Annotated in this window: 109 protein-coding genes and 1 riboswitch (1 of these 110 only partly in view); of the genes, 26 read left to right on the forward strand and 83 right to left on the reverse strand. The window is 71.0% G+C overall.

Annotated elements, in window-relative coordinates; genetic code table 11:
- Positions 1–49, forward strand: a riboswitch (cyclic di-AMP (ydaO/yuaA leader); it begins 125 nt to the left of the window's first position.
- A gap of 8 nt (positions 50–57) precedes the next feature.
- Both GTY47_RS06900 and GTY47_RS06905 read left to right on the forward strand, forming a co-directional pair.
- Positions 58–1,227 (forward strand): C40 family peptidase, encoded by a 1,170-nt coding sequence (locus tag GTY47_RS06900; protein ID WP_010036444.1) that lies wholly within the window; start codon positions 58–60, stop codon positions 1,225–1,227.
- A 77-nt stretch (positions 1,228–1,304) separates the two neighbouring features.
- Positions 1,305–2,318 (forward strand): membrane protein, encoded by a 1,014-nt coding sequence (locus GTY47_RS06905; RefSeq protein WP_010036446.1) that lies wholly within the window; start codon positions 1,305–1,307, stop codon positions 2,316–2,318.
- On the opposite strand, the gene GTY47_RS06910 is transcribed toward GTY47_RS06905, so the two are convergent.
- Positions 2,296–2,649 carry a hypothetical protein gene (locus tag GTY47_RS06910; protein WP_010036449.1) on the reverse strand — a complete coding sequence of 118 codons (354 nt, stop codon included), beginning with the start codon at positions 2,647–2,649 and terminating at the stop codon, positions 2,296–2,298. The genes GTY47_RS06905 and GTY47_RS06910 overlap by 23 nt on opposite strands.
- 424 nt (positions 2,650–3,073) lie before the next feature.
- Between GTY47_RS06910 and GTY47_RS06915 the strand changes: the two genes are divergently transcribed.
- Positions 3,074–4,144, forward strand: coding sequence for a C40 family peptidase (locus GTY47_RS06915; RefSeq protein WP_029180942.1), 1,071 nt, complete (start codon positions 3,074–3,076; stop codon positions 4,142–4,144).
- A gap of 16 nt (positions 4,145–4,160) precedes the next feature.
- Here GTY47_RS06915 and GTY47_RS06920 read toward each other — a convergent pair whose 3' ends face one another.
- Both GTY47_RS06920 and GTY47_RS06925 read right to left on the reverse strand, forming a co-directional pair.
- Entirely contained in the window at positions 4,161–4,904 is a 744-nt protein-coding gene (locus GTY47_RS06920) for a response regulator transcription factor (protein WP_010036452.1), read from the reverse strand.
- Positions 4,901–6,193, reverse strand: a complete 1,293-nt coding sequence (locus tag GTY47_RS06925; protein ID WP_040902795.1) for an ATP-binding protein — start codon at positions 6,191–6,193, stop codon at positions 4,901–4,903. Before GTY47_RS06925 ends, GTY47_RS06920 begins: the two co-directional genes overlap by 4 nt.
- A gap of 177 nt (positions 6,194–6,370) precedes the next feature.
- On the opposite strand from GTY47_RS06925, the gene GTY47_RS06930 reads away from it, so the two are divergent.
- Together GTY47_RS06930 and GTY47_RS06935 are read left to right on the forward strand one after the other, a co-directional pair.
- Positions 6,371–7,822, forward strand: a complete 1,452-nt coding sequence (locus tag GTY47_RS06930; protein ID WP_029180944.1) for a PspC domain-containing protein — start codon at positions 6,371–6,373, stop codon at positions 7,820–7,822.
- Positions 7,809–8,048 carry a hypothetical protein gene (locus GTY47_RS06935; protein ID WP_010036460.1) on the forward strand — a complete coding sequence of 80 codons (240 nt, stop codon included), beginning with the start codon at positions 7,809–7,811 and terminating at the stop codon, positions 8,046–8,048. Before GTY47_RS06930 ends, GTY47_RS06935 begins: the two co-directional genes overlap by 14 nt.
- A 46-nt stretch (positions 8,049–8,094) precedes the next feature.
- Here the strand turns inward: GTY47_RS06935 and GTY47_RS06940 are convergent, their stop codons facing one another.
- Positions 8,095–8,625, reverse strand: coding sequence for a DoxX family membrane protein (locus tag GTY47_RS06940; RefSeq protein ID WP_040902780.1), 531 nt, complete (start codon positions 8,623–8,625; stop codon positions 8,095–8,097).
- A gap of 106 nt (positions 8,626–8,731) precedes the next feature.
- Entirely contained in the window at positions 8,732–10,006 is a 1,275-nt protein-coding gene (locus tag GTY47_RS06945; protein ID WP_029180945.1) for a hypothetical protein, read from the reverse strand.
- A 345-nt stretch (positions 10,007–10,351) separates the two neighbouring features.
- Here GTY47_RS06945 and GTY47_RS06950 point away from each other — a divergent pair, with 345 nt between their 5' ends.
- Positions 10,352–11,248, forward strand: coding sequence for a DUF4429 domain-containing protein (locus GTY47_RS06950; protein WP_010036466.1), 897 nt, complete (start codon positions 10,352–10,354; stop codon positions 11,246–11,248).
- Between the two features lie 12 nt (positions 11,249–11,260).
- On the opposite strand, the gene GTY47_RS06955 is transcribed toward GTY47_RS06950, so the two are convergent.
- On the reverse strand, positions 11,261–12,055 hold the full coding sequence (locus GTY47_RS06955) for a class II aldolase/adducin family protein (RefSeq protein ID WP_010036468.1): 795 nt from the start codon (positions 12,053–12,055) through the stop codon (positions 11,261–11,263).
- A 210-nt stretch (positions 12,056–12,265) separates the two neighbouring features.
- Here GTY47_RS06955 and GTY47_RS06960 point away from each other — a divergent pair, with 210 nt between their 5' ends.
- Complete coding sequence (locus tag GTY47_RS06960) at positions 12,266–12,739, forward strand: pyridoxamine 5'-phosphate oxidase family protein (protein WP_010036469.1); 474 nt, start codon at positions 12,266–12,268, stop codon at positions 12,737–12,739.
- A 10-nt stretch (positions 12,740–12,749) separates the two neighbouring features.
- Here GTY47_RS06960 and guaA read toward each other — a convergent pair whose 3' ends face one another.
- Positions 12,750–14,330, reverse strand: a complete 1,581-nt coding sequence (gene guaA, locus GTY47_RS06965) for a glutamine-hydrolyzing GMP synthase (RefSeq protein ID WP_010036470.1) — start codon at positions 14,328–14,330, stop codon at positions 12,750–12,752.
- Positions 14,331–14,618: 288 nt separating this feature from the next.
- Here guaA and GTY47_RS06970 point away from each other — a divergent pair, with 288 nt between their 5' ends.
- On the forward strand, positions 14,619–14,939 hold the full coding sequence (locus tag GTY47_RS06970; protein ID WP_267880835.1) for a chorismate mutase: 321 nt from the start codon (positions 14,619–14,621) through the stop codon (positions 14,937–14,939).
- 503 nt (positions 14,940–15,442) lie between these two features.
- On the opposite strand, the gene GTY47_RS06975 is transcribed toward GTY47_RS06970, so the two are convergent.
- Complete coding sequence (locus GTY47_RS06975) at positions 15,443–16,579, reverse strand: hypothetical protein (RefSeq protein ID WP_010036472.1); 1,137 nt, start codon at positions 16,577–16,579, stop codon at positions 15,443–15,445.
- A gap of 215 nt (positions 16,580–16,794) precedes the next feature.
- Between GTY47_RS06975 and GTY47_RS06980 the strand changes: the two genes are divergently transcribed.
- On the forward strand, positions 16,795–17,778 hold the full coding sequence (locus tag GTY47_RS06980; RefSeq protein WP_029180946.1) for an LAETG motif-containing sortase-dependent surface protein: 984 nt from the start codon (positions 16,795–16,797) through the stop codon (positions 17,776–17,778).
- Between the two features lie 91 nt (positions 17,779–17,869).
- On the opposite strand, the gene GTY47_RS06985 is transcribed toward GTY47_RS06980, so the two are convergent.
- The 7 genes from GTY47_RS06985 to GTY47_RS07015 form a co-directional block, all read right to left on the reverse strand.
- Positions 17,870–19,657, reverse strand: a complete 1,788-nt coding sequence (locus GTY47_RS06985) for a GMC family oxidoreductase (RefSeq protein ID WP_010036479.1) — start codon at positions 19,655–19,657, stop codon at positions 17,870–17,872.
- Between the two features lie 59 nt (positions 19,658–19,716).
- Complete coding sequence (locus GTY47_RS06990) at positions 19,717–21,345, reverse strand: succinic semialdehyde dehydrogenase (RefSeq protein WP_010036481.1); 1,629 nt, start codon at positions 21,343–21,345, stop codon at positions 19,717–19,719.
- A 136-nt stretch (positions 21,346–21,481) separates the two neighbouring features.
- Positions 21,482–23,197, reverse strand: a complete 1,716-nt coding sequence (locus GTY47_RS06995) for a serine/threonine-protein kinase (RefSeq protein WP_010036483.1) — start codon at positions 23,195–23,197, stop codon at positions 21,482–21,484.
- An 83-nt stretch (positions 23,198–23,280) separates the two neighbouring features.
- Positions 23,281–24,471, reverse strand: a complete 1,191-nt coding sequence (locus GTY47_RS07000; RefSeq protein ID WP_231911131.1) for a serine/threonine-protein kinase — start codon at positions 24,469–24,471, stop codon at positions 23,281–23,283.
- 112 nt (positions 24,472–24,583) lie between these two features.
- On the reverse strand, positions 24,584–26,386 hold the full coding sequence (locus GTY47_RS07005; RefSeq protein WP_010036491.1) for a serine/threonine-protein kinase: 1,803 nt from the start codon (positions 26,384–26,386) through the stop codon (positions 24,584–24,586).
- 167 nt (positions 26,387–26,553) lie between these two features.
- A complete protein-coding gene (locus GTY47_RS07010; RefSeq protein WP_029180947.1) occupies positions 26,554–29,064 on the reverse strand; it encodes a protein kinase in 2,511 nt (836 codons plus the stop codon).
- 153 nt (positions 29,065–29,217) lie between these two features.
- A complete protein-coding gene (locus GTY47_RS07015; protein WP_029180948.1) occupies positions 29,218–31,251 on the reverse strand; it encodes a serine/threonine-protein kinase in 2,034 nt (677 codons plus the stop codon).
- 182 nt (positions 31,252–31,433) lie between these two features.
- Between GTY47_RS07015 and GTY47_RS07020 the strand changes: the two genes are divergently transcribed.
- Complete coding sequence (locus GTY47_RS07020; RefSeq protein ID WP_010036498.1) at positions 31,434–32,477, forward strand: serine hydrolase domain-containing protein; 1,044 nt, start codon at positions 31,434–31,436, stop codon at positions 32,475–32,477.
- 58 nt (positions 32,478–32,535) lie between these two features.
- Here GTY47_RS07020 and GTY47_RS07025 read toward each other — a convergent pair whose 3' ends face one another.
- Positions 32,536–34,242, reverse strand: a complete 1,707-nt coding sequence (locus GTY47_RS07025) for a glycerol-3-phosphate dehydrogenase/oxidase (RefSeq protein WP_010036500.1) — start codon at positions 34,240–34,242, stop codon at positions 32,536–32,538.
- A 272-nt stretch (positions 34,243–34,514) separates the two neighbouring features.
- On the opposite strand from GTY47_RS07025, the gene GTY47_RS07030 reads away from it, so the two are divergent.
- Positions 34,515–35,723, forward strand: a complete 1,209-nt coding sequence (locus GTY47_RS07030) for a nucleotide sugar dehydrogenase (RefSeq protein ID WP_010036502.1) — start codon at positions 34,515–34,517, stop codon at positions 35,721–35,723.
- 453 nt (positions 35,724–36,176) lie between these two features.
- On the opposite strand, the gene GTY47_RS07035 is transcribed toward GTY47_RS07030, so the two are convergent.
- From GTY47_RS07035 to GTY47_RS07050, 4 genes are all read right to left on the reverse strand, one after another.
- Positions 36,177–37,301: a GuaB3 family IMP dehydrogenase-related protein gene (locus GTY47_RS07035; protein ID WP_010036504.1), complete on the reverse strand. Its 1,125-nt coding sequence runs from the start codon at positions 37,299–37,301 to the stop codon at positions 36,177–36,179.
- A gap of 105 nt (positions 37,302–37,406) precedes the next feature.
- Positions 37,407–38,912: an IMP dehydrogenase gene (guaB, locus tag GTY47_RS07040; RefSeq protein ID WP_010036506.1), complete on the reverse strand. Its 1,506-nt coding sequence runs from the start codon at positions 38,910–38,912 to the stop codon at positions 37,407–37,409.
- A 153-nt stretch (positions 38,913–39,065) separates the two neighbouring features.
- Complete coding sequence (locus GTY47_RS07045) at positions 39,066–39,653, reverse strand: sigma-70 family RNA polymerase sigma factor (protein ID WP_010036508.1); 588 nt, start codon at positions 39,651–39,653, stop codon at positions 39,066–39,068.
- A 466-nt stretch (positions 39,654–40,119) separates the two neighbouring features.
- Positions 40,120–40,731, reverse strand: a complete 612-nt coding sequence (locus tag GTY47_RS07050) for a response regulator transcription factor (protein WP_003948568.1) — start codon at positions 40,729–40,731, stop codon at positions 40,120–40,122.
- 380 nt (positions 40,732–41,111) lie between these two features.
- On the opposite strand from GTY47_RS07050, the gene GTY47_RS07055 reads away from it, so the two are divergent.
- Positions 41,112–41,441, forward strand: coding sequence for a WhiB family transcriptional regulator (locus tag GTY47_RS07055; RefSeq protein ID WP_029180949.1), 330 nt, complete (start codon positions 41,112–41,114; stop codon positions 41,439–41,441).
- Between the two features lie 65 nt (positions 41,442–41,506).
- Here GTY47_RS07055 and GTY47_RS07060 read toward each other — a convergent pair whose 3' ends face one another.
- Positions 41,507–42,403 (reverse strand): LysR family transcriptional regulator, encoded by an 897-nt coding sequence (locus GTY47_RS07060; protein ID WP_010036559.1) that lies wholly within the window; start codon positions 42,401–42,403, stop codon positions 41,507–41,509.
- Positions 42,404–42,483: 80 nt separating this feature from the next.
- Here GTY47_RS07060 and GTY47_RS07065 point away from each other — a divergent pair, with 80 nt between their 5' ends.
- From GTY47_RS07065 to GTY47_RS07075, 3 genes are all read left to right on the forward strand, one after another.
- Positions 42,484–43,164, forward strand: a complete 681-nt coding sequence (locus GTY47_RS07065) for an MOSC domain-containing protein (RefSeq protein ID WP_010036562.1) — start codon at positions 42,484–42,486, stop codon at positions 43,162–43,164.
- 212 nt (positions 43,165–43,376) lie between these two features.
- Positions 43,377–44,996 carry a multicopper oxidase domain-containing protein gene (locus tag GTY47_RS07070; RefSeq protein WP_078602775.1) on the forward strand — a complete coding sequence of 540 codons (1,620 nt, stop codon included), beginning with the start codon at positions 43,377–43,379 and terminating at the stop codon, positions 44,994–44,996.
- Positions 44,997–45,073: 77 nt separating this feature from the next.
- Positions 45,074–45,847, forward strand: a complete 774-nt coding sequence (locus tag GTY47_RS07075) for an SDR family oxidoreductase (protein ID WP_010036568.1) — start codon at positions 45,074–45,076, stop codon at positions 45,845–45,847.
- Here the strand turns inward: GTY47_RS07075 and GTY47_RS07080 are convergent.
- Positions 45,816–49,427 (reverse strand): hypothetical protein, encoded by a 3,612-nt coding sequence (locus tag GTY47_RS07080; RefSeq protein WP_010036569.1) that lies wholly within the window; start codon positions 49,425–49,427, stop codon positions 45,816–45,818. The genes GTY47_RS07075 and GTY47_RS07080 overlap by 32 nt on opposite strands.
- A gap of 95 nt (positions 49,428–49,522) precedes the next feature.
- On the opposite strand from GTY47_RS07080, the gene GTY47_RS07085 reads away from it, so the two are divergent.
- Positions 49,523–50,230: an ester cyclase gene (locus tag GTY47_RS07085; RefSeq protein ID WP_010036572.1), complete on the forward strand. Its 708-nt coding sequence runs from the start codon at positions 49,523–49,525 to the stop codon at positions 50,228–50,230.
- A 73-nt stretch (positions 50,231–50,303) separates the two neighbouring features.
- Here the strand turns inward: GTY47_RS07085 and groL are convergent, their stop codons facing one another.
- The 4 genes from groL to GTY47_RS07105 all read right to left on the reverse strand — a co-directional run bounded on the left by groL (position 50,304) and on the right by GTY47_RS07105 (position 54,167).
- Positions 50,304–51,929 carry a chaperonin GroEL gene (gene groL / locus GTY47_RS07090; RefSeq protein ID WP_010036574.1) on the reverse strand — a complete coding sequence of 542 codons (1,626 nt, stop codon included), beginning with the start codon at positions 51,927–51,929 and terminating at the stop codon, positions 50,304–50,306.
- Between the two features lie 116 nt (positions 51,930–52,045).
- Entirely contained in the window at positions 52,046–52,354 is a 309-nt protein-coding gene (gene groES / locus GTY47_RS07095) for a co-chaperone GroES (RefSeq protein WP_029180951.1), read from the reverse strand.
- A gap of 200 nt (positions 52,355–52,554) precedes the next feature.
- Entirely contained in the window at positions 52,555–53,292 is a 738-nt protein-coding gene (locus GTY47_RS07100) for a polysaccharide deacetylase family protein (protein ID WP_010036576.1), read from the reverse strand.
- Positions 53,289–54,167 carry a polysaccharide deacetylase family protein gene (locus GTY47_RS07105; RefSeq protein WP_010036577.1) on the reverse strand — a complete coding sequence of 293 codons (879 nt, stop codon included), beginning with the start codon at positions 54,165–54,167 and terminating at the stop codon, positions 53,289–53,291. Before GTY47_RS07105 ends, GTY47_RS07100 begins: the two co-directional genes overlap by 4 nt.
- Positions 54,168–54,302: 135 nt before the next feature.
- On the opposite strand from GTY47_RS07105, the gene GTY47_RS07110 reads away from it, so the two are divergent.
- Positions 54,303–55,502, forward strand: a complete 1,200-nt coding sequence (locus GTY47_RS07110) for a methyltransferase domain-containing protein (RefSeq protein ID WP_010036578.1) — start codon at positions 54,303–54,305, stop codon at positions 55,500–55,502.
- Here the strand turns inward: GTY47_RS07110 and GTY47_RS07115 are convergent.
- The 5 genes from GTY47_RS07115 to GTY47_RS07135 form a co-directional block, all read right to left on the reverse strand.
- Positions 55,477–56,757, reverse strand: a complete 1,281-nt coding sequence (locus tag GTY47_RS07115) for an RNA polymerase sigma factor (RefSeq protein ID WP_010036581.1) — start codon at positions 56,755–56,757, stop codon at positions 55,477–55,479. The two genes, GTY47_RS07110 and GTY47_RS07115, sit on opposite strands and share 26 nt — an antisense overlap.
- Positions 56,758–56,804: 47 nt before the next feature.
- Positions 56,805–57,161 carry a YciI family protein gene (locus GTY47_RS07120; protein WP_010036584.1) on the reverse strand — a complete coding sequence of 119 codons (357 nt, stop codon included), beginning with the start codon at positions 57,159–57,161 and terminating at the stop codon, positions 56,805–56,807.
- 130 nt (positions 57,162–57,291) lie between these two features.
- Entirely contained in the window at positions 57,292–58,335 is a 1,044-nt protein-coding gene (locus tag GTY47_RS07125) for an LCP family protein (RefSeq protein WP_086012482.1), read from the reverse strand.
- A gap of 84 nt (positions 58,336–58,419) precedes the next feature.
- Positions 58,420–59,772 (reverse strand): endo-1,4-beta-xylanase, encoded by a 1,353-nt coding sequence (locus tag GTY47_RS07130; RefSeq protein WP_010036591.1) that lies wholly within the window; start codon positions 59,770–59,772, stop codon positions 58,420–58,422.
- A 92-nt stretch (positions 59,773–59,864) separates the two neighbouring features.
- Entirely contained in the window at positions 59,865–60,929 is a 1,065-nt protein-coding gene (locus GTY47_RS07135; protein ID WP_010036592.1) for a LacI family DNA-binding transcriptional regulator, read from the reverse strand.
- A 163-nt stretch (positions 60,930–61,092) separates the two neighbouring features.
- Between GTY47_RS07135 and GTY47_RS07140 the strand changes: the two genes are divergently transcribed.
- Positions 61,093–63,405 carry a glycoside hydrolase family 3 N-terminal domain-containing protein gene (locus tag GTY47_RS07140; RefSeq protein WP_010036593.1) on the forward strand — a complete coding sequence of 771 codons (2,313 nt, stop codon included), beginning with the start codon at positions 61,093–61,095 and terminating at the stop codon, positions 63,403–63,405.
- Positions 63,406–63,414: 9 nt separating this feature from the next.
- Here the strand turns inward: GTY47_RS07140 and GTY47_RS07145 are convergent, their stop codons facing one another.
- Genes GTY47_RS07145 through tsaB form a run of 4 tightly spaced genes read right to left on the reverse strand, consistent with a single transcriptional unit; the run spans position 63,415 to position 65,948 of the window.
- The gene (locus GTY47_RS07145) at positions 63,415–63,672 is read right to left on the reverse strand and encodes a hypothetical protein (RefSeq protein ID WP_010036594.1); all 258 of its coding nucleotides are present in this window, start codon (positions 63,670–63,672) and stop codon (positions 63,415–63,417) included.
- Positions 63,669–64,775 carry a tRNA (adenosine(37)-N6)-threonylcarbamoyltransferase complex transferase subunit TsaD gene (gene tsaD, locus GTY47_RS07150; protein ID WP_010036598.1) on the reverse strand — a complete coding sequence of 369 codons (1,107 nt, stop codon included), beginning with the start codon at positions 64,773–64,775 and terminating at the stop codon, positions 63,669–63,671. Before tsaD ends, GTY47_RS07145 begins: the two co-directional genes overlap by 4 nt.
- Positions 64,768–65,265: a ribosomal protein S18-alanine N-acetyltransferase gene (rimI, locus tag GTY47_RS07155; RefSeq protein ID WP_040902803.1), complete on the reverse strand. Its 498-nt coding sequence runs from the start codon at positions 65,263–65,265 to the stop codon at positions 64,768–64,770. Before rimI ends, tsaD begins: the two co-directional genes overlap by 8 nt.
- Before the next feature lie 29 nt (positions 65,266–65,294).
- The gene (gene tsaB, locus GTY47_RS07160) at positions 65,295–65,948 is read right to left on the reverse strand and encodes a tRNA (adenosine(37)-N6)-threonylcarbamoyltransferase complex dimerization subunit type 1 TsaB (protein WP_010036601.1); all 654 of its coding nucleotides are present in this window, start codon (positions 65,946–65,948) and stop codon (positions 65,295–65,297) included.
- A 137-nt stretch (positions 65,949–66,085) separates the two neighbouring features.
- Here tsaB and GTY47_RS07165 point away from each other — a divergent pair, with 137 nt between their 5' ends.
- On the forward strand, positions 66,086–66,643 hold the full coding sequence (locus tag GTY47_RS07165; protein WP_010036602.1) for a hypothetical protein: 558 nt from the start codon (positions 66,086–66,088) through the stop codon (positions 66,641–66,643).
- A gap of 35 nt (positions 66,644–66,678) precedes the next feature.
- Here GTY47_RS07165 and GTY47_RS40140 read toward each other — a convergent pair whose 3' ends face one another.
- The 5 genes from GTY47_RS40140 to GTY47_RS07185 form a co-directional block, all read right to left on the reverse strand.
- On the reverse strand, positions 66,679–66,855 hold the full coding sequence (locus GTY47_RS40140) for a hypothetical protein (RefSeq protein ID WP_010036604.1): 177 nt from the start codon (positions 66,853–66,855) through the stop codon (positions 66,679–66,681).
- Positions 66,856–66,997: 142 nt separating this feature from the next.
- On the reverse strand, positions 66,998–67,522 hold the full coding sequence (gene tsaE, locus GTY47_RS07170) for a tRNA (adenosine(37)-N6)-threonylcarbamoyltransferase complex ATPase subunit type 1 TsaE (protein WP_010036605.1): 525 nt from the start codon (positions 67,520–67,522) through the stop codon (positions 66,998–67,000).
- The gene (locus GTY47_RS07175) at positions 67,488–68,747 is read right to left on the reverse strand and encodes an alpha/beta hydrolase (RefSeq protein ID WP_010036608.1); all 1,260 of its coding nucleotides are present in this window, start codon (positions 68,745–68,747) and stop codon (positions 67,488–67,490) included. The genes tsaE and GTY47_RS07175 overlap by 35 nt, the downstream gene beginning before the upstream one ends.
- A 106-nt stretch (positions 68,748–68,853) precedes the next feature.
- A complete protein-coding gene (gene alr, locus GTY47_RS07180; RefSeq protein WP_010036609.1) occupies positions 68,854–70,023 on the reverse strand; it encodes an alanine racemase in 1,170 nt (389 codons plus the stop codon).
- 361 nt (positions 70,024–70,384) lie between these two features.
- Positions 70,385–71,848, reverse strand: coding sequence for an NAD(P)H-hydrate dehydratase (locus GTY47_RS07185; RefSeq protein WP_010036613.1), 1,464 nt, complete (start codon positions 71,846–71,848; stop codon positions 70,385–70,387).
- Between the two features lie 160 nt (positions 71,849–72,008).
- Here GTY47_RS07185 and GTY47_RS07190 point away from each other — a divergent pair, with 160 nt between their 5' ends.
- On the forward strand, positions 72,009–73,163 hold the full coding sequence (locus GTY47_RS07190) for a hypothetical protein (protein WP_010036617.1): 1,155 nt from the start codon (positions 72,009–72,011) through the stop codon (positions 73,161–73,163).
- Positions 73,164–73,216: 53 nt separating this feature from the next.
- Here GTY47_RS07190 and GTY47_RS07195 read toward each other — a convergent pair whose 3' ends face one another.
- Together GTY47_RS07195 and GTY47_RS07200 are read right to left on the reverse strand one after the other, a co-directional pair.
- Positions 73,217–74,221: a BtrH N-terminal domain-containing protein gene (locus GTY47_RS07195; RefSeq protein ID WP_010036618.1), complete on the reverse strand. Its 1,005-nt coding sequence runs from the start codon at positions 74,219–74,221 to the stop codon at positions 73,217–73,219.
- Between the two features lie 82 nt (positions 74,222–74,303).
- Positions 74,304–74,675 (reverse strand): holo-ACP synthase, encoded by a 372-nt coding sequence (locus GTY47_RS07200; RefSeq protein ID WP_029180952.1) that lies wholly within the window; start codon positions 74,673–74,675, stop codon positions 74,304–74,306.
- 74 nt (positions 74,676–74,749) lie between these two features.
- Here GTY47_RS07200 and GTY47_RS07205 point away from each other — a divergent pair, with 74 nt between their 5' ends.
- The gene (locus tag GTY47_RS07205) at positions 74,750–75,415 is read left to right on the forward strand and encodes an ankyrin repeat domain-containing protein (RefSeq protein ID WP_010036621.1); all 666 of its coding nucleotides are present in this window, start codon (positions 74,750–74,752) and stop codon (positions 75,413–75,415) included.
- A 41-nt stretch (positions 75,416–75,456) separates the two neighbouring features.
- On the opposite strand, the gene glmS is transcribed toward GTY47_RS07205, so the two are convergent.
- On the reverse strand, positions 75,457–77,304 hold the full coding sequence (glmS, locus tag GTY47_RS07210; RefSeq protein ID WP_010036623.1) for a glutamine--fructose-6-phosphate transaminase (isomerizing): 1,848 nt from the start codon (positions 77,302–77,304) through the stop codon (positions 75,457–75,459).
- Between the two features lie 173 nt (positions 77,305–77,477).
- Between glmS and coaA the strand changes: the two genes are divergently transcribed.
- Positions 77,478–78,467 (forward strand): type I pantothenate kinase, encoded by a 990-nt coding sequence (gene coaA / locus GTY47_RS07215; protein WP_010036625.1) that lies wholly within the window; start codon positions 77,478–77,480, stop codon positions 78,465–78,467.
- Between the two features lie 31 nt (positions 78,468–78,498).
- Positions 78,499–79,437 (forward strand): DUF389 domain-containing protein, encoded by a 939-nt coding sequence (locus GTY47_RS07220; RefSeq protein ID WP_029180954.1) that lies wholly within the window; start codon positions 78,499–78,501, stop codon positions 79,435–79,437.
- A gap of 81 nt (positions 79,438–79,518) precedes the next feature.
- Here the strand turns inward: GTY47_RS07220 and glmM are convergent, their stop codons facing one another.
- The 4 genes from glmM to GTY47_RS07240 all read right to left on the reverse strand — a co-directional run bounded on the left by glmM (position 79,519) and on the right by GTY47_RS07240 (position 82,582).
- Complete coding sequence (gene glmM, locus GTY47_RS07225; RefSeq protein ID WP_010036630.1) at positions 79,519–80,877, reverse strand: phosphoglucosamine mutase; 1,359 nt, start codon at positions 80,875–80,877, stop codon at positions 79,519–79,521.
- Positions 80,878–81,051: 174 nt separating this feature from the next.
- Complete coding sequence (gene rpsI, locus GTY47_RS07230; protein WP_010036632.1) at positions 81,052–81,564, reverse strand: 30S ribosomal protein S9; 513 nt, start codon at positions 81,562–81,564, stop codon at positions 81,052–81,054.
- A 42-nt stretch (positions 81,565–81,606) separates the two neighbouring features.
- The gene (rplM, locus tag GTY47_RS07235; protein WP_010036634.1) at positions 81,607–82,050 is read right to left on the reverse strand and encodes a 50S ribosomal protein L13; all 444 of its coding nucleotides are present in this window, start codon (positions 82,048–82,050) and stop codon (positions 81,607–81,609) included.
- A 214-nt stretch (positions 82,051–82,264) separates the two neighbouring features.
- The gene (locus tag GTY47_RS07240) at positions 82,265–82,582 is read right to left on the reverse strand and encodes a hypothetical protein (RefSeq protein ID WP_040902783.1); all 318 of its coding nucleotides are present in this window, start codon (positions 82,580–82,582) and stop codon (positions 82,265–82,267) included.
- Positions 82,583–82,647: 65 nt separating this feature from the next.
- On the opposite strand from GTY47_RS07240, the gene GTY47_RS07245 reads away from it, so the two are divergent.
- Positions 82,648–83,529, forward strand: coding sequence for a hypothetical protein (locus GTY47_RS07245; protein ID WP_173937257.1), 882 nt, complete (start codon positions 82,648–82,650; stop codon positions 83,527–83,529).
- A 3-nt stretch (positions 83,530–83,532) separates the two neighbouring features.
- Here the strand turns inward: GTY47_RS07245 and truA are convergent, their stop codons facing one another.
- The 34 genes from truA to GTY47_RS07410 all read right to left on the reverse strand — a co-directional run bounded on the left by truA (position 83,533) and on the right by GTY47_RS07410 (position 104,490).
- A complete protein-coding gene (truA, locus tag GTY47_RS07250) occupies positions 83,533–84,387 on the reverse strand; it encodes a tRNA pseudouridine(38-40) synthase TruA (protein ID WP_010036640.1) in 855 nt (284 codons plus the stop codon).
- Between the two features lie 117 nt (positions 84,388–84,504).
- Positions 84,505–84,990, reverse strand: a complete 486-nt coding sequence (gene rplQ, locus GTY47_RS07255; RefSeq protein WP_010036642.1) for a 50S ribosomal protein L17 — start codon at positions 84,988–84,990, stop codon at positions 84,505–84,507.
- 117 nt (positions 84,991–85,107) lie between these two features.
- Positions 85,108–86,130 (reverse strand): DNA-directed RNA polymerase subunit alpha, encoded by a 1,023-nt coding sequence (locus tag GTY47_RS07260; RefSeq protein WP_003966937.1) that lies wholly within the window; start codon positions 86,128–86,130, stop codon positions 85,108–85,110.
- Between the two features lie 150 nt (positions 86,131–86,280).
- The gene (gene rpsK, locus GTY47_RS07265) at positions 86,281–86,685 is read right to left on the reverse strand and encodes a 30S ribosomal protein S11 (RefSeq protein WP_003956432.1); all 405 of its coding nucleotides are present in this window, start codon (positions 86,683–86,685) and stop codon (positions 86,281–86,283) included.
- A gap of 64 nt (positions 86,686–86,749) precedes the next feature.
- On the reverse strand, positions 86,750–87,130 hold the full coding sequence (gene rpsM, locus GTY47_RS07270; RefSeq protein WP_010036675.1) for a 30S ribosomal protein S13: 381 nt from the start codon (positions 87,128–87,130) through the stop codon (positions 86,750–86,752).
- Between the two features lie 194 nt (positions 87,131–87,324).
- Complete coding sequence (rpmJ, locus tag GTY47_RS07275) at positions 87,325–87,438, reverse strand: 50S ribosomal protein L36 (protein ID WP_003974245.1); 114 nt, start codon at positions 87,436–87,438, stop codon at positions 87,325–87,327.
- 69 nt (positions 87,439–87,507) lie between these two features.
- Positions 87,508–87,729 carry a translation initiation factor IF-1 gene (gene infA / locus GTY47_RS07280; RefSeq protein WP_003948620.1) on the reverse strand — a complete coding sequence of 74 codons (222 nt, stop codon included), beginning with the start codon at positions 87,727–87,729 and terminating at the stop codon, positions 87,508–87,510.
- 235 nt (positions 87,730–87,964) lie between these two features.
- Positions 87,965–88,801 carry a type I methionyl aminopeptidase gene (map, locus tag GTY47_RS07285; protein ID WP_010036691.1) on the reverse strand — a complete coding sequence of 279 codons (837 nt, stop codon included), beginning with the start codon at positions 88,799–88,801 and terminating at the stop codon, positions 87,965–87,967.
- A gap of 132 nt (positions 88,802–88,933) precedes the next feature.
- Entirely contained in the window at positions 88,934–89,596 is a 663-nt protein-coding gene (locus GTY47_RS07290; protein WP_010036693.1) for an adenylate kinase, read from the reverse strand.
- The gene (gene secY / locus GTY47_RS07295; protein WP_010036695.1) at positions 89,596–90,909 is read right to left on the reverse strand and encodes a preprotein translocase subunit SecY; all 1,314 of its coding nucleotides are present in this window, start codon (positions 90,907–90,909) and stop codon (positions 89,596–89,598) included. The genes GTY47_RS07290 and secY overlap by 1 nt, the downstream gene beginning before the upstream one ends.
- Positions 90,910–91,143: 234 nt before the next feature.
- A complete protein-coding gene (gene rplO, locus GTY47_RS07300) occupies positions 91,144–91,599 on the reverse strand; it encodes a 50S ribosomal protein L15 (RefSeq protein WP_010036696.1) in 456 nt (151 codons plus the stop codon).
- A gap of 2 nt (positions 91,600–91,601) precedes the next feature.
- Entirely contained in the window at positions 91,602–91,784 is a 183-nt protein-coding gene (rpmD, locus tag GTY47_RS07305) for a 50S ribosomal protein L30 (RefSeq protein ID WP_003974250.1), read from the reverse strand.
- A 2-nt stretch (positions 91,785–91,786) separates the two neighbouring features.
- Complete coding sequence (rpsE, locus tag GTY47_RS07310; protein ID WP_009190144.1) at positions 91,787–92,392, reverse strand: 30S ribosomal protein S5; 606 nt, start codon at positions 92,390–92,392, stop codon at positions 91,787–91,789.
- Between the two features lie 43 nt (positions 92,393–92,435).
- A complete protein-coding gene (rplR, locus tag GTY47_RS07315; RefSeq protein ID WP_010036704.1) occupies positions 92,436–92,819 on the reverse strand; it encodes a 50S ribosomal protein L18 in 384 nt (127 codons plus the stop codon).
- Between the two features lie 3 nt (positions 92,820–92,822).
- Positions 92,823–93,362 carry a 50S ribosomal protein L6 gene (gene rplF, locus GTY47_RS07320; protein ID WP_010036705.1) on the reverse strand — a complete coding sequence of 180 codons (540 nt, stop codon included), beginning with the start codon at positions 93,360–93,362 and terminating at the stop codon, positions 92,823–92,825.
- A 23-nt stretch (positions 93,363–93,385) separates the two neighbouring features.
- Entirely contained in the window at positions 93,386–93,784 is a 399-nt protein-coding gene (gene rpsH, locus GTY47_RS07325) for a 30S ribosomal protein S8 (RefSeq protein ID WP_003992367.1), read from the reverse strand.
- A 212-nt stretch (positions 93,785–93,996) separates the two neighbouring features.
- Positions 93,997–94,182 carry a type Z 30S ribosomal protein S14 gene (locus GTY47_RS07330; protein WP_003948630.1) on the reverse strand — a complete coding sequence of 62 codons (186 nt, stop codon included), beginning with the start codon at positions 94,180–94,182 and terminating at the stop codon, positions 93,997–93,999.
- Between the two features lie 5 nt (positions 94,183–94,187).
- Positions 94,188–94,745, reverse strand: coding sequence for a 50S ribosomal protein L5 (gene rplE, locus GTY47_RS07335; protein ID WP_010036711.1), 558 nt, complete (start codon positions 94,743–94,745; stop codon positions 94,188–94,190).
- Positions 94,745–95,068 (reverse strand): 50S ribosomal protein L24, encoded by a 324-nt coding sequence (gene rplX / locus GTY47_RS07340; RefSeq protein WP_010036713.1) that lies wholly within the window; start codon positions 95,066–95,068, stop codon positions 94,745–94,747. Before rplX ends, rplE begins: the two co-directional genes overlap by 1 nt.
- A gap of 2 nt (positions 95,069–95,070) precedes the next feature.
- Positions 95,071–95,439 carry a 50S ribosomal protein L14 gene (rplN, locus tag GTY47_RS07345; RefSeq protein WP_003998823.1) on the reverse strand — a complete coding sequence of 123 codons (369 nt, stop codon included), beginning with the start codon at positions 95,437–95,439 and terminating at the stop codon, positions 95,071–95,073.
- A gap of 222 nt (positions 95,440–95,661) precedes the next feature.
- Positions 95,662–95,949, reverse strand: coding sequence for a 30S ribosomal protein S17 (rpsQ, locus tag GTY47_RS07350; protein ID WP_010036717.1), 288 nt, complete (start codon positions 95,947–95,949; stop codon positions 95,662–95,664).
- Positions 95,949–96,173, reverse strand: coding sequence for a 50S ribosomal protein L29 (gene rpmC, locus GTY47_RS07355; protein WP_010036720.1), 225 nt, complete (start codon positions 96,171–96,173; stop codon positions 95,949–95,951). Before rpmC ends, rpsQ begins: the two co-directional genes overlap by 1 nt.
- Complete coding sequence (gene rplP / locus GTY47_RS07360; protein ID WP_004984526.1) at positions 96,173–96,592, reverse strand: 50S ribosomal protein L16; 420 nt, start codon at positions 96,590–96,592, stop codon at positions 96,173–96,175. Before rplP ends, rpmC begins: the two co-directional genes overlap by 1 nt.
- A gap of 5 nt (positions 96,593–96,597) precedes the next feature.
- Entirely contained in the window at positions 96,598–97,422 is an 825-nt protein-coding gene (gene rpsC / locus GTY47_RS07365) for a 30S ribosomal protein S3 (protein WP_010036723.1), read from the reverse strand.
- A complete protein-coding gene (gene rplV, locus GTY47_RS07370; RefSeq protein ID WP_010036727.1) occupies positions 97,422–97,769 on the reverse strand; it encodes a 50S ribosomal protein L22 in 348 nt (115 codons plus the stop codon). Before rplV ends, rpsC begins: the two co-directional genes overlap by 1 nt.
- A gap of 41 nt (positions 97,770–97,810) precedes the next feature.
- Positions 97,811–98,092, reverse strand: coding sequence for a 30S ribosomal protein S19 (gene rpsS / locus GTY47_RS07375; protein WP_010036728.1), 282 nt, complete (start codon positions 98,090–98,092; stop codon positions 97,811–97,813).
- Between the two features lie 12 nt (positions 98,093–98,104).
- Positions 98,105–98,941: a 50S ribosomal protein L2 gene (gene rplB, locus GTY47_RS07380; RefSeq protein WP_010036731.1), complete on the reverse strand. Its 837-nt coding sequence runs from the start codon at positions 98,939–98,941 to the stop codon at positions 98,105–98,107.
- A 40-nt stretch (positions 98,942–98,981) separates the two neighbouring features.
- Entirely contained in the window at positions 98,982–99,401 is a 420-nt protein-coding gene (gene rplW / locus GTY47_RS07385; RefSeq protein ID WP_010036733.1) for a 50S ribosomal protein L23, read from the reverse strand.
- Positions 99,401–100,057: a 50S ribosomal protein L4 gene (gene rplD / locus GTY47_RS07390; RefSeq protein ID WP_010036738.1), complete on the reverse strand. Its 657-nt coding sequence runs from the start codon at positions 100,055–100,057 to the stop codon at positions 99,401–99,403. The genes rplW and rplD overlap by 1 nt, the downstream gene beginning before the upstream one ends.
- Before the next feature lie 4 nt (positions 100,058–100,061).
- Positions 100,062–100,706, reverse strand: a complete 645-nt coding sequence (gene rplC / locus GTY47_RS07395) for a 50S ribosomal protein L3 (protein WP_010036739.1) — start codon at positions 100,704–100,706, stop codon at positions 100,062–100,064.
- Positions 100,707–100,723: 17 nt separating this feature from the next.
- The gene (rpsJ, locus tag GTY47_RS07400; RefSeq protein ID WP_003948644.1) at positions 100,724–101,032 is read right to left on the reverse strand and encodes a 30S ribosomal protein S10; all 309 of its coding nucleotides are present in this window, start codon (positions 101,030–101,032) and stop codon (positions 100,724–100,726) included.
- A gap of 900 nt (positions 101,033–101,932) precedes the next feature.
- Positions 101,933–102,910, reverse strand: a complete 978-nt coding sequence (locus tag GTY47_RS41810; RefSeq protein ID WP_010036744.1) for an SUKH-3 domain-containing protein — start codon at positions 102,908–102,910, stop codon at positions 101,933–101,935.
- A complete protein-coding gene (locus tag GTY47_RS40145; protein WP_324604442.1) occupies positions 102,911–103,354 on the reverse strand; it encodes a YwqJ-related putative deaminase in 444 nt (147 codons plus the stop codon). It abuts the gene before it with no gap.
- Positions 103,282–104,490, reverse strand: coding sequence for a DUF6531 domain-containing protein (locus GTY47_RS07410; RefSeq protein ID WP_343336048.1), 1,209 nt, complete (start codon positions 104,488–104,490; stop codon positions 103,282–103,284). Before GTY47_RS07410 ends, GTY47_RS40145 begins: the two co-directional genes overlap by 73 nt.
- Positions 104,491–104,813: 323 nt before the next feature.
- On the opposite strand from GTY47_RS07410, the gene GTY47_RS07415 reads away from it, so the two are divergent.
- Together GTY47_RS07415 and GTY47_RS07420 are read left to right on the forward strand one after the other, a co-directional pair.
- The gene (locus tag GTY47_RS07415) at positions 104,814–106,190 is read left to right on the forward strand and encodes a S41 family peptidase (protein ID WP_029180955.1); all 1,377 of its coding nucleotides are present in this window, start codon (positions 104,814–104,816) and stop codon (positions 106,188–106,190) included.
- 77 nt (positions 106,191–106,267) lie between these two features.
- On the forward strand, positions 106,268–106,780 hold the full coding sequence (locus tag GTY47_RS07420) for a hypothetical protein (RefSeq protein WP_029180956.1): 513 nt from the start codon (positions 106,268–106,270) through the stop codon (positions 106,778–106,780).
- A 6-nt stretch (positions 106,781–106,786) separates the two neighbouring features.
- Here GTY47_RS07420 and GTY47_RS07425 read toward each other — a convergent pair whose 3' ends face one another.
- Both GTY47_RS07425 and GTY47_RS07430 read right to left on the reverse strand, forming a co-directional pair.
- A complete protein-coding gene (locus GTY47_RS07425) occupies positions 106,787–106,987 on the reverse strand; it encodes a DUF397 domain-containing protein (protein WP_010036749.1) in 201 nt (66 codons plus the stop codon).
- Positions 106,984–107,669: DUF5753 domain-containing protein (locus tag GTY47_RS07430; protein WP_010036752.1), on the reverse strand; the 686-nt coding region annotated here is incomplete at its 5' end. The genes GTY47_RS07430 and GTY47_RS07425, both read right to left, overlap by 4 nt.

Here is a 107,669-nt window from a genome sequence, read left to right on the forward strand (position 1 = left end):
ACCCGCCCGAACCCGACAGCTAACCCGGTAGGCGGAGCATGGAAGGAGTCGCCTCCCTTGGCGTCGCACCGCAAGTCGCGTCCCGCTGGTACGCGCGTCGCAGGCATACGGACCCCCGCCCTCGCAACGGCGGCCCTCACCTCCGTGGCCCTGCTGTCCCAGTCGGCCAACGCCGCCCCCGAGGCCGACGACAAGCCGAGTCTCGAGGAAGTCGAGAAGAAGGTCGACGACCTGTACCGCCAGGCCGAGTCGGCGACCGACAAGTACAACTCGGCCAAGGAGAAGACCACCAAGCAGCGCAAGCGCGTCGACACCCTCCTCGACGACGTCGCCAAGCGCACCCAGAAGCTCAACGAGGCACGGGAGGAACTCGGTTCCTTCGCCGCCGCCCAGTACCGCACCGGCGCCTCCGCCCCGGACACGGCGACGTTCCTGCTCGCGGACACCCCGCAGGACTACTTCGACCAGACCCAGCTGATGAACCGGATGACCGGCCGCCAGAAGGTCGCGGTCGACGACTACGTCACGCAGCAGTCCGAGACGATGAAGAAGCGCCAGGAGGCCACCGAGAGCCTCGAGACGCTCACCGAGACGCAGGGCGACCTGAAGACGGCCAAGGCCACCGTCCAGCGGAAGCTCGCCGACGCGCGCGAACTGCTGTCGAAGCTGACCGCCGAGGAGAAGGCGCGGCTCGCGGCGATCGAGAGGGAGAAGCAGCAGGAGGCCGCCCGCAAGGCCGACGAGCTGGCCCGGCAGCAGGCCGCGCAGCAGAAGGCGCAGGAGGAGGCCGCCCAGCAGCAGGACAGCGGTTCCGCGTCGGCGGGCTCCGGCTCGTCCTCCTCGACGGCCCCCGCCGACTCCTCGTACGCCACCAAGGCCGAGAAGGCGCTCGCCTTCGCCCGCGCCCAGATCGGCAAGCCGTACGTCTGGGGCGCCGTCGGCCCCGGCTCCTACGACTGCTCCGGCCTCACCCAGGCCGCCTGGAAGGCCGCGGGCGTCACCCTGCCGCGCACGACCTACGACCAGGTCAACGCCGGCACCACGGTCTCTCTGACCGACGCCCAGCCCGGTGACCTGGTCTTCTTCTACGACGACGTCACCCACGTCGGCATCTACATCGGCAACGGCATGATGATCCACGCCCCGAAGCCCGGCACCTACGTGCGCGAGGAGTCGATCTACTACGACGGCGAGTCGGCCATCCACAGCGTGGTGCGGCCGGCCTGAGGGCGCTCGCGCGTTTTTGAGGCGCCCGCGCGCGTGCCCCGCTCATATCGCGCGCGGCGCCTCCTAGCATCGGGCCCATGCCGGGCCCCTCCCCCTCCACCGACTGGTGGGCGCAGCGTGCGCCGTCCGCCGGCGCTGCCGTGCTGGCGACCGGCACCCTGTCGGTCGGTATCGATCTGGCGGGGTACGCCGTCCTCTCCCGTGTCGCCCTCGGCCTGGCCTGCGCCGCCTGGCTGGTGCTCGCCGCGGACTTCACCCTGCGGCTGCTGCCGGCCGGCACGAGAGGGCGGGCGTACGCGCGGGTGCCGGGCCTCGTGGACACCATGGCGACGGCCGCTCTCATCACCGTGGCGGCGACGGCCGTCCTGGGCGCGGGCTTCTCGGCGGCCGGCTCGCAGGCTACGGCCGCGGCCCTGCTGGTGCTTGCCGTGCTGCTCTGGCCCGTGCCGCTGGCCATCCCCGCGCAGGACGGGGAGCGGCGCAGACCGGGGACGGTGTTCGCGCGCTGCACGGCCACGCAGGGGCTCGCCGTGCTCGGCGCCACGCTCGCCGCTGCCGAGTCGGCGGCCTGGCTCGCCCACGCGGCGCTGGTGCTGTTCTGGCTGGGGCTCGTGCTGTACGTCCTCGCCCTGGCCCGTTTCGACGTGCGGCAGGTGGCCGAGGGGCGCGGCGACCACTGGCTCGCGGGCGGGGCGCTCGCCATCTCGGCGCTGGCCGGGGCACGGCTGATCAGCGCCGACAGCGCGCACCTGTACCTGTGGAACGTCGACGACCGCGGCATCCTGCGCCATGTGACCGTCGTGCTGCTCGTGCTCACACTGGCCTGCTGCGCCGTCCTGCTCGCCGCCGAGCTCCTGCGGCCCCGGCCCCGCACCGACATCCGCCGCTGGGCGACCGTGTTCACCTGGGCCAAGACGGCGGCGGCGGCACTGGCCGTCGCCGCCGCCCTCGACGTCTCCTGGCTCGACGGCCTGGGAGAGGTACTGCTGTGGGTCGCGGTGGCCGCGTGGCTCGGGGGTACCGCCTGGACGGCCGCCTCGGCCCGGGCCCGCGTCGTGCCCGGCCGGGTCAGGTCCAGAGCACGGCGATGAAGACGTTCGCGGTGGTCAGCGCCCCGACCAGGCCGAACAGGCCCTTGTCCACCTTCTCGTCGTCCCGTTTCACGTAGACGAGGCCGAGGATCACGATCAGCAGGGCCAGTTTGACGCCGATCTTGATGTTGTTCACGGACTGGTCGTCGGCCTGGTTGAGGCCGACCAGGATCACACCGGTGACCAGCATCGTCAGCGCGCCGTGCAGCATCGCGGGGGTGTAGCGGGCGGTGCCCTCGCCCATCGCCTTCATCTGGGTGAGGAAACCGCCCAGCAGGGATGCGATGCCGATGATGTGGAGGCCGACGAAGAGGTGGATGAGTACGTCCATGAGGCCGGAGCCTAATCAGGGGCTCCACAGCCGCCCGACACCGGCCCTTCGGATGCACATATGCGCCCATAGCACCCGCCCGCCGCCTCGCGCCCATGATTCGGCGCATCGGTCATCACGCTGAGTTAATTCGACGGCGGCGAGATGGGATCACGGTCGCATACGGTCACCACCGGTCCTCTCGGGACACTTCCGCGCACCCGCCACCGGGCCGCCGCGGCGAGGTTTAGCGTCCTCCACCAGGTGCCCGGCTCCCCACCGCCGCCCGGGCCAGGGGCGGCAGTCGGACACCACCGCCGAAAAGGTCCGGCGGCGGTCCGCTTCCCCTGTGCGGGCCGCCGCCGGACGCGCAGGCCGCCCGTCCGCTCCCCCTGGCGGCCGTACGCACCCGTCGGCGGTCGCAGGAAAGGACGTGGCCCCCCAGGTGGCAGCGCACCGCAAGCCCCGCCAGCGCTCCGCGAGCGGCAACAAGGCCCGTACGGCCGCCACGATCGCCCTCGCGGGCGCGGCGACCGCGACGGGCCTCGACGGCACCGGACACGCCGAACCCGAGCTCACCCCCGGCCAGGTCAAGGCCAAGGTGGACGAGCTGTACCAGGAGGCGGAGGTCGCCACCGAGAAGTACAACGGCGCGAAGGAGAAGGCCGAGGCGGCCGGAAAGCGGCTGAAAAACCTCCAGGACCAGGCGGCACGCAAGGAGGAACGGCTCAACTCCGCCCGTGAGGCACTGGGTTCGGTCGCCGCCGCCCAGTACCGCGGGGGCGGCCTGGACCCCGCGCTCCAGCTCGTCCTGTCCGACGACCCCGACCGGTACCTCGACAACGCCGAGTTCGTCGAGCGGGCCGGCAACCGGCAGCGGGCCGATGTCTCGCGCGTACGCCGGCAGCTCCGGGAGATCGAGCAGCTGCGCGGGGCCGCCCACATCGAGCTGACCTCCCTGAGATCGCGGCAGACGGAGCTGAGACGGCACAAGAAGACGATCACCGGCAAGCTGGGCACCGCGCGTCAGCTGCTGTCCCGGCTGACCGCGCAGGAACGTGCCCTCATCGGCGACACGAGGGGCACGGACCGTGCCTCACGCTCCTCCACGGGTGCGCGTGACAGCCTGACCGCCCCCGGAGCCGGCAGCAGCGCGCAGGCGCCCAACTCCCGCGCGGCCGCCGCCGTGTCCTACGCCTACCAGAAGCTCGGCAGCCCCTACGTCTGGGGCGCGACCGGCCCGAACGCCTTCGACTGCTCGGGCCTCATCCAGGCCGCGTACCGCTCCGCGGGCGTCTCCCTGCCCCGCACGACGTACTCCCAGATCGACGCGGGCCGCCGCGTCGCCCGCTCCGAACTGCTCCCCGGGGACCTGGTGTTCTTCTACGCCGGCATCAGTCACGTCGGCATCTATGTCGGCAACGGCCGGATGATCCACGCCCCGAACCCCTCCGCCCCGGTCCGGGTCGCCCCGCTCGACGAGATGCCGTTCACGGGCGCCACCCGGGTGGTCTGACCGGGGCGGTGCCGGGTCAGACCAACCGGCGAGCCGTCGCCCAGCGCGTCAGCTCGTGCCGGTTGGAGAGCTGGAGCTTGCGGAGGACCGCCGAGACATGCGACTCGACCGTCTTCACGGAGATGAACAGCTGCTTGGCGATCTCCTTGTACGCGTATCCCCGGGCGATGAGCCGCAGCACCTCGCGCTCGCGCTGGGTAAGACGGTCCAGGTCCTCGTCGACCGGCGGCGCGTCCGTGGAGGCGAAGGCGTCGAGGACGAACCCGGCCAGCCGCGGGGAGAAGACCGCGTCGCCCTCCTGGACACGGAAGATGGAGTCCACGAGGTCCGTGCCGGTGATCGTCTTGGTGACGTACCCGCGGGCACCGCCGCGGATCACGCCGATCACGTCCTCAGCGGCGTCCGACACGGAGAGCGCGAGGAAACGGACGGGCTGCTCGGCGTCGCCCATCAACGCGGCGCAGCGGCGGAGCACTTCGACACCGCCGCCACCGGGCAGGTGCACGTCGAGGAGGACCACCTCGGGCCGGGTCGCGGTGATGACCGTGACCGCCTGGTCGACGTCCGCGGCCTCGCCGACGACCTCGACACCGGTCTGCTCGGTCTGCCCGATCTCGGCCTGGACCCCCGTACGGAACATGCGGTGGTCGTCGACGAGGACCACGCGCACACGGCGACCGCCGGTACCGCCGTCCGACTCCGCGGGCCCGGCCGCCTCCGCCGATCCCGCCGTACCGTTCGCCTCGGTCGGGTCGCTCATGACGTCTTCTCCGCCCTCTCCATCTCCAGCTCGACCTCCGTGCCGCCGTCCGGCACCGCGCGCAGCCGCGCCGTACCGCCGTTGCGCTCCATGCGGCCGATGATCGATTCTCTGACACCCATCCGGTCGGCGGGTATCGAGTCGAGGTCGAAGCCGGGGCCGCGGTCCCGGACGGACACGAAGACCGTCTTCCCCTCGACCTCGGCGAAGACCTGTACGGCTCCGCCCTCGCCACCGTACTTGGCGGCGTTCACCATTGCTTCGCGCGCGGCCTGCATCTGTGCGCCGATTCTCTCGTCGAGCGGGCAGTCGCCGACGACCACGACCTCGATGGGCACGCCGTGCTTGTCCTCCACCTCGGCCGCGTTGCGCCGCACGGCGTCGGCGAGGGTGGTGGGTTCGTCGGCCTCGTCCTTGCCGGTGCCCTCGGGCTTGTACAGCCAGGTGCGCAGGTCACGCTCCTGGGCCCGGGCGAGGCGGCGCACCTCGTTCGCGTTCTCCGCGTTGCGCTGGATCAGGGTGAGGGTGTGCAGCACCGAGTCGTGCACATGCGCGGCGACCTCCGCGCGCTCCTGGGCACGGATGCGCATCAGGCGCTCCTCGGAGAGGTCCTGCGTCATGCGCACGAGATACGGCCCGGCCAGAAGCGTTATCCCGACGAGGACCGCGAGTGCCGCCTGAAGGACGGAGCCGAGGTGGGCGGCGGAGCCCTGCATGACGAAGATGCCGGAGACGCCGGCCGTCACCAGCAGCACACCGCCCACCGAGCGCAGCAGCGTGACCGTGCGCCGGCGGCGGCCGACCTCGGCCCAGCGGGCCCGGCGGGCGTTGTCCGCCTGCCGCCAGACCAGGGCGACGCCCGCGCCGACGAGCACCGCCGGCCAGAGATACGCCCTGGCCCCGCCGCTGAGGTTCACATTGCCCACGAACACCAGGGCCACGACGACCATGAGGAGCAGGGCCACTATCTGGCCCTTGTCGGGCCTGCGGGCGACGAGTCTGCGGCGGCCGTCGGGCGAGGTCTCCGAGGCGACGAGCGACGGCGGCTTCTGCGCCTCGACTCCGCCGACGCCGAGCGGGACGAAGAACCAGAACGCGGCGTACAGCAGCGCACCGAGGCCGTCGGCCATGAACAGGCCGACGAAGACGAGCCGCACCCAGATCACGGGCAGCCCGAGATGCCCGGCGAGCCCCCGCGCCACCCCGCCCAGCCAGCGTCCGTCACTGCTGCGGTAGAGCTTGCGCGGCGGCCGCGGTCCGGCGACTGGCGCTGCTGCGGCTTCCGACATGCCATTGATGGTCACACGCCCGGACGGCCGGAGCATCAGGGTCGACCCCGGAGACTCCCCTGATCTCCGAACCCCGGCCTTCGAACGCTTCCCGCGCCGTCCCTCAGGGCCGATATCAGGGTCGGGCCAGGGTCATTCAGGCTGCCGCCGCGCCGCCGCGCCCGTCACCATGGACCCATGACCGATCACGAGCACGCCGCGACGGGTCCGGGACCCGGCTCCGGCCCGCGCCCCGCACCGGGCGCCGGGCCGCCGGATGCCGCGCCCCCGCCCGCGCCCGGGCACGCGGACGCGGGAGAACAGGGAGGAGGCACGCCCGGCGTGGCCGACCCGGCCGGGGAAGCCACCCCGCCCGGACCGCCGCACAGGTTCCGGCGCGACCGCCGCCACAAGGCCCTGGCCGGCGTCTGCGCCGGGCTCGGGCGGCAGTGCGACATGGACCCGGTCATCTTCCGGATCACCCTCGCGGTGCTCTCCGCCACCGGCGGCATCGGCCTCCTCTTCTACGCGTTCGCCTGGCTCGTCGTCCCGTACGACGACGAGGACGAGAACGAGGTGCGCAAGCTGCTGACCGGCCGCGTCGACGGCCAGGCCCTGACGGCGGTGCTGTTCGCGCTGGTCGGCTGCGGAGTGTTCCTGACCATGCTGAACAACGGCGGGGTGCTGACCTTCGCCGTCGTCCTCTCCCTCCTCCTCGCGGGCTCCGGTTACTGGTCACGCCAGCGCGGCGCCCCCAGCCCCGACCCGCTGGCCGCCCAGGCGGCCGCCGACGCCCCGCCGGAACCGCAGGCGCCGCCCGTGCCCGCCGCCTTCCCCTCCTGGTGGCGCGACCCCATCGTCAAGGACGGCACCCACATCGGCGGCACGGGTTACCTCTGGGGTCCGCGCGACTCCCGCGACCTGGACGTCGCGGCCGCCATCAACATCAGCCTCGGCGTCCAGCCCCGCGACCGCGAGGACACACCAGCGCCGCACACCCGGCCGCCCAAGCCGCACGGTCCTCGCTGGATCGGCGGCTGGGTCTTCCTGCTGGCGCTGCTCGCGGGCGCCCTGGGGACGAGCCTGACCTGGGACCGGCACCCGCTCGGCACGAGTCTCCAGACCGGCCTGGCCTGCGCGCTCGCCGTTCTGGGCCTGGGCATGGCGGTCAGCGCCTTCCTGGGGCGGACCGGTGCCGGCTCGATCCTCCTGGCGATCATCACGGCCGGCCTGCTCGCCGGTTCGGCGGCGCTGCCCAAGGACATCGGCACGCAGTGGACCCGCACGACCTGGCAGCCCACCGCGGTGGCGGACGTACACCGGAAGTACGACCTGGGCACGGGCGTCGGCACCCTGGACCTGACCCGGGTGGACATAGGCCGGAACCAGACCGTCACGACCCGCGCCGACGTCGGCGTGGGCCGGGTGAAGGTGCTCGTGCCCGAGGACGTGACCGTGCGGTTGAGCGTCGACGTGGGGATCGGAGACCTCCAGCTGCCGGGTGACGACGAGAAAGACGTGGACGTGAAACCGGGACAGCACAAGGAGATGACCCTTTCCCCCGCCCAGGGCGTCAAGAAGTCGGGCACCATCGACCTGGATCTCCAGGTCGGCATGGGACAGGCGGAGGTGGCCCGTGCTGCGTCATGAAGTCCAGCCCGGAAAGCTGGTCGCCGGCACCGTCTTCGCCCTGGCGGGCGTCCTCTACGCCGGTGACGCCGGCGGCGCCTGGGAGACCCCGTGGTTCGTGGCGGTACCGCTCGTCATGGGCGGGCTGTGCCTGGCCGGCGCGGTGGCGATCGTGACGGGCCGGATGCGTCGGCGCCGGGCGTCGGGCCGCACCACCGACGAGCCCGGCCCGGACATGGCCGCCTGACGACCGCCACGCCCGCCGCTCAGCCCAGCCACGCAGCCCACGGGCACTACCGGTAACCCGCCGTCCTCTGCCGTCGCCGGGACCGCAGGGCGGCGTCCACGGAGAGCAGGGGAGCGCCCGCGAGCACGAGGGGGATCCAGGCCATGAGGTAGGCGAGGTCGTTGCCGTAGTAGTACGGGTCGGAGGCCCAGCTCACGGTCAGCCACAGGCTGAGGGAGATCAGCGCCCCGCCGAGTGCGGCCAGCCGGGCGAGGAGGCCGAGCAGGGTGCCGATGCCGACGGCCAACTCGCCGAAGGCGATGGCGTAGCCGAACCCGACAGGGCTCTTCAGAGAGAGGTCGACCAGGGCGGGGATGGCGGAGGAATCGCGGACGGCGCGCATCATGTCGCCGATCGAGCCGGCACCGGCGTCCTTCATGAAGGCGCTGTCGGTCATTTTGTCCAGGCCGGCGTAGATGAAGGTGACGCCGAGGAAGACCCGCAGGGGAAGGAGGGCGTAGCGGACGGCGGTGTCCCGCCAGTCTCCTCCGCTGCCGAAGTGGGGGGTGTGCGTGTCCGTTCTCATACTGTGAGTCATCGCTGCTAGCCGCCTCTCCCGCCGGTGCCGAGACCCCCTCAACGACCATACGTACGACGAACCGACCCCGCTCAACCCTGTGCGGCGGCTTTTGTTACCGGGGCCGTCATTCCGTCACGTCGACCGCGTACCGGTTCGTCTCCACCCCCGCCGCCGTGACCACCTGCACCTCCACCCGCCCCGGCTCCACATCCGCGGGCACCGGCACGGTCAGCAGCGTGTCCGTCGGGTTGTCGAAACCCCCGGGCACCGGCACCAACGGGACGTGCACATGCACCGCACCGACCCGGACGACCATCCGGGCCAGCCGGTCCGCCCCCTGCGCACCCGGCGGCACGAACCCGGCGCCCCGGATCTCGATGTCGTCGCCCGTGCGGATCGGCCCGTCCAGGTCGCCCGCCTCCCGCGACCGCACGACGGACAGGATGACCGGCCGGCCTCCCTCCGCGTACTTGCCGGCCAGGTACGTCGCCGCCGACACCAGGACCACCGCCGCCAGCCCCCACGGCAGATCCGGCAACTGGTCCGGCCGCCGGGCCAGCCGTACGGCTGCGAAGACCAGGGCGACGGCGCTGACCACGACGTACTGGATGTCGGCGAAGGTGCCCCGGCCCGCGTCGTCGGTCAGCAGGTCGGCGGCCCGCGGCCGGTCGGCGGGTACCTTCTGGAGCCGCTGCCCCCGCACCCGCAGCCCGACCACCCGCCGTACGAGCACGGCGATCCCGCACACCACGGCGAGCACGGTCACGACCCCCGCCCCGCGGGCGAGTTCCAGTCCGGACAGCAGCGCGTCCCGGTCCGCGTGCCGGGAGGCGCCCGCCAGCCGCCCGGCCAGCACGAGCACCGCGTAGGCCACGAAGAGCACCCACGCCCCGGCGACCGTACGGGAGGTGGACAGCCGGTTGTCCTCACCGATGACGGGCGCCAGCGCACCGCCCTTCGCCCGGTGGAACCACGACGCCGCCGTCAGCGCGCCGGCGACCACCAGCGCGGCGGCCAGCCCGGCCGTACGCGCCGAAGTCCAGCCGGCGCCGACCGCGGCGAGGGACTGGCCGAGCAGCAACAGCACGACGGCCGCCCACACCACACCCACCGTGCGGCGCCACAGGCCGGCCAGCCAGGCCTGACTCTCGGCCCGGCCGCGCTCGGCGACGAGTTCCGCGGACTGCGCCAGTTCCTCCGAGACCCACTGGCGGGAAGCCGAGGCGGAGTGGGCCACCGCGGCGGGCAGCCCCAGCCCGGCCGCGAACTCGTCGCGCCTGCGCAGAAACGCGGCGACGGCCCGCCGATGCCCCTCACGTGCCCCGTGCGGACAGTCCCCACAGGCGCACCCCCCTCCGTGCACACCGCTGTGCGCACCACCGTGGCCACCGCCGTCCATACCTCCGGGCACACCGCCACGCCCACCCGCGTACCCGCCGGCATACGCCCCCGCGGCCCCACCGGTGTACCGCCCCGCATACGCACCCCCGTCCGCATACGCACCCCCCTCCGCATACGCACCCGCGTCCGCACCGCCCTGTCCCGCCTCGCGCACCGTCACGCCCGACGCCCGCCTTCCCGCGACCCAACCACCGTCGGTCTTCCGGACCCCGGAAACACCGCTGTACAACTCCCGTGCGACGACAGCGGATTATCCCTTCACCACCTGTCCCGCGTCCGCCCCGTCTGGTCAACACGGGTGAAGTTCGGCGCCCCGTGTTGACCCGGCTGCGAGAATTCCCTTATGGCCGAGATCATCCAGCGTGACGGGACCTGGGCCTTCGACGGCAGCACGGTCCGGATCACGCCCGGTCTGCACCGCTCCGTGCCGCTGTTCCGGCAGACGTACGGAGAGGTCTCCGTGCCGCTGGAGGCGGTCTGGGGTGTCGTCCTCGAACCGGAACGCAGGCGCGGACGGCTCCGGTTGCGGCTGCGGGAGGGCGCCGACCCGCTGCTCCAGGCGACCGGCGGGCGGCTGCCGGACGCGGCCGATCCGTACCGGCTGGCGGTGGACGCCGACCGGACGGGGGTCGCCGAGTACGTCGCCGAGGAGATCCGCCGCGCGCTGCTCCTCGACCAGGTCCCGAGGGGGCCGGCGAAGGCGTATCTGCTGCCCGGGCCGCCGGTTCCGGTCTCGGTGCGCTCGTCCGACGGGACGGTCTCCTTCGACGGGACCCGGGTCCGGATCGACTGGGCCGACACCTCCGAGCGGGTCAAACGCGCCACCGGCCCGCGCATCATCGACCTGCGAGACCTGGTGCAGGTCGAGTGGCTGCCGAACTCCGGCCACGAGGACGGCTTTCTGCGTTTCGTGACCCGCGAGACGGTGCTCTCGAAACTGCCGCCGGAGAAGGATCCGTACGCCCTGGACCTGTGGGGCAGCGCCCGCCGAGACCTGCTGACCGCGCTCGTCGCGACGGCGGTCACCGCCCGGCTGCCGCACCCGTCCACCCGCACCGTGGCGGGGAACCAGGCGGCCGGCGCGCCGGGACCCCGCCCGGCCTCCGCCCTACCGCCCGCGGCCGACCACCACGACGTACTGCTGCGCCGCCTCCGCGAGTGGGGCGAGCTGCACCGGGACGGTGTGCTCACCGACGAGGAGTTCGCCAGGACGAAGGCCGTGGTGCTCCGCGGCTTCTGACGGGCCGGCCGCTCAGCTCAGCAGATCCGGCTCACTCCGGGTGACCTCCTGCCACATCGGCTGGTAGTTGATCCACGCCACCAGGTCGCCCCCCAGCTGCTCCCGTGTCGCCACCGCCATCCGGTGGTCGATGCGGACCGGCCGCCCGGCGGCCTGCGCCGTCAGCTGCACCTGGCAGGACCGTTCCATCGACACGAACCACCAGGCGGCGGCGTCCACCGAGTCGCCGACGGTCAGCAGCCCGTGGTTGCGCAGCACGAGCGCCTTGCGGGAGCCGAGCGTGGCCGCGATGCGCCGTCCCTCCTCGGCGTCGACGGCGACACCGGTGTAGGCGTCGTAGAGGGCGTGGTCCTCATAGAAGGCGCAGCTCTCCTGGGTGATCGGCTCCAGCAGCTCGCCGAGGGACGCGAGCGCCCGGCCGTGCACCGAGTGGCAGTGGGCGACGGCGACGACGTCGGGGCGGGCGGCGTGGACCTGGGCGTGCACCGTGAAGGCGGCCTGGTTGACGTGGTAGCCGCCCTCGACGACCTGGCCGTCCTGGTTGGCGAGCACCAGGTCGCTCACGGTGACGTGCCGGAAGGGCATCCCGAACGGGTTGACCCAGAAGCAGTCGCTGTACTCGGGGTCGCGGGCGGTGATGTGCCCGGACACGCCGTCCTCGTAGCCGAGCCGCCCGAAGATCCGCAGGGCGCCCGCGAGCCGTTCCTTGCGGTGCCGGCGCTCGTCCTCGACCGACTCGTGCATCGGCGGCATCGCGAACCGCAGCCTGTCGGTGGGCAGTGGCAGGGGCGGGGTGGGCCCGTGCATAGGTCCTCCAGCGCTGGTTCTACGTACGGGGCGGAAGCTACCGCTGGTCGGGTCGGAAAGACAGAAGCGTTTGGTGAAGATGAGGCGAGCGCCCCGGCGAACGCCCCGTGAGCGCCGGTGAGCACCTGTGCGCACCCCTTTCGCCCCCGGTCTCCCCGATCCCACGAATAGCCGACAGAGGATGTCGGGTTTCGGCGCCAGACTCTCCGTATGACAGCGAACTGGGCGGCTTTCGTCACCGCCGAACCGGACCTGGCCGGCACCGTCGAGAAGCGCTTCGGCGCGTACACCCACCACGTCCTCGCCACTCTCCGGAAGGACGGCTCGCCCCGCACCAGCGGTCTGGAGGTGCGGTTCCTCAACGGCGAGCTGTGGCTCGGCATGATGCCGGACTCGCTCAAGGCGCTCGACCTGCGCCGCGACCCGCGCTTCGCGCTCCAGGCGAACCCCGGGGAGGGTACGGGCATGGGCGGCGGCGACGTCCGGATCAGCGGGCGGGCGATCGAGGTCGACGACGTGGAGACGAAGGCCGGATACGTGGAAGAGGTGGAGCCGCCGGAGCCGTTCCACCTCTTCCGTACCGAGCTCACCGAGGTCGTGCGGACCTCCATCGAGGACGACAAGTACCTCGTCGTCCAGATCTGGACACCAGGCGAGCCCCTGCGCACGATCAAGCGCACCTAGGGGGTGGGAACTACTCCCACTCGATCGTCCCCGGCGGCTTGGAGGTGACGTCGAGGACAACTCGGTTGACGTCCTTGACCTCGTTGGTGATGCGCGTGGAGATCCGGGCGAGGACGTCGTACGGCAGGCGGGACCAGTCGGCGGTCATCGCGTCCTCGGAGGAGACGGGCCGCAGGACGATCGGGTGGCCGTACGTGCGGCCGTCGCCCTGGACGCCGACGCTGCGGACGTCCGCGAGCAGGACCACCGGGCACTGCCAGATGTCCCGGTCGAGGCCGGCCGCCGTGAGCTCCTCGCGGGCGATGGCGTCGGCCTCGCGCAGCAGGTCCAGGCGCTCCTTGGTGACCTCGCCGACGATCCGGATGCCGAGGCCGGGGCCGGGGAAGGGCTGGCGCTGGACGATCTCGTCCGGCAGGCCGAGCTCCTGGCCGACCATCCGGACCTCGTCCTTGAAGAGCTTGCGCAGCGGCTCGATCAGCTGGAACTCGAGGTCCTCGGGGAGGCCGCCCACGTTGTGGTGGGACTTGATGTTGGCGGTGCCGGTGCCGCCGCCGGACTCGACCACGTCGGGGTAGAGGGTGCCCTGGACGAGGAACTCCACCGCCGGGCCCTCGTCCGCGATGATCTCGGCCTGGGCCTGCTCGAAGACCCGGATGAACTCGCGGCCGATGATCTTCCGCTTCTCCTCGGGGTCGGAGACCCCGGCGAGCGCCTTGAGGAACCGCTCCTCGGCGTCCACGACCTTCAGCTGCACGCCGGTCGCGGCCACGAAGTCCTTCTCGACCTGCTCGGTCTCGCCCTTGCGCATCAGGCCGTGGTCGACGTACACGCAGGTCAGCTGGGAGCCGATGGCCTTCTGGACGAGGGCGGCGGCGACGGCGGAGTCCACGCCGCCGGAGAGTCCGCAGATGGCGCGCTTGTCGCCGACCTGCTCACGGATTGCGGCGACCTGCTCCTCGATCACGCTGCCCGTGGTCCAGGACGGGGTCAGGCCCGCGCCCCGGTACAGGAAGTGCTCCAGCACCTGCTGCCCGTGCGTGGAGTGCATCACCTCGGGGTGGTACTGGACCCCGTACAGCTTCTTCTCGTCGTTCTCGAACGCGGCGACCGGCACCACGTCCGTGGAGGCCGTCACGGAGAAGCCCTCGGGGGCGGCGGAGCAGGCGTCGCCGTGCGACATCCAGACGGCCTGCTCGGCGGGGGTGCCCTCGAAGAGGGTGGAGGACGACTTGGAGACGTGCAGGTCCGTGCGGCCGTACTCGCGGGCTCCGGTGTTGTCGACGGTGCCGCCGAGGGTCCGCGCCATCAGCTGGAAGCCGTAGCACATGCCGAAGACGGGGACGCCGGCCTCGAAGATCTCGCGGTCCAGGCTCGGGGCGCCCTCCTCGTACACCGACGAGGGGCCGCCGGAGAGGATGATCGCCGCGGGGTTCTTGGCGAGCATCTCGGCGACCGGCATGGTGCTCGGCACGATCTCGCTGTAGACCCGCGCCTCGCGGACACGACGGGCGATGAGCTGGGCGTACTGCGCGCCGAAGTCGACGACCAGGACGGTGTCGGCGGCGCTGGCAGCGGGATTCGCTGATGACACAGGGTGCCTTCCGGCGGTGGGGCGGGGGTCTTGTGCCACCCGATTCTACCGGGGTGGAGCGGGACGCCGTCCGGGCGGCGGGGACCGGGGCCGTCTCAGGATGCGAGCCGGGTTGGATACCCCCGGGGAGCGGGGCATACTGGCCCCATGCTCCAGCACCAGACGTTCCTCTTTACCTATGGCATCCGGCCCGCCGGCTGCCATGGTCGTGCTGCTTGAGCAACTGACAAGCGACTTCCCAGGCGCCCCGGGCCGACAAGGTCCGGGGCGCCTGCCGTCGTCCGGGCCTTGCCGCTCCGGGGCACCCCTCGACGACAAGGAGCCCCCATGAACGCCACCGACGTGACCGGCGCCCGCACCCCCGAGGCCGTCGGCGTGATCACCGGCGCGCGTGAGCGCATCGACGCGCTGGACGACCGGATCATCGGCCTGATCCAGGAACGGGCGGCCGTCTCCGCCGTCATCCAGGAGGCCCGGATCTCCTCCGGCGGCCGGCGCGTGAACCTCTCCCGCGAGATGGAGGTCCTCGGCCGCTACCGGGAGGCGCTGGGCAAGCCGGGCACGGCCCTCGCGATGACCCTGCTGGAGCTGTGCCGGGGCAGGATCTGAATCCCCGTTCCCGGGACAGACGTGCGCCCCCTTCTCACCCGTACGGCGCGTGACCGTGCCGCGAGCCGCTTCGTTGGTCCCGGTGTCCGTGCCAGCCAGGCGCGGGCCCGAGAGAACCACGCGTGGCTCGCTGGAGCGATGAGACGTACGGATCGTGCCGTGTGTCGTGGGACCTCGCTCCAGGGAAGTGACCGGACGGCAGGGGACAGCAGCCCGGTCACCCAAGAGAACGGTCGGCCCCGGGGACGCCCGGGGCCGACCGGCGGACCTTGCAAAAATGCACAAGCCTGGGTCAAACGGTTGCGGGCGCCGCGTTCATCCAGCACGATGCGTAGACAGCCCAAGTCCCCCGTGCGGACACCTGCATGGCCCGACCGCCAAAGGTCGAGACCAGCGGCGCAACCCCCCGGCGCCGCTTCCAAGGCACCGGCGCTGCCCTGACGTCGGTGCTGACGAGAAGAAGGGCCCCGCGGCTCCACCCCGCGGGGCCCTTCGCTCTGCCGTCAGGTGCGCGACACCGTGCCGCACGCGTCCTGGTCGTGGTCGATGTCCTTGCTCCGGTCGTACGGATCCGTCGTCGGGCCGCTCGGCTCCGCGCCCGTGGGCTCGCTCGACGGGAACTCCGGGTGCAGATAGCCGTCGTGGACGTCGCAGGAGGAGTTGCCGATCTCCTGGTCGTACTCCATGAGCAGCAGCCGGCCTTCGGTGACCCGGTACCGCGCGGGGTCGGCGAGTTCGACGTCGAGCACCCGGCGCACGATCGTGCGGGTGACCTCGGTGGGACCGTCGGCCCGTACGACGGGGTAGACGAAGGTGTAGTCGGCGTGCACGGCCACGCCCCCCTGCGATCCCTTCTCGAAGGTCATGCGCCCGCGCGTCTTGATCACGTCGCCGACCGGACGCACCTCGTCGGGGTCGAAGCGGCTGAACAGCGTCACCGGGTCGTGCTCCCTGCTCGGGGAGCGCAGTGCGGTGTCGAGGTCGTCGATCACGTCCGGCTGCTTGGGGTCGAGCACGGAGAGCGCGGCCTCGGGGCGGGCACCCCGCACCGACTTCGGGTCGAGGTTGGCGCCCACCAGCAGCTTCTTCGTCAGTTTCAGCGCCTGCTCCACACGGTCCTTCGGGACCGGTCCGACGGCTTTGGCCTCGGGCAGCACGATGCCGGCCTCGCCGTCGGCCCAGCGCAGCGCCGGGGAGCCGGCGAACGGCTCGTCCAGGGTGGGGATTTCGGGGTCCGACGCCCCGGGCGCGGCACTGGGGGCCGCGGTCTCGGCAGGCAGCGGTGAGGCCGCGGCGCGTGACTCGTCCGTACCGAAGGGGTCACCGGGCAGCAGCGACGGTTTCAGCGCCACCAAGGCCACGGCCACGGCGACGGGCACGCCGAGCACGGCCCACAGCTTGCGGCGCCGCGCCACCCGGCCGTTCATCTCCTGCCAGGCCGGACCGGTGCGCCAGCCCGGAGGCACCTCCCCCCGGGCCTCCTGCTGCCGCAGCCGCTCGGTCACCATGCGCGCCCGCGCTGACGGCTCCTTCGGGGCTGAGGCGTGGATGTCCCGCTCGGTGTCGCGGATGAACTGCTCCCAGACGTCGTCGGGGATCTCCGAGGCCGACGGCTGATCGTCGGGCGGCTTTTCAGACACGAAGCCCAGATCTAAGCGGGTGGGAAGCGCGTTCACAAGAAGGTCTTGGATGTGACCCAGCCCACATAAGAATTCTGTGAATGCCAGCACAACCATTCACAGGTTTCACGGATCAAACCTGGCGAACCAAGGGCCACTCCCGCGCCCCACACGCGGAGGCCTCCCCCAACGTTCGTACCGCGCACCGCGGTACGCCCGGACTCTCCGAGGTCTTCATGAAGCTTCGCCGCGCCATGGCAGCAGCGGCCGCCACGGCGGTCATAGCCCCGGTGGCACTGCTCGCGGCACCGGCCGCGTACGCGACCGACGAAACGACGCCCACGCCGAGCGCGTCCGTGAGCGAGTCCGCTCCCGAGACGTCCAGCTCGCCGTCGGCGAGCGAGTCCACGCCCGAGACGACGCCGCCCGCTCCGAGCACGTCCGCGAGCGAGTCCGCTCCCGAGACGTCCAGCTCGCCGAGCGCGTCCGCGAGCGAGTCCTCCCCGGCGCCCACCGCGTCCGAGCCCGAGGAGTCGGAGTCCCCGGACCCCGAGCCCTCGGTGTGCGAGGACACCAAGGTCGACGTCAGCATCTCCGGCCTGCCCGGCAAGATCGCGGCGGGCAGCGGCTGGCACAAGTTCTCGCTGAACGTGCTCAACAACTCCGACTCCACGCTCAACGACCTCGACTTCTTCGCGGGGGCCTCCCCCGACAAGAACGGCGAGGAGCTGTTCACCAGCAAGCAGGTCAAGCTCCAGGCCTGGGACCCCCAGGACAAGACCTGGGTCGACCTCAACGAGGGCGGCTACGCGGTCGGCTACGTCGGTTACACCGACGAGCTGAAGCCCGACTACGAGGTGAACATCCCGCTGCGCCTCAGCGTCAGCAAGTCCGCCCCGGTCGGCGCCGGCTTCTCGCTCGGCGCGACGATCTACGGCGACAACGACGACGAGTGCACCGGCTTCGGCGACGTGTCGTACAAGTTCCAGATCGTCGCGGCCGGCACGGACACCGGTGGCACCAAGCCGACCGAAGGCGGCAAGGCGCCCGTCACCGACGAGAAGCCGAGCGGCAACACGCCGGAGGTCACCGGCAGCCTCGCCGAGACCGGCTCCAGCTCCGCCCTGCCGATGATCAGCCTCGTCGGCGGTGCCGCGGTCGTCGCCGGTGCCGGTGCGATCTTCGTGGTCCGTCGCCGCAAGGCCGGCGTCCAGGCGTAAGCCATAGCGGCCGATGGGCCGTGGCACCAAGCAGAAGAGGGACCTGCGCTCGGAGGGGGGCGCAGGTCCCTCTTCTGCTTCCGGCTGTCGGTCAGTTCTTCGGCGGTACCGCCGGCACACCCAGGAACGGCAGCCGCAGCGCGCCGAACGCGTCCGCCGGGACCGCCGGGGACTTCGGCTCGACCGGCTGGAGGCGCTCGTAGGCCGCGCCCTGCCGCGGGCGCGGGTCGGGCTCGCCCTTGTTGGGCCAGAACGACATCGCCCGCTCCGCCTGGGCGGTGATGGTGAGGGACGGGTTGACGCCGAGGTTGGCGGAGACCGCGGCGCCGTCGACCACCGAGATGCCGGGGTGGCCGTAGAGGCGGTGGTACGGGTCGATCACGCCGGTCTCCCGGGAGTCGCCGATCGGGCAGCCGCCCAGGAAGTGGGCCGTCAGCGGGGTTCCCATCAGTTCGCCGACGTTCGAGCCGGCGAAGCCGTTGATCTCGGCGGCCAGTGCCGACGCGCTCTCCGTGGCCGCCTTGATCTGCTTCGGGTTGGGGGCGCCGTGACCCTGGCGGGCGGTGAGCAGGCCGCGGCCGACGCCCGACGGTTTCAAGTACGTCGTCAGGGAGTTGTCCAGGGACTGCATCACCAGGCCGATGATGGTCCGCTCCGACCAGCGGCGGTTGGACAGGGAGCGCAGCACCAGCAAGGGGTGTTTCGCCGCGTGGGCGAGGAAGCCCAGGACCCGTGAGGCGCCCGAGTCGCTCCCTGCGTAGGGGACCTGGAGGATCGACAGACTGCCCATCGAGTTGGAACCCTTGCCGTAGCGGACCGGCTCGATGTGGGTGTTCTCGTCCGGGTGGATCGAGGACGTGATGGCCACGCCCCGCGTGAAGTCGGCCTTCGGAGCGCCGTGCGCCTTGCGGTAGCGCCGGTCGTCGGTCTGGGCGCCGACCAGGGCCTCGGAGTTGGTGCGGGTCAGCCCACCCAACTTGTCCGATACGTACGGCAGCTGGCCACCGGCCTTCATCCGGTGCAACAGCGTCTGGGTGCCGTACGTGCCGGCGGCGAGGACGACCTGGCGGGCCGTGTAGGTCCGGCCCCTGGCCTTGCGGCGGTCGTCGGTGGGCAGGGTGGCGACCGCGTATCCACCGCGTGAGTCGTCGGTGACCGAGACGACGGTCGTCAGGGGGTGGACGACAGCGCCGGCCTTCTCGGCGAGGTACAGGTAGTTCTCGTTGAGGGTGTTCTTCGCGCCGTGGCGGCAGCCGGTCATGCACTCGCCGCACTCCGCGCAGGCCCTGCGGGCCGGGCCCGCCCCGCCGAAGTACGGGTCGGGCACCTCCTGACCCGGTTCGGCCTTGGCCGTGCCGTCGGCGTCCTCGCCGTCTCCGAAGAAGACGCCGACCGGGGCGAGGTGGAAGGAGTCGCCGCAGCCCATGCGCTCCGCGGCGGCCTTCAGGTGCACGTCGGACGGGGTCATGGTCGGGTTGAGCCGTACACCGAGCATGCGGCGGGCCTGGTCGTAGTACGGCTTCAGCTCCTCCTGCCAGTCCGTGATGTCACGCCACTGGGGGTCCTCGAAGAACGGCTTGGGCGGGACGTAGAGGGTGTTGGCGTAGTTGAGGGAGCCGCCGCCGACGCCCGCTCCCGCCAGGACCATGACGTTGCCCAGCAGGTGGATGCGCTGGATGCCGTACATGCCGAGCTTCGGCGCCCAGAGGTAGTTCTTGAGGTCCCAGGAGTTCTTCGGGAGGGACTCGCGGGTGAAGCGGCGGCCGGCTTCCAGGACGCCTACGCGGTAACCCTTCTCGGTGAGGCGAAGGGCGGTTACCGATCCGCCGAATCCGGAGCCCACGACGATGACGTCGTAGTCGTAAGCGTCCTCGGGCACGTGCCGTCTCCTCTTCGAGTGTGCAGTGCGGGTGGGTCCAGGCGTCTAAGGAAGGCCGGTCACCGGAACCTCAGTGCCTTCATCAGACGCAGACTGCGGCTCATGAACTGGGCGTACCTCTCGTCGTCCATGCCCAGTGAGGGGGCCATGGGGAGCACGCGCTGGTGGGCGACAGTCTGGGCCTCGGTGTACTTGAGGATGCCCTCGCTGCCGTGGCGGCGGCCGAGGCCGGAGTCCTTCATGCCGCCCATGGGTGCCTGGACGCTGCCGTAGGCGGGGGCGTAGCCCTCGTTGATGTTGACGGTGCCGGTGCGCAGGCGGGCGGCGACCTCCTGGCCGCGGCGGGCGTTCTTCGTCCAGACCGAGGAGTTCAGGCCGTACGCCGTGGCGTTGGCGCGCTCGATCACCTCGTCCTCGTTCGTGAAGCGGTAGACCGAGACGACCGGGCCGAAGGTCTCCTCCGTGCAGACGGACATGTCGGTGGCGACCCCGTCGAGGATCGTGGGCTCGAAGAAGTACGGGCCGATGTCCGGCCGCGCCACACCGCCCGCGACGACCTTCGCGCCCTTGGCGACCGCCTCCTGGACGTGCCGGGTGACGGTCTCCAGCTGGCGTTCGCCGACCAGGGAGCCCATGTCGGCGCCGTACGCCAGGGACGTCCCGAGGCGCATGGCCTTCGTGCGGGCGGCGAAACGCTCCAGGAAGGCGTCCGCGATCGACTCGTGGACGTAGAGCCGCTCGATGGAGATGCACAGCTGGCCCGCCGAGGAGAAGCAGGCCCGGACGGCACCGGCAGCCGCCTTCTCGATGTCGGCGTCCTCCAGCACCAGCATGGCGTTCTTGCCGCCCAGTTCGAGGGAGACGCCGACCAGCCGGGCGGCGGCGCCCTGCGCGACCTCGCGGCCGGTGCGGGTGGAACCGGTGAAGGACACGTAGTCGGCGTGCCGGACGACCTCGGGGCCGACGACCGGGCCGTCGCCGAGGACGACCTGGAAGACGTCGGCGGGCAGGCCGGCCTCGATGAGCAGGTCACGGGCCCACAGGGCGGTCAGGCAGGTCTCGGTGTCGGGCTTCATGACGACCGCGTTGCCCGTGACGAAGGCGGGGAGCGCGTCGCCGACCGACAGTTCCAGGGGGTAGTTCCAGGGCGCGATCTGGCCGACGACGCCGCGCGGGTGGCGCAGTTCGGTGACCTTGGTGAGGGTCGGCATGGCGCCGGCGTGCCGCTTCGGGCGGAGGTAGGCGGGGGCCTTGCGGCCGTAGTGCCGGGCGGCGACCGCGACGGCCTGGACCTCCTCGTGGGCGTGCAGCCGGGCCTTGCCGGTCTCCAGCTGGATCAGGTCGAGCACCTCGGCCTGGCGCTCCAGCACCAGGTCGTGGAAGCGCAGCAGGACGGCGGCGCGCTGCCGTACCGGGGTCTGTGCCCACACGGCCTGGGCGGCGCGGGCCAGTTCGAAGGCGTTCGCCACGTCCTCGGGCGTCGACTCGGGGAGGTCGGCCAGCTTCTCGCCGGTGAACGGCGTGTGGTTGGCGGTCCGGCCGGAGCCTGCCACGCCCTTGGTGAGCTGGGCGACCAGCTCGGGGGTGACCACGTCGGCGGCGGTGCGGGCGCCCGCCGGGGCGGGGGCGAGGGGGTTCGTGCCGGTCTGTGCCGTGCCGGTCTTCTCCGGGGCGTGCGCGTCCGTCATGAGGCGCAGGGTATGCCCCGGCGGAGCCTTTGGGTACCCGTCGGTAATACGGCTTCACCGAGTACACACAAGGCGCCAGCGGCTGCTGGCACGAACGCCCTGATCAGGGCGTTGTGCGGTGACCAGTGGGTGTGATTCAGCCTTTTACGATCCTGAGCCGGTCCCGTGCGCCCTTGAACACCGAGGTGCCCTCAGTCTCCTCGGGCGTGCCCTTGGGCATGTCGACGCGCAGTTCGTACATGCGGTCGTCGTCGGTGCGGATCACCACCCGCATGACCCGCCGGGGGTCCTCGTCCAGGTTGTAGGTGGTGTCGGCGAGGGCGGCCTCGAAGCCCTGGACGCTGGTGCGGGTGTACTGCGTGTGCGCGTCCTCCTCGGCACCGCCCCGGACCACCCGCGCCTTCCTGGCCTGGGCCATCGGGGAGCCCGGCGCCTTGTCCCAGACGAGGAGGCGGACCTGGATCGAGCCGCCCCGCTCGCTGCCGTAGAGCGCCGTCCGGGGCTGGTCGGTCGTGCTGCCGGCCTTGTCGAGTTCGCGGTAGTGGCTCGGGAGCCGGAGTACGGCCGCCATGTCCTGGTCTCGGTGCGGGGTCCAGGCGCCGTCAGGACTCGGGCCAGGGGCGGTGGGGGCCGGGCTTTTGCGGGCGGCCTCTTCGGTCGTCTCCGCGCTGCTGGTGTCGCCGAGGTGGGTGGCGGCGCCTATGCCGCCGGCGAGGAGCGCGCTCATCAGGGCGAGGGGGCCGGGGCGGAGGAGGCCTTGACGCTTCGGCGGTACCGTGTCGTCCGCGGACTCCTGCATGCTCGCAGAGTCACGTATGTCGACAGAGTCGCTCATCCGCGCAGAGTCCCGTACGTTCGCAGACTCCCGTGTATGCGCGGCCTGCTGAGGCTCCTTCGGTGTCTCGTCCGACGCCGGCCGCTGCCCGGCCGCCGCCTCCAGCGCCTTCGCGACCTCCTCTGCGCCCGGCCGCTGTTCGGGTTCCTTCACCAGCAGGCGCGCGATCAGCGGCCCGAGGGGTCCGGCCTGCTTCGGTTCGGGCGGCTCGGCGGCGAGGATCGCGGTGAGCGTGGCCTCCGGCGTGTCCCGGCGGAACGGGGACGCCCCCTCGACGGCCGCGTACAGCAGTACGCCCAGGGACCACAGGTCGGAGGCGGGCCCGGCGATGCGGCCGGTCATGCGCTCGGGCGCGACGAACTCCAGCGAGCCGATGGACTCCCCGCCGGTCGTGAGCGACTCCTCGCCCTGCACATGGGCGATGCCGAAGTCGGTGAGGACGACACGTCGGTGCGGGCCGAGCAGCACATTGGCCGGTTTCACGTCCCGGTGCACGATGCCGACGGAGTGCCCGGCACGCAGCGCACCGAGGACGGCGAGGCCGATCCGGGCGGCTTCGCGCGCCTCCACCGGGCCGCGCCGGAGCACCTCGTGCAGGGACCCGCCCGGCACCAACTCCATGACGATCCAGGGGAGTCCGTCGAGCGCCGCGTCGACCGCGTCCAGCCCGTCGCGTCCGACCCGGCCGTGGCGAACGGTCCGCCCGGCCCGTGCCTCCGGCTGCCGCTCCGGTTCGACGACCACGTCGTGGATGGTGACGGCGGCGGGATGGTCGACGCGGGCGGCGGCGCGGGCCTCGCGGTAGAGCCGGTGGGCCGCACGCCGGCGGCTCTCGTCCTCCGGGTCGCCCGGATCGCCCGGCAACCGGGGCTGCTTCACGGCGACTTCCCGCTGCACGAGTTCGTCGTAGGCCCGCCAGACGGTGCCCGACCCGCCGGAGCCGATGCGCTCGATCAGCCGGTACCGCCCACCGATCGACCGGCCCTGGGCGCCCGTCCCACCCCCGTCGTTGCTCATGCCCCATCAGTACCCCGCGGGGCGGCCGCTTGTCGACGCGAGGCCCTGGCCGGACGCCGGTTCACGTTCCGTCGATGTCCGGGTCAGGGCGAGGGTGAGGCGGCCGCGGTGGTGGTGGCGCTGGTCGCTGCGGGAGTGCTCGGAGTGCCCGACCGGTGGGCGGAGGGTCCGGCCGAGGGCGTCTCCGGCGCCGAACTCTTCGGCGTACGGCCGCCGTCGCCGCCGCCCTCGTCCATGAGCAGCGCCGCCGCCGACACGCCCGCCCCGGCCATCGCGGCGACCAGCAGCGCGGCCACGAGCACCCGGCGCGTGGGCTGCCGGAGCAACTGCTCGTGCCGCTCGTCCGGCCCGGGCAGGTCCGTCGGCGGCACCGGCGGTTGCCGATCGGCGCTGTCCTGCGGCCGTCCGTGCGAGGCACCCCGCGCCGTCGGCGCGTACCCGGGCGGCGGAGCCTGCGGCGTGCTGCCCGTCTCGCGGAACGCCCGCAGCATCCGCTCCGCCCGGTCCGCGTCCAGCCGCCGATCGGGATCGCGTTCCAGCAGGCCCTGTACGACGGGCAGGAGCGGCCCGGCCTGCGCGGGCGGGCGGATGTCGCCGACGACGACCGCGTGCAGGACGCCGCCCAGCGAGTCGCGGTGGAACGGCGACTCGCCGCTGAGGGCCGCGCACAGCAGCGCGCCCAGCGACCACAGGTCGGATTCTGGCCCGGTCCTGACCCCGGACATCCGCTCGGGCGCGGTGTACTCGGGTGAGCCGACGAAGGAGCCGTTCTCGGTGAGCGTGGGGGCGCCCGCGACCTGGGCGATGCCGAAGTCGGTGAGGACGACCCGGTCGGTACCGGCCTCCAGCAGCACGTTGTCGGGCTTGAGGTCGCGGTGCAGAACCCCGGCCGCGTGCGCGGCGCGCAGCGCGCCGAGCAGGGCGATGCCGATCCGTGCCGCCTCGGCGGCGTCGACCGGGCCCTGGGTGGCGAGGCGGTCGGCGAGGGAACCGCCCTCGATCAGCTCCATGACGATGTACGGGCGTTCGTCGTCCTCGACGACGTCGTGGACGACGATGATGTGCGGATGGCTCAGCTGTGCGACCGCCCGCGCCTCGCGCAGCGTACGGTCCCGCTGCCGGCGCGCTTCCGCCGCGGAGAGCGTCTCGTCGAAGGGGAGCTCCTTGACGGCCACGCCCCGGCCGAGCAGCTGGTCGGTCGCCCGCCAGACCACGCCCATGCCACCGCGCCCGAGCCTCGCCTCGAGCCGGTAACGGCCCGCGATGACACGCATGCTGTGCCCCTCGGTCCCCATGCGGCAATCATGCCCCACCGGAGGGAGGGGCTCCGGGGCAGCGACCCGCGGGTGGCCGAAACACATGGCCCTGCGTCAGAGGGCTCCCACGTCAGGGGGTCTTCTCGTGCCAGCCCTGCAGCAGCGACGTGAACTGCTTGCGCGCCTTCGCCCAGTCCCGCGCGGGCGCCGACATGTAGAGCGCGTACTCGGTGCCGTCGCGGGCGACGTACGTCTCCTCGATGGCCCTGCGCGGACCGGGGAACTTGGTGTCCTTCGGCTGCGCGGTCCAGGTGTACTCCCACAGCGCGCCGTCCCGGTCACGGTAGACGTTGCGCTCCAGCTTCACTCGCTTGTAGTCCACCAGCCGCTGCAACTGCTGCTCCAGGTCGAGCTGGTGGGCGTACGGGTCGGCGAAGTCCGGGGAGGTGTCGACGGCGATCCGGACGAAGTGCCGTCCGCCGTCGGGCGTGTAGTCGATCTGCTTGAGCTCGCCCTGCGGGCCGAAGGTCTGGCGCTTCCATCCCTTGGGCAGGTAGAGGCTGAAACCCGCGGGGTCGTCGCGGCGGGTCCAGCCGGCGGGAACCGAACTCCCGGGCTGCTCCGTGCTCGTGGTACCGGACGAGCCGGCTGCGCCGCTCGCCGTCTGCCGGCTCTCGTTCCACTGCTGGAGCGCCACGGCGGTGCCCCCGCCGATGATGGCCGCGAGAGCGACGACGAGGGCGAGGGTACGAAGCCGGCGGCGTCGCCCCGAACCGGCCGGCTGCGGGCCCGTCGCCATCGGACCGAGCCGGGTGGGACCGGGCGTCCCGTGGCCGGTGGCAAAGGCCCCGGCCGCCGGCGTGCCGGCCGTGGCGGCACCGGCCGTCGGCGTGCCGGCCGTGGCGGCACCGGCCGTCGGCGTCCCGCCGGCGGGCGTCCCGGCCAGCGGCGGGAGCGGCGTCCGGGTGTGCGATCCCGAGCCGTTACCGACCGCGCCCGTGCCGGACGAGTTCGTGCCGGACGGATTGGTGCCGGACGCGCTCCTGCCGCTGTGCGCGTCCCGGTACGGCGACGATCCCCCGTACTGCGTCGGCACATAGGCCTGCGCCCCGTTCGGCCGCCGCCCCTCCGCCGCCTCGGCGAGCATCTGCTCGGCCTCGGACGCGTCGGGCCGGGCGGCCGGATCCTTGCGCAGCAGGGCGGTGATGACGGGCGTGAGCGCACCCGCGTGCTGAAGCTCGGCGGCCTCCTCCTCGACCACCGCCTGCATGGTGGTCAGCGGTGTGGTGCGGCGGAACGGCGAGCGGCCCTCCACCGCGGTGTAGAGCGTCGCGCCGAGCGCCCACAGGTCGGAGGACGGGCCCGGGTCGTGGCCGCGCACGCGCTCGGGCGCCAGGTAGTCGACCGAGCCGACGACCTCTCCGGTGCGGGTGATGGTGGTGTCGCCCTCGATCTGGGCGATGCCGAAGTCGGTGAGCAGGACGCGTCCGTCCCGGCCGAGGAGGACGTTGCCCGGCTTGACGTCGCGGTGCAGGACGCCGGCGGCGTGCGCGGCGCGCAGGGCCCGCAGCACCCACATGCCGATGCGCGCCGCCTCGCGCGGCTCGACACGCCCGTCCTCCTTGACCGCGTCGGCCAGGGAGCGGCCCTCGACCAGCTCCATCACGATCCACGGGCGGCCGTCGTGCTCCAGCACGTCGTGCACGGTGACGACCGCGGAGTGGTTGATCCGCGCGGCTGCCCTGGCCTCGGCCCGGGTGCGCGCCAGCAGGATGGCCTGCTCGCTCTCGGAGACGTAGAGGGCGGCCGTCAGCTCCTTGATGGCGACGGACCGGTGCAGCACCTCGTCATGTGCTCGCCATACCCGGCCCATGCCGCCACTGCCGATGGAGTCGGCGAGCCGGTAGCGGCCCGCGACGAGCAGGCCCTGCATCTGATTCACGTTGCCCCGCAATGGTCTTGACAGGGTCAGCGTAAGGACCCGCCCATCCCCAGGGAACAAGCGGGGTACCACGGTGACCGCACTGTGACGGTTGTCGGTGTCCGGGACGGAAGGGAACCGGGAGGTGAACTCCGGCGCACGACAGCCGGCTCAGAAGGTCATTTCGTCACCCGGTACGTCGCCGCCGCCTGCTCGTACAGCCGCGTCACCTCGTCCCGTTCGGACTCCGGGCCGCGCACCTGGACCACGTGGTACCGCCCGGCGACCAGCATCGCCAGGTTGCGCACGTACAGCTCGCCCCCGTCGTCGCCGGTCCAGGTGAACTGCCCCTCGGCCATGGTCCGCCCGCCCACCTCGATCGTCTTCAGCCCCGTGGAGGTGGCCCAGCTGGAATCGCGGTACGGCTGCAACTCGCGTTCCCTCTCCCGCTGGTAGTCCATCGGATCGCTGCCGTACTCCGACGCGCTGTCCCGGCCGGGTACGACGATGAGCTCGAAGTCGCCCTTCGCGTAGACGACCTGACCGCTGCCGCCTCGTGGAGTGCGGTCCCAGCCCTTGGCTACGGCGACCTGGAAGCCCGCCGAGTCCTTGCGCAGGGTGAAGCCGTCGGCGACCTCCGGGCCGGTGGTCTGCGTCTGTGTGGAACCGGCCGATGTCGACGGGCTCTTCTCAGGCTCGGGCGACGCCCGGTCGGGCCGGGGCTCGCCGCTGGCGTCCGCCTCGGGCGCCTGACTGACCTCACCGGCGGCACCGGTGCGGTCCGTGCCCTGCGCGCCGTCGCTCTGCGACTTGGGCATGAAGAGCATGGCGTAGGCGATCGCCGCGGCCATGACGAGCAGGACGAGCAGGAGCAGGGTCCGGCCGAGTCGGTGCGGCGACCGGGACTCCTTCTTGGCCCGCTTGTGCCGCCCGTGGTGCGCGGGCAGCCCGGCCCGCCGCCTGCGCACGAGCTCGCCCCGGCGCCGTACGACGGGCAGCCGGCTCGCGTCGGCGGGCGGCGCCGCGACGACGTGCACACCGGCCTCCGGCTCGGGCGCCGAGCGCACGAGCGAGCGCAGCCAGCCGCGCAGTTCCTCGAAGTCCAGGCGCTCGGTCGGGTCCTGACGCAGCAGCGACTCCACGACCGGCCTGAGCGGCCCGCACTCCTCGGCGTACGCGGGCGGTTCCCCGCACACCATCTGCACCAGCTCGGCCGTCGACTCCTCCGGGTAGGGCGCATGCCCCTGCACGGCCCTGAAGAGCAGCGCGCCCAGCGCCCACAGGTCGGTGGCGGGACCGATCGGCGCGGCCAACTGCCAGTTCTCGTGCACGGGTCCGGCCTGCTCGGGCGCCCAGCGCTCCGTCACGGGCCCCATCACGGCCATCCGCGCCTGCCGCGCCCGCTCGGCGGCCAGGGCCGTGGCCGGGCCGCGCCGGGGTGCCGGGGTGTGGGCGACCAGGTCGTCCCACCGGGTGGACTCGCCGGGGGCGACGGGGTCCGAGGCCGGGGAGACAGCCGTCTGCTCCTGTTCCTGCGGTGCGGGCGCGCTGCCGGTTCCGCCGCGGGGTGTGGCGCCGTGCCAGGCGGTCGTACGGGGGGCGCCGCCCACGCCGTAGGGGTCGGCTATCCGCCCTGGCGGGGGCGCCCCGGGGCCTGTGCTCTGCCCGGGGACGTACGGCGACTGCACCGAGCCGTTGCCGTGGGGCCCGGGTCCGCCGTCCGGGGCGGGCCGGGCACCGGGCAGCGCGGCCCGGCCGTTCTGCTGCGCCTCCTGGACCCGGGCCGCGGCCCGGGCACCCGCCCGGTAGGCCGCGATCGCCCCGGCCCGCGCGGCCCGCGGATCCTCGCTGTCCTCCACGCTCCTGCGGGCCGGCACGGGCGAGCCCGCGCCTCCCGCGCCGGCACCGGCCGTCGGCAGCCCCCGGGCTTCCCGGGCCTCTATGGCGGCCCGCCGCGCGGCCTCGGGATCACCCGCGCCGCCGACGCCTCCCGGGCCCCCGGCACGCCCCGGGCCTCCGGCGCCATTGACCATCGCGGCGCCACCGGTCTCCTGGCCGGGCTCGTCGAGGGCCGGAGCCGGAACGGGGTCGTACCCGCACAGCGCCTCCTCCGCCGCGCCCACGGCCAGCCCGGTCAGCATCACCCGGCCGTCGTCGCAGACGAGGACCGTCCGCGCGGTGATGTTCCGGTGCACCCAGCCGTGCGCGTGCAGCACCCGCAGCGCCATGAGGACGTCGGAGGCCACCTCGGCCGCCCGGTACGGCGTCAGCGGCTTCTCGGCGAGCAGCGCCGCCAGCGGACGCGCGGCCACCAGCTCGCTGACGATCCACAGCGAGCCGCCCTCGGCGAACACGTCGAAGACCTGGTCGAGTCGGGGGTGATCGGGAATGGCCGCCGCGGCCTGCGCGGCCTCGACCGCGCGCCGTACCACCGGATCCGTCGGCCGTCGGGTGCCCGGACGGGCGCCGGGCCGCCGCGCGCCACCGTCACGTGCCGTGAAGCCGTCGGGCAGCCCCTCCGCGTCGAGGACCTCCGCCTCGACCACCTCCGGCAACGGCACCTGTCTGACCAGGACTTCCTGTCCGCTGTAGGTGTCGAAGGCCCGGGATTCGGTGAGTTCGTACTCGTCGGACGGCGGCAGCGGCAGGCGGTAGCGGTCGGCGAGCACCCGTCCCGCATAGTCGTCCACGATGCCTCCCCCGGCAGCCTGGTCGGTCACATCCGTTCGCCCCACGGTCCGTTCCGGCTGCGCACGGTCCGCAAACATTTACGATACGTGCCGCAGGCAACCCGCAATGGGGGGATGCCAGATCTCACTCCCCAAACCCGGGGCCGCTCATGCTCAGGACTTGGGTTCGAAGGTCTTGGTCAGCGTCCGCCAGGTCTCCTTGCGCAGCTCACCGTCCCAGTCGGCCGCCTTCGCCGTGTACATGAGCGCGTAGCCCTGCCGGTCGTCGACGACGAAACCCCGGTCGATGGTCCGGTACTCGGTGCCGCTCTCCACGTAGGTGAACTCCCAGTCGGCCGTGTTCCAGTCGCGGTAGTCCACCTGCTCTATTCGGATCTTCTTGTACTGCGCGCGCTGCATGTAGCGCTCCTGGCTCTTCCAGTCCGCCACCGGGTCGCCCTTGGGCGTGGACGTCCAGGCGATGAGCAGCTTCTGCCCGTCGGGCCCGGTGAACCGGTCGCCCGCGCCCCCCGTGGACTGGTACTTCCACCCCTTCGGCAGCCCGATCGAGTATCCCTGGCTGCCCTGGTGCGTCGATTCCGCGGCGGTGCCCTTGCCGCCACCGGAAGACTCGCTCGCGCGGCCGTCGGGCGTGCTGTTCGAGGCGGACCCCGACTGCGCGGGCTGCGTCGCCGCGCTGTCGGTGCGCGTGCCGTCGCTCGCGTCGCCCTTGGTGTCGGCGCTGCCCGACGCGGTGGCGACGGTCTTGCCGCCGCGCTCGCCGGCGGCCCCCTTCGAGTCCTTGTCGTCTCCGCTGAGCGCGATGGCGAGCACCGTGCCGATCACGGCGAGCACCACGACCGCCGCGATGATCATCATGGTCCGCCGCGGCACCACGTCGGTGAGCGGCGCCCTGGGCGCGGGCCGTGGCGGCAGGTCCGGCCGCGGCATGACGGGCCACCCCGAACTCCGGCCCCCGGGCTCGCCCTTCGTCCCGTGCGCACCGGACCCTGCACCAGCCCCGGCAGCCGCCCCCGAGGCCGACGCCGCCGCCGAACCCGGCTCCGGCACGGACGCACCCGCGTCCCCGGCCCCGGCCTTTCCGCCTTCCGGTCCGGATGCGGTCGTACCGTCCTCGGCCCGGGTCCGGGACGCGGCCGACGCCCCGGCCGTTCCGGCGGCGGCCTTGCGCACGGAACGCAGCGCACCGCGCAACCGCTCCCCGGCCTCCTCGCTCCGCTTGCTCCCGGACCCCGCCGAACTGCCCTTGCGCGAGGCCTTGTCCGGCTGCGCCGGCAGCGGCACGACCTTCGTCGCGTCCATCGGCTCCGGCTCGGCCGTCACGGGTGCGTGGATGACGGAGTTCAGCATCGCCCGCGCGCCCGCGTCGTCGAGCCGCTTGGCGGGGTCCTTGGTGAGCAGCCCGTGGATGACGTCCCTCAGCGGGCCGGCGTTCTTCGGCTCCTCCAGCGGCTCGGTCATCACCGCCGTGAGAGTCGCTATGGCCGACCCCTTGTCGTACGGCGGCGCGCCCTCCACCGCCGCGTACAGCAGCCCGCCGAGCGACCACAGGTCGGCCGCCGGGCCCGGCTTGTGCCCGCGTGCCCGCTCGGGGGAGATGTAGGAGGGCGCGCCGACGAGCATGCCGGTCGAGGTGATGGACGGGTCGCCCTCGACCTGGGCGATGCCGAAGTCCGTGAGCACGACCCGGCCGTCCTCGGCGATCAGCACGTTGGACGGCTTCACGTCGCGGTGCAGGATGCCCTCGCGGTGCGCGGAGCGCAGCACGTCCAGGACGGCGAGCCCGACCTCGGCGGCCCGCTTCGGCTCGAGGAGGCCGTCCTCCCGGATGACCTCGGCGAGCGACTTGCCCTCGACGAGTTCCATCACGATCCAGGGCCGGTCGTCCTCCTGGACCACGTCGAAGACCGTCACGGCGCTGTTGTTGCGGATCCGCGCGATCGCCTTGGCCTCGCGCAGCGTCCGCGTGATCAGCCGCCGCTTCTCCTCCTCGTCGATGTTCGACGGGAACCGCAGCTCCTTGACGGCGACCGTCCGCCCCAGCGTCTCGTCCTCGGCCCGCCACACCGTGCCCATGCCCCCGCGGCCGAGCACCTTGCCCAGCCGGTAACGCCCCGCGAGGAGACGCTCCATGTTGTCCTGACGAGTGTCCTGACGAGATGTGCCCGCCCGCTCCGCCTCCGACATGCGTCCCCTCATACAACCCGCCCTGACAGAGCCTCCATTGTCTCTCACCCGACAAGTGCCCAGCGCCCAGGGGCCCCCTGGCGGAACGCCCCGGCGGGCCGCCCACCCGGAACCCGGGTGCTGCGCCCAGCGCGCCGCCTTGCATGATGGGCCCCCGACGCCCCGACCAGGGAGGAGCCGGTGTGCCGCCCTTTCGGACCTTGCTGGCCCTGCCCGTGTCCGTCGCCGTCCTCGGCCTGCCTCCGGCCGACTCGTCGGCTCTCTCCGCTCCGCCCACGGACGCGGTGCTCCCCCTGCTGGTGACCCAGGGCAGGGCTCCGGCCGCGGCCCTGCTCGCCCAGGAGGGAACCACCACGCGCTATGCCCACGCCGGGCAGGGAATCTCCCGGGCGGACCACTTCCGCGCCGGCAGCGTCACGAAGACGTTCATCGCGACGGTCGTGCTGCAACTGGCCGCCGAGCACCGGCTGTCGCTGTCCGACACCGTGGAGCAGCACCTGCCGGGCCTGGTGCGCGGAGCGGGCAACGACGGCCGCGCGCTGACCCTGCGCTCCCTGCTCACCCACACCAGCGGCCTGTACGACTACACCGCGGACACCGGCGGAACCGCACCCGTCACACCCCGTCAGGCCGTACGCATCGCACTCACCCACCCCCCGGCCGAACGCGGCCGCTTCTCCTACTCGAACACCAACTACGTCCTGCTCGGCATGGTCGTCCAGCAGGTCACCGGCCACTCGTACGCCGCCGAGGCCGAGCGGCGCATCATCACTCCCCTGAAACTGACGGGCACCTCCTTCCCCGGATCCCGCTCCTCGCTGCCCTCTCCGCACGGCCGCGCCTACGCCGCCGACGGCACCGACGTCACCGATCTCGACCCGCGGGTGGCCGGCGCCGCGGGCGAGTTGGTGACCACGCTCGCCGATCTGGACCGCTTCTACTCGGCCCTGCTCGGCGGCCGGCTGCTGCCTCCGCGCAGGCTGCGCGAGATGCTCGACACCCGTGCCGCGCACGGCGCGTACGGCATGGGCCTGTTTCCCGAGAAACTGCCGTGCGGCACCACGGTGTGGGGGCACAACGGGCACATATCCGGCAGCTACGTGCGCGCCGCGGCCACCGTCGACGGCCGGCGTGTCCTCACCTTCCGCGTGAACACGGACGCGATCGCAGATCCCGGTCTCGAACCCGCGGTGCTCGCGGCCGAGTTCTGCCCCCGCACCTCGTAGAACGAGCGGGTTCCGAACGAAGGTCCCACTTCCCCGCACCCGTTCGGGTGACAGCGTCCTACAACGGCACGATGTCCGGCGCCCCCAGCCGCGCCGCGTCCGCCGTGAGGTCGTCGGGCTGGCGCTGCGACTCCCGCTCGGCCTCCACCCGCTTCTCGTAGTGCTGCACCTCGCGCTCGATCTGGTCCTTGTCCCAGCCGAGGACCGTCGCCATCAGCTCGGCGGCGTCGCGCGCGCTGCGCGTGCCCCGGTCGAAGGTCTCGATGGAGATGCGCGTCCGCCGGGTCAGCACGTCGTCCAGATGCCGCGCCCCTTCGTGCGAGGCCGCGTACACGATCTCCGCGCGCAGATAGTCGTCGGCCGCCGGCAGGGGCTCACCCAGGGAGGGGTCCTCGGCGATGAGCGCGAGGAGCTCCTCGGTCATCGTCCCGTACCGGTTCAGCAGGTGCTCCACCCGCACCACATGCAGTCCGGTCCGGGCGGCTATCCGTGCCCGCGCGTTCCACAGCGCTCGATAGCCCTCGGCGCCCAGCAGCGGCACGTCCTCGGTGACGCACTCGGCGACCCGCATGTCGAGCCCGTGCACCGCCGCGTCCACCGCGTCCTTGGCCATGACCCGGTAGGTGGTGTACTTGCCGCCCGCCACGACGACGAGCCCGGGCACCGGATGCGCCACGGTGTGCTCGCGCGACAGCTTGCTGGTGGCGTCCGACTCACCCGCGAGCAGGGGCCGCAGGCCCGCGTACACGCCCTGGACGTCGTCCCTCGTGAGCGGTACCGCGAGGACCGAGTTCACGTGTTCCAGCAGGTAGTCGATGTCCGCGCTGGACGCGGCCGGGTGGGCCTTGTCGAGGTCCCAGTCGGTGTCCGTCGTGCCGACGATCCAGTGCCGCCCCCAGGGGATGACGAACAGCACGGACTTCTCCGTGCGCAGGATCAGCCCGGTCGTGGAGTGGATCCGGTCGCGCGGGACGACCAGATGGATGCCCTTGGACGCCCGGACGTGGAACTGGCCGCGCTCCCCGACCATCGCCTGGGTGTCGTCCGTCCACACGCCGGTCGCGTTGACGACCTGCTTGGCGCGGATCTCGTACTCGCCGCCGGCCTCGACGTCCTGCACCCTCGCGCCGACGACCCGCTCGCCCTCGCGCAGGAAGCCCGTGACCCGCGCGCGGTTGGCGGCCTTGGCGCCGTAGGCCACCGCCGTGCGCACCAGGGTCGCCACATAGCGAGCGTCGTCCATCTGGGCGTCGTAGTACTGAAGCGCCCCGACCAGCGCGTCCTTCTTCAAGCAGGGCGCCACCCGCAGGGCGTGAGAGCGGGTCAGGTGGCGGTGCATGGGCAGGCCCCGGCCATGCCCACGGGCCATGGACATGGCGTCGTACATCGCGACGCCCGACCCTGCGTACAGGCGCTCCCAGCCCTTGTGCTGCAAGGGGTACAGGAACGGCACGGGCTTCACCAGATGCGGGGCGAGCCGCTCCAGCAGCAGGCCGCGCTCCTTCAGGGCCTCCCGTACGAGCGCGAAGTCGAGCATCTCCAGGTAGCGCAGGCCACCGTGGATCAGCTTGCTGGACCGGCTGGAGGTGCCGGACGCCCAGTCGCGCGCCTCGACCAGGCCCGTGGACAGGCCCCGGGTCGCGGCGTCGAGGGCGGTGCCCGCACCGACCACGCCTGCGCCCACCACCAGCACGTCCAGCTCGCGCTCGGCCATAGATGCGAGTGACTCGACGCGCTGCGCCGGCCCGAGTGTCGCTGTCCTCACCGCTGCCTCCCGCTCATCGGTCGCGCCGGCCGCACCCGTCGGGTGAGACCCCGTCCGTATCCCCCATGCCCAAATTCTGACCGTGTTGCCCGACTTCAGCCACCACGGGCCGTCAGCCTGTGGACAACGTCCACGGGACACTCACCGAAACTCGGGCGAGCAATCCCGCATATCGGTCATATTTACTCCTAGTCTGACATTGCGCTCGCCCGTCCTGTCCACAGGGCTTGCGCACCTGTCCCACTTCGGCTATCGGGAAGGACGGCCACGCCATGCCCGCAGATCTCGCCGTCATCGGACTCGGCCCGTACGGCCTGCCCCTGGCCCAGGCCGCCGTCGCCGCCGGCGTCGCCACCATCGGCTACCGGACCGGCCCCGAGGCCGGCTCCCTCAGCCCCGCCGAACAGCGCCGGATGCTCTCGGGGGGCTTCCGGCCGACCACGAACGCAACCGAGCTCGGCCGGGTACGCACCGCGGTCATCTGCGCCCCCACCCCGCGGGGCGCCGACGGCGGACTCGACCTGAGCCAGCTGGAGGCGGCCGCCCGCACCCTGGCCGCGCACCTGCGCCCGCACACCACTGTGATCCTGGAGTCACCTGTGTACCCAGGGACGACAGAGGAATTCCTGCGTCCCCTCCTCGAAGAGGGATCGGGTCTGCGCGCCGGCCGCGACTTCCACCTCGCCTACTCCCCCAGCCGCGTCGACCCCGGCAACCGCGACTTCACCCCCGCCAACACCCCCAAGGTCATCGGCGGCCTCACGCCGGCCTGCACGGAGTCGGCCGCCGCCTTCTACGGACGGCTCACCGACAAGGTGGTACGCGCGCGTGGACCCCGCGAAGCGGAGACCGTGCAGCTCCTGGAGACCAACTACCGGCACGTCAACATCGCCCTCGTCAACGAGATGGCCGTCCTCTGCCACGACCTCGGCGTCGACCTGTGGGACGTCGTCCGCTGCGCGGAGACCAAGCCGTTCGGCTTCCAGGCCTTCCGCCCCGGTCCCGGCGTCGGCGGCCACGCCGTCCCGCAGGACCTGACCGCCCACGGCGGCCGCACCCTGCGCATGGTGGAACTGGCCCAGCAGGTCAACAACCGGATGCCCGGCTACGTCGTCCAGCGCGGCGCCACGCTCCTCAACGAGCACGGCAAGTCGGCCCGGGGCGCACGCGTGCTCCTCCTGGGCGTCACCTACAAGCCCGACCTCGCCGACCTGCACGGCACCCCCGCCCAGGAGGTTGCCCTGCGCCTGCTGGAACTGGGCGCCTCGGTCAGTTACCACGATCCGCACGTGCCCGCCTGGAGCGTCCTCGACCGCCCCGTCCCCCGCGTGGACTCCCTCTACGAGGCGGTCGCCGACGCGGACCTGACCATCCTGCTCCAGCAGCACCGCACGTACGACCTCCAGGGCCTGTCGGTGAAGGCCCAGCTGCTGCTGGACACGCGGGGGGCGGCGCCCACGGGGGCGGCGCATCGGTTGTGAAGAGGGGCGCGTGGGGGCGCCGAGCCCTCTGGGCTGGTGGCGCGGGGCACCCCGCCGCCAGTACCTTGGGAGACGGCGGAGCCCACCGCAGAGTGGTCGCTGAGGCAGGCTCCTGGATGGATCACGGAGTGTCCGCCCCTAGTCTTCGTGGGGGCGGCCGCTCGCCATCCGAAAATCCGCAAGATCCACCTCCTCCGGCACTGCACCATCCGAAGACGGAGTCGGTCCCAGCGGGTGGGCTTGCGGTGGCGTCCCATGGGCGCCCCCTAGAAGAACCTGGGGCGCCGACCACGGACACCGGCGCCTCGAAACCGCCCTCCACGGGGCCGAACGGCCCAAAGGCAACCGCGCCTCCGTACGGCAACAAGCGCCCTGTCAAAGCCAGTTGGACATGCGAAAGGGCCCAGCCACTCACACGAGTGACCAGGCCCTTCCCGTCCTGTGCTCTCCGGCCTACCGCCGATGCTGCGAGTCCGCCACCGTCACCTCGACCCGCTGGAACTCCTTCAGCTCGCTGTACCCGGTCGTGGCCATCGCCCGGCGCAGCGCGCCGAAGAGGTTCATCGAGCCGTCGGGGGTGTGGGACGGGCCCGTGAGGATCTCCTCGAGGGTGCCGACCGTGCCGAGGGCGACCTTCTTGCCGCGCGGGAGCTCCTCGTTCACCGCCTCCATGCCCCAGTGGTGGCCCTTGCCCGGGCCGTCGGTCGCGCGGGCGAGCGGGGAGCCCATCATGACCGCGTCGGCGCCGCAGGCGATCGCCTTGGGCAGGTCGCCGGACCAGCCGACACCGCCGTCCGCGATCACGTGCACGTACCGGCCGCCGGACTCGTCCATGTAGTCGCGGCGGGCCGCGGCCACGTCGGCGACCGCCGTGGCCATGGGGACCTGGATGCCCAGCACGTTGCGCGTGGTGTGCGCGGCGCCGCCGCCGAAGCCGACCAGCACACCGGCCGCACCGGTGCGCATCAGGTGCAGCGCCGCCGTGTACGTGGCGCAGCCGCCGACGATCACCGGGACGTCCAGCTCGTAGATGAACTGCTTCAGGTTCAGCGGCTCGTGCGAACCGGAGACGTGCTCCGCCGAGACCGTCGTGCCGCGGATGACGAAGATGTCCACGCCCGCGTCGACGACGGCCTTGGAGAACTGGGCCGTGCGCTGCGGGGAGAGCGCCGCGGCCGTGACCACGCCCGAGTCGCGCACCTCCTTGATGCGCGCGCCGATCAGCTCCTCCTTGATGGGCGCGGCGTAGATCTCCTGGAGGCGCCGGGTCGCCGCCTCGGCGGGCAGCTCGGCGATCTCGTCGAGCAGCGGCTGCGGGTCCTCGTACCGCGTCCACAGACCTTCGAGGTTCAGCACGCCCAGGCCGCCGAGCTCGCCGATGCGGATGGCGGTGGCCGGGGAGACGACCGAGTCCATGGGAGCGGCCAGGAACGGCAGCTCGAAGCGGTAGGCGTCGATCTGCCAGGCGATCGAGACCTCCTTCGGGTCCCGCGTACGGCGGCTGGGGACGACGGCGATGTCGTCGAAGGCGTACGCCCGGCGGCCGCGCTTGCCGCGCCCGATCTCGATCTCAGTCACGTCTGTGGCCTTTCCCTGATGCGTTTCAGCGTCTTCCAGTATCGCCGACGGGCACGACGAGGGCGGCCCCGGATGCTCCGGAGCCGCCCTCGGAAGGCCGGGCCGCTACTTGCTGCGGCTGTAGTTCGGTGCCTCGACCGTCATCTGGATGTCGTGCGGGTGGCTCTCCTTGAGGCCCGCGGAGGTGATCCGGACGAAGCGGCCCTTGGTCTCCATCTCCTCGATGGAGGCGGCGCCCACGTAGCCCATGGTCTGGCGCAGACCGCCGACGAGCTGGTGCAGCACGTTGGCCAGCGGGCCGCGGTAGGGCACCTGGCCCTCGATGCCCTCGGGCACGAGCTTGTCGTCGGAGGCGACCTCGGCCTGGAAGTAGCGGTCCTTGGAGTAGGACCGGCCCTGGCCGCGGGACTGCATCGCGCCGAGCGAGCCCATGCCGCGGTACGACTTGAACTGCTTGCCGTTGATGAACTGAAGCTCGCCGGGGGACTCCTCACAGCCCGCGAGCAGGCTGCCCAGCATGACGGTGTCGGCGCCCGCGGCGAGCGCCTTGCCGATGTCGCCCGAGTACTGCAGACCGCCGTCGCCGATCAGCGGCACACCGGCCGGACGGGCGGCGAGGGACGCCTCGTAGATGGCGGTGACCTGCGGGACGCCGATGCCGGCGACCACGCGGGTGGTGCAGATGGAGCCGGGGCCGACGCCCACCTTGATGCCGTCGACGCCGGCGTCGATCAGGGCCTGGGCGCCGTCACGCGTGGCGACGTTGCCGCCGATCACGTCGACACCGACGCTCGACTTGATCTTCGACATCCAGCTGAGGGCGTTGCTGTTGTGGCCGTGCGAGGTGTCGACCACCAGGAAGTCCACACCGGCCGCGGCGAGCGCCTGGGCCCGCTCCAGGGCCTCGGGGCTGGCGCCCACGGCGGCGCCGACGATCAGCCGGCCCTCGGCGTCCTTGGCCGCGTTCGGGTACTGCTCGGCCTTGACGAAGTCCTTGACCGTGATGAGGCCCTTGAGGACACCCGCGTCGTCGACCAGCGGAAGCTTCTCGATCTTGTGGCGGCGCAGCAGCTCCATGGCGTCGGGGCCGGAGATGCCGACCTTGCCGGTCACCAGGGGCATGGGGGTCATGACCTCGCGCACCTGACGGGAGCGGTCGGTCTCGAAGGCCATGTCACGGTTGGTGACGATGCCGAGCAGCTTGCCGTTGCCGTCGGTGACGGGGACGCCGCTGATGCGGAACTTGGCGCACAGGGCGTCGGCCTCGGCGAGCGTCGCGTCGGGATGCACCGTGATCGGGTCGGTGACCATGCCGGACTCGGACCGCTTCACCAGGTCGACCTGGTTGACCTGGTCCTCGATGGAGAGGTTGCGGTGCAGTACGCCGACGCCGCCCTGGCGGGCCATGGCGATCGCCATGCGCGACTCGGTGACCTTGTCCATGGCGGCGGACAGCAGTGGGATGTTGACCCGGACGTTGCGCGAGATGCGGGACGAGGTGTCGACCGCGTTGGGGAGCACTTCGGATGCACCCGGCAGCAGCAGCACGTCGTCGTAGGTCAGCCCGAGTGTCGCGAATTTACCGGGCACTCCGTCGACGTTGGCAGTCATGACACCTTCCCCAAATGGCCTTGATCGGTGCGGATGTCCATGCTAACGGGAAGCGCGGCTGTCTCATTCCACGGTTCCGGTCGGCTCCGGGCTTCGTATGTTCGTACGGAAGCGGCCCACCGCCTGTTCAACAGAGGGGTTGTTCAAGCAGGGCTACTGCTCGGCCAGCGCCCGCAGCCGGCTCAGCGCCCTGTGCTGCGCCACCCGGACCGCGCCGGGTGACATTCCCAACATCTGGCCCGTCTCCTCGGCCGTGAGGCCCACCGCGATCCGCAGCAGCAGCAGCTCCCGCTGGTTCTCGGGCAGGTTGGCCAGGAGTTTCTTGGCCCATTCCGCGTCACTGCTGAGCAGGGCGCGCTCCTCCGGCCCCAGGGAGTCGTCGGGCCGCTCGGGCATCTCGTCCGAGGGGACGGCCGTCGAGCCGGGGTGACGCATCGCCGCGCGCTGAAGGTCGGCGACCTTGTGGGCGGCGATGGCGAAGACGAACGCCTCGAAGGGGCGCCCGGTGTCCCGGTAGCGGGGCAGCGCGAGGAGCACCGCGACGCAGACCTCCTGGGCGAGGTCCTCCACGAAGTGCCGGGCGTCGCCCGGGAGGCGGGACAGACGGGTGCGGCAGTAGCGCAGGGCCAGGGGGTGGACATGGGCGAGCAGGTCGTGCGTGGCCTGCTCGTCCCCGTCGACGGCGCGGTGGACGAGCGCGCCGATCGCCCCTTGGGCATTGACCGCCTCGTCGTCGCGCATCGGTCCATGGTGCCTTGCGGCCGCCGGGTCCGTGGCACCGCGCCCGTTGTTGTGCACCGAAGCGTTATGAGCAGGTGCGCCGGAACTCATCCCCTGCGCCCTCCCCTTCCGCTCGACCGACTCGTCCCCGAGGAACTCCACACCCTCAAGGATGCGGCATCCGCGGCGAAACGAGCAGCGGGCACCCTGCGGACCCGCGGTCCGCCCCCGCCGACCTGGCTTTCCGTGCCCTCACCACGACCGCTGGGGCCTGCCGTTCGGATCATCCCGGGGCCGTGGGTCCTCGCGTGCACCCTGCCGAGCTCTCGACCTCGCTCGGGCAGGGACGGATCCCCGCCGAGGCTGTCGTCGGCCGCCGGCTTCGGCACACGCGGGTACGGCTCGCGCGGGGGCATCCGCGTGCCCCCGCTCTCCGGCCCTGGCCGGAGCCCGCGCCTCGAAGCCGACCCGATCCGAAGGACAGGCCCTAGCGCACCAGACCCCACCGGAAGCCGAGCGCCACGGCGTGGGCCCGGTCCGAGGCGCCGAGCTTCTTGAACAGGCGCCGGGCGTGCGTCTTGACGGTGTCCTCGGAGAGGAACAGCTCACGGCCGATCTCCGCGTTCGAGCGGCCGTGGCTCATGCCTTCGAGCACCTGGATCTCACGCGCCGTGAGCGTCGGCGCGGCGCCCATCTCGGCCGAGCGCAGCCGGCGCGGGGCGAGCCGCCAGGTCGGGTCGGCCAGGGCCTGGGTCACCGTCGCGCGGAGCTCCGCGCGGGAGGCGTCCTTGTGCAGATAGCCGCGGGCACCGGCGGCGACCGCGAGGGCCACGCCGTCCAGGTCCTCGGCGACGGTGAGCATGATGATGCGCGCACCGGGGTCGGCGGACAGCAGCCGCCGGACCGTCTCGACGCCGCCCAGGCCGGGCATGCGTACGTCCATCAGAATCAGGTCCGAGCGGTCGGCCCCCCAGCGGCGGAGGACTTCCTCGCCGTTGGCCGCCGTCGTCACGCGCTCTACGCCGGGCACGGTTGCGACCGCGCGACGGAGCGCCTCTCGGGCAAGCGGGGAGTCGTCGCAGACGAGGACGGAAGTCATGGCCGCCCTCCGCAGCTGATGCGCGTCACCTTGAGCCTCCAGGCTGGTACGAAATCGTCACCTGTGCGGTCGACCGCCTCGGACGCCTGCCCGAGCGCTTGTTCCTTCAACCGCCTCGCACTCTCAACGACGGTCACTCGAAAGAGTTACGGGGTCGGCTGACATCTTCGGCACTCTACGTGAGGGACCGGACACGGTGCAGACATGCGCAACAGACCCTCGAACTTTCATCACAACCTATGCCCCATTCAGACCCATTTCTTCCGCTTTGCCGGTGTCTGGAGCTAGATTCGCAATGAGTCATATTTTCATCTCCTTAGATCGTAGTTGTACGGTCGTGGACACCGGATCCGCCCAAAACGGCTACAAGGGGTCACGTAATGGCAGATTTCTCCCGCCTTCCCGGACCGAACGCGGACCTGTGGGACTGGCAACTGCTGGCTGCCTGTCGCGGAGTGGACAGCTCGCTCTTCTTCCATCCGGAGGGTGAGCGCGGTGCGGCTCGGAGTGCTCGCGAGAACTCGGCCAAAGAGGTCTGCATGAGGTGCCCGGTGCGTGCCGAGTGCGCCGCCCACGCGCTGGCGGTGCGGGAACCGTACGGCGTGTGGGGCGGGCTGACCGAGGACGAACGCGAAGAGCTGATGGGGCGGGCGCGCAACCGGCTGGTGCCGGCGTCGACATCCGGCGGGCACGCCGCCTCGAACAACTGAAGGAACGTTTCTGCGAGTCAGGCACGCGCACGCGTGCCGTTCATTTCTGACGCGCTGCGCTGCGGCTAGCGGTGGGCGGCGCGTGCCAGTTGGTCGAGCGTCGCCGCCACCGCCGGGACCTGTGCGAGGTCGGGCAGGGTGAGCGCGACGATCTCCCGGCGTACCGCCGGTTCCAGCGTCACGGTCCGTACCCCCCGTGGCCGTACGGACTCGATGGCCAGCTGGGGCAGCACAGCCACGCCCAGACCGGCGCCGACGAGGCCGGCGACCGCCGGGTAGTCGTCGGTGGCGAAGTCGATGCGCGGTGTGAAGCCGGCCGCCGCGCACACCTCGACGAGCTGGCCCCGGCAGCGCGGACAGCCCGCGATCCACGGATCCCGCGCGAGTTCGCCGATGGCGACGGACTGCGCGTCCCCGAGCCGGTGCCGTTCCGGCACGAGTGCGACGAGCCGGTCCGTCAGCAGCGGCCGTACGACGAGGTCCTCCCACTCCTCGGCACCCGCCGCCCCCTCGTAGCGGAAGGCGAGCGCCACGTCGCAGTCGCCCTCGCGCAGCATGCCGACGGACGCCGGCGGTTCGGCCTCCTCCAGGAAGACCCGGGTGCCGGGGTGCGCGTCGCGCAGGGCGGCGAGGGCCGTCGGCACGAGGGTGGAGCTGCCGCTGGGGAAGGAGACGAGCCGGACCCGGCCCGCGCGCAGCCCGGCGATGGCCGCGACCTCCTCCTCGGCGGCCGTGAGCCCGGCGAGGATCCCGGCGGCGTGCCGCACCAGGGCCTCGCCCGCCTGGGTGAGGCGCATCTCGCGACCGGTGCGGATCAGCAGCGGGGTGCCCACGGATGTCTCCAGGGCCTTCATCTGCTGGCTGACGGCGGGCTGCGTGCAGCCCAGCTCGCGCCCCGCGGCGGAGAAGGAGCCGGTGGCGGCGACGGCGCGCAGGACACGGAGGTGGCGAGCTTCGATCACCCTTCGAGGATAAGTGAGTCTTTGATGCTCCTGCGAATAATGCGTCGACGCTTTGGGGAAGGCTCGCTTACCGTGCGGGCATGAAGCTTCTGTCAGTGAATCTGGGCCGTGCCGAGGCTGTGCCGTACACGGACAACCCGGAGGGTGTGACCGGGATCGACAAGCGGCCTGTGGAGGGGCCCGTGCGGGTGTCCGCGCCCGGGCCCAAGGGCGTCGGCGGGAGCGGGCTGGCCGGGGACGCGGTGTGCAAGCTGGAGCACCACGGCGGCAACGACCAGGCGGTGTACGCGATGGCCCGCGAGGACATGGACGCGTGGGAGCGCGAGCTGGGACGGACGCTGGCGGACGGCGCGTTCGGCGAGAACCTCACGACCCAGGGCCTCGACGTCTCGGGCGCGCTGATCGGGGAGCGCTGGCGCATCGGGCCCGAGGTGGTGCTGGAGGTCACCTCGGGGCGGATACCGTGCCGCACGTTCCAAGGCCACATGGACGAGAAGGGCTGGGTGAAGCGGTTCACCCGGCGGGGCGCGCCCGGGGCGTATCTGCGGGTGATCGAGCCCGGTGAGATCCGCGCGGGTGACGCCGTCGAGATCGTGCACCGACCCGGCCACGACGTGACGGTGGCGCTGCAGTTCCGGGCGGTGACGACCGAGCGGACACTGCTGCCGCGCCTGCTGGCGGCGGGCGAGGCGCTGCATCCGGAGCTGCTGAGGACGGCGCGGGAGTACGAGGAGAAGTACGGGGGCGGCGGCGGGGCCTGACGTCACGTCACCCCGGTCTGTCCGGCCGGGCCGGCGGCTCTGCGGTGCCCGGCTCCGGGCGGGAGGAGTCCGGGCCTGCGGACGGCAACCCCGACGGCGTCCGGCCCGGTGCCCCTGGGGGGAACCCCGGGCGGCGGGCCGGGGTCGCCTCAGGGGCGGGTCAGGGCAGCTCCCCGATGCCCGACGGGGCAGGGCCCGGCCACGCTCGAAGCATGTCTCGCCACACATCTCGCAGCGGCCCGACCGGCGGTCCTCTGGAGGGTTCCACCGACGCGTCCCGCGAGGGTCCGCGGGCCGCCTCGCGACGCCCGTTCCGCTGGAAGCGCCTCGTCCTCGTGCTCGGGTCCTCGGTCACCGCCGTGGCGATGGCCGTGGGCGCTCTCTTCGCCTGGCTGTGGACCGACGCGAAGGTCAGCACCGTGGGCAAGGAGCCGTTCGGCAACGCCCTGGCCATACCACCGCAGGCCGAGTCGTCCGTGGACAAGGACGGCACACGTGTCTTCGACCTGCGCATGCGGGCGGGCGAGACGGAGTTCCGCGCCGGTGTGAAGACGCCGACCTGGGGTTTCAACGGCTCCTACCTGGGTCCCACGCTGCGTGCGCGGCGCGGCGAGAAGGTCCGGGTCCGGATCAGCAACGCCCTGGACGAGGCGTCCACCGTGCACTGGCACGGCATGCACCTGCCGGCCCGGATGGACGGCGGCCCGCACCAGATGATCGCCCCCGGCGGGACCTGGAGCCCGCACTGGACGGTGGACCAGCCGGCGGCGACGCTGTGGTACCACCCCCATCCGCACGGCGGGACCGCGCGACATGTCCAGCGGGGCCTGGCGGGCCTGTTCCTCCTCGACGACGAGAGGTCCGGGCGTCTTCCGCTTCCGAAGCGGTACGGCGTCGACGACCTGCCGGTGATCGTGCAGGACGTCCGCTTCGACGGCGCCCGGCTCGCTGGTGACCGCGGCATGTTGCAGAACGTGGGTTTCCTGGGCGACCGGACGATGGTCAACGGAACCCTTCGTCCGTTCCGGCAGGTGCACGACGAGCTGATACGGCTCCGGCTGCTCAACGCCTCCACGGCACGTACCTACGCCTTCGGTTTCCCGGACGGCCGTTCCTTCTCCCTGATCGCGACGGACGGAGGTCTGCTGGAGCGGCCCGCGTCCATGGAGCGGGTGCAGCTCTCGCCGGGCGAGCGGGCCGAGATCGTCGTGCGGATGCGGGCGGGTGAGCGGGTGATGCTGCGCAGCTTCCCGCAGGGCAACTACGGGGACGGCTGGCAGCGGCGGTTCGGCGGCGGCGACGACTCCTTCGACGTGCTGGAGTTGCGGGCGGCGGCGCGGCTGCGCCCGTCACCCGCGCTGCCGGCCACGCTGGGGAAGCCGGAGACACCCGACGGGAAGGGTTCGGTGCGCGGGCGGCACTTCGACCTGAAACGGTCGGGGATCAACGGGCGCTCGATGGACATGGGCCGTGTCGACGAGACGGTCACCCGGGGAACGACGGAGGTCTGGACGGTCCGCAACAGCAACGGCATGCCGCACAACTTCCATGTGCACGACGTGCAGTTCCGGGTGCTGGAGGTGAACGGTTCGGCACCGCCGCCCGCCCTGAGCGGGCCGAAGGACACGGTGTTCGTGCCGCACGGGACGACGGTGAGGCTGGCGCTGCGGTTCACCGGGCCGGCGGACCCGGACACGCCGTACATGTACCACTGCCATCTGCTGTACCACGAGGACGAGGGAATGATGGGCCAGTTCGTGGTGACGGAGAAGGGGGAGCCGGGCGCGCCCCGGGAGCACCCGGGCCACGGGGCCGGACACACCCACCGCTGAGCCACCCTGGATCGAGACCGGCTCCGGGGCCACCGCGCTGAGCGGACGCACGCAGTCCGGGTAACTACCCTTGCGCCATGACAACGGCTCTGATTACGGGATCGACGGCAGGCATCGGGGCCGCGTTCGCGCGGCGACTGGCGGCGGACGGGCACAACCTCGTGCTGGTGGCCCGCGACACCAAGCGGCTGCGGGAACAGGCGACCGAGCTGCACGACCGGCACGGCATCGAGGCGGAGGTGCTGACGGCCGACCTCGCCGAGGACAAGGGCATCGAGGCGGTGGCCGACCGGCTGGCCGACCGCAAGAACCCCGTCGACCTGCTGGTCAACAACGCCGGCTTCGGCAACAAGGGCCGTTATCTCGACGTCCCCATGGCCGACGAGCTGCGGATGCTGAAGGTGCACTGCGAGGCGGTGCTGCGGCTGACGTCGGCGGCGACGGAGGCCATGCGGGAGCGCGGCCGCGGCGGGGTCGTGAATGTCGCGTCGGTGGCCGCGTTCGTCCCCCGGGGCACCTACGGCGCGTCCAAGGCCTGGGTCGTGCAGTTCACCCAGGGCGCGGCCCGCGACCTGGCCGGCAGCGGCGTACGCCTGATGGCGCTCTGCCCCGGCTTCGTGCGCACCGAGTTCCACGAGCGGGCCGGCATGGGCACGGACAACATCCCGGGCTGGATGTGGCTCGACGCGGACAAGCTGGTGGCGACGGCCCTGCACGACCTGGCCCGCGGCAAGACGCTGTCCATCCCGGACCCGCGGTACAAGGCCCTGATGGGGGCGGCGAAGCTGGTGCCGCGGGGGATGCTCGGGGCGGTGTCGTCTAGGACGGGGCGGAAGTACGGGCCTCAGTAGGCGCCCCAGGGTGCTGCGCGCAGGCGGACTTCATCGCGTCGGCGGCCTCCACCACGAGCGGAACCACGTCCGGTGCCTGCCTGAGGAGGGCGGGCAGGGCCGACACCCACTCACCGCCCTGGAGGGCCAGGGCAGCCAGTCGCCGGGCCTGTTCGTCGTCGGTCGTCGCGGCCGCGATGCGCGCCCAGGCCCGGGACAGCATCGCCGGGACGGGGACCGTCCGGGCGAGTTCCTCGGCGCGGGCGCACTCTCCCGACCCGGCCAGCACGTCGACCAGGCCGAGCGTCCCATGAGCGCGGTCGTACGGGTCCTCGATGGTGCGCAGCGTTTCCATGGCCCGCTCGTGGTGCCCGAGGGCGGTCAGGGCCTCGGCGAATGCCGTGACCCCGATGTACCGCGCGGACCCGCTCAGCCGGTCCGGTGGTGTCATGGCGTCGAGCGCGGCCCGGGCGGCATCGCCCTCCCCCGCTGCGGCCAGGGCCCTGACCAGAGCGCTCAGGTCCATCATCGAGGGGCGGTCGTACCCGCTCTCGATCGCGATCAGTTCGTCGACGATGCGCCGCGCCCTGTCGGTGCGACCCGTTTCGGTCATCGTCACCGCGAGCGCGCAGAGTGCTGAGGTACCGTTCCCGGGCTCGGCGGCCTCGCGCACATGGGCCTCGGCCGCTTCGACGTCGCCGGCTTCGGCCAGACCGCGGGCGAACGGCACGACCAGCGACGACAGGATCCCCGCGAGTGCGGGGTCCGCTTCGGCCTCGGCCGTCGTCACCGCTGCGGCCCGGTCCACCTCACCGGATCTGGCCCATCCCCGCACCACCGGGGCCAGGAGGTCTCGTCGCTCGAAGTCGTCAGGTGCCCGCCCTGCCCATGTCTCCGCCCGGTCCAGCTGTCCGGTGGCCGTGCAGGCGGCGACCAGCGCCCGCAAGGACGACATGTACTCCCCTGGAGAGGCGTAGGGCTCGCTGCGGCGGTCCGTGAGCAGCGTCTCGGTCCCGTGGAGCACCGCGAGCGCCGCTTCCCGGTGCCCCGCTTCGGCCAGCGCCGTGGCGGCGGCGCCGAGTTTCCGGGCGGCCGTCAGGGGATGGAGCACTCGGGTCCGGCTCTCGACGGCCAGCAGGACCCGGACGGCCTCCTCGCGCCGTCCGGCCCGCACCAGGGCGGCAGCCACCTCGAGAGACGCATGGTTCTGCTCCACCGGGTGGGCCAGGGAATCAGCGAGAGCCCGGGCCCGGTCCGGGTCTCCGGACTGCGCCAGGGACTCGACGACCTCGTAGAGGGCCGACGGGACCTCCATCCGCGGTCCCAGGGCGCGTGCCAGCGACTCGGCCCGGTCGACCTCGCCCGCGTCCGCCATGATGCGCACGATCGAGCACAGTGCCGACCACGCGATGTCCGCGGCCGGGATCTGCCGGACCAGGGCCTCGGCCTGCTCGTAGCGCCCGGCTCTCGCCCGGGCCTGTGCCACGTCCCGCAGCGCGCGGTGGTGTCCCCGCGGGCTGAGCGTGGCGAGCAGGGCCTCGGCCCGGTCGAGCTCCCCGGCCCACGCCAGCCACCCGGTCAACTCCCCCGCGGCCTCCTCGTAGTCCACTTCGCCGTACAGGCCGGCCAGGAACGACTCGGCCCGGTCGAACTCGCCGGCGTCGGCCAGGAGGCTCACCACCTCGTCGTCCTCCGCACGGTCCCGCGCCCACGCCACGGCCTCGGCACAGAGGGCGTCAGCGCGCTCGTGCTGCCCGGACTCGCGCAGTGCGGAGGCCAGCGTGATCAGCGCGGCGGCGCGGGCGCCCGGTTCGGTGGCTCTCGCCATCATCTCCGCCTCGGCGTGCCGGCCTGCTGTCGCGTGGGCCGATATCACGACGTTCCCCATACCGGTGCGGCACGCCTCGTTCGGTGCGCCGTCGACCAACTCCTGTGCGAGATCCCACCGCTGGGCCGCGAGGCAGGCCTTGCCGATCTGAACGTACGCATGGACGTGGAAGTACTGCGTGCCGACCGTCCTCGCCAGCGCTGCCGCCCTGTCGAACTGCCCGGCCCGGGCGAAGAGGTCCGCGATCGTGCAGCGCGCCAGGTCGTCCCGGCTGTGGCCCTCGCCCTGACGCGCGGCCTCCGCCGCCTCGACGAGCAGGTCCACCGCCCCGTCACGGTCGCCCTGCTCCAGCAGCACATCGGCGACGGCGGCCAGGCCCATGCCCCGGCGATGACCGTTCGGGAGGCTGCGGGCCAGTGCGACGGCCCGGCCGGTCTGCCCTGCCAGGGCCCAGGCGTGCGGCAGGGAGTCCGGGGCGCCGGCACTGCGGTCGACCAGCCGTTCCCGGTGGATCGCCAGGCGCAGTGAGTCGAGCGGCCGTCGCGCACCGCGCTCGATGATCAGGTCCTCGGTGAGGTGGATCTCGTTCACGGCGGACGCGTCACTGCCGGTGAGGACCAGCATGCGCTCCTGGCGCCGGGTGTCCGCCCCGTACCGGAGCATCCGCTCCAGGTCACCGGTGGACCGGAGCATCCGGAAGTATCCCCGCAGCAGATACTCCGGCGTCTCCTCCGGCCAGCCGCGCGCACGCCACTCCTCCGCCCAGGCGTGCAGTTTCGCGCGGTAGAGGTCCATCCGGGACGTGCCGAGCATCTCCTCGGCCTGGGCCTGCAACTCCTCGTGGCCGAGCAGATAGACGTCGACTCGCAGGCCGAAGGTCCGCCCCGCCCGGGTGCTCAGGACGTCCCGCACCCGGTACGGAACCGCTCCGGTCAGCGCGGCCAGGTCCTCGGCCGTCAGGCCGCCGCCCGCCACTGCCACCAGGCCCAGCAGGTCGTGCTCCAGGCCGCCCGCCTCGATCAGCCGCTTCAGCTCGCGTTCCGCCTCCGCGCGGATCGCCCGGGCGTACGGGGAGGGCGACAGCGTCCGTACGATCGCGGGGTCGCGCAGCGGATGGTCCTCGGGTACGTCACCGGGCAGCGGCGGGTTGAGCCGCCCCGCGACCAGGACCCGCATCCCCGCCTCCGGGCGGGTGGGCAGCAGGCTCGCGATGCTGTGGGCGTCCGGGCCGGTCGTGACGCCGCGGTCCTCGTCCAGGCCGTCCACCAGGAGGACCAGACGTTCACCGCGCTCTGCGCAGGCGCGGGCGGCGGCACCGTACAGGTACAGGAGGTGGGCCTCGCGGGTCGCCACGGTCAGGTGGGCGGGCAGGGCCTCTCCGGACAGCTCCGCCAGCTGTTCGAGTACGACGTCCACGTAGGCCACGACGTCGTTCTGCGCGCCCAGCCGGGCCGTGATGAAGAACGGGACGATCCGTACGCCCCGCGGAGGGTGCAGGGCGAACCAGGACAGCAACGCCGTCTTGCCGGCCCAGGCGCCGGCCCGCCACCAGGCGTACGCCGGGCCGGAGTCGGCCGTGCAGAAGGCGGACAGCTCGGCCGACTCCGCCTCGCGGTCGACGAGTCGGGGCGGGGCGATGCGGCGGACCTGCTCCCAGTACGCCGAACGCACCGCCGAAGTGAGCAGGATCCGGTTGTGATCGCCGGTGACGGCCACCGCGATGTCACCGCCCGCGGCCACCGACCGCTCCGCCCGCTTCCCCCACCAGCGCATGGCCTCATGATGCCAAAGGGCCGGGAGGCGACGAGCGGCTCCGGTGGGGACAATGGAGCTGTTCAGCCGGACCCAGGGGGGCCGGAGGCGAGGCCATGACCTTCGTACAGCTCATCGAATGCAGGACCAGCCGGCTCGACGAGATGAACCGGCTGATGGACAGGTGGGTCGAACAGACCAAGGGGAAACGGACCGCTACGCACAGTGTGGTGGCGAAGGACCGGGCCGACGCCTCGCACATCGTCGAGATCGTGGAGTTCCCGTCGTACGAGGAGGCGATGCGCAACTCCGGGCTTCCGGAGACCGACCGGATCTTCCAGGACATGGTGGCGCTCTGCGACGAGGCGCCGACGTTCACGGACCTGGACGTGGTGCGGGACGAGCAGCTGAACTCGGCCACCGCGCGCAGGTTCTTCGAGCTGGCGCCCGGGCAGGGTGCGGCGCCCGCGTTCAACGACGTGTTCATCGAGGACTACCACGACCACGATCCGGCCAATGTGCAGGACGTCATCGGGCTGGACGCGCTGCGGCGCGAGGTGGAGGTGTGGCGGGGCGGGTTCGACTTCTCGTTCACCATCGAGGACCAGCTCGCCGAGGGCGACCGGGTGTGCACCCGGTGGACCTGGAGGGGGCACCACAAGGGTGACTTCCTCGGGATTCCGCCGACCGGGAAGGACGTCACCATGACCGGGACGACCGTCCACCGCTGCACGCCGGACGGGAAGCTCGCCGAGGGCTGGTGGCAGTACGACCGGCTGGGGCTGATGCAGCAGCTCGGGGTGCTGGACCCGCTGGAGTTGTGACGGGTCCCCGCATACGGGAGAAGCCCCCGTTCCGCGCGAGGCGGGGCGGGGGCTTCTCGCAGAGGTCGGTGCCTCAGTGGGCGTGGCCGTGGCCGTGACCCGCGGCGGCCGGCTCCTCCTCTTCCTTCTTCTCGACGACCAGGGTCTCGGTCGTGAGGAGCAGGGAGGCGATGGAGGCGGCGTTCTCCAGGGCGGAGCGGGTGACCTTGACCGGGTCGATGACGCCGGCCTTGATCAGGTCGCCGTACTCGCCGGTGGCGGCGTTGAAGCCCTGGCCCTTGTCCAGCTCGGCGACCTTGGAGGTGATGACGTAGCCCTCCAGGCCGGCGTTCTCGGCGATCCAGCGCAGCGGCTCGACGACGGCGCGGCGGACGACCGCGACACCGGTGGCCTCGTCGCCGGACTTGCCGAGGCTGCCCTCCAGGACCTTGGCGGCGTGGACGAGAGCGGAGCCACCACCGGAGACGATGCCCTCCTCGACCGCGGCGCGGGTCGCGGAGATGGCGTCCTCCAGACGGTGCTTGCGCTCCTTCAGCTCGACCTCGGTGGCGGCACCCACGCGGATGACGCACACGCCGCCGGCCAGCTTCGCGAGGCGCTCCTGGAGCTTCTCGCGGTCCCAGTCGGAGTCGGTGGTCTCGATCTCGGCCTTGATCTGGGCGACGCGGCCCTGCACGTCTTCCTTGTTGCCGGCGCCGTCGACGACCGTGGTGTCGTCCTTGGTGACGGTGACGCGGCGGGCGGAGCCGAGGACCTCGAGGCCGACCTGGTCGAGCTTGAGGCCGACCTCCTCGGAGACGACCGTGGCGCCCGTGAGGACGGCCATGTCCTGCAGCATCGCCTTGCGGCGGTCGCCGAAGCCGGGGGCCTTCACCGCGACGGCGTTGAAGGTGCCGCGGATCTTGTTCACGACGAGGGTCGACAGGGCCTCGCCCTCGACGTCCTCGGCGATGATCAGCAGCGGCTTGGAGGCGTTGGCCTGGATGACCTTCTCCAGCAGCGGCAGCAGGTCCGCGATGGCGGAGATTTTGCCCTGCGTGATGAGGATGTACGGGTCGTCCAGGACGGCTTCCATGCGCTCCTGGTCCGTCACGAAGTACGGCGACAGGTAGCCCTTGTCGAAGGCCATGCCCTCGGTGAAGTCCAGCTCCAGACCGAAGGTGTTGGACTCCTCGACGGTGATGACACCGTCCTTGCCGACCTTGTCCATCGCCTCGGCGATGAGCTCGCCGACCTGCTGGTCCTGGGCGGACAGCGCGGCGACGGCGGCGATGTCGGACTTCTCGTCGATCGGGCGGGCCGAGGCGAGCAGGTCCTCGGAGACGGCGGCGACGGCGGCGTCGATGCCCTTCTTCAGGGCGGCCGGGGAGGCACCGGCGGCGACGTTCTTCAGGCCCTCGCGCACGAGCGCCTGGGCGAGCACGGTCGCGGTGGTCGTACCGTCACCCGCGATGTCGTTGGTCTTGGTCGCCACCTCCTTGACCAGCTGGGCACCGAGGTTCTCGTACGGGTCCTCGATCTCGACCTCGCGGGCGATCGTGACACCGTCGTTGGTGATGGTGGGGGCGCCGAACTTCTTGTCGATGACGACGTTGCGGCCCTTGGGGCCGATCGTCACCTTGACCGTGTCGGCAAGCTTGTTGACGCCGCGCTCGAGGGCGCGACGGGCGTCCTCGTCGAACTTCAGGATCTTCGCCATGGGAGCGTGAGCCCTCTTCCGGAATCTGGGTTAACGGCACTGCGCCCCGGGCGCCCGGCTTCTTGGTGATCGCGGGGGGCCAGGGGCGCAGCTCAAAGCAATGTGCTTGGGGTGAATTACTTCTCGACGATCGCGAGGACGTCGCGAGCCGAGAGGACGAGGTACTCCTCGCCGTTGTACTTCACCTCGGTGCCGCCGTACTTGCTGTAGAGCACGACGTCGCCGACGGAGACGTCGAGCGGAAGACGGTTACCGTCCTCGAAGCGGCCCGGGCCGACGGCCAGGACGACGCCCTCCTGGGGCTTCTCCTTGGCGGTGTCCGGAATGACCAGGCCCGAGGCCGTGGTCTGCTCCGCGTCCAGCGGCTGGACCACGATGCGGTCCTCGAGCGGCTTGATGGCAACCTTGCTGGCGGTCGTCACGATCCGACCTCCCCCTTCGGAGATCTCACGGGGTTAACTGTCTGAGGTGGCGACCAGGTGGATCCGTCGTCGCGGGTGCCGGACCTGCCCGTCGCTGTGTTGGCACTCTCCATTGGGGAGTGCCAGAGCCGAGACTATGACTGCGATTAGCACTCGGTCAAGCGGAGTGCCAATTGCCGGGCGGCGCGTCGGCCAGGTGCTCTCTACAGGTGGTCCTCCAGTCGCCCGACCCGCAGCCCTCGCGCCTCGATCTCCAGCAGCAGTCGCACGGTCCGTTCCGTCAGGGTCAGGGACGTGGGCTCGCCCGACGGTACGGAGACGATGTCACCGGGACGCAGGCCGGGCTTGCCACGGGTGTAGGTCAGGTCGCCGTCGGGGCCCAGGGACGCCCGCCAGAGGACGACTGCCCGGATGCCGCAGTCGGCGGCGGCCCGCAGGGTCGTCGTGTCGTACGTGCCGTAGGGCGGGCGGAAGAGGCGGGGGCGGATGCCGAAGCGGGAGCGGAGTTTGAACTGCTGGCCGCAGATCTCGGCACGCTGGCCGGCGTAGGGCAGGCCGCGCAGGGCGGGGTGGTCGAGGGTGTGGTTCTGGATGGACGCGCCGACCGCGCGGAGCCGGGCGAAGTGGCCGTAACCCGGCCCCACGACGCTGTCCGTGAGGAACATGCTGACCGGAAGCCGCCGTTCGCGGACGAGGCCGACGAAGCGGGGGTCGCGCTCGGCGCCGTCGTCGTAGGTCAGGAAGACCACCCGGTCGCGGGTGCGGACGTGGTCCACGACGGGCGGGAGGCCGCCCCGGTCCGGCCCGCGGGCGTCGCTCGACGCGTGCGTCGGGGGCCGGCCCCGGGCCTCCGCGCCCGCGCGCTCCCCCACGGTCCCGGCGCAGCCGGCCAGCAGGATCGCTCCCGCGCACACCACCGCGGCCGGCGACCGCCGCCTCACAGGTAGTCCTCCAGCCGGCCCACCGCGTACCCCTCGGCCGTGACCTTGTTCAGGAAGCGGCGGATCATGTCGGGCATCGTGCCCTGCCACTGGGCACGGCCGCGGAAGTGGGTGAGGACGATGTCGCCCGGGCGGAGTCTGTTGTCGCCCTCGCGGTACTCCCAGTGGTCGGCGAAGACCTCCTCGTTCCAGAGGGGGACGTACTCGATGCCGCAGGCCTTGGCGGCGCGCAGGGTCGCCCTGTCGTAGCTGCCGAAGGGCGGGCGGAAGAGGGTCGGGCGCTTGCCGTAGCGCCTCTCGAGGAGGCGCTGCATGCCGCAGATCTCGCGCTTCTGCGTGCGGTACGGCAGGCCCCGCATGTAGCGGTGGCGGAGGGTGTGGTTGTTCAGGGCCACGCCCAGGCCCTGCATCCTCTCGAAGTAGCGGTAGTCGTCCTTGATCAGGTAGCCGCTGAGGAAGGCGCTGTACGGGACCTTCAGGTCGCTCATCATCCGCAGGAACGCCCGGTCCTTCTCGACGCCGTCGTCGACGGTGAGGAAGACGACCTTGTCCCGGGTGGGGACGGTGGTGAAGACGGGCGGGAGGTTCAGCCTCCGGTGACCGTCCACCTCGAAGCCCTCGCGGGTCCTGATCCTCGGCTTCCTCGCGGGGGCCGACGGGGCGGTCAGCGGGACTGTCCGCAGCCCCCAGCGCTGCGCGGCGGCGACCCGGACGGCATGCGCGCCGCGCAGCTTGGAGGCGTAGGAGTCGAGCGCGCGGGCCGGGGGCGCGTCCAGGGGCTGCTGGCCGCCGGCCGCGGGGATCCGGCCGCTGTCGTCCTGCGCGCAACCCGACGCGATGGCGGCGAGGGTGAGTACGGCGAGGCCGATCCGCATGCCGCCAGACGCCCGGCTTTTGTCATTTTGTACGACTACTCCCATGATGCGGGATCCTCGCAGCCGGTCACCCCGGATCGGCCCCGACACCGCGACCGACGGCGCACCATCCACCAGGTGGCCCACAATGATCCGGTGAACGACCTCGCCCTCCTCCTCACCCCCGAAGGCCGCGTCCTCCTCGACGAGGTGCGGGACACCGATCCGGCGCGGGAGCTGGCCGTCGCGACCCGGTTGCGCCGTGAGCACCCCGCCGAGCTGGTGTCGGCGGCGCTGGGCCAGGCACGGCTGCGGCAGCGGGCGGCGGTGAAGTTCGGGGCCGAGGACGCCGGCCGGATGTTCTTCACGCCGAACGGGGTCGAGCAGTCGACCCGGGCGAGCGTGGCGGCCCACCGCGCGCGGCGCATGGCCGAGTCGGGCGTGACCTCGGTCGCCGACCTGTGCTGCGGCATCGGCGGCGACGCGATCGCGCTGGCCCGGGCCGGGATCCGGGTCCTGGCCGTCGACCGGGACCCGGCGACGGCCGCGGCGGCGCGGGCGAACGCCGAGGCGCTGGGGCTGGCCGGCCTGATCGAGGTGCGGGAGGCGGATGTCACGGACGTGGACACGGCCGGTTACGACGCCGTGTTCGTCGACCCGGCCAGGCGCGGCGGCCGGGGCCGGATCTTCGACCCGGAGGCGTACTCACCGCCCCTGTCCTGGGCGGTGTCCGCGGCCCGCCGCGCCCCTCGCGCCGCCGCGCTGAAGATCGCCCCCGGCATCCCGCACGAGGCGGTCCCCGAGGACGCCGAGGCCGAGTGGATCTCCGACGGCGGCGACGTGAAGGAGGCGGTGCTGTGGTTCGGCACCGCGCCCGGGGCGGTACGGGCCACCCTGCTGCCGGGCCCCCGCACCCTGCTCTCCCGCGGCCTGCCCGACCCGGAGGTCCGCCCGCCCGGCCGTTACCTGTACGAGCCCGACGGCGCCGTCATCCGGGCCCACCTGGTCGCCGAGGTGGCCGACGAGGTCGGCGGCGGGCTCCTCGACGCGACCATCGCCTACGTCACGGCCGACGCCCTGCACCCGACCCCGTACGCCACGGCCTACGAGATCACCGACCACCTCCCGTTCAACGTCAAGAAGCTGAAGGCCCTGCTGCGGGAGCGGGAGGTCGGCAACCTCACGGTGAAGAAGCGCGGCTCGGCGGTCGAGCCGGAGGAACTCCGCAAGAAGGTCAAGCCCCAGGGCCGGCACGCGGCCACGGTGTTCCTGACGCGGGTGGCGGGAGCACCGGCGATGCTCATCGGGCACCCCGCCCAGGCAGGAGCCGTCAGCTCTGCTCCGCCGCCCGCCTGAGCAGCAGGTGCCTTTCCCGCTCGTTCCGCGTCAGCGACGCCGCCCGTTCGAACTCCGCCCGGGCCTCCGTCGTGCGGCCGAGGCGGGACAGCAGGTCGGCCCGGACGCTGGGCAGCAGGTGGTAGTCCCGCAGGGCGGGGTCGTCCGTCAGGGCGTCGACGACGGCCAGGGCGGGGCCGGGGCCCTCGGCCATCGAGACGGCCACCGCGCGGTTCAGTTCCACCACCGGGGACGGGGTACGGGCGGCCAGGAGGCCGTACAGGATGGCGATGCGGGGCCAGTCGGTCTCCTCGTACGTGTACGCGTGCGCGTGGCAGGCGGCGATGGCGGCCTGGAGGAGGTACGGGCCCGGGGCGCCGGAGGAGATGGCCTCGGCCCTGCCCAGCGCGGCGACGCCGCGCGCGATGAGCATGCGGTTCCAGCGGGCGCGGTTCTGGTCCTTGAGGAGGACCGGTTCGCCGGAGGGACCCGTGCGCGCCGCCGTGCGGGACGCCTGGAACTCCAGGAACGCGGTCAGGCCGTGCACCTCGGATTCCTTCGGCATGAGGCCCGAGAGCACACGGGCCAGGCGCAGGGCGTCCTCGCACAGGGACGGGCGGAGCCAGTCGTCGCCGGCCGTGGCGGCGTACCCCTCGTTGAAGACGAGGTAGATGACGTCCAGGACCGAGCCGAGGCGGGCCTCGCGGTCGGGGCCGTAGGGCACCTCGAAGGCGATGTTGCGCGTCGCCAGGGTGCGTTTGGCGCGGACGATGCGTTGCGCGACGGTCGGCTCGGGGACCAGGAACGCGCGGGCGATCTCGGCCGTGGTGAGGCCCCCGACGAGGCGCAGGGTGAGGGCGGTGCGGGCCTCGGTGGACAGGACCGGGTGGCAGGCGGTGAAGACCAGGCGGAGCAGGTCGTCGTCGATGTCGTCCGGGTCGGCGGGCTCCTCCGGGGGAGACACCGCCGACAGGTCCCGGCCGATCTCCGCCAGCTTGCGGGCGTAGTTCTCACGGCGGCGGACCAGGTCGACGGCGCGGTTGCGGGCGGTGGCCATGAGCCAGGCGCCCGGGTTGTCGGGCACCCCGTCCCGCGGCCACTGCTCCAGCGCGGCGACCAGCGCGTCCTGCGCGAGTTCCTCGGCGATGCCGACGTCCCGGACGACCCGGGTGACGCCGGCGATGATGCGGGGCGACTCGATGCGGAAGACCGTTTCGATGGCCTCGGCGGTCCGGTCGGGCCGGGGCGCCGGGGAGGCGGTGGGCTGCGGGGTCACAACCCACCATCAGACACCCCTGGCGCCGCCCGGCCAAGGAGGACCGGTCAGCCCTCGGCGATCTGCCGGACCTCGGCGGTGATCGTCCAGTAGTCCTCGTGCAGGGACAGGAACCGCTTGGTCCACTCGATCGCCTCGGCCTTGTCCTTGCACTGGCTGATCGAGTAGCCGCCGATGACCTCCTTGGACTCGGTGAACGGCCCGTCGGTGACGGACAGCCGCCCGCCGTCCCAGGTCACCCTGGTGCCGTCCGAGGTCGGGGTGAGACCGGCCGTGTCGAGCATGACCCCGGCCTTGGTGATCTCCTCCAGGAGCTTGCCCATCCGCTCCTGGAGTTCGGGACTCGGACCCTCGGCGGGGGCGTTCTTCTCGTCGATGCGGATCAGGGTGAGAAAGCGCGGCATGGTGACTCCTCGGGACTCTGCGGAGCGAGGTCCTTCCTCGCTCTCACCCCTGCGTCGATCGGGAGACCTCCGGATCGACACGCTCCCGGTCTTTTTCTCCGGGAACTTTCCCGGAGCGCGTTTGCGCAGGTCAGCGCAGTGACTCCCACAGCTTCCGGGCCTTCGGCTCCTCGGCCACCACCCGGTTGGGATCCGACGGCGCCCGCACCACCGGCATCGTCACCGTCCGCACCTCGCTCGCCGACAGGCCCTTCAGGCTCTGCCCCAGCCGGGTCAGCTCGCCGAGGGAGTCCAGGCCGGTGTCGGTGGTGAGGCCGGCGGTCACGGCGTCCGCGACGCGGTACAGCTTCGCCGGGTCGGTGAGCAGGTCCTGCGCGGCGATCTGTTGCAGCAGTGCCTTCACCAGCTTCTGCTGGAGGCCGATGCGGCCCAGGTCGCTGCCGTCGCCTATGCCGTGCCGGGTGCGGGCCAGGGCGAGGGCCTGCGTGCCGTCCAGGTGATGGGTGCCCGCCTTCAGGTGCAGATGGCTGTAGTCGTCGGCAATGTCCTCGTCCGTGGCGACGGTGACGCCGCCGAGCGCGTCCACGAGCTTCGCGAAGCCGGAGAAGTCGATCTCGACGTAGTGGTCCATGCGGACGCCGGTCATCGACTCGACCGTCTTCACCGCACAGGCCGGACCGCCCACCGCGTACGCGTCGTTGAACATGGAGTCGTACGCGACACCGGTCGTCCCGCCGGACGGCCTCGGGCAGGAGGGGCGGGTGACCAGGGTGTCGCGCGGGATGCTCACCACCGTCGCGCTGGTGCGCCCGGCGTCGAGGTGGACGACCATCGCCGTGTCGGAGCGGGCACCTGAGCTGTCGCCGCCGCCGAGCCTCTGGTTCTCCTCGCCGCTGCGCGAGTCGGAACCGAGGACCAGGATGTTGAGGGCCTCGCTGGGCAGGGCCGATGCGGAAGGAGACGGCGTGACCACCGGCTTCGGCGGGCGGTTGTCGCCCAGCGCGTTGTTGATGTCGACGCTCTTGATGTTGTCGTTGAGATGCCAGTAGGCCCAGCCCGCCGAGCCGATGCCGAGCACCAGCGCGCCCGCCAGGGCGAGGCCGGCGATCCGCAGCGCTCTCGACCGCCGGCCCACGGCTCTGCCCTCGTCCCCGTTCCCGTCACGTCCCGTCACGGGCAGGAACGTAAGTCCGAATTATTACGAGCAGGGCCCCCCGGGCGATTTTCTTCGGAAATTCTCAGACTTCTCGGTCCGCCCTCACCCCAGGGTCACCACGGGCACCGGGTTGCTCCCGCTCCACGAGCCGTTGAAGCCGAACGTGACCGAACCGCCGTCCGGCACCGACCCGTTGTACGAGGCGTTCGCGCAACTGACCGCCGCACCCGACTGCGTGCAGCTCGCGTTCCAGGCCTGCGTGATCCGCTGCCCGGCGCCGAACGTCCAGTTCGCCTTCCACGACGACAGCGAGGCGCCCGAGCAGGCGATCCGCACCTGGCCCGTGTAGCCCGTGCTCCACTGACTGGTGACGCTGTACGTCGCCGAGCAGGCGCCCGTCGGCGGCGTGGTCGTCGTCCCGCCGAGGGCCTGCGCGATGGCGTGGTACGCCGGTTTCGGCCGGTAGTTCTCGTCGTACGGGGTCGCCGCGCCCTGGCCGGGGAAGGTGTCCGGGATCCAGGAGTCGGAGTCGGTGAAGCCCCAGACGGTGACACCGGTACAGCGCGCGACCGCCACGCAGGCGTTCATGACCGCCTTGTAGTCGGCGGCCTGCTGGGTCAGCTTCGCCTGCGTCGCCGGCAGCTGCATCCGGATGTCCAGCTCCGTGATCGCCACGTCGACGCCCAGGTCGGCGAAGCGCTGGATGTTCTGCTGCATCGTCGAGGGCACCTGACCGACGATGAGATGGGCCTGGAGCCCGACCCCGTCGATCGGAACTCCGCGCTCCTTCAGCGACTTGACCAGGTTGTAGAGAGCCGTGCTCTTCGCGTTGACGCCCTCCACGTTGTAGTCGTTGATGTACAGCTTGGCGCCCGGGTCGGCGGCCCGGGCCCAGGTGAGGGCCTGTGCGATGTAGTCCTGGCCGAGGGTGTCGTGGAAGAGGGTCGGGCGGTAGGTGCCGTCCTCGTTGAAGGGCTCGTTCACCACGTCCCAGGCGGCCAGCCGGCCCTTGTAGCGGCCGACCTCGGTGGCGATGTGATCCCGGACGATGGCGCTGAGCTGGTCCCGGGTCCAGTTGCCGTTCGTCAGCCAGCCCGGGTTCTGCTGGTGCCACAGCAGGGTGTGGCCGCGCACCTGCTGGTCGTGGGCCTCGGCGAAGTCCACGATCTGGTCGGCCTCGGCCCAGTTGTAGCTGCCCCGGCTCGGCTCGACGGAGCCCCACTTCATGGCGTTGCCGGGGGTGAGCCAGTTGAACTCGCGTCCGGCGATCTCGCCGTAGGTGCCGGTGAGCTTCGAGCCGGTGACCGCCGTGCCCATGACCTTGCCCTTGGCCTCGGCCAGGTCGCGCAGCGGGGAGTCGGCGGCGTGCGACGCGGGGGCCGCGGCCAGCAGGGAGCCGGCCGCGACGACACCGGCCAGCAGGGATGTGAGTAAGCCCGATCTCAGCGATCTCATTGCGGGTGCCTCCGAAAGTTTCGGTTGTGCAACCGATTGGCTTCGGTGCAGTGTGGAGGCGCCCGGAACACCCGTCAATACAGCCCCAACGGTCAACCGCCCGCGGGCGCCGCCGTACTGCTGCGCACCACCAGGCTGGTCGCCAGCTCCACCCGGGTCGCCGCCGGAGTGCCCGCCTCGCGGCCGAGGTCGAGGACCAGCTTGGCCGCCGCCTCGGCCATCTCCGTCAGCGGCTGCCGTACGGTCGTCAGCGGCGGCCCGACCAGGGGCGCCAGCGGCAGATCGTCGAACCCGACCACGCTCAGGTCCTCGGGGATGCGCAGCCCCAGCTCGCGCGCGGCCTCGTACAGCCCGAGCGCCTGGAGGTCGTTCCCGGCGAAGACGGCGGTCGGCCGGTCCGGGCGACGCAGCAGCTCCAGGCCGATCCGGTAGCCGGCCTCGTGGTGGAAGTCGCCGTTCGCGATCAGCGCGGGGTCGACCGGCAGACCGGCGGTCTCCAGCGCGGCCCGGTAGCCGTCGACCCGGGCGCGGCTGCACATCATCTGCGTCGGCCCGCTGATCGCGCCGATCCTGCGGTGTCCCAGGTCGACCAGGTGCCGGGTGGCCGCGAGACCCCCCTGCCAGTTGGTCGCGCCGATCGACGGCACGTCGGCCCCCGGGTCACCGGCCGGGTCCATCACCACGAACGGGATGGAGCGGCTGGTCAGCAGCGCCCGCTGCGACTCGTCGAGTCCGGACAGGACCAGGATCACGCCGTGCGGGCGGCGCGCGGCGACCTGGTCGGCCCAGGTCCGCCCGGGGGTGAGCCGCCCGGCGCTCTCCGACAGCACCACGCTGAGCCCCGCGTCCCGGGCCACGTTCTCCACACCCCGGATGACCTCCAGCGCCCAGGCGCTCTCCAGCTCGTGGAAGACCAGGTCGATCAGCGGCGAGCGGGTCGCCTCGGCACGGCGGCGCCGGTAGCCGTGGGCGCGCAGCAGATCCTCGACGCGGGCCCGGGTGGCGGGGGCGACGTCGGCCCGGCCGTTGAGGACCTTCGAAACAGTCGGCGCCGACACACCGGCCTCACGGGCGATCTCGGCGAGCGTCGCGGTCTGCGCGCTGCGCCCCTGCGTCCGGGTTTGCGTCCGGCTTTCAACCGGCTCCGGGGATGTCATGGCGGCGATCGTATCCCTGCGGGCCCCCTTGACGAAGTCCCCGCGGCGCCATAGGTTCCCGGAACATTCGACATACTTACCGAAACATTCGTGGAAGCGGGCGTGAGAGACGCTCGTGAGCACCGTTCGTGAGAGGGCCGTCCGTCCACCCGACAGGAGCTTCATGACCACCGCGCCCTGGCGTGACCCCGCCCTGCCCGCCGCCGCCCGCGTCGACGACCTGCTCTCCCGGATGACCCTGGAGGAGAAGACCGCCCAGCTGTACGGCGTGTGGGTGGGCGCCGCGACGGACGGCGACGGGGTCGCTCCGCACCAGCACGACATGACCGTGGACTACGAGTGGGACGAGCTGATCACCCGCGGCCTGGGCCAGCTCACGCGCTCCTTCGGCACCGCCCCCGTGGACCCGGCGCTGGGCGCGCAGGCGCTGGCCCGCGCCCAGCGCCGCATCACCGAGGCCGGCCGCTTCGGCATCCCGGCGGTCGCCCACGAGGAGTGCCTGGCCGGCTTCACCGCCTGGCAGGCCACGGCCTACCCGGTCCCGCTGGCCTGGGGCGCGACCTGGGACCCCCCGCTGGTCGAGGAGATGGCCCGGCGCATCGGCGACGACCTGCGCTCGGCCGGCGTGCACCAGGGCCTCGCGCCCGTCCTGGACGTCGTACGCGATCCGCGCTGGGGCCGCGTGGAGGAGACGATCGGCGAGGACCCGTACCTGGTCGGCACGGTCGGCACGGCCTATGTGCGGGGCCTGGAGTCGGCCGGAGTCATCGCCACGCTGAAGCACTTCGCCGGGTACGCCTCCTCGGCCGGCGCCCGCAACCTGGCGCCCGTACGGGCCGGCACCCGCGAGTTCGCGGACGTCACCCTCCCGCCCTTCGAGATGGCGCTGCGCGAGGGCGGCGCCCGTTCGGTGATGGCCGCCTACACGGAGCGGGACGGCGTCCCGGCCTCGGCGGACCCCGAGCTGCTGACCGGACTCCTGCGCGAGGAGTGGGGCTTCACCGGCACGGTCGTCGCGGACTACTTCGGCATCGGCTTCCTCCACACCCTCCACCGGGTCGCCGGCACCCCGGCCGAGGCGGCCCACGCGGCCCTTCAGGCCGGCATCGACGTGGAACTGCCGAGCCTCAAGTGCTACGGCGATCCGCTGGTGGACGCGGTCCGCTCGGGCCGGGTCCCCGAGGAGCTCGTGGACCGCGCGGCCCGCCGCGTCCTGCTCCAGAAGTGCGAACTGGGCCTGCTGGACGAGGACTGGACCCCCGAGCCGGCCGCCACGGTCGACCTCGACTCCACGGGCAACCGGATCCTGGCCCGCCGCATCGCCGAGGAGTCCGTCGTCCTGCTCGACAACCCCGACGGCCTGCTGCCGCTGGCCCCCGACACCCGGATCGCGGTGGTCGGCCCCCGGGCGGCCGACGCCCTGGCCATGCTGGGCTGCTACTCGTTCCCCTCCCATGTCCTCACCCACCACCCCGGCGTGCCCACCGGCATCGAGATCCCGACGGTCCTCGACGCCCTGCGCACCGAACTGCCCGACGCCAAGGTGACGTTCACGCAGGGCTGCGACGTGACGGACCCGGACACCTCCGGCTTCGAGGAGGCCGTCGCCCGCACCGCCGAGGCGGACGTGTGCGTGGCGGTCCTCGGCGACCGGGCGGGCCTGTTCGGCCGCGGTACCTCGGGCGAGGGCTGTGACGCGACGGACCTCGCCCTGCCGGGCGCCCAGGGCGAGCTGCTGGACGCGCTGGTCGCCACCGGCGTCCCCGTGGTGCTGGTGCTGCTGACCGGCCGTCCCTACGCGCTCGGCCGCTGGCACGGCCGCCTGGGCGCGGTCGTCCAGGCGTTCTTCCCGGGGGAGGAGGGCGGCCCGGCAGTGGCGGGAGTGCTGTCGGGCCGCGTGAACCCGTCGGGCCGTCTCCCCGTGAGCGTCCCGCAGGCCCCCGGCGGCCAGCCCTGGACGTACCTCCAGCCGCCCCTCGGCCTCGCGGGCGAGGTCAGCAACCTCGACCCGACCCCGCTGTACGCCTTCGGGCACGGCCGCTCGTACACGACGTTCGCCTGGGAGGACGGCACGGGCGGCGAGGAGCCGGCGGAGATCGGCACGGACGGGACGTACGACGTCTCGGTGACCGTCCGCAACACGGGCGACCGCGAGGGCGCGGAGGTCGTGCAGCTGTATCTGCACGACCCGGTGGCGTCGGTGACCCGCCCCGACGTGCGGCTGATCGGCTACCAGCGTGTGACGGCGGCCCCGGGCGAGGCGGTGCGGGTGACGTTCCGCTTCCACCCGGACCTGTCGTCCTTCACCGACCGCTCGGGCCGGCGCGTGGTCGAACCGGGCGCCCTGGAGCTGCGGCTGGCGGCGTCCAGCGCGGACGTACGCCACACGGCACGCCTCATCCTCACGGGCCCGCTCCGGGTGCTCGGCGCCGACCGGCGGCTGCGCTGCGAGACCGAGGTGACGGACGCGGGGTGACGGCGGGGGTCAGCCGGAGCCCACCGACTCGAACCGCCAGCGGTGCACGGCCCGGGTCACCAACTCCCCGTCCGGCTCCGGCAGTTCGGGCAGCTCTGCGCCGTACGGGGCGTCCCACCAGGTGATGACGAGGACCCGGTCCTGGGGAGCGCGCAGGGTCTCCCGGCGCAGGGGCTGAGCGGGGAGCTCCTGCGCCCGCGCCCAGGCCAGCAGGTCCTCGCCCCGCCCTGGCACCGCCCGCGCCTCCCACATCAAGGCGACCGTCACGAGTAGAGGTTCTCCTTGCTGATCTCGTGCACATGGTCGTGGCCGTGCCCGTGGCCCGGCACGTGCGGCTCCGTGACCGGCAGCGAGGAGTCCGCCGGCAGGTCCCAGCTCGACGCGGCCCGGTTGCGGGCCACCATCTCGGCGCCGAGCGCGGCGACCATCGCACCGTTGTCCGTGCACAGCTTGGGCCGCGGCACCCGCAGCCGGATCCCGGCCGCCTCGCAGCGCTCCTGGGCCAGGGCGCGCAGCCGGGAGTTGGCGGCCACGCCGCCGCCGATCATCAGGTGGTCGACACCCTCGTCCTTGCAGGCCCGGACGGCCTTGCGGGTCAGTACGTCCACGACCGCCTCCTGGAAGGAGGCCGCCACGTCCCGCACCGGGACCTCCTCCCCCGCCGCCCGCTTCGCCTCGATCCAGCGGGCCACGGCCGTCTTCAGCCCCGAGAAGGAGAAGTCGTAGACCGGATCGCGCGGACCGGTCAGGCCGCGCGGGAAGGCGATCGCGTCCGGGTCGCCCTCGCGTGCGTACCGGTCGATGACCGGGCCGCCCGGGAAGCCCAGGTTCAGCACACGGGCGATCTTGTCGAAGGCCTCACCGGCCGCGTCGTCGATGGTCGCGCCCATCGGGCGGACGTCGGAGGTGATGTCCGAGGACAGCAGCAGCGAGGAGTGGCCGCCGGACACCAGCAGCGCCATGGTCGGCTCCGGCAGCGCGCCGTGCTCCAGCTGGTCGACGCAGATGTGCGAGGCGAGGTGGTTGACGCCGTACAGGGGCTTGCCGAGCGCGTAGGCGTACGCCTTCGCCGCCGAGACGCCGACCAGCAGGGCACCGGCGAGGCCGGGACCGGCGGTGACGGCGATGCCGTCGAGGTCGCGGGCGCTCACTCCCGCTTCCTTCAGCGCGCGGTCGATGGTGGGGACCATCGCCTCCAGATGGGCCCGGGAGGCGACCTCGGGCACGACACCGCCGAACCGGGCGTGCTCGTCGACGCTGGAGGCGACGGCGTCGGCGAGCAGGGTGGTGCCGCGGACGATACCGACACCGGTCTCGTCACAGGAGGTCTCGATGCCGAGAACGAGAGGCTCGTCGCGTGAGTCAGCCATTGATCTGGGTTCCTTGTACGGAAGTCGAACCCGCGGCGGAGCCGCTGTCGGGTTTCGTGGTCAGTCGCATCACCAGGGCGTCCACATTCCCCGGCTGGTAGTAGCCGCGCCGGAAGCCGATGGCCTCGAAGCCGAAGCGCTCGTACAGCTTCTGCGCGCGGACGTTGTCCACACGGCACTCCAGCATCACTTCGGCGCATTCGAAGGCGGTCGCGGCCCGCAGCAGTTCGGCGAGGAGACGGCCGCCCAGCCCCGTCCCCCAGTACTCCCGGGTGACGGCGATGGTCTGGATGTCGGCCTGCTCGCCGGAGGAGGCGACACCGGCGTACCCGACGATCCGCTCCCCCGCCTCCGCCACGAGGTACTTCCGGCTCGCCTCCGGCCCGCGCGCGTGGGCCAGCTCGGACCAGAACATGCCCCGCGACCAGGCGTCGTCGGGGAACAGGTCCCGCTCCAGCTCCAGCACGGGGTCGATGTCCCACCAGCGCATCTCGCGCAGCACACACGTCTCGGACCCGGTCACTTGGGGGTGACCACCTTGTAGTTCTTGGGGACCTGGGCGTCGGGGCGGCGCAGGTACAGCGGCCGGGGCGCGGGGAGGTCCGCGCCCGCCGCCAGCCGTTCGGCGGCCAGCCGGGCGAGCGCGGCGGCGGACACGTGCTCGGGTTCGTGCGCCTGGGGGAAGGTGTCCGGGTACAGCAGCGCGCCCGCGCCGACCGCGGGCAGGCCCGCGACCTGCCCGGCGATGTCGGCGGGCCGGTCGACGGCCGGGTCGGTGACACGGGTGCGGGAGTCGGCGTAGCGGGCCCAGTAGACCTCCTTGCGGCGGGCGTCGGTCGCCACGACGAACGGGCCCTCCAGGTCGGCGGCGTAGGCGAGGCCGTCCAGTGTGCACACGCCGTGCACGGGGACGCCGAGCGCGAGTCCGAAGGTCTCGGCGGTCATCAGGCCGACGCGCAGTCCGGTGTACGGGCCCGGCCCGATGCCGGCGACGACCCCGGTGACGGCGTCGAGCTTCAGACCGGCCTCGGCGAGCACCCGGTCGATCGCGGGCAGCAGCAGTTCACCGTGCCGGCGCGCGTCCACCTGACTCGACGAGGCGATGACGTCCCGGCCGTCGTGCAGCGCGACGGTGACGGCGGGTGTGGCGGTATCCAGAGCGAGCAAGAGCACGCAAACAGCCTACGGCTCCCCGGGGCCCGTGTCGGACGTACCTGTCAGGCCGTCACCTGCTGCTACCGTCACCTTCCGTCACGGCGCGGTATGCGCACCGTGCACGACAGGGACGTACGACGTGGAGGTGGGCGCCGGTGGCAGTCAGCAGCTCGGGGATCGTGGCCGGGCTCACCGCCGCGGCCCTGGCGACGGTCGGTTACCTCGCCCACCAGGCGGCACAGACCCTCCCGGCCGGCCTGGGCCGGGCGCACGCGGGCACCACACCCCCGGCCGGCACCTCGAAGGCGCCGCCCCGGGCCAGGAAGGACCCCGCCGCGCTGCCCGCCGGCTCCGGCGAGGGCGCACGGGTCGTGTACTCCCTGCACGGCGACCGGGTGTGGCTGGTCGGCGGTGACGAGGTGGTCACCCGCACGTTCGAGGTCACCCCGAGCGCGGTGGATCCGGCCCCGGGGAACTACGCGGTCACGTCCCGCTCGAACGCGGTCACCGGCTCCGACGGCGTCCCCGTCGAACACGTCGTGCGCTTCACCAGCGTGGGCGGTGTGGTGATCGGCTTCAGCGCGGCCGTGAACGACTCGGCCCCGGCACCGGCCCCGAAGGAACGCACGGGCGGCATCCGCGAGTCACGCGCGGACGGCGAGGCGATGTGGACGTTCGCGACGATCGGCCGCAAGGTCGTGGTCGTCCGCTAGCACCCACGTCCGCGATCCGATCCGGACGACGGGCCCTAGGCGGCTTCCCGGTGGTCGGCCACCGGATCGACCGGCCCGGCGAAGTCCGGTTCCGGAACCCGCGGTGGCGTGGAGATCAGCGCCGCCGCCTCGCCCGCCGCCAGCAGGTCACGCATGGACACCCCGGCGACCGCGAACGGCAGCGGCTGCCCCTTGCTCTCTGTAGCCGACATGGACGCCTCCCGAAGGCGGGGCGGGCGTAGTTAGGCAGACCTAACTACGGACTGGATACCATGTGACCACGCACAAGACGCCGAACGCAACATTTTGCCGACGCCTTGTCGGAACGTTCATCAAAACACCACGCGCCGGGAGCTACGCCCCGAGCACGCTCAGGTCCGCCGAAGCCCAGCGTTCCCCCACACCGGTGATCGTCATCTGCCGGACCTCGTCGGTCGTGTCGCCCACCGCGCGGTGGATCACCACCTGGAGCCGGTCCTCGGTCAGCTCCTCGACCTTGCCCTCGCCCCACTCCACGACGACCACGGACTCGGGCAGCGAGACGTCGAGATCGAGGTCCTCCATCTCGTCCAGCCCGCCGGAGAGCCGGTAGGCGTCGACATGGACCAGCGGCGGCCCGTCGCCCAGCGAGGGATGCACCCGGGCGATCACGAACGTCGGCGAGGTGACGGCCCCGCGCACGCCGAGTCCCTCGCCCAGCCCACGCGTCAGGGTCGTCTTGCCCGCTCCGAGCTCTCCGCTGAGCATCACCAGGTCACCGGCGCGCAGCAGTTTCGCGAGTCGGCGGCCCAGCTCCCGCATCTGCTCGGGGGAGGTGACGACGATCTGGACGGAGGATCCCGGCTCAGCCGGGTTGTGCGGTGCTGCTGGTGCTTCCATAGCCCTTCACGGTAGCCCCTGCGGGCACGGCACCCGTGCGGGTGAGCAGGTCGGCGAGGCGGTCGGTGACCACTTCCGGGTGTTCCAGCATCACCAGGTGCCCCGCGTCCGGCACCAGCACCAGCTCGGCGTCCGGCAGCAGATCCGCGATGGCCTCGCTGTGCTCACTCGGCGTGACCAGGTCCTGCACCCCGGCCAGGACGAGGACCGGCACGTCGGCGAAGTGGGCGAGCGCCTCGGTCTTGTCGTGGTCGTTGAACGCCGGGTAGTACTCGGCGACCACGTCGATGGGCGTGCTCTCGATCATCCGCTCGGCGAACCGGGCGACGGCCGGGTCGACGTCCCGGGACGCGAACGAGTACCGCTTGATGACCCCGGCGAAGAGGTCCGCGGTGGCCCGGCGCCCCTTCTCCACCAGCTCGGCCCGCTGCCCCATCGCCTTCAGCACGCCGGGCAGCACCCGCCGCACCACGTTGACCCCGGCGACCGGAAGCCCGTAGTTGACCTCGCCGAGCCGCCCCGACGACGTCCCCACGAAGGCCACCCCGACGACCCGCTCCCGAACCAGTTCTGGGTACTGGTCGGCCAGCGCCATCACCGTCATGCCACCCATCGAGTGGCCGACCAGCACGATCGGCCCCTCGGGCGCGGCCGCGTCGATGACGGCCTTCAGGTCGCGGCCCAGCTGCTCGATGGTGACCGGCTCGTCCCGCCCCTGGGCCACGCCCCGCCCGGACCGGCCGTGGCTGCGCTGGTCCCAGTGGACCGTCCGTACGACACCTCTGAGCGCCGCCCGCTGGAAGTGCCAGGAGTCCTGGCTGAGGCAGTAGCCGTGGCTGAAGACGACGGTGACGGGGGCGGGGGCCTTGCGGCCGAAGAGCCGTCGGCGGCGCGGGCCGATGGCGGCGGGGGCGGCCTCCGGGTCGAGGTCGTCGACCTCGTAGTACAGCTCCGTGCCGTCGTCGGCGAACGCCTTGCCGGGCATGCCGCGCAGCGAGCCGTAGGGTCCCGCGGAGTCGAGGGCGAGCCGGGCCTTCTGGCGCATGCCCCGGCCGACCGTCATCCGCTCCAGGGCGACACCGGCGGCCGCTCCCGCGGCCACCACGCCTATCGCGACACCGGCGATGCCGGTCGCCCGGCGCCAGCCTCCCGCCGCCCCCGCGGCGGAGGCCGCGACGGCCGCGGTGGCGGCGTTCGCGACGACCTCCGCACTGCTCTCGCTCACGTACCGCTCCTCTTCGCCGGGGTGCTGCTGCCGATGCTGGTGCTGCTGCTCGTGGTGCTGGTGTTGTCAGGGTGCCTGTCGTTGTGCGTGACCGGTCCTGTGCGAGTTACCCGTCCTCTTCGTCATTCACATAGACGCGAGGAACGCGCGTTCCGATCCGGGTCACGATCTCGTAGGCGATGGTTCCGGCCGCCTGGGCCCAGTCCTCGGCGGTGGGCTCGCCGCGGTCCCCGGGCCCGAAGAGCACCGCCTCGGCGCCCGGTGGGGGCTCGTCGCCGCCCAGGTCGACCACGAACTGGTCCATGGCGACCCGCCCCGCGATGGTGCGCCACTTGCCCTCGACCAGGACCGGCCCGGCCGAGGACGCGTGCCGCGGGATGCCGTCGGCGTAGCCCAGCGGAACGAGACCGAGGGTGGTCTCGCCGGGCGTCACGTACCGGTGGCCGTAGCTGACGCCGTGCCCGCCCGGCACGTGCTTGACCAGGGCGAGCGAGGCGGACAGCGTCATCACCGGGCGCAGCCCGAAGTCGGCCGGGGTGCCCAGCTCGGGGCTGGGCGAGATGCCGTAGGTGGCGATGCCGGTGCGGACCAGGTCGAAGTGGCTCTCGGGGAGCGTGAGCGTGGCCGGTGAGTTGGCGATGTGCCGGACCTCGGGGCGGACGCCCTGCTCCTCGGCGTAGGCGACCATCTCCCGGAAGCTGCCGAGCTGGGCGGCGATGGAGGGGTGGCCGGGCTCGTCGGCGCAGGCGAAGTGCGACCACAGCCCCGTGACCCGCAGGAGCCCGTCGGCCTCGGCGCGCAGCGCCTCACGGACCAGCTCGGCCCAGTCCTCACCGGGCTGGCAGCCGCCGCGTCCGAGCCCGGTGTCGGCCTTGAGCTGGACCCGCGCGGGCCGGTCCGCCCGCCGGGCGGCCGCGGTGACCTCCCGCAGGGCCCACATCCCGCTGACGGACACGTCGACGTCCGCCTCGATCGCCTCGCGCCACGGCCCGCCTGGCGTCCACAGCCAGCACATGATGCGGCCCGGCAGCCCGGCGGCCCGCAGGGCGAGGGCCTCCTCGGGCGTCGCCGTGCCCAGCCAGTCGGCCCCCGCGGCGACGGCCGCGCGGGCACACGGCACAGCCCCGTGGCCGTACGCCTCGGACTTCACCACGGCCATCAGGGCCGCGCCCGGCGCGTGGGCACGCAGCGCCCGCACATTGGCCCGCAGGGCGGCCAGGTCGATCTCCGCGCGGGCCCGCAGGGGCGCGGTCCGCGGGGCTGTTCTCTCGCTCATCGCGCCCAGTGTCTCAGAGGGCCCCGACCCACCCGCGGCAGCGGCCCCCGACCAGCCGCTTCCGTCCCGGACCTGCGCACCCACACGAACGCCCGGTCCCCCTTCTCCACACCGGGCACGGCCGGCCGCACTCCAGCCCGTCCGGCGCTTGCGGACGAGGCCGTCCAGGCCGAAGCGGGGGCCCGGGGACGGCAGCCCCCGGACTCGGGACGGGATGGAGGGGGCGACCCGCCCCACAGCGACCCCCGCCCACTCCGCCCGCACCCTCACTCGGCCGAGAACACTCCCTCACTCGGCCGAGAACACTCCGTCACTCGGCCGAGAACATCCCGCCTTCACTCAGTCGAGAATCATCCCGCCCTCACTCAGCGAGAACATTCCGCCACGCCTCCGGAACGGCCTCCGCCACGTCATGCGCCCCGACCGGCGCCCCGTCCGCCGCCAGCCTCCCGGCCAGCCCGTGCACATACGCCCCCACGCTCCCCGCGTCCACCGTGGAAAGCCCCGCCGCCAGCAACGACCCCGCCAGCCCCGACAACACGTCCCCGCTCCCCGCCGTCGCCAGCCAGGCCGTCCCCGTCGGATTCACCCGCACGGCACCGCCCCCCGAGTCGGCGATCAAGGTCGTGGACCCCTTCAACAGCACGGTCGCCCCATACCGCCCGGCCAGCTCCCGCACCGCCGCCAGCCGCCCGCCTTCGACCTCCGCCCGGTCGACCCCGAGCAGCGCCGCCGCCTCCCCCGCATGCGGCGTCATCAGCGTCGGCGCCCGCCGCGCCCGTACGACCCCCGCCTCGGCCAACCGCAACCCGTCCGCGTCGACCAGCACCGGGACATCCGCCGCCAGCACCTCCCCCACCGTCGCCGCGTCGTCCCCGGCCCCCGGCCCGACGACCCACGCCTGCACCCGCCCGGCGTGCTTCGGCCCCTGGTCCGACACGAGCGTCTCGGGGAACCGGGTGATGACGGCGTCCCCGGCCGGCCCGACGTACCGCACGGCCCCGGCCCCGCCCCGCAGCGCTCCCGCGACGGCGAGCACGGCGGCCCCGGGGTAGCGCGCCGACCCGGCGGCGATGCCGACGACACCCCGCCGGTACTTGTCGCTCTCGGCCCGCGGCACCGGCAGCAACCGCGCCACGTCCGCGTGCTGCAACGCCTCCAGCTCCGGCTCGACCGGCAGCTCCAGCCCGATGTCGACCAACCGCACCGACCCGGCGTACTCCCGCGCCGGATCGATCAGCAGCCCCGGCTTGTGCGCCCCGAACGTCACCGTCAGATCGGCCCGGACCGCGACGCCGCGCACCTCCCCGGTGCCGGCATCGACCCCGCTCGGCAGATCGACGGCGACGACGGCGGCCCGCGACCGTTCGGCTGCGGCGGCCAGCGGCACCGCGTCCGGCCGCAGCCCGCCCTTCCCGCCGATCCCGACGATGCCGTCGACGACGAGATCCGCCCGCTCGATCAACTCCTCGACGCCCGCCGCGCCCCCGCCGGCGCCTTCGGCCCCACCGGCGCTCACGGCCCGCCCCCCGGCACGCCGCAGCGCCGCGAGCCCCCCGGCGTGAGCCCGCTCCGGCGCGAGCAGCACCGCGGTGACACCGGCCCCCCGCCGGGCCAGCCGGGCACCGGCGTACAACGCGTCACCCCCGTTGTCCCCGCTCCCGACCAGCAGCACGACCCTGCTCCCGTACACCCGCCCCAGCAGGTCGGCGCAGGCCGCGGCGAGTCCGGCGGCGGCGCGCTGCATCAGCGCCCCCTCCGGCAGCCGCGCCATCAGCTGCCGTTCGGCGGTCCTGACCGTCTCCACGCTGTACGCACTACGCATGCGGTCGAGTTTCCCGTACGACCGCCCGAGCACTCCCCCGTAGCTCACGCAACTGCGAACCGTGTCGGATCCATTGACGCTTTGCCTGCCCTTTGCCAGACTCACCGGCCGCGCAGAAAGCGCTTGCACACCCCCCACGTTCGACGAAACCGAGGCCCCCATGGGACGCAGAGCCGCATTCCTCGCCGCCGCCGGTGCCACCGCCGTCCTCACCGCCGCCGGCACCCTGACCGCCCCCGCCACCGCCGCCCCGACGCGAGTGACTGCCTGCGGGGACGGCTCGTACCAGGCAGAGGCCGTGCAGAACGGCGGCAACTGGACCACCCGGCGCGGCAGCAGCACCGTCTACACCGGCACCGACATGCGCGCCGCCGTCCAGGCGGCCGTCAACAGCCTCTCGTCGGGCCGCACGTCGAAGGAGCGGGTCGTGGTCCGCGGCTCGGGCTCGGTCTCGGCGGGCTCACGCATCTCGCTCCCGAGCTACACCGTCCTCGACGTCTGCGGCACCATCAACGTCACCGGCAGCGGCTCCGGCGACCAGGCGCCGGTCTACTCCCGCGGCACCCGTGACGTGGAGGTCCAGAACCTCAAGCTCACCGGCACCCCGCTCTACGGCATCTTCATGCGCAACGTCCAGAACGTCGTGCTCGGCCAGATAGACATGCGCCTCTCCCGCGGCCTGGGCGTCCGCATCGACAACCGCGGCGACACCAGCCAGTGGACGCGCAACGTCCGCATCGACAACGTCTACGTCTCCGGCGCGTCCAGCCACGCGGTCGAGACCTACGGCGTCGACGGCATCACCATCGGCACGGTCACCGCCCGCAACGTGGGCGAGTCCGGCCTGCTGCTCAACCAGACCATCAACGCGAGCGTCACCAAGGTGGACGCGGAGAACGCGGGCACGGGCACCGGCTACGCGGCCTTCCGCATGGCCAACCGCAACGGCCGGGTCGGCAGCGGCTACCCGACCAACATCCGGGTCGGCGAGGTCATCGCGCGCGGCGGCGGACGCGGGGTGTTCTGCGTCTCGGAGAGCGGCGGGGCGACGATCGACAAGGTGACGATCTCCAACACCGGCAACAACTCGGTCCTGATCGAGAACTGCTACAACGTCAGCCTCGCGGCCCGGAGCGGCACGATCTCGGGCGGCGGCGAACTGCGCCTGGCCGCCCGCTCGGAGTTCCCGAACAACAAGGACATCACCATCCAGAACCTGACGGTCACCAACTCGGCCATCAGGGAGAGCCCGTGCGGCGAGAACACGACGTTCCGCAACATCACGCGGGTGAACAGCAGTCAGACGATCTGCTGACGCCCCGGCACTCCCCGAAGCCTCCGCACTCCTCGAAGCCCTCGCCCTGAGGCTCACCCGGCGAGGGCTTCACCCCGCAGGCGGCTCAGTGCCCGCATGGCCTCGCGCTCGATGCGCGCGACTTCGGACAGGGCGGCACCGGCCCGCACGAGGCACTGCCCGTCACCCGATTCGCCCGCTCTCGCGATGAGTGCCGCGACATCCGTCCACAGGGTGGCTGCCTCGGCGTACAGCCTGTGCCCGGTCCGCAGATGGCCGCTGTCGAGCCACTCGGCACACTCGGCGAGGAAGTCGCGGTACAGGTTCCGGAACAACGCGCCGCCGGTGCCGGCCTTCTCCATCAACTGCGCGGCCTGCGGCAGGTCCCGCCGCGGATCGTCGGTGCGCCGGAGCCATGTGCGCACCAGCTTGCCGGCCTTGTCGATGCCCCGGTGGCCGAGGTTGGCGATCGGCGGGTCGAGGAAGGCGTCGGCGCAGGCGGTGACGGCCGGGACGATCCGGCTCCGCGGGTCGGGCGCCTTCTTCGGAACGGTGAGCGTGAAGGACCGGTGCCTGGCGGTCATCGGCCCGCGCGCGGCCCTGGCCCGGGCGAGGCTGCTCAGGCTGGTGGACACGGCTCCGCCCTGCTGGTCGGTGTCCACCAGGTGGGCGTCGTGCTCGTCGTAGCCGTACAGGGCGACGACGTGACCGCCGAAGTGCACCCTCGAGGTGAAGTAGTCCAGGTGGTAGCTGTCGAGCTGGAGCCCGACGGGCCGGCCGGCGTCGATCGCGGTCGCCGCGTTCTCCCACGCCTTGCGGGCGGAGCCGGTCTCCCGCACCGCGAGCTCCAGGCCCAGCGTGGCGGCCAGGTTCCTGGTGAGCTCGAAGGGCTTGACGCGCCCGCCGAGGAAGGGAAAGTCCATGTTCTTGCTGTCCCAGTAGATGAAGGACAGGCCGGACCCGAGGCCGAAGAGCATGGGCTCGGACAGATCGAGTCCCTGGTGCCGCAGCAGCACGCCCAGAGCCGACGTCTCGCAGTGCTGCGTACCGCGAAGGTCGACGCCCTTTACCGTGGTCATGCCGTGCCCTCCTGGACAGGGGTGATCAACCGGTCAGCGGGCCACGCTCCTGTGGTCCATGTCGTCACTCCCCGGCCCCGGCTCACCCTTCCGCGATCACCACGGCCGAGGCGACACCCGCGTCATGGCTCAGGGACACGTGCCAGGACCGCACCCCGAGCTCGGCGGCCCGCGCGGCCACGGTCCCGGTCACCCGCAGCCACGGCTGTCCACTGTCCTCGACGCACACCTCGGCATCGGTCCAGAGCAGCCCGGCCGGAGCCCGGAGCGCCTTGGCCAGGGCCTCCTTGGCGGCGAACCGGGCAGCCAGGGAGGCGACCCCCCGGCGCTCCCCACTGGGCAGCACCAACTCCCGCTCCACGAACAGCCGTCCGGCCAACGCGGGCGTACGCTCCAGCGACGCCGCGAACCGATCGATCTCGGCGACGTCGATCCCGACCCCGATAATGCTCATGCGCAGCACCCTACGGTCCTGCCGGGGCGTTCCCCGCCGACACGGCTCCGTTCCCGCCTCCTAGCATGATCCACATGGAATGGGACGGCCTCACCGACCGCGGGCACTACAACGACTGGTATCTGAAGGACCGGGACCGGTTCTCGGACCTGGCCCGGGACGCCGACTGGGACGGCCTGTTCGCGGAGTTGGGGAAGCACCCCGAACGGGTCAACTTGGCCCGGCCCGGGAAACGCAGCGGATTCGCCCCGCTGCACCAGGCCGCCTGGCACGGTGCCGGCATCGCCGTCGTCTCCCGGCTGATCGCGCACGGCGCCTGGCGCACCCAGCGCACCCGGGACGGACTTCGCCCCGTGGACATCGCGCGGGAGCGGGGTCACACGCACCTGCTCGAGCTCCTGGAGCCGGTCGAGGTGCGGCGGCTCCCCGCCCCGTCCGACGCGCTGGAACACCACTTCCACGCGATGCTGCGGGAGCGGACGGGCAGTTGCTTCGACGAGACCGAACACCTGCTGCCGCCGCTGTCCCCGCTGACGGAGAGTCTGAGCGGACAGATCTTCTTCCGTGTGGTCGGCATGATGGGCGGCTTCCACTACCGCCTGCACGCGGACGTCGTGCATGTGAACGGCCGCTCGCGGATGGACGGCGACAACGGGGACTTCTACCAGGTGACCCCCGACGGCTGGACCAAGCTGGCGTACAGCCCCACGCCGCCGCCACCCTGGAGCTACCCGTACTGAGGCGAACGGCGACCGGCCGTTCGCCCCTCTCCGTCGCTCCGCTACTCCACCGTCACCGACTTCGCCAGGTTCCGAGGCTGATCCACCTCGTTCCCGCGGGCCGTCGCCAGCTCACACGCGAACACCTGCAGCGGCACCGTGGCCACGAGCGGCTGGAGCAGCGTCGGCGTGGCCGGCACCCGGATCAAGTGGTCCGCGTACGGCACCACCGCCTCGTCCCCCTCCTCCGCGATGACGATCGTCCGCGCACCCCGCGCCCGGATCTCCTGGATGTTGGACACGATCTTGTCGTGCAGCACGGACCGCCCGCGCGGCGACGGCACCACGACGACCACCGGCAGATCCTCCTCGATCAAGGCGATCGGCCCGTGCTTCAACTCCCCCGCCGCGAACCCCTCGGCGTGCATGTAGGCCAGCTCCTTGAGCTTCAGCGCGCCCTCCAGCGCCACCGGATACCCCACGTGGCGGCCGAGGAACAGCACCGTGTTCTTCGAGGCGAGCGTGCGCGCCAGCTCCCGCACCGGCTCCATGGTGCCCAGCACCTGATCCACCGCACCGGCGATCGAGGACAGGTCACGGATCACCGCCCGGATCTCGTCGCCCCACTTGGTGCCCCGCACCTGGCCCAGATACAGGGCGACCAGGTAGCACGCGACGAGCTGCGTCAGGAACGCCTTGGTGGAGGCGACGGCCACCTCCGGCCCGGCGTGCGTGTACAGCACCGCGTCCGACTCACGCGGGATCGTCGAGCCGTTGGTGTTGCAGATCGCCAGCACGTTGGAGCCCTGCTCACGGGCGTGCCGCAGCGCCATGAGGGTGTCCATGGTCTCGCCGGACTGGGAGATGGCGATGACGAGGGTCTGCGCGTCCAGGATCGGATCCCGGTACCGGAACTCACTGGCCAGTTCCACCTCGCACGGCAGGCGCGTCCAGTGCTCGATGGCGTACTTGGCGATCATCCCGGCGTGGAAGGCCGTACCGCACGCGACGATGACGACCTTGTCGATCTCCCGCAGCACCCCCGCGGGGATCCGCACCTCGTCCAGGGTCAGCGAACCGGAGCCGTCGATCCGGCCCAGCAGCGTATCGGCGACCGCCTTGGGCTGCTCGGCGATCTCCTTGAGCATGAAGTAGTCATAGCCGCCCTTTTCCGCGGCCGACGCGTCCCAGTCGACGTGGTACGAGCGGACGTCGGCCGGGCGGCCGTCGAAGCCCGTCACCGTCACGCCGTCCCGGCGCAGCTCCACCACCTGGTCCTGTCCCAGCTCGATCGCCGACCGGGTGTGGGCGATGAACGCGGCGACGTCCGAGGCGAGAAAGGCCTCGCCCTCCCCGACGCCCACCACCAGGGGCGAGTTCCGCCGTGCGCCCACCACCACGTCCGGCTCGTCGGCGTGCACCGCGACCAGCGTGAACGCGCCCTCCAGCCGCCGGCACACCAGCCGCATCGCCTCGGCGAGGTCGGCGCACGAGGAGAACTCCTCGGCGAGCAGATGCGCGACGACCTCGGTGTCCGTCTCGGAGGTCAGCTCGTGCCCCCGCTCCTCCAACTCGGCCCGCAGCACGGCGAAGTTCTCGATGATGCCGTTGTGCACCACCGCGACCCGTCCCGCGTTGTCGATGTGCGGGTGGGCGTTGGCGTCGGTCGGGCCGCCGTGTGTGGCCCACCGGGTGTGTCCGATGCCCGTCGTGCCGGCCGGCAGGGGCCGGCCGTCCAGTTCCTTCTCCAGGTTGAGGAGCTTGCCGGCCTTCTTCCCCGTCGCCAGCCCGCCGTCGGCCAGCACGGCGACGCCCGCCGAGTCGTACCCCCGGTACTCCAGCCGCTTCAGCCCGGCCATCACGACCTCGAGCGCCGACTGCGGCCCCACGTAACCCACGATTCCACACATGGGCGGCAGCTTAGGGTCGTTTCCCGCGCCGAACCTGCCGCAGCGTGCCCGAAATCGGAAATTACCACCGGGGTACGAAGCCCTGTCGGCCTTCTCCCCGCAGAGGAGGCCCCGAGGCCCCTGCGTGACGGATCCCACCTCACCGTCCGTTCGTACGCCCGTAACAATGGACTGTGATCTCTCCGGTCTCCTCGATCCCCCGGAGCGCCCACCGGCAGCGGCCGGAGGCGACTCCCTACGTCGACCTCACCCGAGCCGAGTGGAGCGCGTTGCGCGACAAGACGCCGCTGCCGCTGACGGCCGAGGAGGTCGAGAAGCTGCGCGGTCTCGGCGATGTCATCGACCTCGACGAGGTGCGGGACATCTACCTCCCGCTGTCCAGACTCCTCAACCTCTACGTCGGTGCCACGGACGGCCTCAGAGGCGCGCTCAACACCTTCCTGGGCGAGCAGGGCTCCCAGTCCGGCACCCCGTTCGTCATAGGAGTCGCCGGCTCGGTCGCCGTGGGCAAGTCGACGGTCGCCCGGCTCCTCCAGGCCCTGCTCTCGCGCTGGCCGGAACACCCGCGCGTCGAGCTGGTCACCACCGACGGCTTCCTGCTGCCCACCAAGGAGCTCCAGGCCCGCGGCCTGATGTCGCGGAAGGGATTCCCCGAGTCCTACGACCGCCGCGCGCTGACCCGCTTCGTCGCCGACATCAAGGCCGGCAAGGACGAGGTCACGGCTCCCGTCTACTCCCACCTGATCTACGACATCGTCCCCGACAAGAAGCTCACGGTCCGCCGCCCCGACATCCTGATCGTCGAGGGCCTGAACGTCCTCCAGCCCGCCCTTCCCGGCAAGGACGGCCGCACCCGGGTCGGCCTCGCCGACTACTTCGACTTCAGCGTGTACGTCGACGCCCGCGTCGAGGACATCGAGCGCTGGTACCTCAACCGCTTCCGCAAGCTGCGCGCGACCGCCTTCCAGGACCCGTCCTCGTACTTCCGCAAGTACACCCAGGTCTCGGAGGAGGAGGCCCTCGACTACGCCCGGACGATGTGGCGCACGATCAACCGGCCCAACCTGGTCGAGAACATCGCCCCCACCCGCGGCCGCGCCACCCTCGTGCTGCGCAAGGGCCCGGACCACAAGGTGCAGCGCCTCAGCCTGCGCAAGCTGTGACGCCGGGGAAAAGCCCGGTTAGATGGTCGTCATGCTCCACCTGCGCCTGATCACCCCGCCCGAGCAGACCGACGACGTGGTGCGGCTGATCGAGAAGACGGTCGGCACCACCCACCTCGTCGTGCTGCCGGACACCGCACGCAACCCCGCCGGGGACGTCGTGATGTGCGACGTGGCGCGGGAGGCGGGCGACGAACTGCTCACCGGCCTGCGCGAACTCGGCATCGACACCAGCGGTTCCATCGCCGTCGAGAACATCGACCTGTCGCTGTCCGAGCGGGCCGACCAGGCCGCGGCCGACGCACCCGGTGAGGGCGCCGACGCGGTCCTGTGGGAGCACCTCAGCGACGCGACGCACGAGGAGTCGACCCTCTCCGTCACGTACCTCGCGTTCATCACCCTCGCCACGATGATCGCGGCCTGCGGCGTGGTCCTGGACAACGCGATCCTGATCGTGGGCGCCATGGCGGTCGGCCCGGAGTTCGGCCCGCTCGCCGGCATCTGCACCGCCATCGTCCGCCGCCGAGCAGGCCTGGCCCTGCGCTCGGTGATCGCCCTCCTGGTGGGCTTCGCGGTGGCCATGGCGGTGACGGTCGGCTTCAGCCTCTTCATGGACGCGGTCGACCTGTTCAGCGAGCGGCAACTCATGGGGGACCGCCCCAACACGGGCTTCATCTACGCCCCCGACTGGTTCTCCTTCGTCGTGGCGGTCCTGGCCGGCATCGCCGGCACGCTCTCCCTGACCTCCGCGAAGTCGGGCGCCCTGGTGGGCGTGGCCATCTCGGTGACCACGGTCCCGGCCGCCGCGAACGCCGCCGTGGCCCTGAGCTACGGCGACACCAAGCAGACCTGGGGCTCCACGGAGCAGCTCCTGCTGAACCTGCTGGGCATCATCGTCGCCGGCACGGTAACCCTGCTGCTACAGAAGTGGCTCTGGTCCAGACAACGCCAGCAGGTCAGCAGGCTTTAGGGGTGCGGGGAACTGCGCGACCAGCCACGAAGCACCCGCAGCCCGCCCACCACAGAATTCCCCACCCCCCTACCCGGTTCATCAACCGAGCGCAGACTTCACCGCATCCGCAAGCCGCCCCGCAACGGACCGAGCCTGCTCGATATCAGCCGCCTCCACCATCACGCGAACCAACGGCTCGGTCCCCGAGGACCGCAACAGCACCCGCCCGGTGGCGCCCAGCTCCCGCTCCGCGTCGGCGACCGCCGAGGACAGCTCGGCCGACGTCGTCACCCGGGACTTGTCGACGTCCGGCACATTGATCAGCACCTGCGGCAGCCGCTCCATCACAGAGGCCAGCTCCCGCAACGAACGCCCGCTCTGCGCGACCCGCGCCGCCAGCAGCAGCCCGGTCAGCGTGCCGTCGCCCGTCGTCGCGTGGTCGAGGATGATCACGTGCCCGGACTGCTCGCCCCCGAGGGCGAACCCGTGCTCCTTCATCTCCTCCAGCACGTACCGGTCGCCCACGGCGGTCTGCACGAGCCGGATGCCCTCACGCTCCATGGCGAGCTTGAAGCCCAGGTTGGACATCACCGTCGCCACGACCGTCTCGGCCCGCAGCGTGGCAGCCTCCCGCATGGCCAGGGCGAGCACGGCCAGGATCTGGTCGCCGTCCACCTCCGCGCCGGTGTGGTCCACGGCGAGGCACCGGTCGGCGTCCCCGTCGTGCGCGATGCCCAGGTCGGCCCCGTGCTCGACGACGGCGGCCTTGATCTTGTCCAGGTGGGTGGAGCCGCACCCGTCGTTGATGTTGAGCCCGTCCGGCTCGGCCCCGATCGTCACGACCTCGGCACCGGCCCGCTGGAACGCCTCGGGCGAGACCCGGGCGGCGGCGCCGTGTGCCTCGTCGAGGACGACCTTCAGCCCGTCGAGCCGGTTCGGCAGGGCGCGCAGCAGATGCTCGACGTACCGGTCGAAGCCCTCCTCGTACTCGCGCACCCGGCCCACCCCGGCCCCGGTCGGCCGGTCCCACGGGGCGCCGGTGCGGTGCTCCTCGTAGACGGACTCGATCCGGTCCTCCAGCTCGTCGGCGAGCTTGTGCCCGCCGCGGGCGAAGAACTTGACGCCGTTGTCCGGCATGGCGTTGTGGCTCGCGGAGAGCATCACACCGAGGTCGGCGCCGAGCTCTCCGGTCAGGTACGCCACCGCGGGCGTCGGCAGCACGCCGACCCGCAGGACGTCCACGCCGGCGCTGGCGAGGCCCGCGACCACGGCGGCCTCCAGGAACTCCCCGGACGCGCGCGGATCACGCCCGACCACCGCGGTCGGCCGGTGTCCCTCGAACGTGCCCGCCTCGGCCAGTACGTGCGCCGCGGCCACGGAGAGGCCGAGGGCCATCTCCGCCGTCAGATCCGCGTTGGCGACACCGCGCACGCCGTCCGTGCCGAAGAGTCGTCCCACTGTGGTGTCCTCCGAATTACGAGAGAGTGCGGCTCCGGTACGACCCCTGAGACTGCCCGGCATGTGCAGGGGTTGTGTACGGGAACGCCCCGGCGGCACGGAATGTGCCGCCGGGGCGATTGTTGCGAAAACCGTCGCAACGTTGCGAAGACAGTCGCAAGAACAGCGACGCGATTAGCGCTTGCTGTACTGCGGGGCCTTGCGGGCCTTCTTCAGACCGGCCTTCTTGCGCTCGACCGCACGGTCGTCGCGGCGGAGGAAGCCGGCCTTCTTGAGGGCGCCACGGTTGTTGTCGACGTCGGCCTCGTTCAGCGCGCGGGCGACACCGAGACGGAGCGCACCGGCCTGACCGGAGACACCGCCACCGGCGATGCGGGCGATGACGTCGTAGCGGCCCTCGAGCTCGAGCACCTTGAAGGGCTCGTTGACTTCCTGCTGGTGCACCTTGTTCGGGAAGTAGTCCTCGAGGGTGCGACCGTTGATCTTCCACTTGCCGGTGCCCGGGACGATCCGGACGCGGGCGATGGCGTTCTTGCGACGGCCCAGGCCGGCGGCCGGCTGGGGCTCGCCGAAGCGGGAGGCCATGGACTCCGAGGTGTACTCACCCTCGACGGGGACCTCGGACTCGGTGGTGTAGCTGTCGATGTCAAGCTCTTCGAGCGGCTGCTCGGCAGTGGTCTCGGCCACGATTCTCCTCAGATTCTCTTCAGTCTTAGGGGGTGGCCGGACTTACTGCGCGACCTGGGTGATCTCGTACGGCTGCGGCTGCTGCGCGCCGTGCGGGTGCTGGTCACCCTTGTAGACCTTCAGCTTCGAGAGCATCTGACGGCCCAGAGTGTTCTTGGGGAGCATGCCCTTGACGGCCTTCTCGATGGCCTTCTCGGGGTTCTTGTCGAGCAGCTCGTCGTAACGGACGGAGCGCAGACCACCCGGGTAGCCGGAGTGGCGGTACGCCATCTTCTGGGTCCGCTTGTTGCCGGACAGGTGCACCTTGTCCGCGTTGATGATGATGACGAAGTCACCAGCGTCGACGTGGGGGGCATAGATCGGCTTGTGCTTGCCCCGGAGGAGGGTCGCTGCGGTGGTGGCGAGACGACCCAGGACAACGTCCTGAGCGTCAATGACGTGCCACTGGCGCGTCACATCGCCGGGCTTGGGGCTGTACGTACGCACGGTTCGTAGCCTTCGCTTCGAGTGAATGGTCCTGAACAGGTCACCGAAACGATCACGACAGCCTTGACCGCACTGCGGTGACGCAAACCGCGTGCTGGTCGCTGGTCATCGGCCCGGTGGACCGGTGTAAGGGCCCGTCCCGTGAGAATGAGCAAGCCAATACACAACGAACAAGCAGAATACCGGTGCTCACCACAAGGGTCAAAACGCGGGATCACCGCCGGCGATCGGCTACGGAGACGCACAGGCCGGCACAGAGAGTCACGGCCTTCCGCAGCGTCCGGCGCCGCGGCGGCCGCACGTACGGGAACACCGTCGGCAGCAGCACATCGGCGAGCACCGCGACGCACCGGCGCGGCAGTGAGCCGCCACCGCGCGGACGACGCAGCGCCCGCAGCACCCCGACCGCGACCGACGGCCACACCCCGACCGCGGCCGCGGCCGAGGGCCAGGACCGCAGGCACACCACCAGCACCACGGTCGGCAGCAGTCGCCCCAACCACCCGCAGATGTCGCCTTTGCCCGTCCGCATGGGAGGAACGCTAGGTGCTCCGGAGCCCATCCAGGCGGACCAGCACGCCCCATGTCCCGTCTAAGATGCGCCCCATGAGCTTTGGGCAGGGGGGACCTCAGTCCCAGTGGGATCCCTGGAAACCGCAGTCGCAGCAGCCCTGGAACAGCGGGGGCGGCCAGTCTCCGGACTGGGCCGCGCTCGCCGAGGCGTCCGAGGCCCGTAACAAACGACGCCGGCTGCTCCTGGTCGGCGGCGGCGCGCTCGCCACCGTCGCGATCGGCGCCGCCGTCGCCGTGGCCGTGGTCTCCGCGGGCGGCGACAACCAGGCGAACAGCCCGACCTCCCAGGTGCCCTCGGCCGACATCCCGAGCGAGTCGGCCTCGGCCCCGTCGTTCGCCCCGACCAGCGCCCCGCCCCCGCTGGACCCCAAGGACTTCATCGCCAGCGCGAAGAAGGACACGGCTCCGCTCAGCCCGGACACCCTCTTCCCCGGCACGCAGCTGACCATGGGCGAGACGACGTACAAGAAGGGCCCCACGGCCGACACCAAGAACTGCGCCTCGGCGTCGGGCGGCACCCTCCCGAAGATCCTCACCGCGAACGACTGCACCCGCCTGATACGCGTCACCTACTCCGCGGACGGCATCGCCGTGACGGTCGGCGTGGCGGTCTTCGACACCGAGGCACAGGCCGCCAAGGCCAAGGGCGAGACCAACAAGAAGAGCTTCGTCAAGTCGCTCTCCGGCGGCGGCGTGAAGCCCTTCTGCGAATCCGGGTTCTGCCGTACGACCAGCAACTCCTACGGCCGCTACGCCTACTTCACCAACGCCGGCTTCACCAGCGGCAAGGACGTGACGGAAAAGGACACCGAGGTGTTCGCCACGGGCGACAACCTCCAGCTGTTCACGTTCCGTCAGATCCACCGCCGCGGCCAGGCACAGGCGTCCGCCGCGGCCGACGAGTAGGCGTCAGCAGCACCCCGCCGGCGGCAGCGACCGCTTGTTCCGCGCCTCCTTGCTGCGCGCGGCGAGCAGTTCGTCGGCCGGGTAGCCGACCTCCTCCAGCGTCAGCCCGTGCGGCCGTACGACGTGCACGGCCGAGTCCCGCACACCGGCCGCCAGCACCTTCGCGGGCCAGTCCGGCGGCCGGTGCCCGTCGCCCACGAACAGCAGCGCCCCGATGAGCGAGCGCACCATGTTGTGGCAGAAGGCGTCGGCCCGCACGGTCGCGGTGATGATGCCGTCGTCGCCCTTCACGAGCCGCAGTTCCTGGAGCGTGCGGATCGTCGTCGCGCCCTCCCGCTTCTTGCAGTAGGCGGCGAAGTCGTGCTCCCCGAGCAGCCGCCGTGCGGCCTCGTTCATGGCGTCGACGTCCAGGGGCCAGTCGTGCCACAGCACATGGTTCCGCAGCAGCGGATCGACGCCCCCGGGATTGTCGGTGACCCGGTACGCGTACCGCCTCCAGATCGCCGAGAACCGCGCGTTGAAGCCACTGGGCGCCTCCCTGAGGGCCCAGACCCGTACGTCCCTGGGCAGCCGCCCGGCGAGCCGCTTCAGCAGCTTCTGGTTGTGCTCGGCCCAGACCTCACGCGGCAGATCGACGTGCGCCACCTGCCCCCGGGCGTGCACCCCGGCATCGGTACGCCCCGCCACGGTCAGCTCGTACGTCTCCCCCGACCGCGTCACGGTCCGCAGGGCGTCCTCGATCTCCCCCTGCACGGTACGCCGCCCCCCGGCCTGCTTGGCCCACCCGGAGAACTCACTCCCGTCGTACGACAGGTCGAGACGCACACGAACGTAACCGGCTGCTGCTTCATCACTCACGTACAGATCCTCTCAGCAACACAAAAAAGCGGGCCCGCCCCTCATCAGGGGCGCGGGGAACTGCGCGAACAACCACGGCGAAGCCGCAGCCGCCCGTTCACAGCCCCCGGCAGACGCTCAGGCGTCCTTGGACTCCTCGGCGTCCTCGGCCTTGGTCGTGTCGACCTGAGCCTCGGCGGCCTCGGCGTCCTTGGCGGCACGCTTGGTCGCGGCCTCGGCCTCGCCGGTCGCCTCCTGCGCCACCGTCAGCGCCTCGACCAGCTCGATGACAGCCATGGGCGCGTTGTCGCCACGGCGGTTACCGATCTTGGTGATGCGGGTGTAGCCACCCGGACGGTTCTCGTAACGCGGGCCGATCTCGGTGAAGAGCGTGTGGACGATGCTCTTGTCCGTGATGACCTGGAGCACCTGACGGCGGTTGTGAAGGTCGCCCTTCTTCGCCTTGGTGACCAGACGCTCGGCGTACGGACGCAGCTTGCGCGCCTTCGCCTCGGTGGTGGTGATCCGGCCGTGCTCGAACAGCGACTTCGCGAGGTTCGCGAGCATCAGCTTCTCGTGCGCGGCGCTGCCGCCCAGACGGGCACCCTTGGTGGGCTTCGGCATGGTGTTTCTCCTAGGTGTCTGCCCCGGCCGTATCAGGTACCGGGGTCAGTATCCGAGCAGACGGGTTTGCCTGTCGGAGATCCGGGGTCCGCTGACGCGGACCCCGGAAGCAGAGACTCAGTACTGCTCGGTCTCCACGAACCCGGCGTCCGCGTCGTCATCGGCACCGAACGCGTCAGCCGCAGCGGTCGGGTCGAATCCGGGCGGGCTGTCCTTCAGGGCCAGGCCCATGCCGGCCAGCTTCGCCTTGACCTCGTCGATGGACTTCGCACCGAAGTTGCGGATGTCCAGGAGGTCGGCCTCGGAACGCGCCACGAGCTCGCCCACGGAGTGGATGCCCTCGCGCTTGAGGCAGTTGTAGGAGCGGACCGTGAGCTCCAGCTCCTCGATCGGCAGCGCCAGATCGGCGGCAAGGGCGGCGTCCGTCGGGGACGGGCCCATGTCGATGCCCTCGGCGTCGATGTTCAGCTCGCGGGCGAGACCGAACAGCTCGACCAGGGTCTTACCGGCGGACGCCATGGCGTCACGCGGGCGCATGGCCTGCTTGGTCTCGACGTCGACGATCAGCTTGTCGAAGTCGGTCCGCTGCTCGACACGCGTGGCCTCGACCTTGTACGTGACCTTGAGCACCGGCGAGTAGATCGAGTCGACCGGGATCCGGCCGATCTCCTGGCCGACCTGCTTGTTCTGCACGGCGGAGACGTAACCGCGGCCACGCTCGACCGTCAGCTCCATCTCCAGCTTGCCCTTGCCGTTGAGCGTGGCGAGGACGAGGTCGGGGTTGTGCACCTCGACACCGGCCGGCGGCGCGATGTCGGCGGCGGTGACCAGACCCGGGCCCTGCTTGCGCAGGTACATCACGACCGGCTCGTCGTGCTCCGAGGAGACGACCAGCTGCTTGATGTTGAGGATCAGGTCGGTGACGTCCTCCTTGACGCCCGGCACGGTGGTGAACTCGTGCAGGACACCGTCGATGCGGATGGACGTGACCGCCGCACCCGGGATCGAGGAGAGGAGGGTCCGGCGGAGGGAGTTGCCGAGGGTGTAGCCGAAGCCCGGCTCCAGCGGCTCGATCACGAACCGGGAGCGGAATTCGTCGACGACCTCTTCGGTCAACGAGGGACGCTGAGCGATCAGCATGTGTGGATCAGATCCTTCAGTCGGGGGCGCCCGCTATATGACGCCCGACTCGACCGTCCCCGACATAAAGGGACGGGTACTGCAAGGGTACGGGCGATACGGCCCGAAGGAGCCGTACCGCCCGAAAACCGAGAACCCGAAGGCGTCGCGTCAGACGCGGCGGCGCTTCGGCGGACGGCAGCCGTTGTGCGGGGTCGGGGTGACGTCCTGGATGGAGCCGACCTCGAGACCGGTCGCCTGGAGCGAACGGATGGCGGTCTCACGACCGGAACCCGGGCCCTTGACGAACACGTCGACCTTGCGCATGCCGTGCTCCTGGGCGCGGCGGGCAGCCGACTCGGCGGCCATCTGCGCGGCGAACGGCGTGGACTTCCGGGAGCCCTTGAAGCCGACGTGGCCGGCGGAGGCCCAGGAGATCACGTTGCCGGACGGGTCCGTGATCGAGACGATCGTGTTGTTGAACGTGCTCTTGATGTGCGCGTGGCCGTGAGCGACGTTCTTCTTTTCCTTGCGGCGCACCTTCTTGGCAGCGCCCTGACGACCCTTGGGGGGCATCTATAACTCCTACGGGAGGTGGTCGGTCCTGCAGCGAAGACCGCTGACGAGCGTCCGCTGAGGACTACTTCTTGCCCGGCTTCTTCTTGCCGGCGATGGCGCGACGCGGGCCCTTGCGGGTGCGGGCGTTGGTGCTGGTGCGCTGACCGCGGACGGGCAGACCGCGGCGGTGACGCAGACCCTGGTAGGTACCGATCTCGACCTTGCGGCGGATGTCGGCCTGGATCTCGCGACGGAGGTCACCCTCGGTCTTGATGTTGTTGTCGACGTACTCGCGGATCGCGACGAGCTGCTCCTCGGAGAGGTCGCGAACGCGGGTGTTCGGGTCGACGCCGGTGGCGGCCAGCGTCTGCTGCGAGAGGGTCCGGCCGATGCCGAACACGTAGGTGAGGGCGATCTCCACGCGCTTGTCGCGCGGGATGTCAACACCGGAAACGCGTGCCATTCAATGGCTCCAGTTACTTGTCGGAGGTCTTCCGCAGAACCGACTCCCAGCCGCCGTACCAGGTACGAACTGGGTCCCCGGCCTCCGAACCGGGGGTGTCAGGCCGACCGCGGCCAGCCTGGATCCTGCGTATGAACATATTCAGCTTGCGTCGCGCGAATCTCTGCGATGGATGCAGAGGGATCGGTCGTGCGTCAGCCCTGGCGCTGCTTGTGGCGCGGGTTATCGCAGATGACCATGACCCGGCCGTGACGGCGGATCACCCTGCACTTGTCGCAGATCTTCTTGACGCTCGGCTTGACCTTCATGGGTGTGAGGTTCTCCGGGTCAGTGCCGGCGGCCCCAGTCGCACACGGCGCCCGGGGCACAGGCAAGATCTACTTGTAGCGGTAGACGATCCGGCCACGCGTGAGGTCGTACGGAGACAGCTCCACCACGACCCGGTCGTCAGGGAGGATGCGGATGTAGTGCATACGCATCTTGCCGCTGATGTGTGCCAGGACCTGGTGGCCGTTCTGGAGCTCGACCTTGAACATGGCGTTCGGAAGAGACTCGACGACAGTGCCCTCGATCTCGATGGCACCTTGCTTCTTGGCCACGCTTCGCCCTTCGAATCGACTACCTTGATCGACTCAGTGCGGGCCGCATGCAGACATGCGGGTACACAAGAGCCGACGAGTCAGTCTACGACAGGGCCCTCAGAAACACGAATCGGGGAAGTCTGCCCCGCCGGAGACGGCTTTAAGCGCCCCGAGAGGGGCGCGGGGAACTGCGCGACAAGCCACAGCGCACCCGCAGCCGCCGACGTGCACGGCACCCCACCGCGGAATGCGCTCAGCCCAACGGATCCGGCGCGGCAACGATCCCCAGCTCGGCGAGCTTCGCCTTCCCCCCGTCGGGAGACGTCAGCACGAGCGGGCCCTCCTCGGTCAGCGCCACCGAGTGCTCCCAGTGCGACGACCACGTGCCGTCCGTGGTGACGACCGTCCAGTCGTCCTGGAGGACCTCGGTCTTCGGGGTGCCGAGGGAGACCATGGGCTCGATCGCGAGGCAGAAGCCGGGCACCAGCTTCGGGCCCTTGCCACGCCTCCGGTCGACGTAGTTCAGCAGGTGCGGGTCCATGTGCATCTCGGTGCCGATGCCGTGGCCGCCGTAGTCCTCGATGATCCCGTAGCGGCCGCCGCCGGGCTTCGGCTGGCGGCGGATGTACGTCTCGATCGCCCGGGAGACGTCGACCAGCCGGTTGCCGAGCTTCATGGCCGCGATACCGGCCCACATCGACTCCTCGGTCACCCGGGAGAGCTCGACGAGCTCCGGAGCGTGACCGGAGCCCACGAAGGCCGTGTACGCGGCGTCGCCGTGCCAGCCGTCGATGATCGCGCCGCAGTCGATGGAGATCACGTCCCCGTCCTTGAGGACGACGTCGTCGGACGGGATGCCGTGGACGACGACCTCGTTCACCGAGGTGCAGATGGTCGCGGGGAAGCCCCCGTACCCGAGGAAGTTCGGCTTGGCGTTGTGCTCGGCGAGCACCTTGCGGGCGACCTGGTCCAGATCCTTCGTCGTGGCCCCCGGCACGGCGGCTTCACGGGTCGCCGCGTGAATGGCGGCGACGACCAGCCCCGCCTCACGCATCTTGGCGATCTGCTCGGGGGTCTTGATCTGCACCATGGGGGCTACGGCCTTTCTGGACCTTCGGAGAGTGAGAACGCCTTCAACGATACGGGGCCGCGCGACAGACCCCGCCCACACAGCAGCCGCGGCTCCCCGGGGGGAACCGCGGCGGTAGCTGCGCACGAACGACTACTTGTCGTCCTCGCCACGCTTGAGCGCCTCCATGGCGCGCGTCGTGACGTCCTCCACCTTGCCGAGCGCGGAGATCGTGACCACCAGGCCCTGGGCCTTGTAGTAGTCGATGATCGGCTCGGTCTGCGTGTGGTAGACCTCCAGCCGCTTGCGGACGGTCTCCTCGGAGTCGTCGTCGCGCTGGTAGAGCTCGCCGCCGCAGACGTCGCAGACGCCCTCCTTGGCCGGCGGCTTGTACGTCACGTGGAAGACGTGCGCCGACTCGTTGCGGCAGACGCGGCGGCCGGCGATCCGCTTGACCACCTCGTCCTCGGGGACCTCCAGGTCCAGCACCGCGTCGAGCTGCATGTTCTCGGTCTCCAGCAGCTCGTCGAGCGCCTCGGCCTGGGAGACGTTGCGGGGGAAGCCGTCCAGCAGGAAGCCGTTCTCGGCGTCCGGCTGCTCCATGCGGTCCTTCGCCATCGCGATGGTGACCTCGTCGGGCACGAGATTGCCCGCGTCCATGTAGGACTTCGCCAGTTTGCCGAGTTCCGTCTGCTGGCTGATGTTGGCCCGGAACAGGTCGCCCGTGGAGATGTGCGGGATCGACAGGTTCTTGGCCAGGAACGCGGCCTGCGTTCCCTTACCGGCACCCGGCGGCCCGACGAGGACGATACGCATCAGCGGAGGAACCCTTCGTAATTGCGCTGCTGGAGCTGGCTCTCGATCTGCTTCACGGTCTCGAGACCGACACCCACGATGATCAGGATGCTGGTACCGCCGAACGGGAAGTTCTGGTTTGCCCCGAAACCAACCAACGCCATCGTCGGTACGAGAGCGATCAGACCCAGGTACAGCGAACCCGGCCAGGTGATCCGGTTGAGTACGTAGCTCAGGTACTCAGCGGTCGGTCGGCCAGCCCGGATGCCCGGGATGAAGCCACCATACTTCTTCATGTTGTCGGCGACTTCCTCGGGGTTGAAGGAGATCGCGACGTAGAAGAATGCGAAGAAAACGATCAGCAGGAAGTACGAAATGATGTAGTACGGGTGGTCGCCCTTGACGAAGTGTTGCTCGATCCAGGTTTTCCAGCCCGAGGTGCCTCCGGCGAACTGGGCGATCAGCGCCGGGATGTAGAGCAGCGACGAGGCGAAGATGACGGGAATCACACCCGCCTGGTTCACCTTCAGCGGGATGTACGTGGACGTACCGCCGTAGGAGCGGCGGCCGATCATGCGCTTGGCGTACTGAACCGGGATGCGGCGCTGGGCCTGCTCGACGAAGACGACCAGGCCGACCATGACGAGGCCGACCGCGATGACGGTGCCGAACTCGATCCAGCCGCCGGCCAGGGAGCCCTGCTCCTTGATGGCCCACAGGGCGGACGGGAAGGTGGCGGCGATCGAGATGAACATCAGGATCGACATGCCGTTGCCGATGCCGCGGTCGGTGATGAGCTCGCCGAGCCACATCACGAACGCCGTACCGGCGGTCATGGTGATGACCATGGTGATGGTGACGAAGATCGACTGGTCCGGGACGATCTGGCTGGCCACCGGGCAGCCCTGGAACAGAGCGCCGCTGCGGGCGGTGGCGACGAGGCCGGTGCCCTGAAGGATGGCGAGGGCCACCGTCAGGTAACGGGTGTACTGCGTGATCTTCGCCGTACCGGCCTGGCCCTCCTTCTTCAGGGCTTCCAGGCGCGGGATCACCACGGTCAGCAGCTGCAGAATGATGCTCGCCGTGATGTACGGCATGATGCCCAGCGCGAAGATCGTGATCTGGAGCAGCGCGCCGCCGCTGAACATGTTGACCAGACCGAACAGACCCTGGTTGGCCTGGGCGGCGTCGATACAGGTCTGGACGTTCCGGTAGTCGACTCCTGGGATCGGGATGTGCGTACCGACCCGGTAGACCACGATGATGCCGAGCGTGAAGAGCAGCTTCTTGCGCAGGTCGGGCGTCTTGAACGCCCGGGCGAACGCGGTGAGCACGGTGCCTCCTGCGACCCCCGCGCAACTGCGTCAAGGGTGACGGTCTTGAGGTTCGACGAATAAGTAACGGGCAACTGCCGCTCAGAGTGCCCGAAGTGAAGCACCCTGTGAAAGTGGGCAGTGCAGGCCACCTTACCGGCGAGACTGCCGCCCTAGGAACGACCGACCGGGGATACCCCATTTGTGGGGTATCCCCGGTCGGGATCGCTCAGGTCATCGAGACGCCTGTGGGATTCAGACGAGCTCGGTGACGGAACCGCCGGCGGCGGTGATCTTCTCCTTGGCGGAGCCGGAGACGGCGTCGACCGTCACCTGCAGCGCCACGGAGATCTCGCCCTGGCCGAGGACCTTGACGAGGCTGTTCTTGCGAACAGCACCCTTGGCCACCAGCGACTCGACGGTGACCTCGCCACCCTCGGGGTAGAGGGAGGCCAGCTTGTCGAGGTTCACGACCTGGTACTCGGTCTTGAAGGGGTTCTTGAAGCCCTTCAGCTTCGGGAGACGCATGTGGAGGGGCATCTGCCCACCCTCGAAGCGCTCCGGAACCTGGTAGCGGGCCTTGGTGCCCTTGGTACCACGACCGGCCGTCTTACCCTTCGACGCCTCACCACGACCGACACGGGTCTTGGCGGTCTTGGCGCCCGGGGCGGGACGGAGGTTGTGGATCTTGAGCGGGTTCTGCTCCGCCATGATCAGTCGACCTCCTCGACCGTCACGAGGTGGCGGACGGTGTGCACCATGCCGCGGAACTCGGGGCGGTCCTCCTTGACGACCTGCGTGTTGATGCCCTTGAGACCAAGGGAGCGCAGGGTGTCACGGTGGTTCTGCTTGCTGCCGATGTAGGACTTGACCTGCGTGATCTTGAGCTGCGCCATGATTACGCACCCGCCCCGGCACGCGCACGCAGGAGAGCCGCGGGGGCGACGTCCTCGAGGGGCAGACCACGGCGGGCCGCGATCTCCTCGGGACGCTGCAGGCCCTTCAGGGCCTCCACGGTGGCGTGCACGATGTTGATCGCGTTGTCGGAGCCGAGCGACTTCGACAGCACGTCGTGGATACCGGCGCACTCGAGCACGGCACGCACCGGACCACCGGCGATAACACCGGTACCGGGCGACGCGGGCTTGAGCAGGACGACGCCGGCAGCCTTCTCACCCTGGATGGGGTGCGGGATGGTGCCCTGGATCCGGGGGACCTTGAAGAAGTGCTTCTTGGCCTCCTCAACGCCCTTGGCGATGGCGGCCGGCACCTCCTTGGCCTTGCCGTATCCGACACCCACGGTGCCGTCACCGTCGCCCACCACGACCAGCGCGGTGAAGCTGAAGCGACGACCACCCTTCACAACCTTGGCGACGCGGTTGATCGCGACAACGCGCTCAACGTACGCGGTCTTCTCGGCGGCAGCTGCGCCGCCGTCACGGCCCTTCCGGTCCCGCCGCTCGCCGCCACCGGCACCGCCACCGCGGCGCTGGGGTCCAGCCATTGGAATTACCTCTCTCTGTCTCCGCTAGCTACGGAACCAGGACTCAGAACTTGAGTCCGGCCTCGCGGGCGGCGTCCGCCAGGGCGGCGATGCGCCCCGCGTACTGGTTACCACCACGGTCGAACACGACGGCCTCGACACCGGCGGCCTTGGCACGCTCGGCGACCAGGGCGCCGACCTGCTTGGCCTGCGCGGACTTGTCGCCCTCGCCACCGCGGATCGAGCTGTCCAGGGTGGACGCCGATGCCAGGGTGTGGCCCTTCAGGTCGTCGATCACCTGCGCCACGATGTGGCGGTTGGAGCGGGTCACGACCAGACGGGGACGCTCCGCCGTACCGTTGATCCGCTTGCGGATCCGGATGTGACGGCGCTTGATCGCGGCGCGCTTGTAGGCGTCGCCCTTCAGGATCTTCTGCCCGTATGCCATGGCTTACTTACCCGCCTTTCCGACCTTGCGGCGGATGACTTCGCCCTCGTACTTGACGCCCTTGGCCTTGTACGGGTCGGGCCTGCGCAGCTTGCGGATGTTGGCCGCAACCTCGCCGACCTTCTGCTTGTCGATGCCCTCGACCGAGAAACGGGTCGGGGACTCCACCTTGAAGGTGATGCCCTCGGGGGCCTCGACCAGGATCGGGTGGCTGTAGCCGAGGGAGAACTCCAGGTTGGAGCCCTTCGCCACGACGCGGTAACCGACACCGCTGATTTCGAGCTTCTTGACGTATCCCTGGGTCACACCGGTGATCATGTTCGCCACCAGCGTGCGGGACAGGCCGTGCAGGGCCTTGCTCTGCCGCTCGTCGTTGGGCCGGAGCACCTGAAGGGTGCCGTCCTCGGCCTTGGCGATGTCGATCGGCGCGATGACGGTGTGGGTCAGTTCGCCCTTGGGGCCCTTGACCGCGACCGTACGGCCGTCGATGGTGACGTCCACGCCGGCGGGAACCGGGATGGGGAGCTTGCCGATACGCGACATTGTGTCTCTCCTCCGTTCCCGAACTACCAGACGTAGGCGAGGACTTCCCCACCCACGCCCTTCTTCTGCGCCTGCTTGTCGGTCAGGAGACCGTGGGACGTGGAGATGATGGCCACGCCCAGGCCGCCCAGCACCTTCGGCAGGTTGGTGGACTTCGCGTACACCCGGAGACCGGGCTTGGAGATCCGCTTGATGCCCGCGATGGAGCGCTCACGGTTGGGGCCGAACTTCAGCTCCAGGACGAGGTTCTTGCCGACCTCGGCGTCCTCGACCTTCCAGCCCGTGATGAAGCCCTCCTGCTGGAGGATCTCCGCGATGTGCGACTTGATCTTCGAGTGCGGCATCGCCACGGAGTCGTGGTACGCCGAGTTCGCGTTCCGCAGACGCGTCAGCATGTCTGCGATCGGATCAGTCATGGTCATGAATTGGCCTTCGGCCTCTCTCGCCGGGGTTTCCTGGTGCGCCATCCCTCTCCCCGATCCGAGACGGGACGGGTGCGGCGCGGTGGACCTACGGCGTAGTAAGTCGTAAGGGCGGCGGCAGACGCCCAACCCCACAAGCCTAAGGCATGTGAGCTGGACGTCCGGCCGCCCCAGATGCTTACCGAGAGCCCTGCTAATCCCTTATCGGGGGATTACCAGGAGCTCTTGGTCACGCCCGGCAGCTCGCCACGGTGAGCCATCTCACGAAGGCACACGCGGCACAGGCCGAACTTGCGGTACACGGAGTGCGGGCGGCCGCAGCGCTGGCAGCGGGTGTAGCCACGCACACCGAACTTGGGCTTGCGAGCAGCCTTGGCAATCAGAGCCTTCTTCGCCATCTCGCTCACGCCTCCTTGAAGGGGAAGCCGAGGTGACGAAGGAGCGCGCGGCCCTCAGCGTCGTTGGTCGCCGTGGTGACCACGGTGATGTCCATACCCCGGACGCGGTCGATCTTGTCCTGGTCGATCTCGTGGAACATGACCTGCTCCGTGAGACCGAAGGTGTAGTTGCCACGGCCGTCGAACTGCTTGGGGGACAGGCCGCGGAAGTCGCGGATGCGCGGCAGCGCGAGCGACAGGGTGCGGTCCAGGAACTCCCACATGCGGTCGCCACGGAGCGTGACGTGGGCACCGATCGGCTGGCCCTCACGCAGCTTGAACTGCGCGATGGACTTGCGGGCCTTGGTGACGGCCGGCTTCTGACCGGTGATCGTGGTGAGGTCGCGGATGGCGCCCTCGATCAGCTTGGAGTCGCGGGCGGCGTCGCCCACACCCATGTTGACCACGATCTTGACGAGACCGGGGATCTGCATGACGTTCTCGTACTTGAACTCGTCACGCAGCTTGCCCGTGATCTCCTCACGGTACTTCTGCTTCAGTCGCGGAGTGGTGGTGGTCGTCATCAGATGTCCTCACCCGTCCGCTTGGCAACGCGGATCTTGTTGCCTTCGTCGTCGAAGCGGTAACCGACGCGGGTCACGACCTTCTTGCCGTCCTTCTCCACGACCAGCTGGACGTTGGAGACGTGGATCGGCGCCTCGGTGGTGACGATGCCGCCGGCCTGCGAACCGCGAGCCGTCGGACCGGCCTTGGTGTGCTTCTTGACCCGGTTGACACCCTCGACCAGGACACGGTCCTCGCGGGGGAAGGCCGCGATGACCTTGCCCTGCTTGCCCTTGTCCTTACCGGTGATGACCTGGACCAGGTCGCCCTTCTTGATCTTCATGCTCACAGCACCTCCGGCGCGAGGGAGATGATCTTCATGAACTTCTTCTCGCGCAGCTCACGGCCGACCGGGCCGAAGATACGGGTGCCACGAGGGTCGCCGTCGTTCTTGAGAATGACAGCGGCGTTCTCGTCGAAGCGGATGTACGAGCCGTCCGGACGGCGGCGCTCCTTGACGGTGCGAACGATGACCGCCTTGACGACGTCACCCTTCTTCACGTTGCCACCGGGGATCGCGTCCTTGACGGTGGCGACGATGACGTCACCGATACCCGCGTAGCGGCGACCGGAGCCGCCGAGCACACGGATGCAGAGGATCTCCTTCGCACCCGTGTTGTCGGCGACACGCAGTCGCGACTCCTGCTGGATCACGTCTATCTCCTGGTTGTCTGCCGGTTCCCTCCGGGGGTTGAGCCGGAGAGCCTGGCGGAACTGTCCTGCGGGGGTTGCCCCGAAGGAATTACTTAGGCCTCTGCAGGCGACAACCTCCGCCGGGGGCCGCTCGGCCGCGGCCGAGGCCGGCGGCGAGCCGCCGGCCCGGGGGCCGGGGGCTGGGCCCCCGGCGGAGGCAGCGGGGGGCGGACCCCCGCTTGGTTACTTCGCCTTCTCGAGGATCTCCACGACGCGCCAGCGCTTCGTCGCCGAGAGCGGGCGGGTCTCCATCAGGAGAACCCGGTCGCCGACGCCGGCGGCGTTCTGCTCGTCGTGCGCCTTGAGCTTGTTCGTACGGCGGATGACCTTGCCGTACAGCGCGTGCTTGACGCGGTCCTCGACGGCGACGACGACGGTCTTGTCCATCTTGTCGCTGACGACCAGACCCTCACGGGTCTTGCGGAATCCGCGGTCCGTCTTGGTCTCTTCAGTCACGTTGCTCTCGCTCATCAGGCGCTCTCCACCGTCTCGATGCCCAGCTCGCGCTCACGCATCAGGGTGTAGATCCGCGCGATGTCCTTGCGGACGGCCTTGAGCCGACCGTGGTTCTCGAGCTGGCCCGTCGCCGCCTGGAAGCGGAGGTTGAACAGCTCTTCCTTGGCCTCGCGGAGCTTGTTGAGCAGCTCCTCGTTGCCCAGCTCGCGCAGCTCGGACGCCTTGGTACCGGCCGACATCACGCTTCACCTGCCTCGCGCTTGACGATCTTGCACTTCATCGGCAGCTTGTGAGCCGCACGGGTCAGGGCCTCGCGCGCGATCTTCTCGTTGGGGTACGACAGCTCGAACATCACGCGTCCGGGCTTGACGTTGGCCACCCACCACTCCGGGGAGCCCTTACCGGAACCCATGCGGGTCTCGGCCGGCTTCTTGGTGAGGGGGCGGTCCGGGTAGATGTTGATCCAGACCTTGCCACCACGCTTGATGTGACGCGTCATGGCGATACGAGCGGCCTCGATCTGACGGTTCGTCACGTACGCCGGGGTCAGCGCCTGGATGCCGTACTCGCCGAACGCAACCTGCGTGCCACCCTTGGACATGCCGTTGCGCTTGGGGTGGTGCTGCTTGCGGTGCTTGACCCTACGGGGGATCAGCATGTCGGTCAGGCCTCCGTTCCGGTGCTCTCAGCCGGAGCGGCGGCAGCGGGAGCCTCGGCCTTGGGGGCCTCGGCGCCGGCAGCCTGCTGCGGCTTGCGACCGCGCCGCTCGCCACCGCGGCCACCACGGGCCGGGCGGTCGGCACCGCCGCGGGCCGGGCGGTTACCCGCACGGGCAGCGGCGTTCTCGGCGCGGACCTCGGCGATGTTCTTGACGTCGCCCTTGTAGATCCAGACCTTCACACCGATGCGGCCGAAGGTCGTCTTGGCCTCGAAGAAGCCGTAGTCCACGTTCGCGCGGAGCGTGTGCAGGGGCACACGGCCCTCGCGGTAGAACTCCGAGCGGGACATCTCGGCGCCACCGAGGCGGCCACCGCACTGGATCTTGATGCCCTTGGCGCCGGCCTTCATGGCGGACTGCATGCTCTTGCGCATGGCCCGACGGAAGGAGACGCGGGAGGAGAGCTGCTCGGCGACGGCCTGGGCAACCAGCTGAGCGTCGGTCTCGGGGTTCTTGACCTCGAGGATGTTCAGCTGGACCTGCTTGCCGGTGAGCTTCTCGAGGTCACCGCGGATGCGGTCGGCCTCGGCGCCGCGGCGGCCGATGACGATGCCCGGACGCGCGGTGTGGATGTCCACACGCACACGGTCACGGGTGCGCTCGATCTCGACCTTGGAGATGCCGGCGCGCTCCATGCCGGACGTCATCATCCGACGGATGGCGACGTCTTCCTTGACGTAGTCCTTGTACAGCTTGTCGGCGTACCAGCGCGACTTGAAGTCGGTCGTAACGCCGAGCCGGAACCCGTGCGGGTTTACCTTCTGGCCCATTACCGGGTTCCTTCCTTGCTGCTGACGACCACGGTGATGTGGCTGGTCCGCTTGCGGATCCGGTAGGCACGGCCCTGGGCGCGCGGACGGAACCGCTTCAGGGTCGGGCCCTCGTCGACGTAGGCCTCGGAGATGTAGAGGCTGTCGACATCGGTGTGGTCGTAGTTGTGCGCGGCGTTGGCGATGGCGCTGTCCAGCACCTTGCCGACCGGCACGCTCGCGGCCTGCGGGGCGAAACGCAGGACCGCCTGAGCCTCCGTGGCGTTCAGGCCACGGATGAGGTCCACCACGCGGCGGGCCTTCATGGGCGTGACGCGGATGTACCGCGCCTGGGCCCTGGCTTCCATGGTTGTCCTTCCAGTGTCTGTCATGGTCATTCCACCCCGCCTTAGCGGCGCTTCGACTTCCGGTCGTCCTTGACGTGACCCCGGAAGGTGCGCGTCGGCGAGAACTCGCCGAGCTTGTGGCCGACCATCGACTCGGTGACAAACACCGGAATGTGGGTCTTGCCGTTGTGCACCGCGATCGTGTGGCCGAGCATGGCCGGGACGATCATCGAGCGGCGGGACCAGGTCTTGATGACGTTCTTGGTGCCGGCTTCGTTCTGGGCGTCCACCTTCTTGATCAGGTGGTCGTCGACGAAGGGCCCCTTCTTGAGACTGCGCGGCATCTAAACCCGCTCCTAGCGCTTCTTGTTCGTCTTGCGGCGGCGGACGATGTACTTGTTCGACGCCTTCTTGGGCGAACGAGTACGGCCTTCCTTCTTGCCCCACGGGGACACCGGGTGGCGACCACCGGAGGTACGGCCCTCACCACCACCGTGCGGGTGGTCAACCGGGTTCATGACCACACCACGCACGGTCGGGCGGACGCCCAGCCAGCGCTTGCGACCGGCCTTGCCCCAGTTGATGTTGCTCTGCTCGGCGTTGCCGACCTCGCCGACAGTGGCGCGGCAGCGGACGTCGACCAGGCGGATCTCACCGGACGGCATGCGGAGGTGGGCCATGGAGCCCTCCTTCGCGAGCAGCTGCACCGAGGCGCCGGCGGAGCGGGCGAACTTCGCGCCACCGCCCGGACGCAGCTCGATGGCGTGCAGCGTGGTACCGACCGGGATGTTGCGCAGGGCCAGGTTGTTGCCCGGCTTGATGTCGGCCCCGGGACCGTTCTCGACGCGGTCGCCCTGCGACAGGCCACGCGGCGCGAGGATGTAGCGCTTCTCGCCGTCCGCGTAGTGCAGCAGCGCGATGCGCGCGGTGCGGTTGGGGTCGTACTCGATGTGCGCGACCTTCGCCGGCACGCCGTCCTTGTCGTGACGACGGAAGTCGATCACGCGGTAGGCGCGCTTGTGGCCACCACCCTGGTGGCGGACGGTCACACGACCGGAGTTGTTACGGCCACCCTTGCTGTGCAGGGGGCGGACCAACGACTTCTCCGGCGTGGACCGCGTGACCTCGACGAAGTCGGCGACGCTGGAGCCGCGACGGCCCGGCGTAGTCGGCTTGTACTTGCGGATTCCCATTTCTCAGTCCTCGTCCGATATCGGACGATCCGGACCGCCCTCAGGCGGTCGGACCGCCGAAGATGTCGATACGGTCGCCCTCGGCGAGGGTCACGATCGCGCGCTTGGTGGACGCACGCTGGCCGAAGCCGGTGCGGGTCCGCTTGCGCTTGCCCTGGCGGTTGATCGTGTTGACCCCGGTGACCTTGACCGAGAAGACCGCCTGGACGGCCTGCTTGATCTGGGTCTTGTTGGCGCTCGGGTCGACGATGAACGTGTACTTGCCCTCGTCGAGGAGCGCGTAGCTCTTCTCCGAGACGACCGGCTTGAGCAGCACGTCACGGGGGTCCGTGAAGGACTTGCTCAGCGGGGTCTCGACCGTGTTCTTGCCCTCGGCGGCGTGGCGGCGCGCCTTGGCGACGCGAGCGGCCTTGGCCTTCTTCGCCGCCTTGGAGGCGATTGCGGGGTGACGGATAGCCATCAGACCTCGCTCCCTTCGGTGTCATTGGCCTTCGGGCCGGACACGAAGGACTCGAAGGCAGCCTTGGTGAAGACCACGTCGTCCGAGACGAGAACGTCGTACGTGTTCAGCTGGCCCGGCTCCAGGATGTGGACCTGGGGCAGGTTGCGGGCGGACAGCCACGCGGCCTCGTCGGAGCGGTCGACGACCAGGAGCAGGTTCTTCCGCTCGCTGATCTTGCCGAACAGGCTCTTGGCGGCCTTGGTGGAGGGGGTCTCGCCCTCGACCACGCCGGAGACGACGTGGATGCGGTTGTGACGGGCCCGGTCGGTGAGGGCGTGACGCAGCGCGGCAGCCTTCATCTTCTTGGGCGTCCGCTGCGAGTAGTCACGCGGCACGGGACCGTGCACGACGCCACCACCGGCGAACTGCGGCGCGCGGGTCGAACCCTGACGGGCGCGACCGGTGCCCTTCTGGCGGTACGGCTTCTTGCCACCGCCGCGGACCTCGCCACGGGTCTTGGTCTTGTGCGTGCCCTGACGGGCAGCGGCCAGCTGCGCGACGACGACCTGGTGGATCAGCGGAATGCTGACCTTCTCGACGTCGAAGATCTCCGCGGGGAGCTCGACGGAACCGGCCTTGTCGCCCGCCGGCGAAAGGATGTCAACAGTGCTCATTACCTCAGGCCCCCTTGGCCGCGGTGCGGACCAGGACGAGGCCGCCGTTCGGACCGGGAACCGCGCCCTTGATGAGCAGCAGACCCTTCTCCGCGTCAACGGCGTGGACGGTCAGGTTCTGGGTGGTGACCCGCTCGTTGCCCATGCGACCCGCCATGCGGAGGCCCTTGAACACACGGCCCGGGGTGGCGCAGCCACCGATGGAACCGGGAGAGCGGTGCTTGCGCTGGGTGCCGTGTCCGGCGCCGAGGCCACGGAAGTTGTGGCGCTTCATGACACCGGCGAAGCCCTTGCCCTTGCTCTTGCCGGTCACGTCGACCTTCACGCCGGCCTCGAACACCTCAGCGGTGATCTCCTGGCCCAGCGTGTACTCGGAGGCGTCCGCGGTGCGGATCTCGACGAGGTGGCGACGGGGGGTGACGTCGGCCTTGGCGAAGTGGCCCTTGAGGGGCTTGTTCACCTTGCGCGGGTCGATCTCGCCGAAAGCGATCTGGACGGACTCGTAGCCGTCGACATCGTTCGTACGGACCTGGGTGACGACGTTGGGGCCGGCCTTGACGACGGTGACCGGGACGACGCGGTTGTTCGCGTCCCACACCTGCGTCATGCCGAGCTTCTCGCCCAGGATGCCCTTGATCTGCTTAGCCATCTCTCAGATCACCGGCCTCAGAGCTTGATCTCGATGTCGACACCGGCCGGGAGGTCGAGTCGCATCAGAGAGTCAACGGTCTTGGGGGTGGGGTCGAGGATGTCGATCAGGCGCTTGTGCGTGCGCATCTCGAAGTGCTCGCGCGAGTCCTTGTACTTGTGCGGCGACTTGATGACGCAGTACACGTTCTTCTCAGTGGGCAGCGGCACCGGGCCCGCGACCGACGCACCAGTGCGAGTCACCGTCTCGACGATCTTCTTCGCCGAGCTGTCGATGACCTCGTGGTCGTAGGCCTTGAGCCGGATGCGGATCTTCTGTCCCGCCATGGCTACTCAGTAGTCCTGTCTCTCGTAACGCTCTGGAACCCGGTGGTTCCCTACTCTTCGTTCTCCGACCCACGCGGTCGGGCGTGTCGCGCTCCCGCTGACACAGATGTCCCTTGTTCGAACATCCCTGCGGGATTGCACACGGCCCTTCCGGAACCGCGAGCCGGGGGCGGAAGGCCCACCGGGTGCCTGGCCGGTGCCGCACTAACGCTTCCCGAAAGATTCCCGTACTTCCGTCCCAGCGCTGCCGTGTGGCAGTTAGGACGACGAGTACTGTGGGACTCGCTTCCGGTCCCCCCGGCGGGAGGCGCGCAGCATCAACACTCGACCGAGCAACTCGGACAGTCTGCCATACAGGGCATGGGGGACGCCAATCGAGCCGGAGAGAATACCCCGGGGGTGACGTAGGTCAAACCGGGGCGGCCGTGGGTGCGCCGAAGGACGCCAGAAAGTCGTTCACGACACTCCTGGAGAACGGATCAGCGTCCGGATCCTTGGGGGTGACGACGCTGACCGCGTAGTACTCGGGGTGTCGAGGGCGTAGCCGTGCTCCTCCCAGAAATCCTCCATCTCCTGGCCGGAGCTGAACGTGACGATGCCCGAGAGGCCGTCGTCCTCCGGTTCGGGCAACCGCCAGTCGGCCGGGACGCCGGGGCGGGAGCGGTTCCCCGTACAGGAACATCCCTGGCCAACGCTGCTGCCCGAGCCGCACGAAACGGCGCATGCCCTCGGGGAACGACACGTCCACGACGGAGTCGGTCGAGTATCCGGTGAGATCCATGGGACTTCCTCGCGCTGGTGTGGGGAGCCTGTGGCGCAGCGCACTATCACTTCCCCAACCCGATGTCGGTCCGTGAGGTCGCGCACGCCGCTCTCCCGCCCTCTCCTACCAGCCGCCGATCAATAGGAAGCCGTCGGCTGGATCCTGCTAGTGAGCTTCTGCAAGGCTTCATCGGGTGAGGGGGCCAGCAGCCAGACGCTGTCCATGCCGGCGTAGACCGAGCCGTCCTCTGCCATGGCCACGTGCTGGTTCCCGCGGTCGCGCATGCCGATCGGGTACAGGTCGACGCCCGCCTGCTCGGCGAGGTCGTCGATGATTTCCGCGTCCCACAACGCAAGCAGCGGATCCAGCGAGAACTCCATCCATGGCATCGAGTCCCACGGCTCGCGGTAGGACACCCCAACGGCGCCGAACTCGGACAGAAAGCGCCGTGCCGCGTCGTGGATCTCGAACTCGCCGGTCTGCAGAAGGATGCTCTCCCAGGTCTCCGTGGGAACCGATCGGCCCGGGAACCAGCCGCCGGCCCGCAGCACCCGGTCCGTCTCCTCGGACCAGCGCGGTCCGGCGTCCGGGCCGGTCTCCACGGTGTGAAGTCGCCTCCAGAAGGGGTGCTCGGCGGCTGGAACGCCGGGCGTCCAGAGGGCAGACCGGGCCCCCTGCGCCTCGACCAGGCGGGCCAGCGCCCGGTCAGTGGTCGGGGCAAGCAGTTCCACACGGTCCCCCCTCACGAGGTGAAGGGCTCCGGCCTCGGTGATGCCCAGGAAGCTGGCGCCCTCGTCCGCCGTGCCCACGGGGTAGAGGAGCGCTCCCGCTTCCCGGCCGGCCCTCGCGAACTGTTCGTCCTGCCACTGGGCGCGGAGGGGATCGAACCGGATGGCGGACGAACGGGTGATCGAATCTGCAGGCCAGCCGTAGGTCACCAGCCCGCCGAATTCGGAGAGAAACCGGCGTGCGGCGTCGTGGGCCACGAAGGCCCCGCGCTCGTTCAGGACCGACTCCCAGGTGACGGTCGGCACCGAGCGCCCGGGGCGCCAGCCCGCGCGGCGTAGTACGTCTTCAGTCTGCGGGGACCAGTCCCGCGTGTAGCCGTCGCTCACTTACAACACCGTCCGAACGCCTAGTTCTTCGAGAACATGCCGGCAGGACGGGCAGGCCGGTTTGGGTTGGCCGTGAACCGGATTGCCCGGCGCGCGTACCTCCACTGCCGCCATCACCCCGCCTCGGGGGTCGACCCCCGCCCTCATGGCGTGCGACAGGGCCTCTGCCTCGCCGCACTTCGAGTGCGCACCACCGACCTGTTCCCTGATGTGGTCCGGGACCCGATCATAAGCAGCCTGCACATCGGGCAGGAGGCCGTCGGTGCCCTCACCGGCGACGCAACGGTCCTGGTCGTCGTAAGTGAAGCGGTACCAGTAGCCGTTGCGATCCGTCCATGAGGTGATGCGGGAGTGGTCGTCGTACGTGAGCTTCAGAGGGAGACCGCTTGAGTCACGGATCTCGGTAAGATCGCCTTCGGGGCTGTAGTCGAAGCGCCTGAGCAGCGTGCTCTGGGAGTCGCCTCCAGATCGCGCAGCCGCAGAGCGGTGACTCGCCCGTTCTCCGTGTCCACGTGAACGTGTCGGCCTCCGGAGTCCCGCACGGCGACCGGCGTGCCGTCGGCGCTGCGGTCGATGTCGATTCGATAGCCATTGCGGTCGGTCAGGGCGACGAGGAAGAGAGAGAACGCCTCGTCGTTCGGAGCCGGTCGCTGCGGGGCAGCGAAGTGACGGGTGACTGCGGTGAGCGGATCCGTGATGCTGATCGGCGCCCCGGGGTCGCCGTCCCAGTGCATCGGCCGACGTGGCCCTTCCTGCGGCATCACCGAAGCGCCGGGCTGGGGGACCGGATAGAGGAGGATCATCCCGTCCTCAGTGGCATAAGCGGCGCCTTGGTCGTCCAGCTCCAGACGTTCGTCGAAGGTCGAAGCCCAGGACGGGCCGAAGGAACGCCCAGCCCGGTAGGACGACAGGTGGGTACGCCGCAGGGCCAAGGGAAGCAACCCAGGCAGCTCCACATCGGTCTCGGCCATGTACATCTCGCCGGAGACCATGTCGATCGGGTCGCCGTTCAGGCACCGTCCCTTACCTGGCTTGGCGCTGGCTACGGCGTCATCGGCTTCTCTGCGGAGCCCCTGCTTCCCAAGCCCCTTCGCCATGGCTTTGAGTCCGCCCTTGCCCAGGGTCCTCATGCCCTTGGCGAGACCGCCGAGCGTGGTCAGGCCCTTCATGCCGGGTATGCAGTCCAGCGCGGCGAACCCGACATCCCATAGGGACGCCTGCCCCTTGGAGTATTTGTAGAGCGTGTCGGCGAGCACGACCGCCGCCGCGATCAGGACGATCGCGCCCAGGATCGGACCACCGATGATCATCGCGACGATCCCGAGGACCGTCACGACGACCTTGCAGACCGCGACGATCGAGTCCCAGTTGTCCGTGAACCAGTCGCCGACCTCCTCCCACCACGACCGGTTCTGGATACCCGCGTCCGAGGCCTCGTCGATCTTCGACTTCGCCTCCCAGGCCGCCTCCTCACGCATCTTGCGCGCGTCCTCGGCCATCTTCTTCGCCGCAGCCAGCGCGTCCTGCGCGTCGGACACGTCCGACTGGGCCTTCGACTGGGCCGACTTGGCGTGCTGCACATCCCGGGAGGCGGCGCGGACCTTGGCCTCGTCCGGTTTGTCCGCGTCCGACTTCCTGCCGGTCGGGTCGTCCTTGTACTTGTCCGCCTCCTTGGTCGCCCGCGTCATCCACGAGTCGGCCGAGGTGAGACGGGACTGGGCCGAGGAGAGGTTGTCCCGCGCCTCACGGCCCTTCACGAACTCCGTACTCCCAGTCTTACCGCCCGGCAGTGCCGAACCGGTCGGGGGCTGTCCCCACCGCCGTCCACCAGCCCACCGGATGGCCGGTCCCCCGCTCCCCCGGTCACCGTAGTGCCCCACGACCACGAAAACGGGGACCCATCATGCGTACCGTCACAGCCACCGCCCTCACTCTGACCCTCGCCGCAGCTGCGGCAACACCCGCCGCCGCCAACCCCCACGTGTCGAGCACCGATGGCCTCTGGCGCATGGACGGCTACGGCATCGTCCTCTCCCTCGACGGCGACACCTTCCAGGAGTTCCAGACGACATCCGTCAGCTGCCTCAAGGGCGACACCGCCCGGCGCACCGGCCCGGGCACGTACACGAACGCCTTCGGCACCGTCCTGACCGTCCGCCCCGGCCCGAACAAGAACCGTGCCTCCCTCGGCGCGGACAGCTCCGTCGGCCACCGCACCCTGCGGCGGATCCACGCCCTCCCCGCCGACTGCACCCGCCCCACCCCCAAGGATCCCCGCACCGCCTTCGACGTCTTCTGGCACTCCTTCGCCGAGAACTACCCCTTCTTCGCCGCGAAGGGCATCGACTGGCAGGCCACCCGCGACCGCTACCGCCCGAAGGTCGACCAGGACACCACCCGCGAGGAACTCTTCGCCCTCCTCAGCGACATGGTCCGCCCCCTCTACGACGCCCACGTCGCCGTCCAGGACGGAGACCGCGTCTTCGCCCAGGTCCGTCCCGGCACCGAACTGCCCACGGAGGCGATGGACACCAAGGTCAAGAAGTTCATCGGCGAACGCGACCTCAAGGGCGCCCCGTACCGCCAGGACTTCGCCAACGGCCGCATCACCTACGCCGACCTGCCCGGCAGCGCCCACCAGGGATACCTCCGCATCTCCGGCATGGCCGGCTACCTCCCCGAGGACGCCCCCTACGCCGCCCACCTCGCCGAACTCGACAAGGCCCTGGACACGATCCTCACCGAGGACCGCACCCAGCGCCTCAAAGGCCTGATCATCGACCTGCGCATCAACGGCGGCGGCTCCGACGCCCTCGGCATCCACATCGCCGAGCGCCTCACGGACAAGCCCTACGTCGCCTACGCCAAGCGCGCCCGCAACCACCCCACCGACCCGGCCCGGCACACCCGCCCCGAGCCCATCCGGGTCGTCCCGGCCGACGGGCCCCGCTACACCGGCCCCATCGCCGTACTGACCGGAGGCTCCACCATCAGCGCGGGCGAGACCTTCACCCAGGCCCTCATCAACCGCCCTGGCGGCACCATCCGCATCGGTCAGCCCACCCAGGGCGTCTTCTCCGACGTCATGGAACGCAAGCTGCCGGGCGGCATGGCCGCCATCCTCCCGAACGAGGAGTTCCTCAACCGCTCCGGCCACACCTACGACGGCACGGGCATCCCGCCCCACCTGACCGAACCCGTCTTCACCAAGGAGGAGTTCGCCAAGAAGCGGGACTCGGCGTTCGACCGCGCGGTGAGTGTCCTTCGGAACGACGGCTAGTGCCGTGCGTCCTCATCCGCACGGCGGAGACGGTCCGCCGTAGCGGACGACGCGTGGCCGCCATGTCCGAGGCCAGCATGTACGTCATGACGACAGCGACCGCCCCTCTCCCCACCTCCGCACCTGCGCCCGTCTGGGCTCGCCGCGCCGCCCACGCCATCGCTCTGTGCGCCGTCCCGTCCGGCCTGTGGCGCATCGCCATGGCATCCGGTGTCTACGTGGGCTACAGCGACCAAGTGCTGCGCGATGTCTTCGACATCCCGGGCTGGGGCATCGCATACGTCGTCGGCCTCTCCGTCCTCACTGAGCTGGCCGCTCTGCTTCCCCTGCTGCTCGTCAGCGACCGGTGGAGGCCACTGCACCCCAGGGTCCTCACCCCACTGGCCTGGACCGTCTCGGGCGTCCTGGTTCTGGTGGCGCTGTGGCAACTCGTGGTCGCTTTCACCGTCGAGAGCCAGACGTACATGTCGAGCGGTACGGCCCAGACCGTCTGGGCGTTCACTTTCGCCCCGCTGTTCGCCATCCCGGCCCTGATGACCGCGGTGACCTGGTCGTACGCCCAGCGGCACCGGGTCCGGGCCACCGGGTGAGCGGCACTAGACGGACGCCACGAACTCCGCCCAGGCCTCCGGCGCGAGCGCGAGCCGGGGGCCTGCGGCCTGCTTTGAGTCCCGGACGTGCACAGTGCGGGGCACTATCGCGATCTCGACGCAGGAGTTGCCGTCCGTGCCGCTGCTGTAGCTGCTCTTGAACCAAGTCAGGTCGGGGGTGTCCCCGGCAGAAGCGTTGCGGATCATGTTTCTCCCAGCACTTGCTCGATGAAGACCAGCGACTCCCGCGGTGGGAGTGCCTGCGCTCGGATGGTGCCATACCGCAGCTCAAGGATGCGGAGCTGCTTCGGATCGGTGGTCGGCCGCCCGCTGAACGCACCATCGGAACGCCCCACCGCCGAACCGTCCGGGAACTTCAGCAGCTCGATCTTGCCGTCCACCCCTGGGTGAGCATCGGTGTTCGTCGGCATGATCTGAAGTGTGACGCTGCGCAACCGCCCTACCTCCAGCAGGTGTTCGAGCTGCTGTCGCCACACCATTGTGCCCCCGACCCGTCGGCGCAGCACCGCCTCCTCCAGGACGTAGTGCACCGACGGGGCCGGATCGCGTTCGAAGACCGCCTGCCGGGCCATTCGGGCGGCCACCATCCGTTCCACATCGTCCGGTGAATACGGGGGCTGGGCCGCCTCGAACAAGGCACGCGCGTGCTCCGGCGTCTGCAACAGCCCATGGACGCTGTTGCACTCATACACCCCGATCTCGACAGCCAGCCCCTCCAGCTTGGCCAGCTCCCGCACCCTCTTGGGATACCGAACCCTCTTCACGTCCTCCCACGTCGCCGCAATCAGCCCACCCGCCCCCAACACCTCATCCGCCCTGACCAGATAGTCCTGCCGAGGAATCCGCTTCCCGCCCTCGATCTTGTAGA

This window comes from Streptomyces sp. SID5464 (genome assembly GCF_009862985.1).
In the GTDB taxonomy this organism is placed as follows: Bacteria; Actinomycetota; Actinomycetes; order Streptomycetales; family Streptomycetaceae; genus Streptomyces; species Streptomyces chartreusis_D.

Excerpts from the sequence above, each read along its gene's own strand:
- GTY47_RS06905 (WP_010036446.1), top strand. The coding sequence starts at position 1,305 with ATGCCGGGCCCCTCCCCCTCCACCGACTGGTGGGCGCAGCGTGCGCCG.
- GTY47_RS06910 (WP_010036449.1), bottom strand. The coding sequence starts at position 2,649 with ATGGACGTACTCATCCACCTCTTCGTCGGCCTCCACATCATCGGCATC.
- GTY47_RS06920 (WP_010036452.1), bottom strand. The coding sequence starts at position 4,904 with ATGAGCGACCCGACCGAGGCGAACGGTACGGCGGGATCGGCGGAGGCG.
- GTY47_RS06925 (WP_040902795.1), bottom strand. The coding sequence starts at position 6,193 with ATGTCGGAAGCCGCAGCAGCGCCAGTCGCCGGACCGCGGCCGCCGCGC.
- GTY47_RS06930 (WP_029180944.1), top strand. The coding sequence starts at position 6,371 with ATGACCGATCACGAGCACGCCGCGACGGGTCCGGGACCCGGCTCCGGC.
- GTY47_RS06940 (WP_040902780.1), bottom strand. The coding sequence starts at position 8,625 with ATGACTCACAGTATGAGAACGGACACGCACACCCCCCACTTCGGCAGC.
- GTY47_RS06945 (WP_029180945.1), bottom strand. The coding sequence starts at position 10,006 with ATGGACGGCGGTGGCCACGGTGGTGCGCACAGCGGTGTGCACGGAGGG.
- GTY47_RS06950 (WP_010036466.1), top strand. The coding sequence starts at position 10,352 with ATGGCCGAGATCATCCAGCGTGACGGGACCTGGGCCTTCGACGGCAGC.
- GTY47_RS06955 (WP_010036468.1), bottom strand. The coding sequence starts at position 12,055 with ATGCACGGGCCCACCCCGCCCCTGCCACTGCCCACCGACAGGCTGCGG.
- GTY47_RS06960 (WP_010036469.1), top strand. The coding sequence starts at position 12,266 with ATGACAGCGAACTGGGCGGCTTTCGTCACCGCCGAACCGGACCTGGCC.
- GTY47_RS06980 (WP_029180946.1), top strand. The coding sequence starts at position 16,795 with ATGAAGCTTCGCCGCGCCATGGCAGCAGCGGCCGCCACGGCGGTCATA.
- GTY47_RS06990 (WP_010036481.1), bottom strand. The coding sequence starts at position 21,345 with ATGACGGACGCGCACGCCCCGGAGAAGACCGGCACGGCACAGACCGGC.
- GTY47_RS06995 (WP_010036483.1), bottom strand. The coding sequence starts at position 23,197 with ATGAGCAACGACGGGGGTGGGACGGGCGCCCAGGGCCGGTCGATCGGT.
- GTY47_RS07000 (WP_231911131.1), bottom strand. The coding sequence starts at position 24,471 with ATGCGTGTCATCGCGGGCCGTTACCGGCTCGAGGCGAGGCTCGGGCGC.
- GTY47_RS07005 (WP_010036491.1), bottom strand. The coding sequence starts at position 26,386 with ATGCAGGGCCTGCTCGTCGCGGGCCGCTACCGGCTCGCCGACTCCATC.
- GTY47_RS07015 (WP_029180948.1), bottom strand. The coding sequence starts at position 31,251 with ATGTCGGAGGCGGAGCGGGCGGGCACATCTCGTCAGGACACTCGTCAG.
- GTY47_RS07030 (WP_010036502.1), top strand. The coding sequence starts at position 34,515 with ATGCCCGCAGATCTCGCCGTCATCGGACTCGGCCCGTACGGCCTGCCC.
- guaB (WP_010036506.1), bottom strand. The coding sequence starts at position 38,912 with ATGACTGCCAACGTCGACGGAGTGCCCGGTAAATTCGCGACACTCGGG.
- GTY47_RS07045 (WP_010036508.1), bottom strand. The coding sequence starts at position 39,653 with ATGCGCGACGACGAGGCGGTCAATGCCCAAGGGGCGATCGGCGCGCTC.
- GTY47_RS07050 (WP_003948568.1), bottom strand. The coding sequence starts at position 40,731 with ATGACTTCCGTCCTCGTCTGCGACGACTCCCCGCTTGCCCGAGAGGCG.
- GTY47_RS07055 (WP_029180949.1), top strand. The coding sequence starts at position 41,112 with ATGGCAGATTTCTCCCGCCTTCCCGGACCGAACGCGGACCTGTGGGAC.
- GTY47_RS07065 (WP_010036562.1), top strand. The coding sequence starts at position 42,484 with ATGAAGCTTCTGTCAGTGAATCTGGGCCGTGCCGAGGCTGTGCCGTAC.
- GTY47_RS07070 (WP_078602775.1), top strand. The coding sequence starts at position 43,377 with ATGTCTCGCCACACATCTCGCAGCGGCCCGACCGGCGGTCCTCTGGAG.
- GTY47_RS07075 (WP_010036568.1), top strand. The coding sequence starts at position 45,074 with ATGACAACGGCTCTGATTACGGGATCGACGGCAGGCATCGGGGCCGCG.
- GTY47_RS07080 (WP_010036569.1), bottom strand. The coding sequence starts at position 49,427 with ATGCGCTGGTGGGGGAAGCGGGCGGAGCGGTCGGTGGCCGCGGGCGGT.
- GTY47_RS07085 (WP_010036572.1), top strand. The coding sequence starts at position 49,523 with ATGACCTTCGTACAGCTCATCGAATGCAGGACCAGCCGGCTCGACGAG.
- groL (WP_010036574.1), bottom strand. The coding sequence starts at position 51,929 with ATGGCGAAGATCCTGAAGTTCGACGAGGACGCCCGTCGCGCCCTCGAG.
- GTY47_RS07105 (WP_010036577.1), bottom strand. The coding sequence starts at position 54,167 with ATGCGGATCGGCCTCGCCGTACTCACCCTCGCCGCCATCGCGTCGGGT.
- GTY47_RS07120 (WP_010036584.1), bottom strand. The coding sequence starts at position 57,161 with ATGCCGCGCTTTCTCACCCTGATCCGCATCGACGAGAAGAACGCCCCC.
- GTY47_RS07130 (WP_010036591.1), bottom strand. The coding sequence starts at position 59,772 with ATGAGATCGCTGAGATCGGGCTTACTCACATCCCTGCTGGCCGGTGTC.
- GTY47_RS07135 (WP_010036592.1), bottom strand. The coding sequence starts at position 60,929 with ATGACATCCCCGGAGCCGGTTGAAAGCCGGACGCAAACCCGGACGCAG.
- GTY47_RS07140 (WP_010036593.1), top strand. The coding sequence starts at position 61,093 with ATGACCACCGCGCCCTGGCGTGACCCCGCCCTGCCCGCCGCCGCCCGC.
- tsaD (WP_010036598.1), bottom strand. The coding sequence starts at position 64,775 with ATGGCTGACTCACGCGACGAGCCTCTCGTTCTCGGCATCGAGACCTCC.
- rimI (WP_040902803.1), bottom strand. The coding sequence starts at position 65,265 with ATGCGCTGGTGGGACATCGACCCCGTGCTGGAGCTGGAGCGGGACCTG.
- GTY47_RS40140 (WP_010036604.1), bottom strand. The coding sequence starts at position 66,855 with ATGTCGGCTACAGAGAGCAAGGGGCAGCCGCTGCCGTTCGCGGTCGCC.
- tsaE (WP_010036605.1), bottom strand. The coding sequence starts at position 67,522 with ATGGAAGCACCAGCAGCACCGCACAACCCGGCTGAGCCGGGATCCTCC.
- alr (WP_010036609.1), bottom strand. The coding sequence starts at position 70,023 with ATGAGCGAGAGAACAGCCCCGCGGACCGCGCCCCTGCGGGCCCGCGCG.
- GTY47_RS07185 (WP_010036613.1), bottom strand. The coding sequence starts at position 71,848 with ATGCGTAGTGCGTACAGCGTGGAGACGGTCAGGACCGCCGAACGGCAG.
- GTY47_RS07190 (WP_010036617.1), top strand. The coding sequence starts at position 72,009 with ATGGGACGCAGAGCCGCATTCCTCGCCGCCGCCGGTGCCACCGCCGTC.
- GTY47_RS07195 (WP_010036618.1), bottom strand. The coding sequence starts at position 74,221 with ATGACCACGGTAAAGGGCGTCGACCTTCGCGGTACGCAGCACTGCGAG.
- GTY47_RS07200 (WP_029180952.1), bottom strand. The coding sequence starts at position 74,675 with ATGAGCATTATCGGGGTCGGGATCGACGTCGCCGAGATCGATCGGTTC.
- GTY47_RS07205 (WP_010036621.1), top strand. The coding sequence starts at position 74,750 with ATGGAATGGGACGGCCTCACCGACCGCGGGCACTACAACGACTGGTAT.
- glmS (WP_010036623.1), bottom strand. The coding sequence starts at position 77,304 with ATGTGTGGAATCGTGGGTTACGTGGGGCCGCAGTCGGCGCTCGAGGTC.
- GTY47_RS07220 (WP_029180954.1), top strand. The coding sequence starts at position 78,499 with ATGCTCCACCTGCGCCTGATCACCCCGCCCGAGCAGACCGACGACGTG.
- GTY47_RS07240 (WP_040902783.1), bottom strand. The coding sequence starts at position 82,582 with ATGCGGACGGGCAAAGGCGACATCTGCGGGTGGTTGGGGCGACTGCTG.
- GTY47_RS07245 (WP_173937257.1), top strand. The coding sequence starts at position 82,648 with ATGCGCCCCATGAGCTTTGGGCAGGGGGGACCTCAGTCCCAGTGGGAT.
- rplQ (WP_010036642.1), bottom strand. The coding sequence starts at position 84,990 with ATGCCGAAGCCCACCAAGGGTGCCCGTCTGGGCGGCAGCGCCGCGCAC.
- GTY47_RS07260 (WP_003966937.1), bottom strand. The coding sequence starts at position 86,130 with ATGCTGATCGCTCAGCGTCCCTCGTTGACCGAAGAGGTCGTCGACGAA.
- rpsK (WP_003956432.1), bottom strand. The coding sequence starts at position 86,685 with ATGCCCCCCAAGGGTCGTCAGGGCGCTGCCAAGAAGGTGCGCCGCAAG.
- rpsM (WP_010036675.1), bottom strand. The coding sequence starts at position 87,130 with ATGGCACGCGTTTCCGGTGTTGACATCCCGCGCGACAAGCGCGTGGAG.
- rpmJ (WP_003974245.1), bottom strand. The coding sequence starts at position 87,438 with ATGAAGGTCAAGCCGAGCGTCAAGAAGATCTGCGACAAGTGCAGGGTG.
- map (WP_010036691.1), bottom strand. The coding sequence starts at position 88,801 with ATGGTGCAGATCAAGACCCCCGAGCAGATCGCCAAGATGCGTGAGGCG.
- GTY47_RS07290 (WP_010036693.1), bottom strand. The coding sequence starts at position 89,596 with ATGCGTATCGTCCTCGTCGGGCCGCCGGGTGCCGGTAAGGGAACGCAG.
- rplO (WP_010036696.1), bottom strand. The coding sequence starts at position 91,599 with ATGGCGGAGCAGAACCCGCTCAAGATCCACAACCTCCGTCCCGCCCCG.
- rpmD (WP_003974250.1), bottom strand. The coding sequence starts at position 91,784 with ATGGCGCAGCTCAAGATCACGCAGGTCAAGTCCTACATCGGCAGCAAG.
- rpsE (WP_009190144.1), bottom strand. The coding sequence starts at position 92,392 with ATGGCTGGACCCCAGCGCCGCGGTGGCGGTGCCGGTGGCGGCGAGCGG.
- rplR (WP_010036704.1), bottom strand. The coding sequence starts at position 92,819 with ATGGCATACGGGCAGAAGATCCTGAAGGGCGACGCCTACAAGCGCGCC.
- rplF (WP_010036705.1), bottom strand. The coding sequence starts at position 93,362 with ATGTCGCGTATCGGCAAGCTCCCCATCCCGGTTCCCGCCGGCGTGGAC.
- rpsH (WP_003992367.1), bottom strand. The coding sequence starts at position 93,784 with ATGACCATGACTGATCCGATCGCAGACATGCTGACGCGTCTGCGGAAC.
- GTY47_RS07330 (WP_003948630.1), bottom strand. The coding sequence starts at position 94,182 with ATGGCGAAGAAGGCTCTGATTGCCAAGGCTGCTCGCAAGCCCAAGTTC.
- rplE (WP_010036711.1), bottom strand. The coding sequence starts at position 94,745 with ATGACGACCACCACCACTCCGCGACTGAAGCAGAAGTACCGTGAGGAG.
- rplX (WP_010036713.1), bottom strand. The coding sequence starts at position 95,068 with ATGAAGATCAAGAAGGGCGACCTGGTCCAGGTCATCACCGGTAAGGAC.
- rpsQ (WP_010036717.1), bottom strand. The coding sequence starts at position 95,949 with ATGAGCGAGAGCAACGTGACTGAAGAGACCAAGACGGACCGCGGATTC.
- rpmC (WP_010036720.1), bottom strand. The coding sequence starts at position 96,173 with ATGTCGGCCGGTACCAAGGCGTCCGAGCTGCGCGAGCTGGGCAACGAG.
- rplP (WP_004984526.1), bottom strand. The coding sequence starts at position 96,592 with ATGCTGATCCCCCGTAGGGTCAAGCACCGCAAGCAGCACCACCCCAAG.
- rpsC (WP_010036723.1), bottom strand. The coding sequence starts at position 97,422 with ATGGGCCAGAAGGTAAACCCGCACGGGTTCCGGCTCGGCGTTACGACC.
- rplV (WP_010036727.1), bottom strand. The coding sequence starts at position 97,769 with ATGGAAGCCAGGGCCCAGGCGCGGTACATCCGCGTCACGCCCATGAAG.
- rpsS (WP_010036728.1), bottom strand. The coding sequence starts at position 98,092 with ATGCCGCGCAGTCTCAAGAAGGGGCCCTTCGTCGACGACCACCTGATC.
- rplB (WP_010036731.1), bottom strand. The coding sequence starts at position 98,941 with ATGGGAATCCGCAAGTACAAGCCGACTACGCCGGGCCGTCGCGGCTCC.
- rplW (WP_010036733.1), bottom strand. The coding sequence starts at position 99,401 with ATGGCTATCCGTCACCCCGCAATCGCCTCCAAGGCGGCGAAGAAGGCC.
- rplD (WP_010036738.1), bottom strand. The coding sequence starts at position 100,057 with ATGAGCACTGTTGACATCCTTTCGCCGGCGGGCGACAAGGCCGGTTCC.
- rplC (WP_010036739.1), bottom strand. The coding sequence starts at position 100,706 with ATGGCTAAGCAGATCAAGGGCATCCTGGGCGAGAAGCTCGGCATGACG.
- rpsJ (WP_003948644.1), bottom strand. The coding sequence starts at position 101,032 with ATGGCGGGACAGAAGATCCGCATCCGGCTCAAGGCCTACGACCACGAG.
- GTY47_RS07415 (WP_029180955.1), top strand. The coding sequence starts at position 104,814 with ATGCGTACCGTCACAGCCACCGCCCTCACTCTGACCCTCGCCGCAGCT.
- GTY47_RS07420 (WP_029180956.1), top strand. The coding sequence starts at position 106,268 with ATGTACGTCATGACGACAGCGACCGCCCCTCTCCCCACCTCCGCACCT.
- GTY47_RS07425 (WP_010036749.1), bottom strand. The coding sequence starts at position 106,987 with ATGATCCGCAACGCTTCTGCCGGGGACACCCCCGACCTGACTTGGTTC.